A 115,343-nucleotide genomic window follows, 5' to 3' on the forward strand; every position below is an offset into this window, starting at 1 on the left:
AATCGCATTTTTTTCAATTGTTTCAATGGAAACGTAGTTTTGTGTAGATAACCATTCAAACAACCTATGATGTGATAATTCTTGTATGTATACTTTTCCCTCTTTTATGTAGCCTGGCATATTTTTAACCAAGTCCATTAGCTGTTGTGAAATCGTAGGAACAACTACTCCAACGCCAACCGCAGTTAATGTTATGATAAAAAGATATAACAGCAATATCGCTAAATTTCTAGGTACTTTTTTATTCTCCAAAAAGATTAATACAGGATTAAATATGAAGTATAAAAAAAGCGCGATTAAGATTGGGAAAAATAATGTTGATATGAAGATACCAATCGGTTGAAATAAAAATGATATTTTTGTGCAAATAAATATGATTCCTACAACCATTAGCACTTCTAATGTCCAAAAGTGCACTTTTGATTTCAAAAAAATGGCCTCCTTTAAACTAGCACTTCTCTTCATTGTACCAAAATAAGTATGAATTTCACATAATATTTTCCTTTACAATATTCCAAAATACCAATAAATACACTACAATGAGATTACATACAAATTTGCAGGTAAAGGTGATAAAAATGACACAATGCATCATTTGCAGAAAAGATACGAAAGAACTTAGTGAACAATATGTCATTCCAGAAATATTATGTGGATATTATTTCACAAACTCAATTTGTGATACTTGTCATGAACAAATGACAACAAATATTGATCGTCCTTTAATTAGGCATAAATTGAGTCAATTTAAGATTGAACAAATGAAAAGACAAATTGATTCCCCACTCTATACGAATGAGCACGGTGAAGAACTTGCGGCTGCTGAGACTGATGTTGTCGAAGTAAGCGACGAAATTCTTTATTCTAATGCATTAATTATGAAACTATGTAAAAAGCACGATATTTCCTTACATAATGAAATTTGGAAAGAGGAACGTGTAACGAAAGTAGCGAGTTCTATTCAACGTGAATTGCTATTGGATAACCGTAAATATAAAATGAGTATATTAAAAATGGCTTATACATTCGCTGTACAAACAGTTGATGGCTACTTTGAAAATCAAGATGCGATTGATATCTCTACCATTCTCTCAAATGCAGATTTCGTGGAACTAAAAGAAAAAAGCATTGTACGTGATTTAAGCAAAAGTTCTTTATGGAATACGCTAAATACAAGTAGTGAAAATCATTACTTTATTTTACTTAGCGATAAAGACGGTCTGTTTTGCTTCATTCGTTTGTTTGACATCTTTGATGTTGTCGTTCATTTATCAGAAAAAAGATTTGACCTTCCATCACCCATTGTCGGTGTAAATAATGTGAATACACAGAAATTTTATGTCCAAAGTTTAAAACAGTATATGGATGGTCTGTTTAAAGAAAAAGCACCTACTATATAATAGGAACCAGAACGTATGGTCTCCTTTCTTGATGAAAAGACACTGTGTTATAATGAGTATGAAAAGAACAATACAATCACATAAACCAATTATAAATTGTATATAAATAAAAAAGACTAGTGTGCGGCTACACACTAGTCCACGTAACTTAGCAGATTGGATTGTTCATTTATCCTATTTGTTTCTTACAAACAAAACAACCCACATTCTATAGGCATAGGTGGGTTGTTATTTTTTGAGCTTGTCTATTAAAACGACGACGAACGTTAACAATGCAACGAGAAACAGTCCACCCTGCAATAGCAACGCTATTTCACTCACGAATTATCACCCCCCTCCTACTTGGAGAAGTGATAATTGAACAACCAACCGCACCTTAAGTTACCCTTTAATTTTACCATATTTTCTAATAATTTACGATGAAAACCCGCAAGCGAATAACTTGCGGTTTTTTTATACCGTATTAACAGGCAGTAAACAAAATGAAGCAATAAATAGGTGAAACTTTATTTCTCACTATTTTTTTAATGCATATGCATCAGCAATCATTTCACCAACAATTTTATTTTCTTCTTTCTTCTCGTCTTTCAATAATGGGAATAACAATTCTGCCACTTCATACGCTTCTTCTAAATGCGGATATCCTGATAAAACAAACGTATCAATTCCTAACAATTCATATTCTTTTATCCTTTCTGCTACTGTATGCGGATCGCCTACAAGTGCAGTACCTGCCCCACCTCTTACAAGTCCGATTCCAGCCCATAAATTAGGGCTTATCTCTAACGACTCTCTCGTACCTTTATTTAAATGGGTCATCCGTTTTTGACCAACCGAATCATATCTTGCAAATGTCTTTTGAGCAAGCCCAATTGTTTCATTATCCACATATTGAATTAAACGTTCTGCCTCTTCCCATGCTTCTTCTTCTGTTTCTCTTACAATTACGTGTAATCTAATGCCAAATCGCACTGTACGCCCCTTCTCTTCTGCAAGTTTTCTTACTTCTTCTATTTTCTCTTTCACTTGCTCTGGCGGCTCTCCCCACGTTAAATATACATCACTATGTTCAGCTGCTACTTCTTTTCCAGCAGCTGACGATCCTCCAAAATATATAGGAGGATATGGTGTTTGAACTGGTGGGAAGACAACTTTACTATCTGTAACTTTAATATGTTTTCCTTCTAAAGAGATCGTTTCACCTTGCAATGTCGATTTCCAAACTTTTAAAAATTCATCCGCTGCTTCATATCTTTCATCATGATCAAGATATAATCCATCTCCTTGTAGTTCAACTGGATCTCCTCCAGCTACTACATTAATAAGCAGCCTCCCATGTGAAATTCTATCAAATGTAGATGCCATCCTCGCTGCAACTGTAGGGGACATTAGTCCTGGTCTCACTGCTACTAAAAATTTTAGTTTTTCTGTTTCAGCAGCAAGAGCTGAAGCTAACACCCAAGGGTCTTCACATCCTTGACCAGTTGGAAGTAAAACACCCGTATATCCTAAATAATCAGCTGCCGCAGCAACTTGCTTATAATAACCATATTCAGCTGCTCTTCCTCGTTTTGTCGTTCCTAAATATCGACCATCTCCATAAGCCGGAATAAACCATAATAATTCCATACCTTTACACACCCCTTATTTATTTTGAATCGTATACTAACACATTCTATATAAATTACCCCTAATAATTTATATGTTAATTCCCTGTCTCACCTTTAAAGTTATCTCGCCATCTTAAAAACTTCACTTCTAGTAAACGTACTAGAGAGTCAGAAAACTTCCCAACAAATGCAAATATAATTATGCCGACAAATACAATATCTGTATTTGAAAATTGCCTTGCATCCATAATCATATAGCCAATACCTTCTGTAGACCCCATAAGTTCTGCTACTACTAAACTCACCCATGCAACACCTAACGATAACCTTGCTCCTAGTAAAAGGTTAGGCAATGCAGCTGGTAAAATTAGTTTCGTGATTAATTTTCTTTTACTAAACTCTAACACTCTCGCAACATCAAATAACTTTGAATCCACACCTCTAATACCTAAAAATGCGTTTACGTATAAAGGAAAAAATGCACCATCTGCAATTAATAACACTTTCGATGTTTCACCAAAACCGAACCATAATACGAAAAGCGGTGCAACAGCTAAATGAGGTACAGTTCTTAACATTTGCACAGATGGATCTAAATATTGCTCACTTCTCGTTGAAAATCCAACAATCGTTCCTAAAATGATTCCTAAGCCCCCACCAATAAAGAAACCAGCCGCAGCCCTAAATACACTAATACTTAAATGGCCGAATAACTCTCCTGTTTTAATAAGCTCTTGGAAAGCTAGAAAAATATCTAATGGTGTTGGTAAAACTGTTTTAGAAACAAGACCGAATACACCAGCTAACTGCCAAATTATTAATATAATAACCGGTATAGTAATCGCCCTTACTAAAACTTTTACATTTAACTTTCGCATCTTCTTGACGTTGTTTTTCTCAATCGTTATACTCGCTGGTTTAATAACAGCTTTCGTATTTCCCACTTTACAAAACCTCTTTTCACTTCGCTTTCAATGCTTTTTCTACGAAAGAATTATCTACAACTTTTTCCGTCTTAATTTCTTTCTTTATAGAACCGAGCTTATATTGAAAATCCGCTGTCTTTTGTTGTTCTGCTATTATTTCCTTCGTTACTGGAACTAAAATTGGTTTGTCGTGATTAAACACTTCTTTTACGATCTTCGCATCTATCTTTTTTACAGAAGTATATACTTTTATTGCTTCATCTAAGTTAGCATCTTGCCATACACGTGCTTTCTCATAAACTTTGAGGAATTTCTCAACTAATTCTGGATGTTCTTTCGCAAATTTTGTTCTCGTAATTAAAAATTCTGGTGAAGAGACATTTAATGTTTCACCGTCTGCAATCACCTTCGCACCTTTATTTAACGTATGTAATGATATGAAAGGGTCCCAAATCGCCCATGCATCTACTGATCCTGATTCGAATGCAGGCTGCGCTTCATCTGGTTGTAATTGAATGACATTTACATCTTTTGAATCAATCCCTTCTTTATCAAGTGCTCGATACAATAAATTAAAAGCACTACTTCCTTTTGCTACTGCAATTTTTTTACCTTTTAACTCTTTTACACTCGCAATTTTGCTATCTTTTTGAACGAGAATTCCAGTTCCTTTTCTCGCATAACTTGTATTGGCGATTTCGGTAAATCCAATACCTGCTGCTTGCGCTGAAATGACTGGAGAATTCCCTACTTCACCAAAGTCTAATCGGTTTGATGCGATTGCTTCAAAATAAGGAGGTCCACTTTGGAACTCTGTCCATTTCACTTTAACTCCTTCTTTTTTAAACTCCTCTTCAAACCACCCCTTTTTCTTTGCTAGTAATAGCGGGCTTAATCCTTGCTGTATACCAATTTGTATTGTTACATCTTCTTTCTTACTACTTGCTGTACTTTTTTCACATCCTAATAAACATACTGATATAGCTAAAACAAAAGAAAGAATTTTTAATTTTTTATACATATAAAATCCCCCTTTTCCTATATACTTGTTTGAATCAACCCTCCATATTCAAACTGCTGTAATACTTTCGTTCGAAGTTGTTGGAACGATTGAGAAGTTTTATTCCGCGGATAAGGCAAATTATTTTCAATCACTTTATGTATTTTCCCTGGTTTTGCACTCATAATGATGATTCGGTTTGAAAGATATATCGCTTCGTCTATATCATGTGTAACGAATATCATTGTTGTTTTCTTATGCTCCCAAATATTTAGCAATACTTCTTGTAAATGACTTCGAGTAAAAGCATCCAGCGCTCCAAAAGGTTCATCAAGTAATAATACATTTGGATCTCTTAATAACGCTCTCGCTATCGCAACACGTTGTGACATCCCGCCTGAAATTTCTTTCGGATACGATTTTTCAAAACCATCTAACCGAACGATTTCAACCCATTCTCTTACCTTATCTTTCACATACTTATCTTTTAACGATAAATCTGCCGCTATATTTTCTTCAACTGTTAACCATGGAAAAAGCCTATGTTCTTGAAAAATAAAACCTTGTTTCTTGCTCGTTTTTAGGATAGGCTCCCCGTCAATAACAACTTCACCTTCAAAATCATTATCTAGACCTGCAACAATTTTTAGTAATGTACTTTTTCCGCACCCACTCGAACCAATTACTGTAACAAAATCCCCTTTCTCTAATTGAAAATTAATATTCTCTAGCACTTGAACCGTACCAGTTTGTTTCAAAAAATATTTTGATACCCCATCAATTGAAACAGTCATTTCTTCCCCTCCTTAAAATGATTCATATAAATGAACAGATTCAGTATTTGTGCAATAAAAAACCAAAGGCATTTTATCTGTTGATAAAATGCCTTTGGTTTCTCCAATCAGCAATACGTTATGGAATTAAGTACATATTATACAAATATTTCCGATAAGTCAACTAGGTTTTATTAAAACATACATATGATTTGTTTGAACATTTTACTTTTATTTATTTAAACGATATCGTTTACTTACTATTTTTTCTGATCTTTAATCCACTGTAACCAATAAGAAAACTCACACGCTAAATGCATTTGATGGGATTTAATATCTAAGCGACGAAATTTCTACAAAAAAAGAGTAATTTCAAGAAATATGCTACTAACCTTAGATTTATTAAAAAAGTTAGATCATATAACTTGAGACTACTCATTCCCATTCAAAATATTTATGTAATTAAATTTTATTTCCTCTGCACCCTGGCTGTCTCCAAAACTATTGGTGGCAGCTCTTTTTGAATGATTTCTTTTAATCCATAAAGAGCTTTCCTTACATAACCACCTTCGAAATTCCCTAATGGTTCTGGTAATTCATCTTCATCCAATATGAAGTATTCTCCATTTGGAAGTACCATAATATCGATGATTAAATCTTCAAAGGAAACCACTTCATCTTTTATTTGTGTGTTTTTTACGATATTAAAATAGGAACCTAAATACTTTCCTTTTATATCTCTCCATACGTATAAATTGTACGGACGATCTTTCCAGTAATATGCGATTGTATAACTTCCTTTTGGGATTGTTAACTTAGTATCATTTGCAGTCATTGTAAATGAATACTGCACCTCGTGAAATAAAACGATACTTTGTGATTGCTTTTCAAGTAATAAGCAATTGTGATCTACTATTGTTGAGTTATACTGGATTTTTCTTTCTATAATTTCAATTTTCGATGTAAGTAACTTATTCATTATTTTGTTTCCCCTTATGCTAGTTCTATCCTCAATTATATCCATTTATATAGCGATAAAGAAGTGTATAGTTTTTTATATAATGATTTATACAAGTACATAATAAAAACTCCTTCTTATTTAGAAAGAGTTTTTATTATGTAACTAACAGCACTATTACTCATGTTTTAACTTTTCCTTAACCGCATCATAAAATTTTCGTTCTTCATCAACATTCAAGTAAACACGACTTACTGTTTTAGAAAAGCCGTATAACAACTGCGCTTTCACTGGCTCTTTTAATGTTATTTCAAAAGTAGCAGGTTCTTTTATGAACTCCATAACAGTTGCATCCAATACCTGTTTCCCTTCTTTTGCCGTTAGCAATTCCCCCTTGTAGAACGCAATACTATCAATTTGTGTAAATGGCATAACAATTTTCTTTCCTAATCCGATTTGAATGATTACTTGTTCTTCTGTTACGACAAGGGGATTTTTGCGCATCGCTTGTATTTCAGCTATAAAATAAATCATCGCGTATACATTTAAAATAAGTAAAATCCATGCTATTACTGGATTCCACTGATGTAGTAAATAATGAAAACCAATGCTTTCAATTATTGTTGCATGAATAATCATGATATACACACCTATAGCACCAGTCTTTTTATGATATGAGTATACAGATTTACCTGTTGGTACTTTTTCACGCCACGATAAAAACGCATAATAGATTAACTTACACTCTGTTAGAATGACATCTACTAACTTACTTCTTTTCATAGTAGCGTCAAACGCTGCATCAATTGCATAAGAAAAGGAATAATTTTCTCTTCTATATTCTTTATATTTTTTTATTATTTTAGGAAGCACTCTAACAATTTTATAGAGAAGGAATAATTCTAGACCTACAAATGCAATTTCAGCCGCAACAATAATATAAGAGATGAATGAAAAAGCTTGTAAATAGTCACTTGGAATAATAAATCTTGCAAAAATATAACCAGCTATTACAACAGGAACTATATACGTTAACGAGTATCTTTTTCGAATAATGAAGAAATACGTGATGATTGGAATGACAAACATGCAATCTAATAATGACCCAAGCACAACTTCTTTCGGCGCAACTGGTACAATTGGAAGGGCATACAATAAATAGTTTGATAGCATAATTAAAGAGACGAGTCCAATCCAAATACCTTTTCGCCTTCGTGATAGTGTAGCCTTCATACGTTCACTCCTTTATTTAAAAACCTCATTTAAATGGTCTTTATAAAATGAAATGGCACGTTCAAATTCTTTTACTTCCTCTACTTTCACGACAGTTTCAAGTAATAATTTCATCGCTGATTCGTGATCGTTTACGTTATATTTTGCTAATGATAAAAATACTTTCATCGGAGCGTTCTCTGGGAATTTTTTCACCCCAGCTTCTAATACTGTAATTGCCTTTTCATATTCACCTATACAACGATATGTACTTCCTAAACCAATATAAGCACCGCAAAGCGATTCGCCATCAAGTCCATTTGCGATTGCCTGCTCATAATACGGAACTGCTTCTGTTTCTAGCCCCATTACATCATGTATCCACGCACACTGATACAGTACTTCTGCATCCTTTGTAAAGTTTGTTAATCCTATAAGCATCTCTTTAGACTGCGCATATTTCTTTTCGTTTCTAAGTTTAATAGCTTGCTTTAATAAATGTTCCATAGAATCCACTCCTCACCAATTATTCTGTGTATAGCTCTTGATTGGTATACGCTTCACATTCGTGTAAAAGTAAAATTCCCACCAATTAAAGTTTCGCTTACTTATTACTATGCGGATTCATTCTCATCTAAAAACTTAATTTTAAAAAGCAGTGACACGATTACATAATAACTCTAAGCTTTTGACAATTTCTTTCGCTGTTTCATCTTTCCCATTACACAACTTCCCTTTACCATCCTGTCCAATTACATAATGTACAGCTCCGCGCGAATATAAAGAATGTGGTGAATTCGCAATCATTACATTCGCCCTTGCTTCTTTCATTCTATTTTTTGCTCTTTCAAACAGTTCTTCTTCATTTAAATCACTTTCAAGTTTAAAACCAACAAGTACTGTTTCTGGGTCCCATTCTTTTATTTGTTTTAATACTTTTGGAGCCTTTTGAAAGTGAATAATCGGTGCTATATCACTTGAAATTTTTCCGTTCATATTAAGAACATTACCATCTTGATCACAAATTTTCTCCACAATCCAATCTGATCCAGCCGCTGCCATAATGACTGCATCAATCTTTTCATGTGATATGATACTTTTCATTTTATCTTGTAAATCAACGATTCCTTCAAATGGATGTAATTCTAACCCTCTATGTACATCACTTGGTTTCTCCGCAAAATAACCGTGTAAATATATAACATGTGCCCCTTTAGCTAGAAGTTCTTCTGCGATTATCCTTCCGATTGTACCTTTGGCCATATTCGTATGCCCGCGTACTTGATCCCATTTTTCTAGACAACCACCGCTCGTAATTAATACCTTTTTCCCCTTCATTGTAACCATCCCTTACTAATTTTTCTTACGAAACCATTCTGTTCCAAAGTCAACTATATCACGCTGTTTCATTAGACGACACGTTGCATTCCCTATCTTCCCATTTTTTACAGTTCCTTTTCGCTCAAACTCCACACCAATTTCTACAAACTTCTCAGATTCGTAATCCATTTCAAAAAACTCTTTCCACACTCTTTCACCGTTTTCTATAATAGGTGCTCCTACTTGTATTAACTCACATGCACCAGAACGCACCTCGGATAAATGAACAGATGTATTAGAATCATATCCAACACCAATTAATAATACGTACCCGTCTAAATCATATATTTTTCTTAATGGAGATTCTTCTCCAAAGCTCATTGATAACGAATGGTTCATTGTTATTTCTACTGCATGTTTTCCCCATGCAGCAAAACTTCCTAACGGATGATTACTACGTACTACATTCGGATATGTACGAAAACATTCAACTATTTCACCCATTCCCCTTGTTGGGGTTATACGTGAATCAAATGCTGGGACGTTATCTCGGATAATTTGCCACCAGTCTTCCGGTACAGGTGGTCTTGACCAATGTTTCGGATCGGACAAATCCGAAGATTGCGTTGGCATTATTATCGTTCCTTCTTCCGTAACAACTTTCATTAATGCTTCTACTACAGCAACCGCACCACCAGATATCCATCCGATAGAACTTAGTGATGAATGAACGATAATTGTCATTCCTTTTTCGACTCCTAATGCTTTTAAATCTTTTGTTATTGTTTCGATTGTATTTGGAAATTGTGTACTTGCTACTATTTCATTCATTTTCATATTGGTTCCCCCACTAGCTACGTAAATTTAAACTTTTATATAAATATATTATCATATTTTTCTTAATTTTTAACTTAATCATTTTTCACATCTATAAAAAATAGTAATATTATTACACAAAAAAATATTCAAATTCTAATATTAAGATTTAAAAAACAAAAAGAAAGTGAAGATTTTACATCCCCATCATAAAAAGCTGTTTTATACATAGACGAAAGAGCTCATCACAAATGATGAGCTCTTTGTTTATTTTATCCTTCAATTGTAACCCCAGTAAACATTGATAAGTTTCCCGTTATTTTCTCACCTACACGTAAAAATAAGCCTGCTGCTCTTCCACTTATACAGTGAGAGCCAATTAATAGTTTACCAGTATATGGACCATCCCATGTATCAATGGTATAGTCAGGCATTTCTATGTATTGCTGGTATATCTTCCTTTGTTCAAAGTAATACTCTGTTTTATCTTCAGCTAATAATTCATCATTTTCGTATATAGATACTCCGCCACCTTCACGACCGAATACAGGTTTTGAAACGTATGATTCATGTCTTTCTAGAAATCGCTTATTTGAAAAATATGTTGGTAGAAAGTATTTATAAATAATGTCTTGCTCTTCTTCTGTAAAGAAAACACTTTCTTCATAAAGCTTCCAAATTAGTGCGAGTACACTTTTGTTTTGCATAACAAACGCGGCTGGCGGATTAATAATTTTCACTCTTTCTTGCGCAATATGATCTAAAAATTGTAAACCAATCCTTTTTCCATTCTTATCAACGTCCGTTACTAAATACTCTATTGGATACAGTCTATATAAATATTTTATTTTTTCTCCACTTGGCGTATATATACCATCTTCCGCAACGACAATGTCTTGTATTCCTACATAGTCCGTTGACTGATTTAAGCAATACGTTCTTAAAAACTGAACCGTTTGACTATCTTCATCGTGCCAATCATAACTAGTAAAATATATCGTCTCTTCAGGGCCTATATGATAGTCATGTTTAATTTGTTCCCATGCCTGCACAATATGCTCTTCTATATGGTTTGGGTGATTTACATCATGATAACGGCATAACACTTCATTTGCGACAGACGGTTCTAAATAGCCTGTTGGCGTATCACAATTTACTTCTATTAATTTTATATCGTCACCATTTACGATAAAATCAAACCTTGTAAAATATGAAAATAAACCATTATGTTTCATTCTCGCCATTTCCCACGCTTCAGCTGGGAATCCAAGTTTTTGAAAATCTTTTGTCGTATTTACAATATATTGATACGTTCTATATAACACATACATGATTTCTTCTGTCGCTTTTGAGATAGCAGTATAAGTTTTTGCTGGCATGCGATACATCCCTGTTGCCATATATTGATTCCATTCTTCATTCTCTAACAGACTAGGCCAAGTGAAACCATTCCTACTAGCCTCTTCTGCAAGTGAAAACCATACTTTCATATACTCTTCTTGCTCTCGTTCTGTATACATTACTCCATTACCCTTTCGTTTTAGGATCCTACTGGCGCTTTTGCGTTTCCAATTCCACTTGAACCAGAGTTTACTTTCGGTGTTTGCGTAGTAGATGATTTTGGCGTATTTGTATCTGGTGTTACTTTATTGGATGGATTTGGCTGCTGTTTATTTAAATCTACTTTATTGGAAATATTATTATTACCGTTAGAACCACCAGAATAACCACCGCTACTACCGCCACCTGTTCTACGCTCATCTTTTTCACGATATGGAATAACATTATTTGCATACGGTTTCTTCATTAAATTTGGTTTTGCTGTATAATTCATATTTGAAGTTCTACTCGCTAATAAATATCCTGCTACAAATGGAAGTATCGGTAAATGAGAGTTTTCATGATAAGATGAAAATGACGGATTATTTTCCTTGCATAACGCATCTATCTCTACATTTTCATTGGTTGGGGCTTTATCATCACAATTTAATGTTTCTTGTTCATTTCTTTGTTTTGCACCATCTGTTTTAACAGCTGTACTTTCTTGCTGAGCAGTTTCTTCTTCATAATCACCACAACCTGTTAATAAAAAAGATGACACCCCTATTGAAGTAGCTATTTTTATAAACTTACTTTTCTCCATTCTCACGTGTTATACACCTATCTTCTTTTATCTATATTTTTCCAGATACCTATATTATATAATGAAATTATTATTTTTTTCAAACTATATTCAATATGTACAATTATATATTTTCATGCTATTTTTCCATGTAACAATGAAATCTTTCTATCCCTGGATATTTTTCTCCTAAACTTTTAACTTGAAAACCAATTCTTTTATAAAATTCTACCGCCCCATCGTCTGTCTCCGCTTCTATATAAGTCAATTGGTATACTCTTACAATCTCTTTAATCATTTGTAGTGCAATTCCTTTTTGACGATAATCTGGAGCCACTGCTATATGACATATTCGTGCTTTAGTTTCTCCGATTATTTCAATACCTAGACAAGCTTTTTCTTCATATTTGTACAAAGTCCCTTTATTACTTTGATAAAATATTACTGCCTTCTTTAAGCTTATATCATTTGGACCGACGGCATATTGTAGCACATTTAATATTGAATCTTTTTCAATTTGTTCAACGCGATGTATATTCATACTTTCATCCCTTTCTATGAAAAAAACTAGCTCTTAATAAAAAGAGCTAATCTCATTACGCCGTTATTTTTTCTTCTTTTTTTACAACGACAGCCACATAACTATGAAGTATCATTCCAATAATAACGAGACTCATACCAATCCAAGATAATGATGACGGAATTGGTGCAGATAACCAGATCAGCTCTCCTACTAGCGCAAATAAAACTTCACCAGACTGCGTCGCTTCCACTGTTGCTAATTTTTGCAGATCATCTTTCACAAGATCTGTTGCAAAGAAAAATAATACTGTCGCGATTAACCCAGAGCTAACTGCTACAATAAAACATTGAAGAACTTGGCTACTTGACGGTAATCCGCCAGTTGATACTTGGTAACCAGATAATAAAAACCAAAATGGTAAGCTTGATAAAGTCATACCGAGTACTCGCTGAAATACATCTAATTCCCCTTTACAAACTTGCATCATTTTTCTATTTCCAAGAGGATACGCAAATGCTGCAATAAGTACAGGAACTACACATAAAACGGTTTCACGAATACCTAATGAAGAAGCATGTTCTACTTGCATAAGAACAACACCGAATAAAATAATGCCCGACATAACTAATTCCTTCATCGGAAGTTTTTTATGTAGTGGATCCACCGCAAAAAATGGTGTTAACAAAATCCCTGCAACGATTGTAATTTGCCATGTTGATGCAACAAGCCAACCTGGTCCGAACGCTCCAGCAAAACTAAGTGGTGCATAAAAGAGACCAAATCCAACGATACTCCACACTAACCATTCTTTCGGATTGTTTTTCATATATTGAAAGAGTTGCTTTAAGTTCCCTCTATACATAACAATAAGTAATAGCATTGGAACCATAAAATAATACCGTAATGATGCACTCCAAATCCAGCTTCCACCTTCTAAGTCCATTGCCCTGTTTAAAACAAAAGTAAAGGCAAAGAAAAAGGATGCCAATATCCCTATAACAATTGCTTTCATTGTAAAACCCCTTGTATTTAATTTTTAATCTCTATGACATATATTTTAGTATACGCGATGAAAAATCTACATACAAACTTACATTTCACTTTGGGATGATGAAGGAATTGTAGTAGATTTACATGGGAATAAAGTGCATTGGTATGAAATCGAGGCCATTACATATCAAAATTTTCAAGGGTCAAAATCTACTTTAATCTCGACCCGCTATAAAAGATGGCTACCAACTATTGCACATTCAATTTACTGGTTTTCTATTGAGAAACCAAAAGATTATCATAAAAATTTAATGATAGCTTGGGAAGAAAAGCGAACGAATAAAAACAAACGCCTCCTTTAATTATTATTTAGGGGCGTTCGTTCATTCAAAAATTAAAGAATATGTAGTTTATATTCTCTGTATAATTTCCTCAAACGACTGATATGAGCTTGATGATACCGATTATGATCTGCTATATGCCATATTCCCCATCTTATTGTCGCAGTTTCGTCTTTTTCATACAAAACTTCCCGCATTAAATCAGTTTCTGTTAGTGTCATACATTCTTCATAAAACAATTTTTGCACTGCTTCATAATCTTGCATTAACTCTTGCAATGTGTTTTTTCTTAAACTTGGTAATTCTCCTACTTCATTTAACATAGGACCATATTTATTTTCAAATGCTGGCGGAACATCTTCTCCCTTGAAACGATACACCCAATGTAAATCAACAACTGCTAAATGCTGAAGTAACTGCCCAATACTATTTTCATTATTTTCAGACCCTTTATAGGATAGTTCGTTCTCTTCAGTACCTTCGACTAACCTTTGCAATCTATTAAACGTATCAGCAACCGTCGCATACAAAATCGCTACTTGAGGGTCCATATTTCTTTCTAAATAGAGATCTTTCATACAAAACTTCCTCTCTTAAAAGAACAACACCATATGTTCATCATCACTATACACACCATTCATTTTTATAGCCCTTTTTTCAATTCCGTATGTTTTAAATCCCATTGATTCATATAATCGTTTGGCTGGTTCGTTCGTTGACACAACCCCTAAATTCAATTGCTCTAGCTTCATCTCTTTTGCGCTTTCAATTGCTTTACGTATTAAATCACGTGCAAGACCACTTCTTCGATTTTCAGTATCTACATACATTGCAACGATATGTCCTTTATGCTTATATGCGTCTTTTTCTTCTGTTAATAAAGTAACAACCCCAACTAAACGATTTTCATTATTAAAAGCACCAAATGTAAAACTACTATTGGATGAAAGATTACTAGCAACTCGTTCAAGAGGATTTTCTTGACGTACTGCTTCTTCATAAGTCGTTATAAATGCTTCTGGATTTACTTGTAATGCTTGTAAACGTAACTCCCAATATTGTTTTGCATCCGCTTTTGTAAGTAATCGAATCATTTTATCTTCCCCTTTTTAATTTACATAATATTTTTATAGGCTACTTTTTTTGATTCATACTCTTCTTTTAATATACTGTAACGATTGCGATGAATGAACTTCCCCTGTCTTAATCGATCATTTCTCATTAACCCTTCGCATACAAATCCGGCACTTTCATAACTCTTTTTAGCTTTTGTATTATCTTCATCTACACGTAACCAAATTTTCTCCAATTCAAACTGAGAAAAACCTATTTGTAACATGCTGTTTAGAGCTGCCATTCCAAATCCTTTACCCCAATAGTCTTTATTTCCAATCGCAATTCCTAGTTCAGCATTTTTATTTGTTTTATCAAAATTTTTAAGGTCTACCCATCCAATATGTATACCTGCCTCAGTAACGATTGCCCTTTGTTCATAACCATTTTTTCGGCTTATACAAGCTTCAATCCAGTTTCTCGTATCTCCACGAGTGAACGGAGGATATTGATCTGGTACAACTAAATGGTTTGTTACATCTCTATCTAATGACCATTGATAGCGATCTTCTACATCATCTAGTGTCAATTCTCTTAATTGAACATATGGTACATTCATTTTTCTCGCCCCTTTTTATTTACCAATAGAAAATCCTTCGAACACTCTTCCACCATACTGTTCTAACGTCTTTTCTATAAAATGAATTAATTCATTTTTCTCTCCCGTTTTATAAAAATGATCAAAAGCGGCTACAAATTTGTTTGCATATTGCTCATCATATCTTCTTAGCACTCTAATAAACCATTTTGAACTCCCAAGCCACTTACCATTTACTCTTAATACATATTCATGTACTAAATCCGCTAATAAATTAGCGATAAACAATTCTTCTTCTCTTTTTGTTGCACCAATAAAGTCATCTAAAGTATCCGTAATAAAATATCGCTTCTGCTTAATCGTTTCTTCGGTCCATTTAGCTGGTCCTTTATGTAGTAAATCATTCGCTTCTTTTTTTAATTTCTCAACAATTTCCTTTTCCCCTTTTAATGCAATCCCTTCCGAAACTAATTGTGGTAACGACGGTCTCCCTCGATCACAATCCATTTTGAAAAAGGTTTTATATGTTCCAAAATTATGAACAAACACCTCAACAGGCCATCCATTACTATAGAAAGATTCCCTATAGCAAGAAGTTAAACTTTGGTCAACTATTACAATATCAAGGTCAGATGTTTTTGTCGCTTCTCCCCGTGCAACGCTTCCGCCGAGTAAAGCTACATCACAATTCGGAAATTGTGATGTAATTATGTTTTGTGCTGCGTCAATTGCTTTCATAACCGATCCTCTTTTCTTATTTCACTTTCTTTTTTTCAGCTCTTTCTCTCGCTTTTTTTATATAGCTTTCTGCATCTGGTGTTTTACATGATGTTGCACCGTGATCAACCTCTACTTTTCCAATTTCACGTGCAATTTCAATCGCTTGTCGCTCTAAGTCTTCATTACGAATTCCTATTGCGATTAAAGCACTATTCATCGCTTCTTTTTTTCTATTTTTTTCATTATGTATATTTTCTTTAATCTCTTCTAAGTACGGAGAGAAGAAATCATCATGTAACGTTTTATTTTTAATCGCTATATTTGCTAATAAAGACCAGCCAGCTCTTCCAATCCATTCATCATTAGACTTTGTCCACTCTTCCATTCTTTCTATTGCAATTGGCGAAGTACATATAGATTTCATAAGAACATCCATTAAACAGTAATAATCAACATTCTGAATCCAACTATTAAGCTGTTCTGTCGCTATTTTTTTCGGATCTAAAATATAAGTTGCTAATGTCATTGCGTCCATATTGTTCGTTTCCCACAATCCAACTGCTAAATCGTGATCTTTTTTTATCTTCTTTTTTAACAATTTTAAATTCGCAAAACTAACTCCAAATAACGGCTCTTTCGCTCCGTGGTTTTTATACGTTTTTCGATTTTGTTCTGTTCCATATTCCTCTAGTTGCCGCATTACTTCCTCAAGTAACATATACCCACCTCTTTATCTTTTATGTTGACTGTATATATGTATGTACGATATATTCTACATTACTTTTTGGTTTTCCTATATTTATTTTGAAAGTACGGTATGTGAAATTTCTAAACATCGCACAGCTACACCATCAAAAAACTGTATGTTTAACATGTACAGTTTTTTGATGGTAACAATTTTCCGTAGAATAAAATATTTTGTTTTTCGTCCGCTTCTTGTAAATATTTATTAATCATTCCAAGTGCTGCCCTATCCTTAATTGATCCTGTAGGGTTATGCCATTCACATTTAGCATAGATAGAAAGGTTCTTCGTTTCTTCGCATTCTAATTTAATGAGAGGTGTATTCCCGACATTTTTAGAAAACTCATACAAATGTTTTAATGTCATACTTCTATACCTCCTGCATAAATGATATTGATTACATTTATTCTTAACCAAAATACTTTCTACAATTTAATAACTCTCTTAACTAAATCTTCTTATATAAAAATCCCTACAAAAGCTGTAGGGATTTATGTCTAAATCATTTTGTTACACTCTATTTCATATGAAAATAGTTTCCTTATTCAGATGCATTCATAAGCACAATTCTCCAACCATCTGGATCCTCTATTGTGGTTCCTTTCTCTATCCAATACGGGTTTTCTGGTTCCACCTCATGATAGCCCATATTACTTAATCGATTCACTATCTTTTCAATTTCATCTTTATTAGGCATATAAAAAACTAGTAAATTATCTTTTGTCGGTGCCGGACATGGACTTCCATTAACATGTGTAGTAAACTCCAAATGATACTCTTCATCTGGTAATCCAAACATAACCCCGTCATATCCTTCGTGATTTTGAAATTCCCCTATACGTTTTAGTCCTAATCCTGTTTCATAAAAACTGATCACTTCTTCAAATTTATCTGTTGGTCTTGCAATTCTAAATCGAACCCAATTCTTCATGCAAATCTCCTCCTTTTCATTTTTCAAAGCTTTATAGTAATTAGTATAAGTTACATATATTCCCTTTAACATCCCTCATTAGTGTGAGCTTCCTAAGTTGAAAGACCTATTAGTTAATAAACAATAGGACTTTAGTATAATTTGCTATTTTGCATTGTTTCTAATGTTATCCATGACTGCCCAATTTGATTAACATATGGCCTTTCCTCATTACAAATTTTACAGCGAGAAGGTGCTTATTCATTTTCGGGATACTGTACTCCACATGTAGTGCAAATATAATTATTCATATTCCCGCTCCTTTTTTCATGTAATTGTTTCTTTATCAATATTTTAATAAAAATCAAAAATATTCGAATCAATAATTGGAACGAAAACGAAGTGATACGAAAGTATGATTTGGTGATTGAAAGTTTAAATAATAAAGTTTAAATTCATTCTATTTTTCAAAACTGCAATTGATATAAAATCTTGCATACTTTTGAGTAAACTTTTTTACACTTGTAAAAAAGTTTTTTTGCATTTCCCTACCTATAATTGCTAATATAGTAGAGTAGAACTTTTATAGAGAGAAGGAAAATTATGCACAATGGAATTCGAATGACAACTTTAGTAAAAAGGGCTATGTTAGTTTGTGCGGGGGTATTATTCACATACGAAGTGGCTTTTGGATCAGTACATACTGCTCTAGCTAGTACAGAGGATGAAGCAAAATCTGTTCAACTTGTAAGTGAGATTCAAACATCTCTTGCTCCGAAAGAAGCTCCAAAACATTATAACGGGCAAGTTAGAAAAGTCGCTTATTTAACATTTGATGACGGTCCTGGAAAATACACAGCTGAGCTTTTAGATATGTTAAAGAAAGAAAATGCAAAAGCAACATTCTTCCTAATTGGTTCAAACGTAAAAGCTTTCCCTGATCTTGTAAAACGCGAAGATGCTGAAGGCCACTACGTTGGGATGCACAGTATGACTCATAACTACAAGAAACTTTACACTGAAGGTCATTACGTAGATGAAATGAAGGAAGACCAAGGCTTAATCGCTGGTGTTTTAGGTAAATCACCAGTATTAACTCGTCCATCTTACGGCTCTATGCCAGGATTAAACGAAGCTCTTCGCAACAAAGTTGTAGAAAATGGCTTAAAAGTTTGGGATTGGACAATTGATTCTTTAGACTGGAAATATAACAAAATGCAAGTTGATGCTGCATCTGCTAAAATTGTAGAAAACGTTCTAGCTCATTCTACAAATCCAACAGAAGTTATCCTTATGCATGATATTCATCCACAATCAGTAAAAGCAGTACCTGGAATTATTAAAGGACTGAAAGAAAAAGGATATGAATTAGAAGCGTATAATGAGAACGAACACTTCCCATTAAACTTCTGGCATGATAATCGTATGTAATGAAAAGACTTGATTCCCTCTAGTAGGTTATCAAGTCTTTTTTATCGTTTTTAGAATTTCCTTATAGAGAAAACCTATACACGCTTGCACCATATCAATAGTATACGTCCCTTTCCTTTTATCAAATAAATTTAACTTTGAAATATCACATGCTATCTTTAACCTAGTTTAAATAAGTAGATGTTATATAATCGTATTTATAGTGCAAACTGAAGAAGCTTGGAATCAATTTAAGAAAGAAACGCGATAAGTAAAAAACTACAAAAGCGACTTATTCAAAATAAAAACATATATATCAGAATACAGTCAAAAAAGGATTGAATATACAATTTCAATCCTTTTTTTATATTATCAACACTTTAGCACATATTACTCTTAAGGAGTGATATGTATATGGATTTTCTTTCATCTGAATATTTGTCTGCCTTGCTTGCCATTATTGTAATCGATTTAGTGTTAGCCGGAGATAACGCCATTGTAATTGGATTAGCAGCAAGAAGATTACCGAAAGACCAACAAAAGAAAGTTATCATTTGGGGAACCATTGGAGCAATCGCTATTAGGGCCCTCGCTACCTTAGTTGTCGTTTGGTTATTAAAAATACCTGGATTACTCCTAATTGGTGGTGTACTTCTTATTTGGATCGCTTACAAGCTGATCGCTGAGGGCAAAAATCATGATATTAAAGCCGAAGAAGGATTTTGGTCTGCTATTAAAACCATTATTATTGCTGATGCGTTAATGGGCATTGATAATGTACTCGCTGTTGCAGGAGCTGCCCATGGTAACTTTTCTTTAGTAATCATCGGACTATTAGTGTCTATTCCAGTAGTCGTATGGGGCAGTACATTAATTTTAAAATGGGTGGATCGTTTTCCTGTCATCATTACGATCGGAGCAGCCGTTTTAGCTTATACTGCCGCGAAAATGATTGTAGATGAGAAGTGGTTCGCTGGATTTTTCGAAAGTAACCCTTTCGTTAAATGGGCATTTATCATTATTATCATCGTCGGTGTAGTTTTCTTCGGAAAGGCAAAACAAAAAGCAACAGCTGGTTCTGTCTCATAATGATGGTATATTTACAAATAAAAGGCGCTATTCATATGAATAGCGCCTTTTATTATTTAGCTTCCCCTTCCGGAGTCGTTTTTACCTTTGTTTTGTTTTTATCACGGTTGTTATAGTTATACTTCGAACGATCTACTGGAGTGAATCCTTCCGGTGTGTAGAATCGTAATAAGTCACCATTTACGACTTGGTCAGAGTATTTTAGTGAGTTTTGAACCATTTGTTCATTTTTCTTTATTTCATCTGTAAATTCTACAGGTTTTCCAGTAGTTGTATCATAGTATTTGCCGTTTAGTGCAGTAACTGTTGGGCTTACGTAGTTACCGTTACGGAACGCAACGACTTGTTTATGATCTGGTGATAATAAATCAGAACCGAATTGAACATAATTCTTTGTATCTGTACCTAGTAAGTGTAATAGCGTTGGAAGAACGTCAATTTCACCACCATATTGATGTTGTACGCCACCTTTCACTCCTGGTACACGAACGATTAATGGTACACGTTGTAACTGTGCATTTTCAAATGAGTTCATTTCTTTACCCATTACTTTTGACATTGCTGCGTTATGATTATCTGAAATGCCGTAATGGTCTCCGTACATAACAATAATTGAGTTATCATATAAACCAGATTGTTTCAAGTAATCGATGAAGCCTTTTACAGATTCGTCTAAATAGCGTGCTGTTTGGAAGTACGTATCTACTGATGAATCACCTGTTGTTGCTGGTTCAATCGTTGCTTCTGCCTTATCGATTGGATAAGGGAAATGGTTTGATAACGTAATAAACTTCGTATAGAACGGTTGTTTCAATGTTTGTAATAATGGAATAGATTCATTAAAGAACGGTTTATCTTTTAATCCGTAGTTTACTACGTCTTTTTCATTCATATCGTAGTATGACGCATCAAAGAATTTATTAAAACCAAATGATTTATAAATATCATCACGGTTCCAGAATGTTTTGTAGTTACCGTGGAATACTGCTGATGTGTATCCTTGTTGTCCTAAAATAGCTGGTGCTGATTGATACGTATTATGAGATTTCGTTGTAAAGACAGAACCTTGCGGTAAACCAAACATTGAATTCTCTAACATAAACTCCGCATCAGATGTTTTCCCTTGTCCTGTTTGATGGAAGAAGTTATCAAAATAAAGTGTATTCGCATCTTTTGTAAATGAGTTTAAGAACGGTGTAACTTCTTGACCATTTAATTTGTAATCAATTAAGAAGTTTTGGAATGACTCTAAATGAATGTAAATTACGTTCATTCCCTTTCCTTTACCGAAATACTCAGGATTTGGACTTGCATAAGTTGATGTTAAATAATTTCGTACTTCTGTCATATTATCACCATCAGCTAATGCTCGTTCTGTCGATGCTTTCGCACTTTGAATTCCATCATAAATTGTGTAGTTGTATGCACCTAAATATTTCACAATATAATTACGGTCAAACGTTCTTGTTAATAATTCAGGACGGTCAGACTCTGCAAGACCTAAGTTAACACTGAATAATAAAATACCTGCTACAAATACTAGAGATAATTTATGCTTCGCAACACGAATTGGTTTTGGATTTGCAAATTTTGTTGCGACTAACACAATTAATATAATCGTGTCTAAGAAGTATAATGGATCATAAAGATGTAGCAATGCAAGAATACTACCACCTAAATCTCCAAAGTTATTCGTTTGTGTTAATGTCGGGAACGTAATAAAGTCACTGAAAAAGCGATAGTATACTACGTTTGCGTATAAAAGAATCGACAATAACAAATTAATGATAATTAACCAAATATAAGATCGTTTCCCTTTTGCAAATAATGCTAGTCCTAAAAATAGAACTGCTGAACTAAGCGGGTTAAAAAACAGCAAGAATTTTTGGATTGTGTTTGAAATTCCTAAATTGAATTCTGTTACATAAGCTGCATATGTTTTGAGCCACAATAAAATAACGGCAAACAGAAAGAATCCAAAATGATTGCTTAACACACTTTTGCTCTTTAATAAGAACTGTTTCATTTCTCCACCTCTTTTGATCATCCAAGGCTTATTTTTTTATAAGTCTGTCTCTCTATTCAAATTTTCTTCTTCAAATAGATTATCTTTATTTAACTATATGAAGAATATTAGTAATTATAATTTGAAGCTAGTATTTATTCAACTATTTCTTTCTAGACATTTTGACCTTGGTTTCTATTTAACAAAATAAATTTGTAACATTTCCTGTTTTCTCCCAAGATTCATCCACTAATTATGACACCCCATACTATATACCTTTATAAACTCATTCGCAAACTATTCTATCTCCAAATTTGGTACATATTTCACATGACAAAATAATACGATTTGATTATATTACTCCACTTACATTTCCCTTCTTCAACTAACTCTTTAAATCTTAAAGTCATTACATCCCTTCCATACATGAAAGAATTCTCCTGTTCATTAATATTATATTTGAATAATTATTCATTTGACCGACCAGCGATGTTACATTTTCTCGACAAAAAAACTCGCTCTAAAAAGAGCGAGTTTTTTCATTATATATTATTGACCTTTGTACATTGCATCTACTTGTTTTTGAAGTTCCTCATTTTCTAAGAACTCATCATAAGTAGCCTCTTTATCGATTACACCGTTTGGTGTTACTTCGATAATGCGGTTTGCAATTGTTTGCACGAACTGATGGTCATGAGATGTGAATAAGATTGTACCTTTGAATGCAATTAAACCGTTGTTTAATGCTGTAATTGACTCAAGGTCTAAGTGGTTCGTTGGATCGTCAAGTGTGATTACGTTCGCACCACTTAACATCATTTTAGATAACATACAACGAACTTTTTCGCCTCCAGATAATACAGAAACGTTCTTCTTAACTTCTTCACCTGAGAATAACATACGGCCTAAGAAACCACGTAAGAAGCTTTCAGACTCATCTTGTGGAGAGAATTGACGTAACCATTCAACTAAGTTGTAATCACTGTTCTCAAAGTACTTAGAGTTATCTCTTGGGAAGTAAGATTGAGAGGTTGTAACACCCCATTTGAATGAACCGCTATCCGGCTCCATTTCACCCATAAGAATTTTAAATAATGTTGTCATCGCAATATCGTTACGGCCGATAAATGCAACTTTATCACCTTTATTTAAAGTGAAGTACACATTATCTAACACTTTTTCACCATCAATTGTTTTAGAAAGACCTTCAACAGTTAATAAGTCATTTCCTACTTCACGCTCAGGTGTGAAGCCAACGAATGGGTAACGACGTGATGACGGTCTAATATCATCTAATGTAATTTTGTCTAATAATTTTTTACGAGAAGTTGCTTGTTTCGCTTTAGAAGCATTTGAACTAAAGCGTGCAATGAAGTTTTGTAACTCTTTTACTTTCTCTTCTTTTTTCTTATTAGCATCTTGTGTTAATTTTAAAGCTAATTGGCTTGACTCATACCAGAAGTCATAGTTACCAACATAAAGTTGAATTTTACCGAAATCAAGGTCAGCCATGTGCGTACATACTTTATTTAAGAAGTGACGGTCATGGGATACTACGATAACTGTGTTTTCAAAGTTCATTAAGAAGTTTTCTAACCATTGAATCGCTTTTAAGTCCAAGTGGTTGGTAGGCTCATCTAATAATAGAATGTCAGGTTGACCGAATAAAGCTTGAGCAAGTAATACTTTTACTTTCTCTGCCCCAGTTAATTCTGACAATTTCTTATCATGAAGGTCTTCACCAATACCTAAACCTTTAAGAAGAATTGCAGCTTCTGACTCAGCTTCCCAACCGTTAAGCTCAGCGAACTCACCTTCAAGTTCAGCAGCGCGCATTCCATCTTCATCACTAAAGTCTTCTTTCATGTAAATAGCATTTTTCTCTTGCATTACTTTGTAAAGTTGCGTGTGACCCATAATTACTGTTTCTAATACTGGGAACTCTTCATATTCGAAGTGGTTCTGTTTTAATACTGCTAGACGCTCACCTGGCGTAATATGTATGTCACCTGTTGATGGTTCAATTTCTCCAGATAAAATCTTTAGGAATGTAGATTTACCAGCACCGTTTGCTCCGATTAAACCGTAGCAGTTACCTGGCGTGAATTTTATGTTAACATCTTCAAATAATTTGCGATCCGCGAAACGCAAACTAACGTTACTTACTGTAATCATTTGTGTCCTCCTACTAATACCGCTTATTTCAGCGTTTTCTCACCGATTGTCTTAAAAAATCGCATATTACGACTCAATTATTGTAGACTATAGCTATTATATAGTAGAAGCTGGATGAATAGCAACGGTTGATTACCTTTCTACAATGAAATCGGATAGTTTTTGTCCATTCCCCTAGCTATTGTATGTATATCATCGACCTCTTTCTCATATAACCTTTCACTGCTCATTCTGTAATATATCGGATTCATTTTCATCTGAAATATTATATACCGAAAAAACTGTAGAGAAATCATTCCCTACAGTCTCTTCTTATTTCGTATTTATTATTTTCTCTTTGTAACTCTTCATTTTACTCGTTAACCCTATTAACGCCGGTAATAATATCGGCATCACAATTAAAGCTAATAGAAGAAGTGCAACACCAACTACTGACGCAACTTGTATAAGTGTTAATACACCTGATGGAATTAATGCTGCAAATGTCCCGCCTAAAATTAGCGCAGCTGATAATACAACTCCTCCTATATGACGAGATGCAGTTACAATTTTCGTTACCGAATCCCCTTCTATCTCGTTATAGCGCATCATTACGAAAATACTATAATCCACTCCTAAAGCGACAATCATAATGAAGCTAAAGAATGGAACATTCCAGCTTAATGACTCTACATGTAATACATGTGCACTAATTTGTTCACTTATACCGAGTGATGCAAAGTACGCCAATAGTAATGAGCCAATAATAAATATTGTGTTTAGTAATGAGCGTGTAATTACGATTAATACAATCGCAATGCCAATCAACATAATCGTAGCTGTACGTAAGAAATCTTGCCCTGTTACTTCTTTTAAATCAACGTTTCTAGCTGTTGTTCCGCCAATTGCTGTTTTCGCATCATGTAATTCCGTTCCCTTTACAGTGCCATCGATTGTTTTATTGATTTCTTGAATAATTGGCATCGCTTCTTTTGAATACGGATTTACATCTAAAATGATAGTCATTTTAGCAATTTTTCTATCCTGTGACATGTACGTGTTCAATGCTTTTTGGAAATCTTCTCCCTCTAGCACTTCTTTTGGAATATAAAACTTCTCAGAGCTCTTCGATTCATTGAGCTCCTCTAAATATTTCTGTGCGTCATGCAGGCCATTACTTACTTTTCCAAGCCCTTCTGTACTTTTAGATAAACCAGATTGTAATTGCCCCATCTTTTCTTGCAGGTCTTTAAGGCCCGTTAAAAGTTGTCCTTGCCCATCGTTTATTTTCGTTAATCCAGATTGTAACTCAACTGATTTATTTGCAATTTGTTTTAAACCTGAAGAACCTTCATTTAATCCATTTTTAAGATCGGCTGCTCCCTTTTGTAACTTATTAACTCCATTGCTCATTTCTTTTAAGCCGTTATCCACTTTCAGTAACGATTGATTCGCTTCTTTAAATGAACTCATCGCCGTTTTGTGCTGCGTTGCTAATTGATTTAATTCATTTGAAAGTACGCTTAATTTCTTTTGAGCCTCTTTAGCAATTCCTATCGTTTGTTGTATGTTTGGATCATTCGCTAATTCCGGTTTCGTTTGAACGAAATTGGTCATTAACATTTCAATTTGTTCATATCCCTTTTTCGCACCATCAATCGCTTGAGAAATACTTCCGAAGTATTGATCGTAAGAGTTTAAACCTTTTTCTAACTGTGCATAACCAGCATGCAGCTGCGACGTTGCATTAGATAGAACATTTATATTTTCGTTTACTGAAGCTAAACCACTCTCAATTTGCTGTGCTCCTTGTACACCGTCGTTTATGCCATTTGATAATTGATGTAAAGCTGTTCCTAATGCTGATACCCCGTTTTTCGCCTCGTTCGTTCCATCAATTAATTTTTGAACATTCGCAAGACTATTTGAATCATTACTTCCCATTTTATTTTTCGCATCCGTTAATCCATCATTAATTTCCTTTATGCCACCATCGGCATCTCCTAATCCTGTATTCAATTCTCCCGCTTGCTTATTTAAATATAATTCTTTTATCTTCTCACCAGTTGGACGTGTTGGTGCATATACTTCTGACACACCTTTAACTTTCGAAATTTTATCAGTTAATTCATCTAAAATTTGTAGAGAAGTTCCTTCATCCAGCTTTTTATCAGATTGAATGACTAATGTACTCGGTGAAGAGAAACCAGGCGGAAAATGATCTTCTATTACGTTAATACCCATCTTTGATTCATACTTATTATCCACTTCAAATAAATCATTGTAATTAAGTGTATTAGAGTATTTTAATACGAAAGGAATCGATATTACGAATACGATGATTAAAGCGACAAATGGCCTTGCTACTGAGTTTTTCGCAAAGAATCCCCATAAGCGACTATCCTCATGACCTTTAAATGTTTTAACTGGATAAAACATTCCTTTTCCTAAAAGCACCATAAAAAATGGATTTAAAGTCGTTAATACGAGTAATAATACTAAAACACCAATTGCTACCGCTGAAGTAGATTGATATAATTTAAAACTTGCTAACGCAAGTGATGCAAAACCAATTAGCACCGCTATTCCGCTATATAATACAGTTTTACCTGCTGATTTGAATGTTTCTTTCGTAGCTAAAAATGCATTTTCTTGTTTACTTAATTCTTCTTTAAACCTCGTATATAATAAAATGTTATAATCTGTTCCTACCCCAAACAGGACGACGACTACGAACACTTGTGTAAAGTTTGAGAATGGAAAATTAAATTGATCTACAAGCTGGGCAATAATCCCCATTGAAACTAAATACGATATACCAACTGTAAGAAGAGAAACAATTGGAACAACTGGTGAACGGAATACGAGGATTAATACTACAAGAATGAAAATGATTGAAATAACTTCTGTCTTTTTCACTCCCTCTTGAGAGGATTTAAGAAAATCACCCGCTATTAAGTCACTTCCTGTTAAATACGTTTTTACCCCTTTCGTTTGCACTTTTTCATGAAGATTATTTGAAACTTTTGATATTTCACCATGTTTTTTATCTATCGATATTTGCGTTAAAATAGTCGTATTATCTTTAGAAACTAATTGTTTCTCCAAGTCTTTATTGTCTAAATGTGAAACAACTTCCTTAATTCCTAATTGCTCTTTTTCATTTTGCAGGGCGTTGATTGTTTTTGTTATTTCCTTTTTTTGTTCATCTGTTAAAGCTGCCTTATTGCCACTATTAAAAACGGCTATAATTTCATACTTTTCAACCCCTTCTTTATCCATCTCTTTCATCATCTTGTCAGCAATACTGCTTTGCTTTGTATTAGGGATTGTAATTTTCCCTTTTTCTTTCACTAATTGATCCATATTAGGCATCGTTACGACCATTGTAATAGTAATAACTATCCATAATAGAAAAGATAAACTTCTCCAACTTTTTAACTTGCTCATTTGAATCATCTCCCAATATGAAATTCACATGTGGAATGAATATTCATTTCTACTCTTTTGAAAACAATTTTCGGAATGAACGTTCATTCCTATCATTCTATTAAATTATTAATTAACTTTATTAAACTAGGTAAATCGGAATGAATATTCATTCCTTCGGTTATAAAGATTTATTATCTCCTGTTATTCTTTTTCATACCTTTTTTCGGAATGAATGTTCATTCCTGTCCTTATAACGCTATAGAATCAAATGATTCTAATAGCATTCCAACAACTTTCTTCCAATTCCTTTACCAATTCATCTGTATATTCTAACTGCCCTGTTTCCATTACTTTAATTAATTTTTCTATTGGTTGATATACAATAATAATTAAAGCAATTGGTGGTAATGGACGAAGCAAACCTTTTTCGATTCCATCTTCAATCAAGTTCATGAAGAAACCCATGAAGTCCTCGAATATTTCATTACTATGTTCATCTAGAAAATAACTATCACAGTGAGAATTTGTAAAAAGAAAAGCATCTGCATTTTGTCTCGCAAATTCAAATAAACGGTTGTATGTATGGCTAAACTGTTCACGAATATTTGCGTCGACCGGGAAATCATTTTTTATTAATTCCGATAGTTGTAAAACACTTTTCGTAAATAAAGAATTAACAAGCGCTTCTTTATTTTCAAAATAACGGTAAATTGTACCTGCACCTACTTTTGCTTTTTCAGCAATCATGGGAATTGTTGTACCATCATAACCTCGTTCTGCAAAAAGTTGTATTGCAGCATCAAAAATATCTTCTTGTTTGTTTTTAGCCATTTTTCCACCTCAATTTCCAGGAATGAAAATTCATTCCGTTTTTAATTATAAATTAGATGCGCTAAAAGTCAAGTGTGTGGCAAAGTATAGCTGTGATTTTTTATCCCCTATTTATGAATGAAATTATATGAGCGATTTTCTAGATATATTGGCGCAATTTAAAATTATATCAGCGATTTTCAGGATATATCAGCGAAACTCTAATTATATCAGCGATTCTCAGGATATATCAGCGAAACTCTAATTATATCAGCGATTCTCAGGATATATCGACTTACCGAAAGAAGTTCACAATATAAGAGGAGGCTATCCCAAAATTTCACTTGGGATAGCCCGCCTTCATACATGCAAATTAAAAGAAATCGTAAATAAACGGCTTACGCACTGGTACTAAATTCTCAAATGATCGTATTGCCTCGTCACTTCCACTAATGAATTCAAGTTCATTTAGTTCTAATGGCCGTTTATATCCAAGCATTATTGCCGATAACGCAGTTATATCCAGTTTAATTCCTTTTTCAGTTTTTTCTTCTACAATTGTTATTTCATGATTTGCAAGTCTCACTGTTATGTTATTCCACGGAGCAAATGCATCTGTAATGTTTAGGATCACTTCTTGCTGTACATTGTTCCAATTCAACTCATATTGTTTTAAAAACTGCTCCACATCTACAATTCTTCCCATAAAATATGGTTTTATTTCTGTCTTCACGCGTGGCTCTTGCAATGAATATAATAACGATTCGCTTTCACTTACTGTCATTTCAATTTCTTTAATCATAGAATCATGCTGACAAATAAAGTTCCACAGACCATTTCTTGCTTCATTATGCAGTGGTACAAATTCTTCTACTGTCATTTTATAGTTTTCTATTTTGTATAACATGTAACCTGCTGCCTTTTTATTTTCATCATAGTAAATCGCTAATGTTAAATCATCATAAACCGCTTGTAACCACCAGTTCTTCTCTCGAACTAACATACATGAAAAACGTTCTGCAAATGCTTCATAGAGCTTCTCGACTTCTTCTGGATGATTTTCTTTATTAAAACGTTTCACAGTACCATTTACTTGTTTTTTCATCACTAAATCGCTCTTACTCATATGACATTTGAGTAGATTCGCACAAAGTTCCCAGCCGTATTTACGGTAAAATGAAACAGCAAATGGATGTAACATAGAGACTGTAAAGCCATCTTTTTTCATTGTTTGAAGTGAATGTTGAAGTAGCTCTTTTACATACCCACTTCTTCTGTACTCTGGATACGTCGCTACTCCTGCAACGCCACCCATTTTAAATTTTTCTTTACCTATGTAAATATGAAACGGGATGAGGTGTAGTTTTGCAGCTAAGTCTTCCCCTTCCATAATGCCGTATATTTCATGACTTTCCTTCATTTTTGTAAGTTGCTGCTGTAATCGTTCCTCATCTACTGTATATTGAAAAGCGTATTCTGATAAACGTAATGCTTCTCTGAACTTATCTTCTTTTAATTGTATGACATTCATATAATTCTCCTCCATTCCCTGTTTGAATTATATCATAATTCTCACTATTATAATTCGGTAAGTGAAACTACAAGGACGTTTCAACAAAAAAAGCAGATACATCACGTATCTGCTTTCCATCCTTTTTATTTAGCTAATTTTTGAAGTTCGTCAAAGAATGTAGGATATGATACACCTACTGCTTCTGCATCTTCAATAATTGTTTTTCCTTCTGCCAGGCAACCAGCAATTGCAAGCATCATTCCGATACGGTGATCACCATAACTATTTACTGTATTGCCTTTTAGAGCTGATTTTCCGTAAATGATCATACCGTCATCAGTTGCTTCTATGCGAGCTCCTAGTTTCGTTAACTCAGCAACGACTGTATCAATACGGTTTGTTTCTTTTACTTTCAATTCATGTGCATCTTTAATTACTGTAATTCCTTCTGCTTGCGTTGCCGCTAATGCGATTACAGGAATCTCATCGATTAATCTAGGGATAATATCTCCGCCAATTTCAATTCCTTTTAATGAAGATGTTTCGATTGTAATATTTGCAGCTGGTTCTGATGCCCCTTCGTTAATTAGATCTACAGTGAACGTAGCACCCATTTTTTCTAAAACATCAATAATACCTGTACGGGTTGGATTCATCCCTACATTTTGTAATACTAGTTTACTATTTGGGATGATTGCACCTGCTACTAAGAAAAATGCTGCTGATGATACGTCACCTGGCACTTGAATGTCTGTTGCTGTTAATTTTTGTCCACCTGACAACTTCACTGTTTTCCCTTCGCGAGTTACTTTAACACCAAATGCTTCGAGCATTCTTTCCGTATGGTCGCGTGAAATATGTGGTTCTGTAACAGCTGTTACACCTTCTGCACGAAGACCTGCAAGTAAAATAGCCGACTTTACTTGTGCACTTGCAACAGGAGAAATATATTCAATTGCTTTTAAATCTCCGCCACGTATTGTTAACGGTGTAAATGTTCCTTCTTCTCGGCCGTCTATGTTTGCGCCCATTTGTTTTAATGGGTTTGTTACACGCTTCATCGGTCTTTTTGCGATAGATTCATCACCTTGTACGCAAGAGAAAAATGGTGTGTTAGCTAATATACCTGACATTAATCGGATTGTTGTACCAGAATTACCAACATCTAATACAGCTTTCGGTTCTTGTAAACCTTCTAATCCTTTACCAACTACAGTAACCTCATCACCGTTTTGCGTAATTTCTACTCCCATTTCTTTAAAACATGAAATCGTACTTAAACAGTCTGCACCGGGCAAGAAACCTTTAATTGTTGTTTTCCCTTCTGCAATAGAACCGAACATAACAGCACGGTGTGAAATGGATTTATCACCTGGGATTGTAATATTGCCATTCAATCCGTTATTAACAGGTTGTATTGTTCTTTCTTTCACGTTTTTCACCTTCTCATTTAAATTGTTTCATAAGTTTGGTATTCTTCTTCTCCAAGCGCTAGCTTTGCTTTCATACGATCTTCTTCCCTTTGGAAGCTAATACGTAATACCCCAAGCAGTCCTTCACGCGCTTCTAATATTTGCAAGTTCGTAATACTAATTTCCTCGCGCGCTAAAATACTCGTAATATGAGCCAATGCCCCCACCTTATCTAATACATCGACGTATAAGTCGTGATAGGCAGGAATTGCCCCTCTCTTTCTTACTGGTAAAGAATCACGGTATTCTTTCGCATCTGCAAAATAGTTTTGAATCTCGCCTGCATCTCCGGTAGAAACTGTTTTATATAAATCTTCCATTTCAGAGATCCACTCTTTTAATAATACCATTAAATGCTCTCGATTTTGCTTTACAATATCACTCCACATTTTTGGACTACTAGATGCGATACGTGTAATGTCTTTGAAACCTCCAGCAGCTAGTTGATGAATGAGCGGATTATCTCCTGCATGTTTCTCAACTTGCTTTACTAAACCTGCTGCGATAAGATGCGGAAAATGACTAACGATCCCTGTTACATAATCATGTTCTTCCGTATTTAAAACAAGAAAATGTGACCCTGTTCCTTTTAACCATACTTTAAGGTCTTCCACTTGTTTATTTGGCACGTGATTCATCGGTGTTAAAATGTAAAATGCATTTTCAAATAAATGTGCCTTTGCACTTTCAACTCCCGTTTTATGAGAACCCGCCATCGGATGTCCACCAATGAAAGAAACATCCTTTGAAAATAAAACTTCCGCTTCGTTCATAATAGACCCTTTTGTACTACCAACATCAGTCACTATAACATCTTCTCGTAAACGGAATGACGCAAGTTTGTGTAATAGCTTCTTCGTTTCTTCAACTGGAGAAGCAAAAACAATTAAATGTGCCTCTTCACATGCACGCTGTAAATCACCTGCTATTTCATCTACTACGTGTAATTCTTTTGCACGCTCTACTTGCTCTTTAAATATATCGTACCCTGTTATTGTTACATCGTGCTCTTTCTTAATTGCTAATGCGAGAGAGCCTCCTATTAAACCTGTTCCAATTAATACTACCTTTTTACGCATTGGCCTCATCTCGAGACTTATTTTTTTTATTTTCAAAGTGTTGTTTTAACACTGAAATCACTCCTTCATTTTGCTCCCTTGTTCCAACTGTAATACGGACACCATTTGGGAATGGACGAATAATAAATCCTGCATGTGCACAAGCTTCATAAATCTCTCCAGCATTATCTACCGGTAAAAAGATGAAATTAGTTTGTGACGAATAAAATGGTATTTCGTTTTCCTTACAGAAACTCTCGTATTGCTGTAATCCTTCTGTATTCACGTGAACTATTTCTTTAATAAACTCGTCATCACCAAAAGCAATCGTAGCTGCTTTTTGCGCTAATGAAGATACGTTAAATGGTAAACGTACGACATTTAATTTCTCAATTAGCTCTTCCTGTCCAATCGCATATCCAACGCGGAAAGAAGCTAATCCGTACGCTTTAGAAAACGTTCTAAGTACAAGAATGTTTTTATGTTTTTCTAAAAGCGATAATGTCTCAGGGAAATCTTTTGCTGTTACGTATTCATAGTACGCTTCATCAATGACAATTAACGTATTCTCACTAATACCTTCAATAAATTGATTCAATTTTCGATCATTCACATATGTGCCTGTCGGATTGTTCGGATTACAAATCCATACGATTTTCGTATTATTATTTACTGCTAATGAAATTTCGTCTAAATCGTATACACCGTTATTTAAAGGAATTTCTTTCACTTCACAACCTTCAATAATTGCATGATGACGGTACTGCGGGAATGTCGCACCAGCTGTCACGATGTTATCTCCTGCCTTGAGTACTGCACGACTTATGATTTGAATGACTTCATCTAAACCACTACCACAAAGTACTTGTTCCATTTGCACATGCAACTTATCTGCGATTGTTTGACGGAGCGTTGTAGCACCTCCGTCAGGATATAAAGCATGTTCCAACCAAGAATTTTGCAACTCTTCTAAAACTCTCGGTGAACAACCGAATGGATTTTCATTCGATGCTAATTTCACAAACGAATGATCTCCGTACACTTCTTTCATTTGTTCTGGTGATTTACCTGGTTTATATGGTTGTAATGATGATAGTTGATCTTTTACTTGCACGTTAAACCCACCTTTTTATTAAAATTCTTTTGCGTAGTTATTGTGTTGCATAATGTTTTGTTTTAATAATTCCATACGATCTTTTCCGAATTGTTCGACTAGTGCATCTGCAAGTTCCCATGCCACAACAGATTCAGCTACTACACCCGCTGCTGGTACTGCGCAACTATCAGATCTTTCAATACTCGCTTGGAATGCTTCTTTCGTATCAATATCAACGCTTGCTAACGGTTTGTATAAAGTAGGAATTGGCTTCATCACGCCTCTTACGATAATTGGCATACCTGTTGTCATACCGCCTTCTAAACCGCCGGCATTATTCGTTTTTCTCGTGTATCCTTTTTCTTCATCCCACAGAATTTCATCATGCACTTTGCTTCCCGGTTGTCGTGCGGCTTCAAAACCTACGCCGATTTCAGCACCTTTAAATGCATTTATACTCATAATTGCACCAGCAAGTTTTGCATCTAATTTACGATCGTAATGAACGTAACTACCAACTCCAATTGGCATACCTTCTGCAATGACTTCCACAATACCACCGATTGAATCTCCACTACTTTTTGCGTTGTCAATCGCATTCATCATTTCTTGCTCTACTTCTTTATCTAAACATCGAACTGGTGAGTTTTCAGTAATTGTTTGAATTTCTTCAATCGATAAGTTTGAAATATGTTTTGCTTTTACTCCACCAATTTCAAGAACATGTCCTGCAATTTCCACGCCTAATTCGCTTAAAATTTGTTTTGCAACTGCACCAGCAGCTACACGAACTGTCGTTTCTCTTGCAGATGACCGCTCTAATACGTTTCTTATATCACGATGACCATATTTAATTGCTCCATTTAAATCTGCATGTCCGGGACGTGGTTTTGTAATTGTACGTTTCATGTCTTTACTTTCTTTTTCCGAAATTGGCTCTGCACCCATTACTTTCGTCCAATGTTTGAAATCATCATTTTTTACAATTAACGTAATCGGTGATCCAAGTGTCATCCCGTGACGAACACCACTTACAATTTCAACTGTATCTGTTTCAATTTGCATACGTCTTCCGCGTCCATGACCTTTTTGTCTTCTTAATAATTCTTTATTAATATGTTCCGCCGTAAGTGTCAAACCTGCTGGTACACCTTCTAAAATAACTGTTAACTGCGGTCCATGTGATTCTCCAGCTGTAATGTATCTCATTTCTCTTGCCCCTTTACTATTTTTTTGTACAAAAAAGTCCCTACTGAGCGCTCAGTAGGGACGATATTTATCGCGGTACCACCCTAGTTGTAGACTTCTTTCGTCTACCTCTCTTCTTCTTTAACGATCGTTCGACCGTCTTACCCTCCAAAAGTTGTCAGGAAAGATGCTCCAAGGCTGTAATTCATGCTTACCTTTGTACTGATTCACACCGACCATCAGCTCTCTTTAACAGTGAGATAAGCACTACTGTTTCCTCTTCAACGCATATTATGATATGGAATTAAGATAATTTATTTTTGAAACCTTTTAACTCATCCATGAATCTATGGAATTCTGGAATGTCCATTTGTTGTGCAGAATCTGATAATGCAACTGCTGGATCTGGATGAACTTCAGCCATTACTGCATCTGCACCAATTGCAAGTGCCGCTTTCGCTGTTGGTAATAATAAATCTCTGCGTCCAGTTGAATGTGTTACATCAACGATAACTGGTAAATGTGTTTCTTTCTTTAAAATTGGTACTGCAGAAATGTCTAATGTGTTACGTGTTGCTCTTTCGTATGTGCGGATACCGCGCTCACAAAGAATAATTTGATCGTTACCTTGCGCAATGATGTATTCCGCTGCGTTAATGAACTCATCAATTGTTGCTGCTAATCCACGTTTTAATAATACTGGTTTGTTAACTTTACCTACAGCTCGTAATAAATCGAAGTTTTGCATGTTACGTGCGCCAACTTGAATTACATCAACGTAGTCTAATGCCATTTCAACATCGTTCGGATTTAAAATTTCACTAATAATTGCTAAGTCAAACTCGTCTGCTACTTGACGTAAAATTTGAAGTCCTTCTACTCCTAAACCTTGGAAATCATATGGAGAAGTTCTCGGTTTGAATGCACCACCGCGCATTAATTTTAAGCCTTGGTCTTTCATCGCTTGCCCTACTTGACGAACTTGTTCTAAACTTTCTACTGCACAAGGTCCCATGATGAACGTTTGTGTTCCGTTTCCAATCAATTCACCTTTTACATCAACGATTGTATTTTCTTGTTTCTTTTTACGTGATACTAGTAACGCTTTACGGTTATCATCTTCTTGTAACTCTAAGCTTGCTTTGAAAATCGTTTTGAAAATATGTTGAACTGTTGATGTTTCGAATGGTCCTTCGTTATGCTCTGCAATCATATCAAGTACTTCACGCTCACGTACTGGATCAAAGCGTTTCGTGCCTTGTACTTGCTTTTGCTCTCCAATTTTTTGAACAATTTCACCACGTTTGTTTAAAAGGTGTAATAGTTGTAAGTTAATTTCATCTACCTGTTTACGTAATTGATCTAATTCATGATTTGCCATTTGGAAATCCTCCTCTAATGTTTTAAAAGTATAGTAAGAGAATAAAAGATTCTCTATTTTCTGAACTGACTAATTATACAAATTTATAGTGGAATCGATACCTCTTCTTATTTTAAACTAATAATTCGTACAAAGACATGAACTACTAGTTAAAAACCCACTTTTTTGTACAAAAAAGCCCTACTGATCCAATCAGTAGGGACGATATTTATCGCGGTACCACCCTAGTTGTAGACTTCTTTCGTCTACCTCTCTTCATTGTTAACGATCATCTGACCGTCTTTCCCTTCATAAAGACAATACTATCTTTACTACGAAAAAGATGCTCCAGGACTGTAATTCGCTCTTGTTTATGTACTGGTTTGCACCAACCACCAGCTCTCTGTTACAGGGAAACAACAACTACTGCTTTTCCTTTCAATGCATGACTATTTAATTTTCAAGTTGAACCACTAAAATACAAAAAGTCCCTACTGAATAAATCAGTAGGGACGATATTTATCGCGGTACCACCCTAGTTGTAGACTAACTTTCCGTCTACCTCTCTTCACTGTTAACGATCAATTGACCGCTTTTTCCTCATAAAGACAAACTATCTTTATTACGAAAAAGATGCTCCAAGACTGTAATTCATGATTATCCCTGTACTGGTTCACACCAACCACCAGCTCTCTGTTACAGTAAGACTAACCACTACTGTGATCTCTTCATTGCACTTTGTTTATTCAAATGTTTTTGAAATTGAATAAGTATGATTCGTATTATAGAACGCTTTTCAAAACACTGTCAACAACTTTTTATATATTTTTTTAAATTCCACTTTCGTCCTATAATTCTTTTTGTAAATCACCCATTACAATTCCTATGCGAATTATTTCATTTTCTAGTAAATGTAAAACATATTCCTCTACTTCATACTGAACTAATAATTCTTTTATTTGTATGATTTCTTTTTCAAATAAAACGGCTTCGTGACATGTTTGTAGTAAAATAAAAAACACATTTGCAAACATTTCTTTATGCGCTTTCATACTTTCTTTTTTATGAAGCATTTCAATCAATAACTGCTTCATTTCCTCACCTGTACATTTACCATGTACACTTGAAAATGCACGAGACATAATACATAATCCTTTTTCTAATATTTCATCCATGTATAAAATAATACGTAAAAGCACCACATATTCTCTTGCAGTTATCTCACCCATTTTTGGTCGTTCTCGCAAAAATACACTGAGCCAAGCTGTCCAAAATTTTTGTTGTTCTTTTACACTTAATGTTTTGACGTAATAGCATAAAAACTGCATAAACTTAATTTTATTTTCTTCATTTTCTATTATGAGTAACGGGTATAACCAATCTGTTTTTTGCTCCCAATATAGTACACATTTAATAAATACAAAGCTAAGCCACTTCAAGAAAGCTTCTCTCGTATGCGGATGTAATACTTCCAAATGTTCTATCGCATACTTAATAAATCGCTTCATTTCTGTAAATAAAGGTAAATTTATTTGCGTGTAACATAAGCCGGCCCATGCATATTCCGTAATCTCATTTTGTTTTTTTAAATCTAAGTATGGTAACAAATATTTTCGGCACCATTGTTTTTCAATATGATATAGAAATGTAATATCTGCTATTAAACGAGCAAACATAAAGTTTGTTCGTTCCGAATTAACTCTTACTTGTTCTTCAAATAAAAATAAATATTCATATACATTACGATCGTATAAATGATCATATGATAACAACTTTAATAATACAGCCGTCATTTTTCCAACTGGATGCTGAATTGATTCATTATAAAAATCTTGTTTCCCAAGCTTAAAGTCTGTATCACTCTTCATAACTTGAGGAAACACTGAAAAAGCAAATCGTTTTACAACACGTATACTATTCTCTTCTAACTCTTCTAGTCGATTACTAATTTCATATAGAAAACTACTAATTAACCAATGAAAAGCAGTATTTCTAACAAATTTCTGCAATAGCGGAATAATTTTTTGGATTTGCTCATTTGTCATTCCTCGATTATTTCGCCATTCTCTAATACAAACAAACCATACTTCATTACTTATTTCTTGCACTCCTACTAATTGGTATGCAAATGAAATACTCCACTCTGTGTTTAATTTACACGCTTTTGATAACATCTCTAAAAAATGGCGTTGTTCAAAAACACCATCTTGCGAAAATTGCTGAACTTGCTTCATAATTTCAACATCTTTCAGCTGCAATAATCCGTCAGCAGTTACATTACAAGTAATGCTTTCTGCTGTATCTTCTTTCTTTTGTACACTGTATCGTTCAGAATGAAAATGAGGATGCTTTTGCTTCATTAACTCATACCCATTTGCCGTAGATGGGCTATTCGAATCACACTTGAATAATAAGTCTAATACGAGACATGCATCAAATACCCTCTCTTCTGTAAGATGCTTTATTACAGTTCGAGTGACTTCTTCTTTTGTTTTTTCTAAACAATGTGCATAATGCCTTTTTAAAAGTTGAAAAACTTCGTGTTTATAAGTGAAATCTAAAAGAAGTCCTTCATGTAACAACCATTTCATTTTGTCATCTACACGAACAAAAATATTTTTATTCATCGCATCAATTGCAATTCGCTTTTGAAGTACACTATTTGCTTCTATCATTTCTGTAATATAATAATCCGCTTTTTTCTCATTGTTTTCGCATAAATAAGTTAGACACTCTTTTACAATTCGTATTAAAAATGCAAGATCATTTTGATGAAACTCTTTCTCTACATTTTCCTTATTTCTTTTTTTCAGTGCCGTTTGTCTTAACGACAACATTCTCAATTTTTCTAATCCAATCATCATAATTGGAACAGCATAATAAGCGATATATGGCCTCATCTTTTCGTTCCAAATTTGCTCCACATGAGAAAATGTAGATACTGGTAAGCGACTCGATTCCTCGAGTTCTATTGATTCTTGCGTATCATTTCCCCATTTTCTTACACGTTTCAACTTCAGTTTTCCGTCTAAAATAAAAGTTAGTAACAATAAGGCAATTTCTTTATGCTCAGGAAAAGAACATTTTTGCAGTAACTTAGAAATCTTTTCTATAGAGCTACTATCTTTTTCAGCTGTTTCTAATAAAAGGAGTGTCCACCTTGCAAACAACAGCGGGTCCATCTTACTCTTCGTTTCGTTTAAGTAGTTACAAATTGTTCTCCATAATAACGGTGATATTTTAGAATAGTTTTTATAAATTAATTGAAATAATTCTTTCTGATGACTAAAAAGAAATTGTTCCACTAACCATTCTGCAAGTAATTCATCTACTTCATTATAGTTTGGCGTAAGCATAAACAAATTTTTTAATTTACCTTCTGCTTCTAACCATTCGACCCATTCATAATCATGAGCAAATTCCACAAAGTAACGTACTGTTTCAATTTTTTTAATCGATTGCTTTATGTATGATAATTGTTCCTGTTCTACTGACGGGGGAACCGTTACAATATCCCGAATACGCATTCTTTTCGTAATATAATTATCACCCATTAATTCAGCCCAGCGTTTTACCGCTTTTACGAGGGATTGATGATTATTCACCTTATTCGGATACACAATTGGTCTTATCCCTAAATGTTCCCAATGGTACGTATTTTCTCCTTGTGCGACAAAAGCAAATCGTCTTGTACTTGGTGGTAAACCAGTTGCTAAATATTTCATTACTGGGTCATTATGACTATATCCAACGAATAAAACGGTGTAATTTGAGAATAGATCAACTAAAAATCTTCTCGCCCACCCTTCTGTTAAGTAAGCCCTTCCAAAATCACCATCTGTTAAAATTAAAGCCTCTTTCTCCTGTTCTACATTACCATGTATGTAAGCAAGACCTTTAAAAGCTCTCCCAGTCGGTAAAGCTGGAGCGTAATAAACATTGATATCTCTATTTATTTCTTTAATTGCTGTTGTAAAATGTTGATCAAAATTTGTTGTTACAATGCGGATATCTGTATCTAAAGGAAATAGCCTTGGAATTGCATAATGCAATGGATTCGGTTTTGATTTCTCTATATGAACAAGATCTCTTGCGACTTGATGTACATCTTTTGTTTTCGCAATTTTACCAAGATAATAATCATGTGGTTCTGTTATTTCACGTTTTTCGACATATAACGTTTTTGCAATTTCATCAACTAAATCATCAAAATTCGGTAAGTTTGATTTCCCTTTCATAGAAACTCCCGCTCCAACAAATAACACTAACTTTCCTTGCTCAAGGTGATCAATTAACTCATCTGGAATTTCTACTTCTGAAGTAATCCACATCCTGGATTCCCCCTTACCTAAAAATGTCATACACTCTCATTTTACTATAACATTTTTTCATTGTTTTTATAATATTTAGACTAAATTCCGAACATGAAAAAGTTTTATGTAAATAAATCCGTTACAATGTATGAACTCCAGAATTTATTGAAAAACTATGTATAAATCGGAGGTGTAAATTTTGAATGATTTCACAGTAGTGCTTATCAAGTTTATATCGTGCATTATCGCATTTAGCATTGGGCTTGCTTTATTTTTCCCTGCAACGTTTGTTCAAATTATTTCATTCAGTCTCTTTGTTACAATCGTATCCTACATGTTCGTTGATAAAATCATTTTAAATCGAATTGGCAATACTGGTGCCATTATGTCGGATTTCTTATTAACATATTTAAGCGTATGGATTTTCGGTAATATTTTATTAGACAACTATATGCAAATTGCATGGGGCAGTATCCTTTCTGCCATCGTCTTCACTTTATCTGAAGTAATCGTTCATCGCTTCTCTAACTCTCATACAAGGCACAACAATGATAACATTCGTATTAATCGTCGCTTTGCATATGGTACAGAGTTTGCTGAAGAACAAAATATATTGGATAAAGATAAAAAAAAGTAACGTTTTAATACAGGAGCGCCCTTTTTAATTATGTGGTGCTCCTTTTTTGTATTTTTTCATTATGGTACGTGAAATTATATAAGTGATTATTTCAAAATACCGACTTACTAACAATATTTGACGCTATTTTTTCTAATAAAAAACTGCCTCTTATTTAGAGGCAGCCACTTTTAAGTCTTTTACTTCAACAACATCCGCAAACGCTCCCAATACTGCGTTATGATGTTTCACAATATCTTCAGCACGTAACACTTCTGTATTAAATGTACTATGTGCATCACTCACTAACGTTACTTTATATCCTTCACTACATGCTCTGCGCGTTGTCGTATCTACACAATACTCTGTTTGCATTCCCGAAAGAATAACGTGTTCAATTCCTTTCTCTTGTAACACTTCGCTTAAGTTTGTATTATGGAATGAATCTGGAGTCGTCTTTTCAACTATATTATCTCCTTCTTGCGGAGCGATGGCCGCATGGATTCGCCATCCATCCGTACCTTTTTCTAACGGGTGATCTTTAGGACCGTTATGTTGGATATAAATAACTGGAATACCATTTGAACGACATTCCTTAATAAGCTCTTGCAATGTTTGTAAAAACTTTCCCCCATTATGTACTGGCATTCCAGCTGTATACATACCCCCTTGCACATCAATTACGATTAATGCTTTTTTCATTTCACACATCCCCTTTGTTTGTATAAGCCATTATTATTGTTTATATTCCATCATCCAACAATCTTCTAATTTCCCCTCATGCAACTCATGTTCCTTTAAAATCTTTACTTTTTTAAATCCACTTTTTTCATAACACTTTATTGCTCGTTCATTATTTACTTTCGGATCCATTGCAATTGCTTCTGCTCCCATTTCACTCATAATATATGTAATTGCTACCTGAACGAGTTTTGTTCCAATTCCCTTTCCCCAATAGGCTGGTTCACCGATAAATTGGTCCATACCCCATACATTTTGTGATTCTTTATAGCCATATAACGCTTTCCACTCTGAATCCACTGGGTACATTTGTATGTAACCAATCGGAATGTTATCAAATTCTATTAAACATCTTTTTTCATTACTGTTTGGACTATGTATAAAATGATTAAGCACCTTTTCTACAGATTGCGGATTATCTCGTCCTTCGTAATAACGCAGGACTGCTGGGTCCGTTAACCATTTAGAAATGATAGATGCATCATCTTCCATTACGTATCTAATCAATAAACCTTCTTTTTGAAAAAGCATATTATACCTCTATTATTCCTTTATATTTTTTCTTGCTGTTACATCTTTCATTGCACCTACTAATGCATATGGTAGTAATGTAATCGCAAAAAATGCTGTAAATACGTTAAATTGCGGGATTGTATAGAGTGTGAACCATTCAGTGAAAAATTGAGAATTTAATATTCTATTAAAAAACTCTCCGCCTGGCCTAAAGTTTGGTGCCCACCCAGTGATTTCACACAAAATAAACAGTAACTGAACAATAAAAAATGCCCCTAGATAACGAAACCATGTCCGTTTCCATATAGGTTGTGCATTTTTTAATATATCCCCCATCTTACCCCCTCCTTAAATATCCATCATATTGATTATACACTTTCCTCACTTCATTTGTTAAAATTTTCTATATAATTAATACTGTTGGGGGGAATACATTATGTCTAATCCTATATTTACATCCACTTTAATCATTCTTAGAGGAAACTCCGCAAGTGGTAAAACAACGATTGCAAAACAACTACAAGAACATTTCGGACAAGGGACACTTTTAGTATCACAGGATGTTGTACGTAGAGATATGCTTAGAGTACACGACACAATGGGTAATTTATCACATGATTTACTATTTGAAATTACGAAGTACGGAAAAGGAAAATGTGAATTTGTTATTTTAGAAGGTATATTGAACAGTCATAGGTATAGTGAGATGTTAAAAGAATTAATTCGTTATTTTGATGAAAATGCATTTACATATTACTTTGATTTATCATTAGAGGAAACTATTAGACGACATAACACAAGGGACAAACGACACGAATTTGGTGAAGATTCCCTACAAAAATGGTATAATCCGCACGATACTATTAAGGTTGCCAGAGAAACTATTTTTACAGATAACTTTACGCAAAAAGATATATTTGATGCAATTCTTAATGATGTTGCGATTAAAAAACAAGCCTAACATAATATGTTAGGCTTGTTATATATTTTGTATTTCAGTTTTTATAATTAAACAATCTATACATAAATAATAGTATATATTCATTTCCCCAAACTGGAAATCAACTACTGAAATAAGTCCACGTTCCTCAATATCTTGAGTAATTGTAGCAACATATTTCATCTCTTTCGCACAAGTTGGACACGCCAAATCCTTTGGAAGATTATCATATAACGGTACCCCTAATAATCTACATACATATTCAGAACCGAACAAGTCAAAAGCTTCCCAGTAACTATCTTCATCTGTAGGTATATCTTCATTTTTCATATTTATAAGCTTTACCGTTGTTTTTGGTAATGAAGCTGGTAACTTAATTACAGATTTAGTAATAAGCCATTTAAAAATCCTATTATCCTTCTACTAAAAAAATAAAAGCCAGCCTCAATAAAGAGAACTGACTTCTATTTGGATAATTATTGTTATTATAAAATTTTCACTTTAACAGTTTGTCTTCCCCAATTCATAGCTTTACTTTTTGAACCCATTAAAACATCAATACGATTACCTTTAATTGCACTTCCAGTATCACCAGCGATAGCTTCTCCATAACCTTCTACCCATACTTTAGATCCTAATGGGATTACTTTCGGATCAACTGCGATAATTCTCATATTCGGATTTGCCGTTAAATCATGACCCATCGCAGTTAAAACGCGTCCACCATATGTACCATTTTCACTTGGATCAGCAGTATACGCTGTCGCTACTACCGTTAATTCACGTTTAGCAGACTGTATGTTGTTTTTAGATACTTCTTTCGCTCTCTCTTCTTCTTTAGCCTTTGCTATTTCTCTTGCTTTTTCTTCTTCTTTAGCCTTTGCTATTTCTCTTACTCTCTCTTCTTCTTTAGCCTTTGCTATTTCTCTTGCTTTCTCTTCTTCTTTAGCTTTTGCTATTTCTCTTGCTTTCTCTTCTTCTTTAGCTTTTGCTATTTCTCTTGCTTTCTCTTCTTCTTTAGCTTTTGCTATTTCTCTTGCTTTCTCTTCTTCTTTAGCTTTTGCTATTTCTTGTACTTTTTCTTCTTCTTTAGCTTTTACTATTTCTTGCACTTTCGCTTCTTCTTTGACTTTTGCCTCTTCTTTGACTTTTGCTTCTTCTTTAGGCTTTACTATTTCTTGCACTTTCGCTTCTTCTTTGACTTTTGCTTCTTCTTTAGGCTTTACTATTTCTTGCACTTTCGCTTCTTCTTTGACTTTTGCTTCTTCTTTAGGCTTTACTATTTCTTGCACTTTCGCTTCTTCTTTAGGCTTTACTATTTCTTGCGCTTTTACTTCTTCTTTGACTTTTGCTTCTTCTTTAGGCTTTACTATTTCTTGCACTTTCGCTTCTTCTTTAACTTTTACTTCTTCTTTGACTTTTACCTCTTCTTTAGGCTTTACTATTTCTTGTGCTTTCGTTGTTTCTTTCGCTTTTGCTACTTTCTGCGTCTTTACTTCTTTCTTTTCTTTAACTGATTTGTGTACTTTCGCTACTTGCTTCGTTTTCTCTTCAGTTTTCTTTTCAGTTGGTGCTGTACTTGATAGGAAAGAAACGTTTGCATAAGCAGTTTTTCCTTTATACTCAAATTGCAGCCATCCGTCTTTTACTTGATGCGTTGATTCAATTACATCATCTTTTTTTAGTCTGCCAAGAATTTCTGAATCCGTGTTTGCTTCAGTACGTACATTTAACAAATTCGCCGTTACATGATACACATCTTTTGTAAACTCCGAACTTACAAACACTTCTTTACCGTTCAATTCAATTTTTGACCAGCCATCTTCGGTATTTATGACTTTTAACTCTTGCCCATTCTTTACTTTTTCGACCACTTTTGATTCTGTAGTCGGTTTTTCACGTACGTTAAGTACATCTGCTGTTACGATTGTTTCTGCGGTAGCAGTTGAGGTAAACGCCCCCAATCCAAAAATAGTTGCTGTTGCTGCGCCAATTACTTTTTTCATATTAGCCTCCATTATATTTTTTCGAATTTTATCAAATGTCTCCGTAAAATTGTATAATTTTACATAATATCAAAACATTTGCAACAGTATATTAATATTGTTTAATATACCGTTATTAAAACTCCTTACTCCAATACTATCAAATTCTCATTTCTAATTCTATATATTATAAATCTCCTTATCTTTTATAAAAGCTCCATGCTCTTCTTCACACTAAATAGTTGTAGCAATTCCCGCCAAAAATAAACTTACGATTGCTAAAATTTGAGTAGCGACAATAGCCCCTCTTAAATGAAACTTATAATCTTTATATCCTTTCATACCTTCCGTACTAGGAATCACAACAAACCTTGGAGTAATCCAGCAAAAAATTAGCCAATCAATTATAAGTAAATCTACTAAATTGAAAATCATTAAAATACCAAAATTGTGTAAATAGGCATCCATATACATTAACTTTTCATGCTTATGTAGTATATATGTAGAAACGAAAGGACTACCGAAAAGAATAGTATTATATACAATATTAAAATAAATGCTTTGCTTTTTTTCATGAATCGATTTTGGAAAAACTACTTTTTGAATATCTTTCGGATAATCAGTTAACGAAAGTCGAGGATTATAATATAAGGACCCTAAAATCATTACAGATAGTACAATAGACATGATGACACCAACGTACATCATTTGTTCAAATTGATTCATATACTGTATTCACCCTTTTCTGTAATTACTATGATGGTCATTCACTTAATTACATATTGTATGTACGTACACAATCAAAAATTAACAACTAGCTTTAATAGCAAAGCAAAATTGTTGCAATGCAAATGCAAATTTAATACAGTGGAAGCCTAATTGATACAGATAGGATTGGTGAAACCTATGAAAATTGAACATATTGCAATTTGGGTAAATGACTTAAAATGTATGCGTGATTTTTATATAAAATACTTTAATGGTAAAGCAAACTCGTTATACCATAATGAAATGAAACAATTTGAATCTTATTTTATTACGTTCGAATCTGGAGCAAGGCTTGAACTTATGCGTAAAAAAGGGATTGAAAATAAGCCTAATTTAAACATAACCGGCTATGCTCATATGGCTTTTTCTGTCGGTAGTGAAGAACGTGTGAATGAACTAACAAAGGTGATAAAAGATGCTGGTTATCCTTTATTAAATGGACCACGTTTTACTGGAGATGGCTATTATGAAAGTGTAATAGGCGATCCAGAAGGCAATCAAATAGAAATTACGATTTAACTTACCCTTTTCCACCACCTCCGTATTTTTCCACGGATTAGGCGGTGCTGTTGCTGAGGTGCCAAATGAGCAACTGCTTACTTTTACCGAAAAGCACTATCAAACATATCAATATTCGCTACTTGGGAGCAACCAGAAGGTGCTGGTGGAAGTATTCGATGGGTGAAGACTTCCGTTTGGCAATGCTCCCCTTTACAAAAGGTGTCTATGTTAATACTCCTGACCTATCCATTAAAAATTGGACAGATGCATACTTCAGTTGCAACTTTGACCGATTAATGGAAGTAAAAGCGGAATACTTTGCGAAAAATGTCTTTAACTTTCCGCAAAGTATTCCGCTTTTTTAAACTATATATTCCACCTAATATATCAAAATATAAAACATCCATTTTTTATGGGTGTTTTACAAAAAGAATTTACATAATATAATTATTAGTTGCTTTTTTTACTAAATATCTATTCAGCAATCGAAAGTAACACTTTCTCAAGGTCTTTTTTAGATAACATACTTTCGTTTATATAGCCATTCTTTTAATTGTACTTCATCCAAAGCTCCGTTCCCCTCTCATAATCCTTCACACTATATTCGCTCGTTTTTCACAAAAGGTTCATTTTACATGAAAATTTATTTATTACAATAAAAATATAAGGTATATTTTTATGAAAAGGAGGAATTCAATAATGAATACAGAGGATAAAATTCACGCTGAAAAAGTGTTAAAAAATCTATTCATCGGATCACAAGTTGATGGATTACAATTTGGTATTTCTCCAGACGCTATAAAGATTCATTTCACAAACTTTCACGACTCAGTTGATTATGACGGACAATTATATATCAATATCGAATCCAAATGGTGTTTATTTAATAAACCTCAAAAAAGCTACCCATTAAATGAAGATGAATTTGAAGTTTATTCTGAGAAAGAAGAATATGAAAGAATATGTAAGATAAGAAGACAAAAAGTTACCGATATACAACTTGGCTTAGAAAGCCCTCATTTAATTATTACATTAGAGAGTGGACAAATTATTTTTTTAAATGGTTTTCATGATTATTATGAATGTTGGCAAGCTGGTGTCCTATGTGAGCAATGGCTTGTAGTCGCTGCACCTGGGAATGAAATCGCCACTTGGGCTCCCGATGAGTTTACCGATAAGTAAACTGTCTTCACGAAGAAGAAACGAAGATATTTTATGAAGTACTATACTAATGAACTACATAATCATTTCTATTACACGTAAACAAAATGACGATTTTACTTTAATAGAACTCACTTTATTAAAGTTGAAAGGATGATAATGATGGCATGTGTCCATGATTTTGGAATAATTGACGATTTTACTTCTCAAAAAAATTACGAAGATTATACACCAGAGAAATATCATTGTATATCTGTTGATGATGATATTATCAGTAGTTTAAATCAAAATTTATCAATTATGAAAACCTACTTCCATACAGTCAAAAATCAGAAATACGGTTTAGCTTATTGTGGTATTACAATTATCCCGCCTGAATCATTAGCAATTTTCTATGAAACAGTTACATCCTCAAAGTTCTTCAGAAAATCTGATGAGCTGAATGAGTTAGCTTCAAAAATTGTACAAGCTGCAGCAGAACAGAAGTACATGATCCATTATGGGGTTTAAATGTAATTCAAAAAATGCTTAGGATTTCTCCGAAGCATTTTTTGTATGTTACTAATACATTTATTCCTTAACCATTTAGTCAATGCTTGAGCCTATGGTCCCTTCTTTTACAAGTGAGGGCGCCCCTATTAATCTAAATAAGCGTCTCGTTTCCAATCTTCCAGCTAAACCATCTCCCGTGTCCTTCTGTTTCTCCAACCGTTTCACGATATTCGTTTCCGTTAATATAATAATCAATATGAAGGTCACGATCCCACATATTGTTATACAGGTGGAATACATCACGTTTTGCGCCGATTTCTTGTATTTGTTTTTCTAATTTATGTTTAACTTGTTCTGGTATTTGATTTGCGACGTGTGTATGGAAAATACAAATAACAGCTTCTTCACTTATTTGTTCAATAATAGATGATAATAGCTCTACACCGTCTTCTTCTATTAATTGGACAGATTCATTTTTCACTAAAGATGCAGCTTGATCAAACATCTCAAGCCTTTCTTTATGTTCTGGCCAAATTAAAGCACGTAACCATAAATAATCTTCCTCATTATGTAAATCATTCACATGTAAGTCCAGTCCGATTCTTTCTACGACAGATGGGCTTTCTTTTAGAAAATGCGGTACATTCTCCCCTCTTATTTCAGAAGTTACATGCACATTTGAATTTATATTTCCGTACATTTCATCCGTCCCGTACGAATAACGATATTGGTCCCAGAACAGTTGCAACCCAGAACTTGTCCCAATTTCAATTAACGCTAACGGCTTCTTCACTTTGTTAAATATGTAGCAGAAACTTGGGTATAAGTATGCGCACCGTCTTACTTCATTTGTTTGAACGAGTTTCGTTTGTAACAAAGTAATGATTTCTTCTCGGTACTCTTTACAGAAATCTTTAAAATGATTAAAAGCTTTATCTAAATTTGTATCAGCATTTTCAACTAAACTACTATAATACGTTTTTAAATGATGTTCTTTCCCTGCTAGCAATAAATAATGTACTGCACCCAATAGTAAGTTTGGGACTGGTTGACCTACCTGAGCATAGGACGATAGTGTAAGTACTTCCTCATCTTCAGCAATTTTCATTGATAAATATTCATATAAATCACTTGACCCTTTACATTCCTTTATTGAAAAGTTTCGAAATAAGTTTGAAATTTGTTCTTTTGTACACATTAGAGTCCCTCCTTTTTATTTTTCAGAATAATCTTACCATTACAGAAAGAATACTCCCATAAAAAGGTACTCGATTTAGTCACTTAAGGATACGTAAGCTTTTTCGAGATAATTTCAAACTGTAATTTTTTTCTATTTACCACCTTAAAAGAGCTTGTTAAATAAGATTTTTAGCGAATAAAACGTTAAATAGTTTAAAATTATCAGATAACACTAGATATTTTAGTCTATTAATTATTATAATAGAGTATGAGATGGTTATATAATTGAGACAAAAAAGGTATACACCTAGGTGGGGCCTAGGCGGTGTTTCTCTTTTACGGCTTAGACATAGAAAACACCTACACTTTTTTGCCAATATAGGGGATGGAGAGATTATCATGAGCAACATGCAGCAAAAAACAGACGTTATCTTAATTGGTGCAGGAATTATGAGTGCAACGTTAGGCTCATTACTAAAAGAATTAGCACCAGAATGGGAAATTAAAGTTTTTGAAAAACTCGCAAGTGCCGGGGAAGAAAGCTCTAACGAATGGAATAATGCAGGTACAGGGCATTCTGCGCTATGCGAACTGAACTATACTTCCGAAAAAGCTGACGGATCTATAGATATTAGTAAAGCTGTAAAAGTGAATGAGCAATTCCAGCTTTCAAGACAATTTTGGGCATATCTTGTAAAGAGCAAATTAATTCGTAATCCACAAGATTTTATTATGCCACTACCTCATATGAGTTTAGTACAAGGGGAAAAAAATGTTGAGTTTCTAAAAAACCGTTTTGAAGCGCTTTCAAAAAATCCACTGTTTCAAGGAATGGAATTTTCTGATGCTCCTGAAACATTAAAAAAATGGCTTCCACTCATTATGGAAGGTCGCACATCTAATGAACCGATGGCGGCAACGAAGATTGACTCTGGAACAGATGTTAACTTCGGTGCATTAACACGTATGTTGTTTGATTACTTAAAAACAAAAAATGTCGAGCTAAACTACAAGCATAGTGTCGAAAATATTAAGCGCACGAAAAATGGTTTGTGGGAAGTAAAAGTACACGATATGAATAGTGGTAAAATTGAGCATCATACTGCTAAATTCGTCTTTATTGGCGGCGGTGGCGGTAGCCTACCTCTACTTCAAAAGACTGGTATCCCTGAATCAAAGCATATCGGTGGCTTCCCAGTAAGTGGACTATTTATGGTATGTAAAAACCAAAAAGTTGTAGAGCAGCATCATGCGAAAGTGTACGGTAAAGCTAAAGTTGGCGCTCCGCCAATGTCTGTACCTCATCTAGATACGAGATATATAGACAATAAAAAAGCTTTACTGTTTGGACCATTTGCAGGCTTCTCACCTAAATTCTTAAAAACTGGCTCAAATCTTGACTTAATCGGTTCTGTAAAACCGAATAACGTCTTAACGATGTTAGCCGCTGGTGTAAAAGAAATGGGACTTACAAAATACTTAATTCAGCAAGTTATGTTATCACATGAAAAACGTATGGAAGAATTACGCGAATTCATTCCGAACGCGAAAAGTGAAGATTGGGATATTGTAGTTGCTGGACAACGTGTACAAGTAATTAAAGATACTGATGCTGGCGGTAAAGGAACACTTCAATTTGGTACAGAAGTAGTAAGTGCAGCTGACGGCTCAATCGCCGCATTACTAGGCGCATCACCAGGTGCTTCTACTGCTGTTCACGTCATGCTTGAAGTATTAGAAAAATGTTTCCCAAGCCGCATGGTAGAATGGGAAGAAAAAATAAAAGAAATGATTCCTTCATATGGCATTTCACTAACTGAAAATCCAAGATTGTTCCAAGATCTTCACACTTCTACTGGTCGTACGCTTGGATTAAACGAAAAAGAAACTGTTCATAATTAATGCAGAAATAAAAAAACGTCCGATATATTCGGACGTTTTTTTGTCTACTAAAAATTATACTTATCAATATTATCTTTCGTAAATACAACTCGTTCTGGTAATACGATAATTCCGTTCCCTTCTGCCTCATAATCATATCCTTGAATGGAGTTTGGCTCTACTTTCACTTTTCCAATTCCTTTTACTTCGAAGCTATCCCCTACTTTTAACTTCTTCCCTTTTACAACAATTTCATTTGCTACATACGTTGCGAGAGCACCTTGTTGTTTTACATCCCATAAACCAAATTGTTGTACTGTTCCTCGTTTTACATAATCACGCATAACGTTCGGTGTAGAAAATCCAGTTACCACTACTTTTTTATCCATTTTTAAGTTTTCAGCTGCCTGCGCCATTGCTGGGAGTGCTGTTGCATCTGGACAAATAACTGCGTTAATATCTGGATACGTTTTTAATATGTTCTCCCCTACGGATAAAGATTTTTGTGCATTATTTTCACCGTACTGCGTCGTTACAATTTCCCAGTTCGGATATTTCTTTTTAATAATTTCTTTCGCTTTCGTTACCCATTGGTTTTGATCCGTTACTGTCGGGCTAGAATAAAAGAACGCTACTTTTCCTTTATCTCCAATTTGCTTAGAAGTCATTTCTATTAATAAGTTAGCAAGTTGGTCTGGTGTTCCTTGGCTTATATAAAAAGAACGATCTTTCGGATTCACATCAGAATCCCATGTTAAGACGGTCATTCCTTTTTTCTTAGCACGTTGTAGTGATTGCGATAAACCATCAACTGATGTAGAGGAAACCATAAGTGCATCATAGTTTTGGTTAATAAAATTATTTATATACTTTACTTGCCCTGATACACTCGCTTCAGACGGCCCATCATATTTCACTTGTACGCCTAGCTTCTCTCCCATCTCCTTTGCTCCTTCACCTCCCGATGTGAAGAAACCAACTCCTGTTAATTTCGGAATAAATGCAAATTTCACATCATCAGCCTTTTTCTTATCTGCCGTTTGGCTAGAACACGCAATTAAACCGATTAAACAAATACATACAATCAATACAATCCCTAGTTTTCTCTTCATGACATTTCCCCCTTATGCAAACTCTGTCTTTTCCCCGCTAAAAATTGATGTAATTTGAAATGTCTCATAATAACTGAAAGAATAAGGATAATACCTATTACTACATTGGATTGTTCATTTGTTAAACCCGTCATTTGCAAGCCATACTGCATGAGCCCAATGAAAATACTCGCCAGTACAGTACCGAAAATACTTCCTTTTCCACCTGTAATAAGTGTCCCGCCTAATACAACTGCTGTAATGATTGGTAATATTGTTTCGCTTCCTATATCAGCACGTGCAGAACCGAAATATGCAGTTAAGAAAGCTCCTCCTAATCCACCTCCTAACCCAGAAAGTATGTAAGCAATGATTACTACTTTCTTCGTCTTAATCCCAGTGTATTTTGCTGCATTTTCATTCGCGCCTGTTAATTTTACGTGGCGCCCATATATCGTTCGGTGAAACAAAATCGTGCATACAATTGTTAATAAAATAAGTAGCCATAATAAATTGGGTATTCCTATAAAACTACCATTTGCTAGTTGTACATAAGTATCAGGTAAACCGCTTATCCCTTCATATCCAGAAGCACCTGCCCCTCCTGAAATGACGAGTGCAATTCCTCCGTATAAAAACATCGTTCCGAGTGTAACGACTAGTGGTTCTACATCTGTCAATTTTATAATAAGCCCATTTAAAGCTCCTGCTAAGCAACTGACTATAAGTGCCATTATTACTGCTAGTAAAATATGAATTCCATTCATCCAAAACACACCAATTAAAATCGAGGTTAGCCCCATAATTGATCCTACAGATACGTCAATTCCTCCTGTTACAATAACGAAAGTCATTGGAATTGCCGCGATTGCTATGAATAGAAAATCATTTGTACTAAAAAGGAGATTACTAATATTTAAGAAATTGCTGTTTATAAAACTAAAGAGAATGAATTCTATAAGAAGTACTATGATTAACACACCTTCCCATCTGTAAAAATACTTCATAGATTCATTCTCCTTTCTGCTTTCCACTTCTTCATGACGCTATCTAATATGATAATAAGTAATAGTAAAAAACCTGAAATAGCATTATTCCAAAATGCTGGTATTTTTAAAAAGACGAGTGAGCTACTTATTGTTTCTAAAAATAACCCTCCTAATGCAGCTCCAAATAAAGATCCTGTTCCTCCTTTTAAATGAATTCCTCCTAGTACAGCGGCTGCGATTACTTGTAATTCTAATCCTGTACCTGTTTGATTTGGAACGAACCCGATATTCATAACAAATATGCAACCAGCGAGCGCAGCGCTTATGCCTGAAATCATAAACGCATATATCTTCACTTTATTAACAGGTATACCAATAAGCCTCGCGCCATCTTCATTATCACCTACCGCATAAAAGTATCTTCCCAATGGCACTTTTCTTAAAAAGAAGTATAGTAGTAGTAAAATAATAAGAACGAACCATACAGTTATAGGTAAACCAAGAATGATGATAGATGACAGCTGCTTAAAATCGTTTGGAATATCTTCAATCCACTTCCCGCCTGTGAAAATTAACATTGCACCTCTAACAATTCCTAACATGCCTAATGTCATAATAATGGCTGGTACCCGAAACTTCGCAACTCCAATACCATTTACGAAACCGATAATGGCCCCAAGTATAATAGCTACAAATATCGACAAGAATGCACTATACCCATTCGTTAACATCATTCCGCAAACTGCTGCACTTAATCCCATGCTTGAACCGACTGATACATCTATATTTTTCGTAAATAAGACGAACGATTGACCGATTGCTAGCACGACTAAAATAACGCTTGATTTCATCAGTAAAGATAACGAGGTAAATTGAATAAAACTAGGGTTTATCATCCCTACAATAGCTATATAAATTAGTAGTAACAGTATGATAGACGTTTCGTGCATTTTATACATACGTTTCATTCCGTTACACCTCCGTATGCAAGGCGTGTAACTTCATTCACACTCAGTTGTTCTTTTTCCATATGAGAAACAAATCGCCCATTTCTCATTACATATACACGGTTTACTAATTGGATAATTTCTTCAACATCTGAAGAGATTAATAAAATTGCGAGTCCTTCCCTTTTCATTTTTTTTATCGTCTCATACACTTCAAGCCTTGCTTTCGCATCAATTCCGCGAGTCGGCTCATCAAGAATAATAATTTTCGGATTACATGCAAGATACTTCGCAAGCACGACCTTCTGCTGATTACCTCCTGATAAAGATGCCAATTCTTTATTCATATTCTGTACAACAATTCGGAACTGTTCTATAAACGAATTAACTAAAGCGCTTTCTTTTTCTTGATTTATAAAAAAGCGATTATTTTGATATAAACTTGCTGCTGCAATATTTTCTTTAACAGAAGCAATTGAGAAAATTCCATTCCTCGCCCTATCCTCTGGCACATAAACTAGGCCTTCGTCTAGCCTTTTATGCAAAGAACACGTATCAATTGATTTTCCACCCAATAAGATAGACCCTGATTTTATAGTTTTCAATCCAAATATCGCTTCTGCTAATTCCGTTCTGCCAGATCCTATAATGCCAGCAACACCTACAACCTCACCCTCATGTACAGTGAATGATATATTTTCGAATGCGTGACCATTTATATCAACCACTTCTAATATTTTTTTCGTCTTTGCTGTCTCTTGAACTACTTCTATTTTCTCTTTCTGTTTATATCCTTTTGGCAATAGTCCCTCCATCAGCATGTCATATGTATAGTCACATACATCACCTTGGCTTACAACCATTCCATCACGTAGTATTGCTACTTTGTTGGCAATTTCAAAGATTTCTGGAAAACGATGCGTAATATAAATCATCCCAATTCCTTTTTCTTGTAAACTTTTCATCAACACAAAAAGACTCTTAATTTCGTGTGTTGTTAATGTCGATGTTGGCTCATCTAGAATAAGAATCTCAGCTTCTCTTATTAATCCTCTAACGATTTCTACTAACTGTTGTTGCGCAATCGATAATGTTCCTCCTAGTTTATTAAGGTCAATATCCCATCCTAAGCTGCTAATCAATTGCTGAATCTGTACTTTTAGTTTCTTTTTCTTTTCTTTTAACCCGATACATATATTTTCTTCAATAGTCATATGCGGAAAAATGAGTGGTTCTTGCGGTATTAAATAAATACCTTTTCGGTGTGCTTCTGATGGATTTGAAAACTGTTGCTTCATTCCTTTTACATACATCTCTCCATCATCATACGAATATAACCCCGTTAATATTTTCATTAATGTCGATTTCCCGGCGCCATTTCCACCAACTAAAGCGTATATATCACCATGCTCTACTTGTAAGTTCACTTCCTTTAGCACAAGTTGATTCGAAAACGCCTTACTCATTTTCTTCACTTGTAATAAGGGCACATTCTCCACATGATGTCACCTGCCTTTACCCAGAACATTTTTTGAGAAAATGATTATTTGTTCTACTTGTTTTGTAGCATTGTATATTCCTTTTTTTATATCTAGAACACTTTTTTCTACGTACTATTAATCGTTCCAACTGGAATAAACAAAATATATGGTACATATGTTTAAGCTGTGGTCAATTGTTGAAAGGGATGAAGAGTATGACTCAGCTGAACTTTGAAGAAAATTTATTAACTAAAGTAGCTTGGTACTATTATAAAGACCAATTAACACAACAGGAGATCGCGTCACTTCTTCATATTTCAAGAAATAAAGTCGTCCGGTTATTAGATAAAGCGCGCAGTGAAGGTATCGTTACATTTCACGTAAAAGGAACCGGTTTGCATTGCTTGAGCATTGAACGTGACTTAATGAAAAAGTTCCACTTAAAAGATGCTTTCATTATCCCTACTCCAATAAACAATTATGCTACTTCTCTCGGAAAAGCCGCTGCACAATATTTAGAGACTCATCTCCAACAAGGTGATTTACTCGGCATCGGCTGGGGTGAAACGATAAGTAAAATGCTAGAAAACATTCATTTTGAAAGTTCTATCAACCTTTCAATCGTAACGCTAACAGGCGGGGTAAATCACTATCTCCCGAGAAAACAAAACTATTTACACTACATGCAAGGCGAACTTCACATTATCCCTACGCCGTTTCTAGCGTCTACAACCGAAATGGCACAAAGTATTCTATCAGAACCGAGTGTAAAAGATATGCTTCAAGTCGCTTCACTTGCTCATACGGCTGTTGTCGGTATTGGGGGATTATCTCAAGACGCTACGATTGTAAAAGAAGAAAAATTAACACTACGTGAGATGACATATATTCGTAGTCAAAACGGTGCTGGCGATATTTTAGGACAGTTTTATAATACAAATGGCGATTTATTAGAGCTCTCGCATCACAATCGTCTAATTGGCACGCCCCTCTCTATTTTGCGCAATATGAATCATGTCGTCGGTGTTGCTGGAGGTACTGAAAAGATAGATGCAATTTATGGTGCCTTAAAAGGAAAGTTTATTCATTCATTAATTACCGATGAGGAAACTGCCCTCTCCTTATTACGAAAGGATGGTGATTGTTAATGTCCCATTTATTAGCTTTCGATGCTGGTACAGGGAGCATTCGAGCAGTTCTTTTTGATTTACATGGTAATCAAATTGCAGTAAGTCAAAAAGAATGGATTCACAAATCTGACCCTCGTTATCCAGGCTCTATGAACTTTGATGTAATAGAAAATTGGAAGCTAGTACAAGAATGCACGAAAGAGGTTCTTCAAAAAAGCAATACCCCTGCCTCTTCTATTCTTGCTATTAGCGCTACAAGTATGCGAGAAGGTTTTGTTTTATATGATAAACATGGGCAAGAAATATGGGCATGTGCAAATGTTGATGGCCGTGCATCCGCTGAAGTTAGTGAGCTAAAAGAAATCCGCTCACATCTTGAAAAAGATTTATACAGAAAATCTGGGCAAACTTTTTCATTGGGTGCTTTACCACGTCTACTTTGGATTAAAAAACATGAACCAGACGTCTATAGCAATATTCACTCCTTTACGATGTTAAATGATTGGATTTTGTATAAATTAAGCGGCGTACTGCAAATCGACCCTTCCAACGGTTGTACGTCCGGAATCTTTGATTTACAAAATAGGAATTGGGATAACGATGTCGCTAAAGAGTGTGGTATAAATTTGCCATTTTCACCAAAAGTAAATGAAGCTGGCACTGTGATTGGTAATGTTTCAAAAGAGTGTGCAACACTAACTGGTTTACTTGAAGGGATTCCTGTCGTCGCTGGCGGCGGTGATGCTCAAATGGCAGCACTCGGGACTGGAGTCGTAAACCCAAATCAAACTTTAATATGCGGCGGCAGCTTTTGGCAACAAGAAGTGAATGTTACTGAGCCAATAACAGATCCACATGCTGCAATTCGAGTAAATTGTCACGTCGTTCCGAACCTATGGCAATATGAAACAATCGCCTTTTTCCCAGGTCTCGTTATGCGCTGGTTTCGAGACGCTTTTTGCCAAGAAGAAAAGAAACTTGCTGACAAACTCGGTGTAGATGCTTATGAATTATTAGAAGAACAAGCGAAAGACGTACCTGTCGGTTCATATGGTATTATCCCTACTTTTTCAAACGTTATGAACTACATTTCTTGGCGTCATGCCGCACCTTCTTTTTTAAATTTAAGTTTAGACGCTGACAAATGCGGAAAAAAAGAACTGTTTCGTGCTATTGAAGAAAATGCTGCCTTCGTTACACTTGGTAACTTAAAATTAATAGAAAATCTCACAGGAACATTCCCTTCTGAAGTCATTTTTGCTGGCGGTGCTGCTAAAGGAAAACTATGGCCACAAATTCTAGCGGACGTCCTTGGTATTCCTGTAAAAGTACCCGTTGTGAAAGAAGCAGCTTCTTTAGGAACTGCGATTGCTGCTGGAGTTGGCGCTGGAATATATACATCTCTGGAAGAGACTGCCGAACAATTTGTACAGTGGGAAAATACATTTGAACCAATCACTGAAAATCACGAGCTATACAAGGAATTCTATGAAACATGGAAAACCGTGTATAGCAGTCAACTCGTATTAGCTGATAAAGGACTTACAACACATATGTGGATTGCGCCTGGTGCACTGTAACACATTTACATAAAGGAGTGAACTGTATGTTAAAAGCGAATGAAAATGATTTCTCCTATCGCTTCGGTGATAACGGGCCGAAATATTTAATACAAGGCCCGAATATTGATCTTGGTCTTGTTGTCATTCAGCCTGGGCAAGAGTTTCAAAATCATTACCATACAACGTGTGAAGAAGTTTTTTATGCGTTAGAAGGTGAAATAGACTTCTATGTAAATAACGAAAGAGTTCCGATTAAACAAGGTGATGTCCTGCAAGTTCGCCCTCATGAATCTCACTATCTGATTAACCATTCTGACAAACCTTTTAAAGCAGTTTTTATTAAGTCACCACATTTACCAAATAAAGATACAGTACAAATGGAAAATCCAACATTAACGAAGGAGTGATTTGGAATGACTTGGGGATTTAAAAATCGATTAAATACAATTTTACCTAATGGCAGAGCGGTAATGTTAGCGATAGATCACGGCTACTTTTTAGGGCCAATTCACGGGCTTGAACAGCCACTTGAAACTGTTAAAAACTTACTTCCTTACACGGATTCTCTCTTTTTAACGCGTGGTGTACTTAGCTCCTGTATTCCTGAAAACTGCAGCACACCGATGGTTATGCGTGTATCTGGCGGCGCTACTGTCGTCGGTAAAGATTTAGCAAATGAAACAATTGTTACACCTGTGAAAGAAGCAGTAAAACAAAACGCAATTGGCGTCGGCGTTTCTGTTTTCATTGGATCAGACTATGAAACACAAACTGTTACAAATCTCGCAAATGTAGTTTCTGAAGCTCATGATTACGGCCTGCCAGTACTCGGCATTACCGCAGTCGCAAAAGAATTACAAAAACGTGAAGCTCGCTTTCTAGCACTTGCTTCCCGCGTATGTGTTGAAATGGGTGCTGATATTATTAAAACGTATTACTGCGAAGGATTCGAAAAAATAACGAGCACATGCCCTGCCCCAGTAGTCATCGCGGGCGGCCCCAAACTAGATTCAATTGAAGACGCATTAAACATTACGTACAATGCGTTGCAAGAAGGCGCAATTGGAGTAGACATGGGCCGAAACATATGGCAATCCGAGCACCCAGCTGCGATGATCCAAGCAATACATGGCATTGTAAAAAATGGATTGAATGTGAAAGAGGCACTTGAACTTTATGATGATGTGAAGAATTAATGTGAAAAGACAGACTATTTATTAGTCTGTCTTTTTTACTTTACAGTGAAACTTTCATAATCCTTCTTCTAATATGATACATACTTAAATTCTATACACCTTCAAATGATTACTCTTGATGATTACTATTAAGCTTTGAAACGTTGATAAGCCGATTTCGATGATTTCACATAATAAACCGCATGATCCACATTAATAATATGAGCTGGTTTTGATTTACCACGTCCCGCTCTATGTCCAGCTAAGTGTTCTTCACTTGTTTCCCAGTTTTTCCATGCTTCTTCCGATTCCCAGCGAATCATTACGACAACTTCTTCGTCACCGCGTCTTACTTTTTTAACGAGAACACTTAAATCGATGAAGCCTTCAAATTTTTCAATTATGCCTTCTCCAGTAAAACGTTCTACAACTATATTTGATGTACCTTCTTTTACTGTAAATGTTTTCGTTTCGATAAACATATATCCCACTCCCTCTTCGTAATACGAATACTAGTATTCTTCTATTATAATTGATTATGATAATTATTTTCAATTGTAAAGTTTTAATTTTTTGAATTATGCTGATTTCTTTTCTATCGCCTCATCTAAAAATTTGAAATATGGAAGTAACATCCCTATTAAAGAGGTGACACATATAATTGCACCGATAATTAAATATAGCACTCTTACTCCCCACATTTCACTCAATATTCCCCCTACTAACACACCTAACGGCATAGCGGATCGTATGAAAAATAAACGCACTGAAAATACTTGTCCTATCATATTATTCGTCACGGTTTGTTGGCATATTGTTGTGTTATGAACATTGAAAAATGCAATACAAATCCCTGCTATTACTTCAATTATTATTGCAATGATAATACTATGATTGAACCCTAATGAAATGTATGTGAGCCCCCCTATAAACAATCCTCCAAGCATAAGTATACGCCGGCTTTTATATGTTACTTTTCCGACTACTACTGATCCAATTACGTAGCCAAGTGGAAAACCTGCCATAAAATAGCCGTACTCTGCATATCCCGCTAACAGCTCGTCTTTTATATAAGGAAGATTTGTGACCATCGTTACCCCTACTCCAAACTGCACGAAAGTAAGAAATATACCGAGCCAAACGATGATTGGTTTTGTAAAAAAATATGTAAAACCTTGAAGAAATTGTTCTAGCCACGTTTTTCGTATATCTGTTGTAGTTCTCTTTTCTTTTATATAAAGTAAGAAAGCACCACTAACAAATAGACAAATACATACGAAAGATAATGTAAGTTCTGTTCCAATGAAATGAATTACTACTCCACCTAATACTGGCGCAAGAAACATCATGAGACGAGTCATTCCATCAATATACGCATTTGCGTCTTGAAGTTGTCCTTGACTTACAATGCTCGGTGTAATTGCCTGACTCGCAGGTGTATAAAGAGGTGTAATAAGTCCCACTACAATTTGAACAACATAAATGTGCCAACCTTCTATACTACCTGTAACTAGCATCACCAAAGGTAATAAGAATACGGACGCCCGTATCCATTGTGAAAAAATCATAATCCACTTCCGGCTCCATTTATCAATAAATGGGCCACTTATTAATTGCAGTATGAGTGATGGGATGAAATATAATAGCCACATACTACTTAAAGCCATTTCCGATCCTGTTAACTCATATACTAGAATTGAATTACATAACGTTCCGAAAGCCCCTCCTAATTCTGAGATTGCACTACCAATCCACATGAAAAAGAAAGAACGATTTTTCAATATATTTTTCAATTTCACACACCAACTTTTCTTTTATATTCCTCCCTTTATGTACATTCCCGTTGTTAATTATCTATTCAAAAACATATCTAATTCTTTCGCTAAAGACTGTACTGCTTTCTTTCTTAATACATATTTTCCGTCATGTATATCAACTAACTTCGCTGCACGTAACAATTTCAAATGATGGTGTACAGTCGATTTACCAAGCTGTAATCTTTCCGTTATTTCCTGTAATGTACGTTCTTTTTCAAACAACATTTTTACAATTCGCAATCTCGCTTCATCTCCAAGAGCCTTATGTTTTTGAACTAAAAAATAATTCGGTTCATACGGATCTTCAGGATGAATACTTTCATTCGCAACTGGATAATGAAATACTTTTGTATCATCAATATCCGCTTCAATATTCCACGGTCTGTACGTCATTTGCGGGATAAGAAGCACGTGATGAACACTTGGTTCTGGCATATAGTTAATGCCACCAGTAGCCCACTCAACAAACTCTTCTGGTTTCATCTTTTTATTCATTTCATTTTTTGCTTCATAATCTCGTTTTAATATAGAAAGTATTTGTTCTTCCTCTCTTTTAATAACACTCTCATACCAACCTGTCATAACAGCGATTAAATGCGATTTCAGCACTTGTACATCTACATTACATATAAAGCTAATATAAGTAGAAAAAAACTGATGATTATCTGTTAGTTCCTTTAGTTCGTGTATTGCACATACAACTCCCGTTGCAGCTAAACGTCTTTTCTCTTCATACTTCTTTCCTAAAAACGGTAAACATATAAATTTCAAATCTTCTTCTGAAAGTGAATCAATTTTAAACTTAAACTGCGATAAATCTTGAAAATCCTCTTCATACAATAACTGGAGTAATGCTTTCCACGTATTATGTTCTTCTACAAACTGTAAGTGTTCTCTCATTTCTTCTGTTAATGCTTCCTTAATTTCTTCCCATTCACTTTGAGTCTTTTCAAGTGTATCAATTAACCTTTTATGAGTAATCGCAGCAATGCCAAGTGCACATTCGAAAAGTATCGAATATTTCACCTGAACGTTGTATGTTTCCCTTTTTCTGCTCGTTATGTGATAGACCTCCATTTTTATCCCCTCCTTGTTTGCTATATAACACATTCTATTTTTATCGAATTTTACCTTCTATATTTTTAGAACCGTTTTGCAATTTTAAAAAAACTTTGATCAATGAGCAAACAGAAAAAGGTTCATACTCTTTTCATTCTGACTCAATGAAAGCCTTGATTATTAAATATCATATTAAAAATGAGATTTTTTAATGGCTCAATTATACGTTGTATTTCACTCTCTTGTTCAACTATAGAGAAGGTTTATTGAAGAGAAAAGCGAATTGATTTTATTAAGAAAAATGAACAGGAGGCTATAAGAATGGGAAGAAAAGAAATGTTGCAAAATGGAGTCCAACAAGTTTTTTACGAGGAAGAATGGTACCCACCGATATCTGAAGCGTTAAAAAATCTTACTGCTGAACAAGCATGTTGGAAACCAGAAGGTGCTGCCAGTAATACGATTTGGGAAAATGTGAACCATTTATTAATTTTTAAAGAGCGCTTACTTTCCCGCTTACATGAAGATAATACATTTGTTGCTCCACAAAATAATGATGAAACCTTTATCCAAGGTGAGCCTAATGATGATAACGCTTGGCAACAAACAGTAAAGCGAACACTTCAAGTACATGATGCCTTACAATCTTCATTAACCGCCCTTCAAGAAGCAGAACTAGATCAACTAAGTCCTTCTCTACCAGTTTGGCAACAATATATGAATATCCTTTTGCATGATGCTTATCATACAGGACAAATTATACAGCTTCGGAAACTTCAAGGTTCATGGCCAACTCACCGTTCTTATTTATAAAGTGAAACTTTAATCAGCTCTTACCAATCGGGATTTTGCGGGCAGCCCACTCCCACCTAACTTCTTTGCTTTCCCTGAATTTTGAGGTAAAAGTCTTACTGCCCGTTAATCCGAGATAAACGATGTTTAAAATCGCATACGTTTAATATCCAACAAAGCAATTGAAAATAGCTACTTGTTTTGTAATTACTGCGATTGCTCAAAATAAAGCAAATTAAAATACGTGAATCCCAAACATCATTTACCCTCTTCATAACTTCTGATCATAATCCAAATTTGGAAGAATAGAGGCTTTTTTATATACAAATAATAAGCCTCAAGGAGTTGTTGACATGTATTTCATATTGAATATGTTAGGGATTTTCGTTGTCATATTAATCGTTTTCTTATGTTCGCCTAATAAAAAACATATAAAATGGAGACCAATTGTAATTCTCATCCTATTGGAGCTTTTTATTACATGGTTTATGTTAGGCACAAAGCTCGGCAGTATTATCATTAATAAAATTGCGTCATTTTTCAGTTGGCTACTAGCATGTGCGAATGAAGGTATTCGATTTGCATTTCCTTCAGCTATGGAAAGTCAGCACATTGATTTCTTCTTTAGTGCGTTACTTCCTATCATTTTTGTTATTACTTTTTTCGATATTCTATCTTATTTCGGAATCTTAACTTGGATTATTGATAAAGTAGGTGCAGTTATTTCAAAGATTTCTCGTTTACCAAAGTTAGAAAGTTTCTTTTCGATTCAAATGATGTTTTTAGGAAACACCGAAGCACTTGCGGTTGTTCGTGATCAATTATCTGTGTTAAAAGAAAATCGATTATTAACTTTTGGAATTATGAGTATGAGTAGCGTTAGCGGATCCATTCTTGGCGCTTATTTATCAATGGTGCCAGCAACATATATTTTCAGCGCCATTCCATTAAATTGTATTAACGCATTAATTTTAGCCAATGTATTAAATCCTGTGGAAGTTTCGAAAGAAGAAGACGTTGTTTACACACCTTCAAAACATGAAAAAAAGGATTTCTTTTCTACTATTTCAAACAGTATGTTAGTTGGGATGAATATGGTTATCGTTATTTTAGCTATGGTAATTGGTTATGTAGCTTTAACAGCATGTTTAAATGGGATTTTAGGATTTTTTGTAACGGGGTTAACAATTCAAAAAATCTTCTCCATTATCTTTAGTCCTTTTGCATTTTTACTCGGTTTATCAGGCAGTGATGCTATGTATGTAGCTGAATTAATGGGGATCAAAATAACGACGAATGAATTTGTTGCAATGATGGATTTAAAATCAAACTTAAAGTCGTTACAACCGCATACGGTTGCGGTTGCAACGACATTTCTAGCTTCTTTTGCTAACTTTAGTACAGTAGGTATGATTTACGGAACTTACAATTCATTATTTGGCGGAGAAAAATCATCAGTCATCGGTAAAAATGTTTGGAAGCTTCTTGTTAGCGGGATGGCTGTTTCTTTATTAAGTGCTATGCTCGTTGGGCTATTTGTATGGTAAATAATTTTTATAATAAAAGACACCCAAGCCAATTGAGTGTCTTTTATTATTATTTTCGAATTTGCCCATTTCCACGAATCACATATTTTGTAGAAGTTAATGCTGGAAGCCCCATTGGTCCTCTTACGTGTAACTTTTGTGTACTGATACCAATTTCCGCTCCGAATCCAAATTCGGATCCATCTGTAAAACGAGTCGATGCATTATGATAAAGTGCCGCGGCATCTACAGAAGTAAAAAACTTGCTGACGTTTTCCTCGTTTTCAGTAATAATTGCTTCAGAATGCATAGATCCATACGTATTTATATGATGAATCGCTTCTTCAACAGTGGAAACCACTTTCACTGCTAGTGTGAGAGATAAAAACTCAGTTTCCCAGTCTTCTTCTGTCGCAAGTAAGATAGAAGGATCAATCTCCACTGCTTTATTATCACCACGTAGCTCCACTCCTCTTTCCTTCAAGGAAGAAAACAACTCGCTACCATATTGCTCTGCCCACTTCTCATGAAGTACAATCGTTTCAATTGCATTACATACAGATGGACGCTGCGTTTTTGCGTTTATAATAATATCAAATGCCATTTGTTTATCCGCTGTTTCATCAATGAAAATATGACAATTCCCCGCACCTGTTTCAAGTACTGGAACAGACGCTTCCCTCACAACAGTATCGATTAATTGTTTGCCACCTCTTGGAATAAGAACGTCTAGATAATCATTCATTGTAAACAACTGCTTCGCGCTATCTCGCGTTGTATCTTCTATAAGCTGTACACTTTCTTGAGGTAAGCTTGTTTGTTTGAGCGCTCTGTGAATAACGGCAACGATGGCTTTATTAGAATGAATAGCAGAAGAACTACCACGTAATATGACTGCGTTTCCTGTCTTCAAACAAATTGTAGCAGCATCCACTGTTACATTCGGTCTTGCCTCGTAAATCATCCCAACAACACCAAGTGGTACGCGCATTTCCTGAATAGATAGTCCATTTGGCCTTTCCCATGCACTTACACATTCTCCTACAGGATCACGTAATTTAATTAGCTGCTTAATCCCTTCTGTCATATCAACAATACGCTGTTCATTCAGCATAAGGCGATCAAGGAGTGAATGAGAAAATCCTTTCTCCTTACCTTCTTCAATATCCCGTTTGTTTTCTTCTAAAATATAAGCTGTTTCTACTATCAGCTGATTAGCAATTGCAGCAAGTGCTTCATTTTTTTGATCTGTAGTTTTAAGCACAAGTTCTCTAGCAACCTCTTTTGCTTTTATCCCCTTTGCCAACACTTCATTCATTTTTATTTCCTCCTTTTTAAAGTGAAACCCAATGATCCCTATGGATGACTTCATAACTATGTCTCTCGCCTCTTACTTGAATATGTTGGCTTTGCATACCTTTTACATCTCTTAGTTCCTCTGCACTATATGTGCATTGTCCTTTTCCTATTACGCGCCCTTGTTGCGTTACAACCTCTACAACTTCACCCACTTGGAAAAATCCTGATACATTCGTAACACCAGCTGGAAGTAAACTCTTCCCATGCTGAATGATGGCAGTAGCTGCCCCAGCATCTACTTCGATTTGTCCGCTAACAAGCGAATGCAAGGCAATCCATTGCTTGTTCATCTTCATTTCTTTTTGAGGAGCATTACCAACATACGTTCCATCACCCTTACCCTTCAAAACATCTACAAACTTTTCCTGTCCACGTCCTGTTCCGATAAATACACTCACACCAAGAGAGAGTGCTGTCTTTGCAGCATCGATTTTTGATTTCATACCGCCAGTCCCAAGTTTTGAGCCAGCATCTCCTGCAAGAGAAGAAATTTCTTCCGTAACTTCAGGAAGAAAATAATATTTTTTTGCATCCGCATTTTTCTGAGGATTTTTGTCATATAACCCGTTCACATCCGTAAAGATCATAAGCATATCCGCCGAAACAAGCCCGCTTACTAAAGCTGACAGCATATCATTATCACCGAACGTTAGCTCCTCTAAAGAGATGGAATCATTCTCATTAATAATTGGAAGAGCGGCACGGTTTAATAATTCTCCTAACGTAGCGTAAGCATTACTATATTGTTCTTTTCTAGAAAAATCACTTCTCGTCAGCAAAAGTTGCGCAGTAACGATGCCATATTTACGGAATTCCTCCGTGTACGCCTGCATTAACAAACTTTGTCCGACAGCTGCTGCAGCCTGTTTCCCTTTAATCGTTACAGGTCTGCTAGGATATCCTAGCGCTGAAAAACCTGCAGCGACGGCTCCAGATGTAATTAACACAACCTCGTGCCCATCTTCTTTCAACCGAGCCAATGCGGCAACGTGATCTGAAAGCTGTTCTGTAGAGATGCCTCCGTGACTATCTGCCAAGGAACTACTCCCAATCTTTACAACAACTCGTTGTTTTTTCACTTTTTTATCCCCCAAGTCTAAAATCAAAGTTTTTTATAAATTACACTTCATTCACTTTGTAACTATATCTATTCTCATCAATGCTGCACTGAAGTATTTAAGAGCAAAATAAAAATGACCGCCTCGCCCTTAATAAAATAAAAAGGACGAAACGGTCATTGTTCCGCGGTACCACCTTAATTGATATACATAGATATCCACTTGGTGCCTATAACGCAGGCGAACGCCTAAACTTTCATTTAAGACTCAGGGATAGGTTCGATATATTCTATACGAGGAATCTTTCAGCCGGTGAATTCCACTCTCTTTCGCAAGAAGACATATGTACTAATTCCCTTCAACGATTTTCAATCTAATTTTTTTATATTATGCGATATAGTTCGATTCGGTGTCAAGAGGTATTTTTAAAAATAAATAGAGCCACAAGTTATTTGTATGAAATTATTGCCCTACTGAATGAAAATACAAAATGATATAAGTTTAACTCATATTCATAAACATAAAACCTTACATTATAGTGTATATATTTACATAATGTCGAATATAATTAATTTTTATCTTTTAGTGTTGCAAAAAGGAATATATTCTCTTAGAATGTTTCTTTATATTGCACAGGGATGTTATTCTTATTCTAAGAAAATAATATCAAACCGATATAATTGATTATAAAAGGAGCAAGATTGAGTTATTATGGATAAACAAATTGGATTCATCGGTTGCGGAAATATGGGAATGGCTATGATTGGCGGAATGATAAACAAAAATATAGTGTCTTCAAATCAAATTATTTGTTCAGATTTAAACACTGCTAATTTAAAAAATGCTAGTGAAAAATATGGGCTAACTACAACTACCGACAACAATAAAGTAGCTAAAAATGCTGATATTTTAATTTTATCAATCAAACCAGACCTATACGCATCAATAATTAATGAAATAAAAGAAGTAATCAAAAACGATGCTATCATCGTTACGATCGCTGCTGGGAAAAGTATTGAAAGTACTGAAAATGCATTTAATAAAAAAGTAAAGGTTGTAAGAGTAATGCCTAATACTCCTGCTCTTGTTGGAGAAGGAATGTCTGCATTATGCCCTAATGAAATGGTGACAGAAAAAGATTTAGAAGATGTACTAAACATTTTCAATAGTTTTGGTCAAACAGAGATCGTAAGTGAAAAATTAATGGATGTTGTAACATCTGTAAGTGGTTCTTCACCAGCTTATGTATATATGATTATAGAAGCGATGGCAGATGCTGCTGTACTAGATGGTATGCCAAGAAATCAAGCATATAAATTCGCTGCTCAAGCTGTGTTAGGCTCTGCAAAAATGGTACTAGAAACAGGAATACATCCAGGTGAATTGAAAGATATGGTTTGTTCTCCTGGCGGAACGACAATAGAAGCTGTTGCAACATTAGAGGAAAAAGGATTACGAACAGCGATTATTTCAGCTATGCAGCGTTGTACGCAAAAGTCTGTTGAACTATCTGGTCAAACTAAAAAATAAAACTATAAAAGAGATTACGTTAGCTATGAATTCACATAATTTTAATTAAAAATTCACTACATGATAAACGGCCAAACTCATATAAAATTGAGCTTGGCCGTTCCACTTTTTAATTATATTAAAATAATTTCATTCGAATTTTCTTTAAAGGTTCTGTTTTATCCCTTACCTATTCCCTACTATGATTGTGTAATTTTATTAGAAACTAATAATTTTTCAATGCATTTCGGTAACATATCTAATAGTGTTTCAAATGCGTAGTTTACATCTAGACGTTCTGTCCATTGATGTGCATCTTTTCCTACCGGCCCCATATTTAATACTGGAACATCGAACTCTTCTAATTCCTGAAGCGGAATTGAATAACCTTTATCCCATAATGGCATATTGTCTACAAGCGAACTCATTGAATCTAGTGGATACTGCAAGCCTACATAGCTTAAATCTGAAATCCCCCCAAAATAATTTTGGTTTTCAAATGTAATCTTATGATTGTAGTGTGCATACTTTTCCATTTCTACAACTACCTCTTTTATTAAAGGATTGTTGCGTGAACTCACAGCTGGATAGTACGGCGGAGCGAAGAAAAGTACAATCATCGGTGCCTTTTCTTTACATAAAATCGCTAATTTATCTACTAAATCAATCGTTACCGCACGATCATCTTTATCTTCTCTATTTTTTATAATATTAGATTGAATATGATTTATTTTTTCTTGTCCATGTTGCTCAATTGCATATGTGATAAGCTCTTCATACGTTAATACATTTACTTTGAGATTAGGTGGTATAAATGGATTATATTTAGAAAAACGATATGCATGTTTTTCATACGACTCTTCTATTTTCTCTGCTAATTTCGTTACTTTTTGACGTAACAATGAAACTACATCTATCATTGATTTTTCTAATAAAAACAAATTAAATAATGTAACTGCACGATGCGGAATTTGTACAGAATAATCCTCCTTTAAGTCCCTTTGAAGTAAGTTAGTTGGCGGAGGACTCGCTTCCCCTTCTACAATATCACAAAGGTCTGTGTTTAACTCTAATTCTGCTGTTATTAATGAAGCCATATAACTCCCATTTAAGCCTGCAAAAGGTTCACCTACATGTGTCTCTTTTCCATAGCAAAGAAAACCAGGTAACACTTTACCAATAGAGCCAGTGTAAATATACTTATTTTGGTCACCAGGATGTCTTGAAAACATAGGCTCTGAGTTTAAGACCGTTTTATAATCTAAGTTATGCTCTCTAGCTAAATCTAACAGTCTCGGAACAGCGGCCCTCATCCCTACAGAATTCACTTCTTCATCTGGTACAGCCAATAAAAGAACATTCCCATCGAATCTTCCTTCACATGCTTGTTCAATCATTGCCATTTGTAATGCTAGACCGCATTTCATATCCATTGTTCCTCTACCAAACAGCCATTCCCCATGTTCTATATCTTCACGCACATGGTCTGGAAGTTCATCTTTATGAGAATAAAACATAGATGTTAACTTTTTAGGATTAAATGCATCTTCTTTCCACACTCCGTAATCTTGTACATCTACAACATCAAAGTGACTTACTAGAATTACAGTATTTTTTGTACTATCTTTTTTCTTTACTAGTGCTGTAACAAAATATCGTCCGTCCCCTGTCGGATTTTTTTGTAAATGATGCGGGTTTTCTTTGAAATACTGTAATTCAGATAATTGTTCCACAACAAAGCCTGGCAATATTACTTCAGCTTCTGAACCGGTAATACTAGGAATTTCAACAAGACTGCTTAATAATTGAATCAATTGTTCTTTTGATTGCCACTTTGACATATAAATCCCCCTATTTTTCCGCATTATGAAAACGAATTCCAGTATATGAATAAAAAATGACGACAGCTATCAAAATTATAGTTCTGATGTACTGCCGATTTTTATTGATATTTCATGAGCTGCTTGTTTTACCTTGCTAATAAGAAAAGATAGTCGATCATCATTAATACGATGACTAATTAACCCAACACTTAATGCTCCTACTACTTTATGATTAAATCCGATAATAGGTGCAGCTACTGAAGCTGTCCCTTCTGTTTTTTCACCATAACTGACAGCATATCCTTCATTTTTTATTTGCTTTATTTGATTAAGAAGAATTTGCTTTTGTTCTGGTAATGAAGAAAGTAAATGTTCTACAATATGTTCCATTTCATTCGTTTTCATATTGGCAAGCATCGTTTTATTTGCGGCACCAATTGAAAGTGGAATTTGTTCCCCTAGATTATCGATAACTCGAATTTTTAAAGGACTATCAATTCTTTCAATGATAATAGAATGTGTTCCGTTTGGAATATTTAAATAGACACTTTCTTCGACTTCAAAGGCCAACCGCTTCATCACTTCTCTTGCAACTGATCTGTAGTCTACCTTCTCCAATTGACGTAACCCTATTTCCATCCACATTGGTCCAATTTTGTACTGTTTTGTCTCTGGTATTTGTGTAACTAACCCATGCTCCATTAGAGAGTTAAGTAATCTATGTACTGTACTAACTGGGAGATGTGTTCCATCTGCTATATCAGAAATAGCCCAATACTCTTTTTCATTTGTAGAATTCAATAATTTAATAATACTTATCGCTCGATCAATGGACTGTACCATAACTCGCCTCAACTTTACTCGTAGTATGTTAGTACGTTTAATTAACTATCAATTTAGCAAACATTCGAAATGAAATCAATCTATTTATTCAATTTTCTAACAATAAAAATATATCACTAACAACGAATTGAAAACGCAAACAAAAAAATATTGACTTTTCTTTTTAATTATCTGAAAATTATAACAAGATTTCACATCACGGAATACATTCCATAATACGGAAAAACATCAAACTTTATTCTATCAACTACGAAAGTGAGGAAAACAATGGCGCAAGTAAACAATACAAACAATGAATTAAAACGTACGATGAAAAGTAGACACTTATTCATGATTGCACTCGGTGGTGTGATTGGAACGGGGTTATTTAACGGATCTGGCTTTATAATAAGTCAAGCTGGACCTGGTGGATCCGTACTTGCCTTTATGGCCGGTGGATTATTAATGTATTTCGTTATGCTATGTCTTGGTGAACTCGCTGTAGCCATGCCTGTTTCGGGTTCTTTCCAGGAATATGCCACTAAATTCATCAATCCTGCAACTGGCTTTACAATCGGATGGTTGTATTGGTTAAGCTGGGCGAATACGACCGGTCTTGAATTTACAACTGCCGGTATTACAATGCAGCGCTGGTTTCCTGATATTCCTGTTTGGGTTTGGTGTTTAATATTTGGCGTTACAATCTTTACTATTAACGCATTATCTGCTCGTAGTTATGCAGAAACAGAATTTTGGTTTTCAAGTATAAAAGTATCTGCCATTATAGCTTTTATAATTCTTGGTGGCGCCGCTATGTTCGGCTTTATTGATTTAAAAGGCGACGAACCAGCTCCACTCCTTTCAAATTTCGTAAATCATGGTGGTTTATTTCCGAATGGACTTGCAGCTATTCTATTAACAATGGTTACAGTCAATTATTCCTTCCAAGGTACAGAGCTTGTCGGAATCGCAGCAGGTGAAAGTGAAGATCCAGCAAAAACTTTACCTCGTTCTATTAGAAATATTATATGGCGCACAATGTTTTTCTTCGTCTTAGCAATCTTTGTTCTTGTTGCTTTAATTCCTTGGGAAGAAGCAGGACTCACAAAGAGCCCATTCGTTGCTGTTTTTGATAATATCGGTATTCCATATGCAGCTGATATTATGAACTTTGTTATTCTTACTGCTGTTCTTTCTGTTGCAAACTCAGGACTATACGCTGCTACTCGAATGCTTTGGTCTTTATCAAAAAACGAAATGGCTCCAGCATTTTTAAAGAAATTATCATCACGTGGGATTCCTCTCAACGCTTTAATCATGACAATAGCTATTTCTGCTTTTTCTCTTTTAACAAGCGTCGTAGCTGCTGAAACGGTTTACTTATGGTTAATTTCCATTTCTGGAGTCATAACAATCATTGTTTGGATGTCAATTTGTGTTTCTCAATTCTTTTTCCGCAAACACTATTTAGCTGAAGGTGGAAAATTAGAAGACTTGAAGTTCAGAACTCCACTCTATCCCCTTGTACCAATTCTTGGTTTTGGATTGTATGGCATTATATTAGTAAGTCTTATCTTTATCCCAGATCAAAGACTAGGCATTTATTGTACTGTACCATTTATCATCTTTTGCTATACCTACTATCACTTTAAAGTTAAGAAAAGAATTGCAACTAACACTCAAAGTGAAACTAAAATTAGCGAAACTTCGTAATATTGCACGATACAAAAAAGACAACACGTGGCGTTTCACTTCATGTGTGGTCTTTTTTTCATTATTTAAATATGAGTTCACCTGAATTTAATGGATTTTTCTCTTCTCCTACAAAAGTAGTAAAAATTTCATTTGAACTTGCTACCTCAGTTGGATTTATCGTATTTCAATTTCGATATAATAATAAATAGGTATATCAGATATAGCTGTACATTATTAGAATTACATTCATTACTCAACTGGTAGTTACCAAGAAAGAAAGGAATGATCATAATGATACAGAACATATACGAGACTCATTTACATGTAAGAAATTTAGAAAAAGCGATAAATTTCTATCAAAACAAGCTAGGATTAACGTTAGCAAGAAAACTCTCCAAAAGAAGAGTGGCTTTCTTTTGGGTCGGAGAAAATAAAAAACAAATGCTTGGACTATGGGAAGTAAATAATATCGAAGACTTTGAGCTGAAACATTTTGCTTTTGGTGTAAATTTAGAGTTTTTAATGACTTCTAAAGCGTGGTTAGAGGAGCGTGGAATAGAAGTGATAGGAAGTCAAGGAAAAGGAAATCAAGAGCCAATTGTCCAAAGGTGGATGCCCGCTGCAAGTGTATACTTTCTAGATTGTGATAGAAATAAATTAGAATTCATTTCTATGTTACATGACAATCCAGATGAATTAGAATATGCATCCTATTTAAGTGTATGGAATGCGGAACACCAAGAAAAATGAATGAAATTTCCGTTCAAGTCTTTTCTAATTTTTTAGATATACTGTTGTACGATCCCCCTTTTGCTATTAATTTTCGTCGGATTTATGAACAGTTATCGTAATAGAAAATTCATGATAACTCCACTTGTTAACATAATGCATTTATTGTCATCTTGCATTTGTACTTACGTACGAGCAATTCCTAATCTGCTTCAATTATAATTTGAATCATTTAATTTTTCTTCTTATCTGGCATCTACTTTTGAAACAAAAACTCCCCTTAAATCGAAAATGATTAAGGGGAATTTTATATACGATGCAATTATAGTTCAGATTTCACCCGAACAGAAACATTATTTTTAATTATATTTTTGACATCTTTAAAGCTAACAAAATTGTTACTTTTCTCATCCCAAAGACGGAAACGGAGTGAACGCAAGCTTGTAGCAAGCGTAATCGTTGGTACATTTTTTAAAGGAAGGGTATTGTTGTGTGCCTCTTCTAGTTTATAGTTAGGTACTCTTGGACTTAAATGGTGAACATGATGAAATCCAATATTACCCGTTAGAAATTGCAAAATTTTTGGAAGTTTATAAAAAGAACTTCCCTCCACTGCCGCTTTCACATATTCCCACTCTTTATCTTCTTCAAAATAAGAATCCTCGAATGTGTGCTGTACGTAAAACAGCCAAATCCCTATTGAACCTGCTATTAAAAATATAGAACCATGTACTAAAAGAAACGATTGCCATCCAATTGCCCAGCAAAGCATCCCTATAATAGCAACGATTAAAATATTCGTTAAATAAGTGTTCATACGTTCTTTTTTTCTAGCACCTTTTCGGTTAAATCTATTTTTAAGCAAGAAAACATAAATCGGGCCTAACCCAAACATAACGAATGGATTGCGATATAAACGATATGCTAAACGGAGTCTAAATGGTGCTGCTACATATTCATCTACTGTAAGCGTCCAAATATCCCCTGTACCCCTCTTATCCAAATTACCACTCGTAGCGTGGTGAATAGAATGCTCATGCCCCCACTGATCAAATGGGAATAATGTTAAAACACCCATACACGTTCCAACTATTCTATTTGCACGTCGACTTTTAAAGAATGAATAATGGGTACAATCATGAAAAATAATGAAAATCCTTGTCATAAATCCAGCGGCTAACAGTGCTGGAACTAATGTTAACCAATAAGAAACTGACAAACTTTTATAAGCAAGGTACCATAAAATAATAAATGGCACGATTGTGTTAATCAGTTGCCAAACACTTTTTTTAATCGTTGATTTTTCAAAAGGAGCAACTTGTTTTTTTAAATTTTTAGTATTTTCTAAGGTCATTGTTCTAATTCCTTTCCTTTTTGTTGCTAATTCATATTATAGCACACTATTAGTATCAGGTGTTAAAAGTAGCTATAATAAATATTTTATACTATGAAAATCTCTTTTTTCTTACTCATTACTTACAAATTTCTTACGTCCAAAATAGCTTCTATAATTGGACAGACGGAACATTTTATGTATCAAAGAAACTTCGTATTTTTCCAATAAGTACATAAAAAACAGCGAGTTTTTTCACAAGAAGAAAAAAGCTGCAATCAGTCAGTTTCACCGACTTATCGCAGCTTCTCTTCTTTTTACCTTATTTTATCGATGAAGCCAAACTGCACCTGCAGACTTGTCTTCAGCTTGGCCTACCACTTCAAACTTCAGTCCTAGCTTCGGTAACTTACGTCCTGCATCAGGAATAACGCTGTTGATGTATTGCTTAGAATCATCAAATTTTGCCACTCCTGGTAATCCTTTATAATCGAAGATACCGCGTGTTGGTGAATTTACTTTCCATGCTGGCGTTTGATCAAATGAGAATGCCGCATCGGCAATTTGATAACGTGTACTGCTCTTCACAGTAGGTTGTCCGTTTAATGTCCCTACAATTGCCTCTGGATGAGAATCTACTACTCCTAAGAACCCTTCACCTGGATGAACGCCTACCCAGTTATCTGTAAAGCTTTGATCCGCATACCATACAACCATTCCTGTATTAAACACTGGGCCACGTGCATGTTGTAACGCAGTGTCAGACCCAGCGTAATTTCTCCACTCTACATAGTAATTATGTTTTTTCTGTTCAAATCCATTAGACACAGTAAAGCCTTTTAGCGTCATTGCTGGCTGACCTTCTGCATCATCAGAGAAAACAACTTTTCCATCTACAGTTAAGGCTGCATTATCTAACGCAAATCCTTTATAAGCTACTGCAATATCTGTTAAGTACTCAAATTGCAGTTTTACTTTTTTTCCTTTGAATTGGCTTAAATCGTATGATTTATCAACCCACTTACCATCAGTTGTATCCGCGCCGCCTTTTATATCTTTTTCGCCCATTCTATCAATGCGTGTCTTCGTTCCATCTTCTGCAATCGCATATACGTCAAGGAAATCATACTTCGCTTCAAGTTCGTAAAATGCCTTATAATCGAACTTAGCATCCTTTGCATTTGTTAAGTCAAATACTGGTGTCTCAAGTGTTGTATGAATGTCATTTCCTTTTGTACTGTAATAGAACTTCTTACCAAACGCTGATTCGATATTTTTTATATCTTTGTCCGGCAAGTTAACACGAACAATTCCAGGTCGTTTAGATTTTGTAGTACTTTGATCTACATATGTTGCAACACCGATTCCTTTGCTAAGTTTGTCATAATCTACTTCAAGAATATTCGCCCAGTTCCCCTTCATATTCTTTTGGAAAAACTCTTTATTTTGTGGCGAGAAACTCGTTGGCTCTGTTCCTGCAATTTTTCCAGCCCAGCTACCACCACTCATAATAGACCATGACTCAACAGGTTCACCTTGTCCTGAGTACTTTGTATCATATTCATCTGGTAAGCCTAAATCATGGCCATACTCATGTGCAAACACACCAACTGCTCCGTCTTCAGGCTCGATTGTATAATCATATGCAGCCATCTTTCCGCCCCAGTTCGAAACAGAAGATTTCGTGCCATCAATTGCATATGGTTTTGAACCTAGTTTTGAACGATGTGACCAAATCGCATCATCTTTCAATTTACCGCCGCCAGCTTCTTGACCAACGCCAGCATGTACAACCATTAAATGATCAATAATGCCATCTGGCTCATTTTTATTTCCATCACCATCTTGATCGTATTGATCAAATTGGTCATAGTCTGCTAAATTGATTCCTTTTGCTACCGCTGCTTTTAATGCTTCTTTCACAAAATCTTTTGGTCCTAAAGGCCCCTTGTTATCATGCCCAGTACCCGCATCAGCACCATAATCTGATGCTTTTCCTGGAACAGTAAGCCATTCTGTTACAGTCCCATCAACTGTATAGCTACCACCAGATTGTTCTTCATAATATTGCTTAAATGTGTTAATTTTCGATCCATCAAATAAAGTAAATGGTTCATCACCAAATAACATTTTTTGATAATGTTCACGATTAAAGTCCTTAGAATACATGTATCCTGGCTCTTGATCAATATTGTTATGCTTAAAATCGCTAAATTCTACAAGTAAAACAAGTACTTTATCTTTTCGAACAGCTCCATTGTATTCTTCTTGCTTCGCTGATGTAGTAGGTACTTTTCCATTTAATTTCCCAGGGTTCAATGCTGCACCTTGTCCAGCTACTGGGCCTACTTCAGGCTGCTGCGCCTGTTCATTTTCCCTCATTTTTGCATCTTTTACTTTTTTCATAAAGTCAGAGGCTTCTTGCGTAAGACTATCTCCTGTTAAGATTTCTTTCCCAGGGTTTTCCCCTTTCTTTTTCTCAACATATTTTTCGACAGCCTTTGAAGTCTCAGCTTGTGATGCAGATTGATCAATTACCCCTCGTTGTTTTAGCGCTTCAGCCAAACGCTCCTCCGGTATTAAGTGCTCATCTATTGGTAGAGATGATGTTGGTGTCTCAGCATACGCTGCGTGACCTCCAAAAGCAAACGTACTACTTAGTACTGCTGCTGTTGTTAATACCGCTAATGGTTTTAATTTCTTTTTCTTTTTCAATGTATTTCCTCCCCAGTGTCTGCAAATTATCGTTTTTTGCCGATAACAACATAATATTCGTTATAATACGAATATTCAATCTTTTTCAACAAATAAAATGTTGAGAAATATTTTTTTATGCAGGGTGAAATACATAAGATATAAAAACAAACAGACTCTCCTATAAATAACAGTGAACTTTTATATGTTCTTAGTTACAATCAAAATCCAGTAAATCTGGGATTCATACTTTTTTAATAAAAATAAGAATTAAATATTTTCTATACTATTTAATCTATGGATTACCATATTACTCACTATTCTCATTATTACAAGCTAATAGTGGTTCGTACATCATTATAGCGTGATTCTCTGTTACATATTGATCTTCTATTAACTGTTTCTGTTGATTATATACTTTACGTTGAATCACATTATGTCGTATATAACCGCCCCAGTATGCCGGTTGAATTGAGTGTTCTTTCTCATACACTTCATATTGATAAAGTTGCGGATAGACTGTTCTCCATTCACCAACTAAATGTTCATCTGTCATATAAAGGTGAAGTTGATACGGTTGGTCCGTTTCATTTTTAATTTGTAAATCCAAATAGTTATAGGAACAAGTCGCCCCACTCCCAAACGGTTGAGTTCGCCTAGAGTCAGGAAAGACATCAAAGCTATGACGATATCGTTCTGTTACTGTCAGTGGTGTATGTAAAGTCATCCAATATATTAAATTCGAAAGCTGACAAAGACCTCCTCCAATACCTGTTTGAAAAGATCCGTAATGTAATACCATACCTTCTACATACCCTTTTTTCCTCGTTGGCTTACCTATTAAACGCCAGTAAGAAAATGTTTCTCCCGGTCTAATGACGATACCATTTAGTTTTTTAACAGCAATTTTCAAATTAACAACCTTATTCTGTTGATACCACATATCTACATCTTTGAGCTTACGAAGTAATATCGTTCGGTGCTGAATTGCTGTACAAGGTAGCTTTTCTTGTTGGAACCTTTTTGCATATGTTTTTCCATCTGCCAACCACTGAATGTACCTCTTTGTAGAGTAATACCACTTCCCTAGCATAATGCGATACTTAGACCGCTGTTTAGGACGTAAGTGCACTATATTCATTTTATTCCCTCTCTCTTTCTTCAAGTAAATTCTAATATATTTCTAATCCAATAAACTACAGTTTTCTTAGCTGCATAATAATTTCCGCAAAAAAATAATAAATTTACTCTAGTGGAGATTTTATTTTGATGATTGCTTTATAATTATATAAAACTGAGCTTCAATACAATAAATTGAAATAAACATATTATAAATATAACGGATAACCTTAAATAAAAAATAATGAACATTAAAGAAATTCTAAAGTATTAATATATTTTTCGTAAATATTAATTGATAACACATTAGACTTTACTATATGTATAACTTCTTATTCTACAAAATGAAATTTTTTAATGTAAGAAAAAATATAATTTCCCTTTAACATTTATACAAGTCTCATATGGAAAACTTTACAAAACAATTCGAACACTTACATTTAGAATAAACACAAAAAATTGCCACCAGTTAGCTTAACTGGTTGGCAATTTTTTAACGAGAATGCTTTACAAATAGTTGAATTGCTTCTTCTGGTACATAGCACTTTCCATTACTCTCTACAATAATACTTCTTAATTCATACCCTTTACCATTGATACGAATTATATTTTTGTTACCAAATAATTGTGCTTCTACTTTATTATGTTTTACTACGAGTAACGGGTTTGCTCCTTCGATTTTGTCGGCTGTTACAGTTGCACCGATTTTCTTAAAGGCTTGTTCACTCTCTAAAAATATTTTATTCGTTACTTCTTCTAAGTTAAAGCCCATCGCTTTCGCCATCGTCTTCGCAATGTCTGTATTTTGGATTAAGCCTTCTGGTTTTTGAGGTCCATAAGAATGTAAGAATACATCCTCACCTGTATGTCCTCCTGTCGTAAAGCCGATATTTGCACGATTAGCCAACAATGTAGTAAGAATTCGTCCTACATCCATTTTCTTTTTTGCCACTTTTAATTTTTCTTTTTCATCATGAGTTAGATTATCCAAACCGTATAGTTTAGCTACATCTTCTACATTTGATAAATCAGATTTCAGTTTATTTATAGTTCCTTCAAGTGTCATTTTCGCCTTTTTCAATGGATCAATGTATGCAGAAACCGGTGTAGTATTGTATCCTTTTGTCGTATTCCTATTCCCTATAGAGATGCCGCTGTTACCATGATCAGTTAAAGCGATGAGCATCGTATCCCCATCTTTCTTCGCAAATTGTAACGCCTTTGCTACCGCTTCATCAAATGCCAATACATCACTAATCATCCCAATTGGATCATTAGCATGAGCTGCCCAATCAGGCTTACTACCTTCTACGAATAAAAAGAAGCCATCTTTATCTTTTGATAATGTTTGAATTGCTTTTTCTGTCATTTGAGAAAGTGTTGGTTGTTCTGGATTTGTTGCTATACGATCCATATCAAACGCAAGAGCATGATGTGAGAAAGAGCCCCAAATTTTATTAGATTTGGAGTTCAATAACGCATCTTTCGTTTCAACGAAATCGTATCCTTTGTCTTGAATCACCTTTACTAAATTTTCACCATCTTTTCGGATTCCATTACTTTTCATAGGTAACAGCGCCGCTTTTCCCCCGCCTAATACGACATCTATATTTTGATATACTTGCTGCTTCGCAATTACGTCAAAATGTTTGCGATTGACATGGTGAGCGGAGAATCCGGCCGGAGTAGCATGCTGAATTTCAGATGTAGCAACAATGCCAGTTGCACGACCAGTACATTTTGCGCCTTCTAATACGTTTGCGACCGGCCGTAACTTTTCTTCTTCTTTTATTGGCTGTAAGCTAGGCGAACTTACAATAGAAGGTAATACACCTACATATCCTGAATTCGATTTATTTCCAGTTGCTAAAGCTGTTGCTGCTGGCGCTGAGTCTGTAATAGCTGATTCCGCCGAAAACGTACGAACACCTCCTGTTACAATTTGATCTAACGTAAGCGGTGCCCCTTTATACCAGCGAGCCAATGTTGTCGCCGTTGAACTCGTTCCGTCCATAACCATCATAATTATATTTTTAGGCTGGTGTTCTACTTTTTTCACCTTAGCTTTGGCCGCATGATAATTCATCATACTTTCCATACTTAATACGCTTACTATTATAGCTCCCACCAATAGTAACTTTTTCATCTTCACACCATAATTCAACATGATTGTTCCTCCATAAACTTTGCATTCATTTCAATACACCTTATTTCCTTTTCCATACCAAAACCTACATATGTTTTATTAGTTCCCAATTCTCATAAAGCTAACAATAGTTACTTTCTCTTTCTTTAATTAAATATCGATATGTATCATTTATCTTATAAAAAAGATTTAACATCCTTTTCATTAATTACTTGTTTAACAATAAATCCTCGATTAAAAGGAATAAAGATTTATTGTTAAACAATAAATTTCATGTTAAATTAATAAGATATTAAATAAATGAGGTGCTTTTTATGAAACAAGGATCCACACTCTTTTTAAAGACCGTTGTAATTCTGATCGGAATCCCCGTTCTTGCTATGTGCATTTTTTTAGTCCCTAAAATAGGAAATTTTGCCGCAGAATTATATCCAGATATTGCATATATTAAATATCTTGTATTTATCAATTTATACGCAACAGCAATACCTTATTACTTCGCACTGTACCAAACATTTAAGCTTTTAAACTATATTGATAAAAATAACGCATTCTCAGAGCTATCTGTTCAAGCTTTAAAAAATATTAAGTACAGCGCATTGGCAATTAGTGTATTATATGTATTAGGTATGCCACTTTTCTATCTCGTGGCAGAGAGAGATGACGCCCCTGGCATTATTATTATCGGAATGATTATGATTTTTGCTTCAATGGTAATCGCGGTCTTTGCTGCCGTTCTCCAAAGACTATTAAAAGATGCTATAGATATAAAATCAGAAAATGATTTAACGGTCTGAGGTGAATAATATGGCAATTATTATTAATATTGATGTAATGTTAGCAAAAAGAAAAATGAGTGTCACAGAACTTTCGGAGAAGGTTGGAATTACAATGGCTAACCTTTCTATCTTGAAAAATGGAAAAGCAAAAGCAGTCCGTTTTTCAACTTTAGAAGCAATATGTAAAGCATTAGAATGCCAACCGGGTGATATTTTAGAATATCAACCTGAAGATACCGAGTAAAAAGAGTCCTTCATATGAGTAATGGGTTCAGTGTAGGAAGAGAAAAATGCTAATAGCCATTAGAAATAACAAAATAAAACGCTCAGAAGATATTCTGAGCGTTTTTATTTCCTTCTTCAACTAAAGCACCAGTTAGTGTAAAAAGCTATTTCACCATTTGCATGGCTAACTTATCTTTTAACATTGACCTATATGAGTCAATTTCATATTTTGTATTATTGATTTTTTCTTTTTTCATTTTTAACATATCGAATATTTCTAATTCTAAATTCCTTCTAGCTTCAAGAACTTTTATCGCTCCTTCTACACCTGAATGGTTATGTTCTTTCCCATAGCCTTGGTTAGTGTAATAGTCAATAATTCCTGTGGACCATTCTGGAGTTCTTTCTTTTAACGCCTTCCTAAATGAAAATTCAAGATTATCTTGTTCTACATACAATAACATTGGATTTAAATTCTCTATGATTTTTGCAACTTTCATTACATAATTTATTATTTTTTCTTTTTGTTCACCATATTTAATCATCCCAATAGTTAATGGATTTTGTATGAAACAACATTCAAAGATATAAACCTTATTGTCTTCTAGAGCAATTTCAGCAAAGTCATTCCATTTGTCAACAATTAATTCAACATTTTTATCAAATGGTAATTCATATATATCATTTTTTAAAATAACGTTAAATAATTCGTCCGAAAACTGGTCACCAAACTCATTTTTTATCTTTCTGTATGGTAATAAATAATTGCTTCCTTTTTTTAGCACTTTCTTAAGGAGCACTTCTTTAAAACCTCCACTGTTAGATAATAATCTATCGAACTCAAATTTATTAAAACAAGATACACCATCATAGTCGGCTGGGTGGTTCAAATTTCCCTCTAAAAATAGTTCAACTTCAATTTTATTTTGGATTAGAATTTCATTTATTAGCTTTGCAGTGGTTGATTTTCCAAATCCAGGTAACCCTTCTACTATTATTAGTTTTGTATTCATAGTTATAAACCCCTATCTTCAAAGTATTTAACTAAGATTAAAAAAATCACTTACTCCACTGCAATCACCCCTTCAAAATATGATATTTACCATTTCCTTTGAAAAAACCTTCTTAAAGTAACCTGACTGTTAGTTTAAGAACATTTTTTCATAATCTCTACAACTATTTTAACATAAATTTTCCATTTATCTTTTTATTTAGAACACTATTTAACTATATAAAAGTGCTTAAACACTATAATAACAATAAAAAAAGGGTGCTAAATCATATGTGATTTACATCCCTAATTTGTGTGTTATTTTATATTTTCTCTCCCGTAACTGAACCCGATATCATACGAGAAGGACTCTTTTTATTACACATTACGGCGCAAAACTAATTTGACCAGTAAACAATAGGATAATTGCTATGATCCAAAATATAAAAAATGATGAGGACAGTATTAATGAAAGAATAGCAATTCCCTTCTTCTCTGTTCTTTTCGTCATTGTGATTATTGAAAGCATGATACCTACACCTGTCAGGGCAATTGTAATATAATCTCCAACTATATTACCTGCATTGGCTATCCTTGTTGGCGTTATAAAAACGAATAGAAAACACAAAATGCCGATGAGTAAAGATACATAACTTATTATACTATACTTCTTTTTAGGAACTATTTCAGTTTTCATACTAACCCCACCCCTTCTATATAGCTATGAGTTCATATTAACATGAATAACCATAATTTGGTTAAAACAAACTGGCCACTTCCTTATTAAAGATGGACGATTATCCTTTAACCTCTAGTAATTATTATATACAGAAAATAAAGTGAAACTTTAATCAGTGGAGGTTTTGTTCACCCTCCACTGATTATTAGTTGAAGCAATCAGGCTGCCCGTTATTGCGGAATAAAATGAAAGAGTTCTAAAAAATAAAGACTGTACCTTTAAAATGAAAGATTCAGTCTTTATTAATAACTTTTTTTATAAAGAAAACTCTCTATCACTCACTATCTTAAAAAACTCCGAGTAATGTGATAAAGAATAATCCGCTACATCACAATCACCTTGAAACATACATGTTGAAATACCTAATTCTTTTGCAGGTAATAAATCTAATTCTCTATCTCCAATAGCTAAATCAATATTATGTTTTTTATGTAAATGATTATAAGCTAAAGAGTTGGGCTTTCGGGGAAAGCCATCGTCAATTGTAACCATATCTACAAAGTATTTTTCCCAGTCGTAATATTTTAAAATGTTCATAACCCCTGCCCTATGTTTATGGGTCATAATCACATTTTTATCTGCAAATTTCAAAACCTCTTCGACACCTGCAAAAGGTTTCATATCTTTTGGCGTGAATTTCTCCTTCAAAACTTTAATTTTTTCTTCCTGCTCGCATGAAATATTATAATACTGAATTGCATGAGAGTATTATATTTTTAAGTTTTTGTATATTTCTTGTTTTTCTACTGAGTCACCTAATATTTCAGAAAGCATCATTGTATATGCAGGATACGTATCAAATAACGTCCCATCAAAATCCCATAAAATATTCATTCTATTCACCTTCTATTTTCAAATCATTCAATGACTAAATCCGCCCTATCCCTCGGCAATTCCGTTTCTAAGTAATAATCCTCTGCTTTCCAATACCTATTTTCAAATTTTGAAAGGTTTTTCTGTGTCTCCTCACTCTCACGTAGAAACCTTGTCTCTCTTGGACAGTCCAAATAGACCATATAATGAAAGAAATCTCTCCATTCTTTTCGCTGCAGAAAAACTCCTTCAATAACAATTACCCCTACAATAGGAATCTGTACTTTTTCCATTTCACATATATCTGTTTCTTCATGAAAGAAAGGTAATTTCAATTTTGTTTCATGTTGTAGCTTTTGAAAAAATTTCTGCCTTAGCCATTCAATGTCCCATTGTAAATAATAATACTCGTACCATTCTTCATATCCAGTATGATATCGTTTATTACGCTCCACTATGTGATCATCAATATGGAAAATATGAAACGGAATGCCTTCTTGTTTCATATTTTCTTTTAAATTGGTTACGAATGTTGTTTTTCCAGATCGGCTTAAACCATCTATACCTAAAATGAATCTATTTTCCCTATGCTTCTTCATAATCGTTATAAGTTCGTTTGTGCTCATTACTTCTTCCACTCTTCTTTTAATAAAGAATATAAAATAGTATCATGAGCAACTCCATTTTGAATCATATGTTTTCGAAGTAATCCTTCTTCTTGAAATCCTGCTTTTATTAACAATTTTTGAGAAGATTTATTTTCTACATATACAACCGCTGCGATTCTTATTAGTTGCAGCATTTCAAATCCGTAAGCTAAAATCGCTTGTAATGCTTCCGATGCATATCCTTGTCCCCAATATGTATCATCTAATTCATAACCAATTTCAGCTCGTTTATGATTATTATTAATTAAATGAAATCCGCACGTTCCGATTAATTGGCCCGTCCCTTTTTTCTCGATTCCCCAGCGAAATACACTGCCCTCTTCATAACGATTTTTAAACGTTTGAATCGTTGTTTTCGCTTGCTCAATATTTTCAAAAGAATCCATTCCGAAATAACGTATAACTGATTCTTTCGAAAAATATTGGAACATCGTTTCTGCATCTAATAGTGTAAGTTCTCTTAATCGTAAACGTTCTGTTTCTAGTTTCGGAAATCCCATCTCTCTTTCTCCCTCTATTCTAATGAACTGCAAATTTCAATATAATTTCCATCTGGATCAGCAATGTAGGCAATTGTTTGCCCCCACGGTTTTACAATTGGTTCAACTAAAACCTTAATACCTTGTCCTCTAAATTGCTCAATCGTTTCTAATACATTCTCAACAACGAATCCTAATTCGAAATGAGAAGACTGTAATTTACCTTCTGTAAGCGGTAGTCCTGTTAATTCTTTCACATCTTGCCGCGTATTCATCGCTAAAATGGTAGTTCCAGTATTAAATTCAATATATGTACCGTGCTCTGCTTTTATAGGTAACTGTAAAATATCTTTATAGAATTTTAAACATTCCTCAAACTTTTCTACATATAAAATGATGTACTTCATTTTCAAATCCATTTTACATCCCCCTTTGTATCTATCCCTAAAATTTCGACAAAAGTCTCACAAAAACCTTGTTCCTTGTAGTAATGAGCAAAAAAAATGAGGCCGATTTCTCGGCCCCCCAGCTTATTGGCATAAAACAGGAGATTTGGTTTGGACATAACCAGTTCGTACTTTTATTATATTTTATTTTTTCTGAATTTTAAATACATTAAACACCTATTTATATTGAGAAAGTTTTTTGCTTGCATAAAATTAAAGATTTTAAGAAATGATACAAATGGAGGTGTATACATATGGAACCAATGCTATGTCCAAGCTGTAAAACGAATCGTACTCGCTTTAATATTCTTGAGCAACAAGTAAAACCAGTCAAAATAAATCCACAAACTGGTCAAGTAGAAGAAGAATACACAAATGAAACGATGAATGCTTTTCATATGGCCTATCAAGGACCTACATACCGTGTCCAATGTGCTGTATGCGGACTTGTTGAAAACCCTGAACAATTTATTAAACCTGCGCAAAATCAGTCTTTCTAATAAAAACATGATTATCCCTTGTAGAAATAGATTTTTCTATAAGGGATTTTTTCGTTTAATACGGTAAAAAAACGTATTTCTTCCTTATTATATATTAAACTTCGCACTCTTTTGTTAATATTCAAAAAAGGACAATACATCAAGTAATATTAATATTTAGGATTTCGGATCATTTTAACTAGTGGTTTATTATTAAGAATCATTTCTTATTCATTTATGATTTTTATTTGGTTATAAGATTTTAATACTTAACTAGTAGTTCTACACCTTAATTGCATAGTTTTTATTATGTAAAAAAGAGTGAGCAAATTAAGTTTATATAGAAACAAAAGAAGTTGATCCCGGTTTTCCCTCTCATCAACTTCTTTTAAACTCCACTCTTTATTATAATATTTCACTTTTTAATTTTTTGATTTTCCAAGAGAGTCTTATAAAAAAGTACATCCACATACAACCTGAAAGACCTGTCGTAACTTTCGCCCACATTGGCAATCTTGATTCCATCGGGCTTAAAAATAGGTTATACATTGATGGTAATATACTTGCTGATATAATAACAAGGAATAGCAATAATTCATTTAGTTTTTGTATCCTCGTCTCTTTTTCTGAGTAAATATCAGGCAATTCATTAACCTCTTCTACCTCTTTACAAAAATAATTCCATCTTGTGAAACTTGTTACGCGTTTCCAACCTGACATTTCGTATATTTCGAAATACTCTTGTTGTTGTTCTTTCGAATCTCTATAAACCAATCTAAAATCAGCTTTGTATATTACATCTTTTGGCTCAGTTTTCTGAAACGTATACATTAAATTATATTTTTGTAATGCCCAACCTTGCTGATGCATCTTTCGTAAAAAAGCTTCTTCTTTTTCTAAATTCCATGCCGTAAAAAATTTAAATACCCTTTTTGTCTCCATCTTCCATTCACTCCCCTAATATACTATTTCCATTCCTTACAGATCTCTGCAATCTGTTATATTCTAGCTCTAACACTTCTCTCCCAAACGCCGTTAACTCATAGCACTTCTTTCTATCTGTAGAGGCAACTTCAACAATTAATTTTTCTTTAAGTAATTTCGTCGTATTCCCGTATAAAGTACCAGGACCGAGCTTTACTTCCCCATTTGTCATCTCTTCTACCATTTGCATAATTCCATATCCGTGCATTGGTTTCACTAGTGATAACAATATGTAATATGTCGCCTCAGTTAACGGAATATATTTTTGCGCCTTCCCATTCATTATAACTACCTCCGATACATCGCCTTATGATATATCGATATACGATACATCGTATATCGATATTGTATAATCATATTCCAAAATATGCAAGAGTAATTTAATAATTAAATATCCATTTCTTTGAATTAAAAAACCATACAAATTTTCTGAATAATTTGTTAAAATATAGAAATATTAGCTCTTTTATAATGAAAGGAATGGTACATATGATAAATAAATTGAAAGAAAACATCGGATCTGTGTTTGTTGGGAAAGAAAATGTTATTGATCTACTGCTCGTTTCACTTCTTGCTGATGGACATGCACTACTCGAAGACGTGCCTGGTACTGGGAAAACGTTACTGGCGAAAACCATTTCCAAAAGTATTGGTGGTAGTTTTTCTCGCGTTCAATTCACCCCCGATGTACTTCCAAGTGATATAACAGGTATTGAATACTTCAACCCAAAAACAAGCGAATTCGAATTAAGAATTGGACCAGTTATGACAAACATTTTGCTGGCAGATGAAATTAACCGTGCAATGCCGAGAACGCAGTCGAGTTTGTTAGAAGCGATGGAAGAACGACAAGTGACGCTCGAAAAACAATCTACGCCTCTGCCGAAACCGTTCTTTGTTATTGCGACGCAAAACCCAATTGAATCACAAGGGACTTTCCCTCTTCCAGATGCACAGCTTGATCGCTTTTTAATGACGATTTCAATCGGTTATCCTACTCCTGAAGATGAGCTACAAATGATGCGACGTTTTCGGAACGATTTACCATTAGAAAGTGTCACATCTGTCATCTCATTAGAAGATATTTTAGAATCTCAAAAACGAGTAAAAGAAATATTTGTTTCGGAACCGTTAGAACATTACATTATTAAACTTGCTCATGCTACAAGAAATCATGATTATATCGCTAACGGTGTAAGCCCACGTGCCACATTAGCTTTAGTACGTGCTGTTCAAGCTTTAGCCTTTTTACATGGGAGAGAATATTGCACACCAGAAGATATACAATTGTTAGTTCCTTCTGTTTGGAATCACCGTATCGTCTTATCAATGGAAGGTGCCCTGCGTACGACAAAAAATGATATTATGAAAAGTATTTTAAAAGAAGTTGACGTACCTGTGGAGATTGAGCAAGCATGAATGGACAGCGTGTTGTAACTGTGCCTTTATTTTTTCAACTCCATATTATTCAACTAACCGTTCCAATCGCGTTACTTTTCACATTCTTTTTCCCGCAACGAATGCTTATGTTTCTCTTTTTCTTCTATTATATATTTGCGATTTTTATTTATAAATATGTCGCTTTCATAGAGAAGAAGTTTCAAATCATAAATGAGAAACAAACTACACGGCTTTTTCCTGAGGAATCTGGACAGTTTTTTATTCATTTAAAAAATGGAGCCAGCATACCGCTCGTTAATGGTGTTTGTTACTTTCATTTAAATTCGTCCCTTATACCGCATAAAGAGCAAGGCATTGAACAAATATCAAAAACATTATTCTCTTTCCCATTTTCACAACCTGCACATTCGGCACAAAAATGGGGTTTAACATTAACCGCAACGAAGCGTGGTGTGTTTCAAATTGAACAGTTTGAATGTGTATTAAAAGATCCATTTCATCTATTAACTGTACATTTACCTGTTTTTGATAAATTAAGGACTGAAATTATTGTGTATCCTTCTCCTAAAGAAGTAGCAGGTTTGCAAGAACTTCAGCAACTTTTGAATGGATTTTATCGAACGAATTTTTCTTTTTACAATGATGAAACATCTATTATCGGTGTAAAGCGATATGAGCGTGAGTCTTTCCGCTCTATTCATTGGAAGGCATCTGCTAAAATGCAACAATTACAAGCGAAGCAATATGAACCTGTAAAAAATTATAGTTGGACGATTTGTCTTTCTTTAGCTGCCGATCGTGGATTTGGTTGGAAAGATAATGTAGAAGAACTTATTTCATATGCAACATACATTTTCCAGTACACAACGAAGCACCACATTCCGTTTGAATTGTTTATTAGTGTATTAGCAGAAGGCGGTGCATTACATGTACCGTTAAATGAAGGACAAACACAATATGCAAAAGCTTTAGAAGAATTAGCCCGTATTTCAGATGATAGTACGTTACTTCCGAAACAAGGATTCCTTCATTATGTAAAGAGAAAGAGAGAACGATCGTCTACAATGATATACATTGGTTTACAAAGAAATGAACTCCCTCTTCTCTCGCAGCCAACGTTTCTCATTACTAGTGAAGGGATGGTGGAACCAGTTGAAAACTTGGCTATATCACATTCATGATTTCATTCTGCTCCTCCTGCTTTCATTATTAACAGAAAGAGATGAACTAATTAGTATTGCAATATTTTTAACAACAGGCTATATTGGAGTATTTCTTATTCATAAATTTATGCAGAAAAAAACAACAGGATTTGTAATACTTTTAGTTCTTCAAATCGTTCTTTTCTCTTTATTTTTACCTTTTTCTCTTTTTGGCACAATCATATTACCACTATTTTTCTTTATCGTACATGTGGTCGGACCTGGATATCCAGTTCAAAAATCTTTAGGTGGTATTGTATGGTTTGTCGTTTCAGCTATATTTTATGCACCCTTTCCACCGTTGTGGAAACTATTAATGTTAGCCTTGCATCTTATGATTACATTTTGGTTAACCGGGGCAAATCGCAAACAACAACTATTACGTTTTGCTTCTATCATTACGATTGGCTTAATGAGTATATTAATTGTTCAAATATTTCCTTTCATTCGACTTATTTTTGGTTTTATAACGGAAGTAGTCGCATTAGGCGTCGGCTATGCTTTAATGCCATTAATTAAAGCAGCGGAATTAAAAGATACTGAAGATGTTTGGGCAAATAAAGGACATCTCTTAAAACCAAAAATTGAAGACGGAAAAAAAATTCCTGATTTTGATCCAATACTCATAAATAGCGCTACAATAATAGTCTGTACAGCTATCGCTATTTACGTCGTTTGGAAAATAGTAAAAAAACGAAAACATTTAAGTTTACCAAATATGCCCGCCTTCGAATCTACTATCATTACTGATAAAGAAGGAATGAGCCAAAATCCTTTTAAACGAAATAAACCGCCACATAACGAAATTCGGAAGGAAATTTTCAAGCTAGAGAGTAAGTTAACCCCTCCTTTAAATAGAAAACGGGGAGAAACTGTTGAGACTTGGCTAGAAAGAATAAACGATGAAGAAGATGTAAATATTCAAAGTGATATTATTATAGATGCTTATAATACTGTGCGTTATTCAAATGGTGCAAACACTGTACTTCTACATGAATTTAAGGAAGAGATTCATAAGCTTTATGCATATCAAAAAAGTTTGAAGAAACGAAAGAAATAACGTAATAAAAAGACTCCTATTTTTTCATAGGAGTCTTTTTATACTTCTACGTTGCTTTTTAAATGGAAGCATTCTTCCCTGCTTCAATTTCTAATGACTCTTCATGCCACCAAAGTGTTTCTTCAGGGTCTTCTTTAGCGATTAGGTGTGCTTCTTTTTTCGTTTCTACTGTAGGATATGAACCTTTTAGCGCACGCCCTGAAGTCGTAACGAATAGTACACTAAATACAACTAATCCAATAATACTTACACCTGCTAAATAAAATGCCGGTGCGAGCGGGTTACCAGTTGCATGAACTAAGTATGAACATACGAGCGGTGTTGTTCCACCGAATATCGATACAGAAATATTAAATGAGATCGAAAGTGCTCGATAACGTACATCAGTGAAAAAGAGTGATGGTAATAATGAAGGTAATGTTCCTTCATATACACTTAAGAAGAAACCTAATACGAAAATACCTGCAAATATAGCTGCAATATGTCCGTTACCTATTAGTAAAAATGCTGGAATTGCAAATACAGTTAAACCAAGTAAACCAATTTGCACAACGCGTTTATTACCAATTTTATCACTTAATTTACCGAAATATAGTGCTAGTGGAATCATAAGTGCCATCGTAATAGAAATAATTAATAAGCCTGTTGTTTCTTCGACTTTAAGTACTTGAGTTAGATAAGAAGGAATATACGAAAGAATCATATAATTTGTAATATTAAAGAAGGCGACAATTACTGTGCTTAATAAGAAGTCTTTTTTGTGATATTTAATAATATCCATAAATGAAAATTGTTCATTGTCTTCAGATTCCTCTTGTGCTTTTTCCATCTCTTCAAAGATTGGAGATTCATCTAGATGACGGCGTAAGTATAAACCGACCAAACCAATTGGTGCAGCTATTAAGAACGGAATACGCCATCCCCAGCTGAGCATTTGCTCATCTGTTAACAATAACGTCAAAATGGTAACAATTACCGATGCAGCAATGTAACCTGAGAGTGTTCCAATTTCAAGACCACTACCGAGTATACCACGCTTTTTATCTGGAGAAGATTCTGCGATATAAACCATTGCTCCTGAATATTCGCCGCCTGTAGAGAAGCCTTGAATCATTCGGGCAACTAAAAGTAGTATTGGTGCCCATACACCAATTTGTTCATAGGTTGGTAGTAATGCGATGAATAATGTAGAAAGTGCCATTAAAATAATAGTAGTACTTAACACGATTTTTCGGCCGTACTTATCTCCTATTCTACCAAAGAATACACCTCCGATTGGTCGAACGAGAAAGGCTGCTGCAAATGTACCGAATGTAAGTACAAGTTGCAATCCACTATTATCAACACCTGAGAAGAATAATTGACTTAAAATTACCGCTAAATACGCGTATAATCCGAAGTCAAACCACTCCATTGCGTTCCCTATACCAGTAGCAATTACTGCTTTCCTGGCTTGTTTAGGATTGACAATATTAACGTCTTGAGGTTCAAAATTTAAATCATTATTTTGTTGCATATAATAAAACAGCTCCTTTTTTAATTTAACTTCTTTAAGCACACCTTCTCTTATTGAATAAAATTAATTCGAAGCACTTAAGGGAAATCAACGTCTCCTTGTCTGTTATTATTATTTCACATAATTAATTATTTGTCCAATTAAATGCTCTTTTTGTATAAATTTACACCCTATTTAACTTTTTATAAAATGAAGTTTAGGCTATATAATATATACCTTTACACTACAAATGAAACTTTCATTTATTTATATTTATAACGTTTCTATAATTGCTTCCTCTAACTTAGAAATCAGTAACTTTTACTTAAGATTTGCATATATTTAAAAAGTGAACTCATTAACTCGAATTCTGTTTTATTACATTTAACTATAATATTATTATAGTTTTAAAGGAGGCTCTTTTATGTTGGAAATAATACTTTTACTTGCTACTGTTTCTTTTCTCTTTATTATTTCTGGATTTTTCATTACCTTAAAACAATATAAAGAAATTAAAAATATAAAGACTATATTAACTACAAAAAAAGAAAATGAGAAAACTTCATCTGAGAACTCCGTCCCGTTGCAATTAGACCTTAGTGTTCTCAATAATTTGCTCGCTTCTGGAATAAATAAAAACTCTAATTCAAGTAATGAAAATTGTGAGTCTGATAAAAACAAATGATTGTTATGCTTATAACAAAAGGAAAATATATCTCCTATTTTATCTAATCTTATTAACAACTACCTCTGATTAAAAAGGAGACTGCTTATGTGTAAACATTCAATTTCTATTATTATCCCTATACAACATAAAATAAAAAATTTAACTGGAATTTTGAAAGCATGTGAACAACTACAGCCTTTAGAAATTATCCTTACTATTAACGGATATACCCAGGATTCAATTGGGAGTGCAGATTCCTACAATTGTGAAATTATTACACTAGAAGAACCGATAGAATCTCCTAATCTTTATGTAATTGGTGCAAAAAAAGCAAAGGGGCAGTATCTCTTATTTTTAGATGAAAATTACATGGTTCCCCCCTCCTTACTTATACAATTTCTTCAACCATTACTAAATGGATGTGCTGACGTCGTATTAAATAATTTAGATGATTTTTTTTATCAAAAACAACAGCCCAATTTAGCAATGATTTGGCAGCAAGTTACAAATCATTTTTTTTATCGCCCAGATTTAAATATTAACTCCTTATTATTTCCTCCCTATGCAATGACAAAAGAAGTACTTGAGGTAATTAATCCAGATAATTTATCAAATCCCATATTGGCACAAATGAAAATTATTGAACATAAATTTCGGATTTGCGATCAATTAAACATTCCTATCCCTCAAGTTCTCCCTTTTCCTTCAACTCAACTCATTCATTATCATCTTGAAGCCATTGCAAATTGGATAAGTAAAATGCAAGATCCAAGAGGAAACTATACCGATAATAATCGAAAGCGGGATATTATTTTAGGGCTTCAAAACGGAGAACAAAAATCCATTCCAAAAATAATTACAGGTAAAGAGTTTTATTCAAATACTTATGGAGATCAACAATTATCAGTTATCATCCCTGTTCAAAATGAAGAAAAAATGATAGAATCTGTCATTTTTGAGGTACAAAAATTAAAACCTTTTGAAATTATTATTATTGTTAATGGATCAACAGATAAAACAGAGGAATTGGCGAAGGGTTGCGGTGCAACAGTTATAAGCTACGAAGAAGCACTTGGAAATGATACAGGACGTGCTGTTGGTGCCTTTTTTGCAAAAGGTGAAATACTATTATTTATAGATGGAGATTTCTTAATTTCTAGTCATGATTTATTACCATTTGTACAATCTATTCAAAACGGCACAGACTTAGCTTTAAATAAACTAGAGCACTACTATATGTATCGTCTACCGTATTCTATCGTCACCGCATGTAAATATGCTGTTAATTTAGCATGTAATCGAAAAGATTTAGGTATGGGATCCACAACTGCTGTCCCTCATGCTTTTAGTCGAAAATGCATTGATACAATTGGGTTTGATTCACTTCTTTCTCCAACCTTAAGTCAAGTGAAAACAATTTTAGCAGGGTTTCATGTGCAAAATGTCCATTCTGTCGACGTCGATAAGCTGAATCGTGTTCGACCTGAAAAACACTTCTCACAGGAAGGTTGCCTTTCATTAGCAACGCAACAAATCATTGGTGATCATATAGAAGCAATTTCTTACCTCATCGAACAAAAAAAGAAACACTGAATGCTTTTAATTGTATATTCTTACCACCAAATAATATATGAATTTATTTTAAATATATAGCAAAATAAAAAAGATGGTTGTAACCATCTTTTTTATTTTTACATTAGATCAAAAGAGAAGTAGCAGGCAGGCTTTTCATTTCTGTATCTTTCTTAAGAAGTTTGAAAATAGAGGCTTGTTAATGAAGAGTCAACACTTAAATCATCTTTTAGTGCAATTGAGAAACATGCAACTAATGGTAAAGTAATAACAATTGATCCACTAGGACTAATTACAATAGTAGGACTTGTCCCACATGTGCCTCCACAATCGACTACTGCATCAATTCCACTACCAGGGGTAATTGTAATTTTAAGACACACATCTAAACAAACATTATTCGTAGTACATGCCATAACTCTCCCTCCTTTCTTTTAACAATATATGCAGTTAATCAAATTCGGACACGACTCTCTTACTAAGTCTTGTAAATTAGATGCTATTTTACTATTCGTTTTATAGGCAATTAACGTTTGATTAAACTATCTAAATTAACTAAGAAACTCAAATCATCTTTCACTGCAATAGAAATACATGCGATAAATGGTATTACATTAAAATTAGACAAACTTTCATCATTGCACCTTACGAATATTTCTGCGCCACCATTTGGATTGACTTTAGTTTCTAAAGAAATATTAAAACAACTTTTATTGATGCAAGACAAAATATTCCCTTCTTTCTTATATCTAATATCGATTTATCCAAAAATAAAAATACAACTTTATTTACCCTTTACCTTCCATACTTAAAATAAAAAAGATAAAAGCTTCTTCATATATATAAAGAAGCCTTTACCTTTTAGTTACTTGTTCATTTACTATCAGTCAGTGAAACATGCTCTTCACTTGTACCTGAGCTAAAAATAATAAAAATTTTTGATTTTAGTTTCATTGCAATACTAAATATCGTCAAGTTGCATAAATGAAATGTTTAAGTTACTCATTCAATAGACAAATTTACCTTTTAAAATAAATCTTTAAAATCCTTATTCTTCAATAAATATGAAAGTCCTTCTAAATGATCCCCAGTAATTCTCAATACAGCTGGTGGATGTCCTATCGTCGCAAAATGCTCTTGTGGCCGAATACGATTTGGTTTCATTACATCTACAAAATGGACACATCCGACTTTATACCCTTCTAATATTGCCTTTACTTGTGCAACACACGCTGTGTGAAGAGTGTCCCAGCCAATTCCCTCTAAACATTTTCTACTAATAGCATGGGGAACAGCAATTGTAGATCCTACCCCTAAATCTTTACGGTTACAAGCAATATTCAAAATATATTTATATAAACTTACAATATATAGAGGAAATCTAAGATTTAAATTTAAATCATTTAAAACCATATCAACACCATCCGCAACAGCTTGCGTTAACGGATGAAGATCTTTTGCTGGAATAGCAAAATCAGCATCAATAAAGAGAAGTATATCCCCTGTGGCTTCTTGTGCACCAATTGCCCGTCCTACATCATGCCCTAATCTTTCTTCATAAACAATTACTGTTGCCCCTGATTGCTTAGCGATTACTTCTGTCTGATCTGTTGACCCATTAATGACAACAATTATTTCTTTCGGTTCAATTTTTCTTGCCTCAAGAATAACTTCTTTAATCGTTGATTCTTCATTTTGTGCTGGTATAATAATTGATAACTGTTTTCCATTATAAATTGATGAATTCATTCCCCATCCTTTATGGAAACGTGAATAATTCTTTTGTTTTTTTAACTGCTCTATAATTTCTCTTTTTCTTCCTCCATCTGTATAGTTACCTCTATCATCTTTTCGTTGTAACCAACTCTCCAAAGCTTTTATATTTTCTTTAATCTCATATACTTCTAATTTAGTTAATTCACTTTTATAGAAAGAGGTTTTGTTTGCGGGCATATTATTCAAGGAGGTGTTAGTGATGGCTGACGAGGATTGTAGTCGCCACCCTTTCTCAATAAGAGTTACTTGGGACAGAATAGGGTTCTGCAAGATATCATATCCAATGTCTTCAATTGCTTTTTTAGTAATAGCATATGGCATAGATAACATCGAATCATATTTTAAATCCATACGCCCCAATACATCGTTTACTATTTTTCTATACACCATAGCAATACTTGGCCATTCTACTCTCATCTTTTCAAAACATACGGAGTCTATGTTATTTAAGATTACATCCTGTTCCTTTTTCAGTATCGGTTCTATAAATCGCTCTAATTCTACCGAAAAAATAACATCTTCCCCATCTAAAAATAAGACTACATCACCATTGGCGATTTTTGCCCCATGAACTGGTGCTTTCCGTTTACTTTTCTCCTCAATCACAACAACGTTACTTTCAACAAATGTTGGTATAGATTGTATCGCACTCATTCTATCATCAGCTACAATAATAATTTCTATCGGTTTTATATGCTGCACTTTATTTAAAATTTGATTCAATTTTGATTTTTCTTCTCCTAAAACTATAACGACTGATAGGTCCACTTCTTTTTGTTCTTCTTTTACAGTCTGATTAGGTTTTACTTTTTTTATATATTCAATTGTTTCACTCTTCCCTACAGCTGCATGCCCTGCTTTTTTATCAAAATATAAGTCAATTATAATTTGATTTACTTCCGTGTCTTTATCAAGTTGCTCTAATTCGGAAATAAATGGTAGCAAATGATTTTGCACATCAAATTCACACGCGAAATTTTGCAAAAAATAAATATTCGGTACATATTTAATGTGATTAAAAAATTTCACAACATTAATTCTTTCGCCAAATTTCTCCTCAACTTCTTCTCTTGATAAATTTGGATAAGACAAATCGAAAACTAGATTTATTGGTACAGGTATCCATTTTAATAAATTTGTTTGAGGATTATTAATTAAAGCTGTGGAGCCCTTAACGAATCCAGCTAAAATTAAAGACATAAATCCTCCCCCGGAACTGCCATAAAACAACACATTTTTCGAATCAACTTTTAACTTTGCAAATACTATTTCTAAAATATTTGCTATATCTTGTAAATAAAATCTATTTAACTCTCCCTGTCCCCAGCCTAAAGATAATTTTCCAAGATATAACGTAGGGTCATTATAATATATAACAGTATCTTCAAATTCATCCATCCAAGAATGTCGATGAAAAATAGGTGGACCAATTGGCTGTTCTTGAAACCCACCTGCTCCGGATCCAAAAACAATAGTGTTAGAAGTATCGGGCTTAATACGAATTAAAAATTCATACGTTACTTTATCCCAATCAACCTTGAGTATAAATGGTTCTGTAATTTGAAAATCCATTTGCCATAATTGTTCATATGAAATGTTAATTTTTTTGTACTGGTCTAACAGTTTAATCACCCTTTCCATCTATTTCAAGATGTTCTATTAAGTAAGAGAGAGCTTCAACGTGATCACCAATTATTCTTAATACTGCCGGAGGATGTCCATTGTAACTTACATTCTCCATTAAACGAATTCTATTCGGTTTTACAACATCAACGTAATGTACACATTCTACTCTATACCCTTGTAATATAGCTTTTACTTGTGCAAGACTAGGGCATAGTAAGCTTTCCCAGCCTATTGCATCTAAACATGATCTACTCATAGCATGTGGAATTGCTACTAATGAGCCATTGCTTAATTCTGGACGATTATATGCTAAATTAAGCATATATTTTACGACGTCTACAACATAAAACGGAGGATGTAACATCGGATTCAAATCATTTAATGCTATGTCTACACCAGCTGAAACTGCTTTTGTAAAATGATGCAAATTACTTCCTGAAACACTAAAATCACCATCAATAAATAAAAGAATATCTCCTGTAGCTTCAAGCGCTCCAATAGCACGTCCAACATTATGACCAAGTCGTTCGTTATATTCAATAATAGTAACACCAAGTCTTTTAGCAATATTAGCCGTTTGATCTGTCGAACCATTTACAACGACAATTATTTCTAGTGGTTCTATTTTTCTCGCCTCAAGTATTACTTGTTCTATAGTCTCTTCTTCATTTTGTACTGGTATAATGACAGAAAGTTGTTTCCCGTTATAAATTGAAGAATGCATTCCCCAGCCTCGATGATACGAAGGATACTGCTTGCTTTCACCTAATCTTTGAATAATATCTCTTCTTTTTCCTGCATCAGTAAATCCTACTCTTCTTCCCTTTTTCTCTATCCATTTGGATATACCAATTAAATATTTTTCCACTTTCTCTTTTTCATTTTCTAATAATTCTTTTTTAAATAAATACCCTTCTTCTTCTAACATTTCATCTTTAGATAACGTTCTTATTGCATATTGATTGTTAATCCGCCAGCCTTGATTCACTATGTTCATATGAGCTAGAACGATATCTTTTATATAATCAAAGCCGATATTTACCACTACTTCTTTCGTAAGTGCATATGGTAATGAAAGTATTGAATTGCTTTTTAAATCTGGTCGACTTAAAATTTCATTTAACATTTTTCTCCAAACAATATCCATATTCGGACATTTACCAACTTCTATAAATTTATCTATTCTGTTTAATACTACATCCGCCTGATTTGTAACAACTGGCTCAATAAAATTCTTCATTTCAGTTGAAGATAATAAAAAATTACTATCTACAAATAACAATACATCTCCTTTTGCTGCCTTTACAGAAGCTTCATACCCATCATAATACGTACTATATTTATCCATCAAAACAATATGGCATTTATGTTTCTTTGCTATTTCATACAAATTACTTCTATCGTTAGGAACGAAAATTATAATTTCAAGAGGATTTAGCTTCCATATAGATTGAATTGACTCTTCTAACATTTGCTCTCTTTCACTGTACAAAATAATAACCGTTAACGATTTCATTACACGCCCCCTTTACACATTATGTGACATAAAATATTAAGTATTACCATTTCCTATGAATTTGCTACTTTATTAACATATTCAAAAGTGAATTATACTGTGTAAAAACAACCGTCTATTTTTAAAAATATAAGTTCTGCACTTACCTCCTTTCTCTTATCATTGTTTGTTACAACTCTCACCATAAAAAACAAAAAAAGTCCTAATTTCTTTAGGACTTTTTTAAATAAATTTATCAATATTATTAATTTTATATACTACCTTTTTCCATGTTATACCGCGATCTTTTGTAGTAAATATTTCTTTTTTATTACACGCCCAACCTTTACGCCGATTAAAAAAATGCAAACAAAATACATTTTTTAATAATGGATTGCTTGATACTTTAATCCATTTTGCTCCTTTTTTTATTATTTGATACACACTCCCATTTTCACTATTTATAACCCAGCCATAATAGGAACTAAAAAACGAAACAGCCACTTTACTAGTATTTATTGTTTTATTTGAAATATGCCACGAATTCCCCTTATCAAATGAGTAATTCATTAAAAATACATCATCATTCATTTTAGTTGGTATTACTAATAAGTTATTTTTATAGATTGCTTTATAAGCCATAGCAGTCCCATTATTAATTCCTTCAAGACTTGGAATATCTTTTATAGGATGCCAACTTTCCCCACCATTTATTGTTTTAAATACCGTTGATGTTTCATAATGTTTTTGTAGTGAAATAAACCCAATTAGATCGTTTATAAATGTTATCCCTGAAATACTATCACTAATACTTATATTTTTTATTACTTTCCAAACTTTCCCTTTCGTTTTCAAATAGTATAAATTATGTTCAAATTTATTTGATGCAAGCTTTCTAGATAATACAATCCATATACTATCCATATTCGTAGCATGCAATTGTACTTGAACATCAGTCGATTTCTCCCAATCTTCTTCAACCGGTAAAATAAACTCACTCCACCTTTCTCCTCTATTAACTGTATAAAATATAGCTGGCAATAAATCGTCATTCTTTTTTGTTAAACCATATGCCCAAGAGCTTCGAGCGTTTATTGGATACCCAAATAATACAATTGAATTAAGAGGATTGACAACATCCCATTCTACTCCTCCGTTTCGAGTATATAAGATAGCCTGCTTTTTATTTGTATATTGAATACTAGCCCAACCATATTTATCCGTTCTCATTTGTAAAGAAGTAAATTGAATATCATTATTTTCCAATATATCACCTCATTCTTATTATTTATATATTCGTATGCTATTATTTTCAAAACGTTCTATCATTAGTTATTTAAACCACCCGCTTTATCTACTATCTTTATACTTTCCCTTTTCTTCACCACTCAAATATAACGAAATTCCTTCTATTTTTCCGTTATCATATACAAACGACTGTATTTTACAAAATTCAACTATAAAAAATGCACTCCAATTGTAAACTATCCCCAACAATTAGAGTGCACTTTATATAAAATATAGCTTTTAATTTTTAAGCACTTACTACAGTAGCAACCTTATCCATACAAGTAATAAATTGAGTAATAAATGTATCAATTTCTTCTTTTGTAATTATATATGGAGGAAGTAAACGGATGATATTCCCTTGTGTTACGTCAACTAATATCCCTTTCTCCATTAGCTCTACCTGTAATTTTTTCACATTTTCATTTGTATCATTTAAACTAATTCCAAACATCATACCAGCATGACGTACTTCCTGAATATAATAAGAATTTTCTTTCTGAATTTCTTGTAATTTATCATTTAAATATAGTGACGTTTCATACGCTTCGTGCATTAAACCATCTTCAATCAATGTGTTTAATACCGTTAACCCTAAAGCCGTTCCCATTGATGAATGAGCAAATGTTGTTCCATGATCTCCAGGTGCAAATACATCACATAGCTTTTCACCTACAATAATTCCTCCTAGCGGTATCCCGCCTCCTGCTCCTTTACCAATTTGAATAATGTCCGGTGTGATATTAAAATTTTGATACGCAAACAGTTTCCCGGTTCTCCCCATACCACTTTGAATTTCATCAACGATAAGTAGTAGATTGTATTTCTCACATAAGTTTTGAACGCCATGTAAATATTCACGCGATAAAGGATAAATCCCCCCGCTTCCTAAAACCGGCTCTAGCATAATCGCAATTGGATTTTCATGAATAATTGTTTCTTCTAATTGCTCTATATTTTCGCGCTCTACTTCATATACAGGAATCGATGTTTTAGGGAAATTTTGATATACACTTTCTTGTCTCGTAAAATGAAGTGCCCCTAACGTACGCCCATGGAAACTATTCTTCAGCACTACAATTCCTTCACGTTCTTCATTCGTATTAGCTCTATATTTATCAATTAATTTCAAAGTTGTTTCTGTCGCTTCCGTACCAGAGTTTGTAAAAAAGACCTTTCCGTTTTTTAATGAGCAATCCACTAATTTCTTTGCATACTCAATCGCAACTGGGTTTAAAAAATGAAACGGCAGATGCAACGATTTTGTAACTTGCTCCATTGTCGTTTGTACAATTTTAGGATGATTGTATCCTAATACATTTACTCCTACGCCAGAAAATAAATCTAAATACTCTTTACCATCTACATCATATAGTTTACATCCTTCTCCTCTTTCCATTGCAACCTCTGTACGACAATATGTAGACATCATATATTCTTTATCTAATTGAAACCAATCCGACATGTTAAATTCCTCCTATTTATTTTCCCTGTTTATTTCTGTTCATTCTCTATAAACTCATGTATAAATTCATTTTTTAGATTAAAATTTTAATAGTAATTTTCTTCACGATATTCATTTTTCCATAATTTCTTCTATTTCAACAGGTCCACTACATACACGTTTTTTTCATCTAGCGGTCTGTTACTACTTTGCATATCATACATAATCAAGATTATAAAATCATATTTAGTAACAATAGACGAAATAAATTTGGAGGCTATATCGATGAATGAAAACTATGATAAACAGGGGCAATCTTTACTAGGGAATCACTTTAATGAAAAAGGCGAACGTAATGAACAAGCTACCCTTCACTCTCAAACAGTTGGTTCACGTGGACCCGTACTAGAGCAAGATAGTGTACTACATGAGTCATTACAACAATTTATTCATGAAAAAATTTTAGAAAGACCTGTTCATGTAAAAGGATTTGGTGCGTTCGGTTATTTTCAAACGATATATTCGATGTCTGAACATACTAAATTAAGTTTTTTACAAAATTCTAATGAGAAAGTTCCTGTTATGGTGCGATTTTCGTTAGCTGTTAGTACGAAAGGAACACCGGATACTGCTAGAAATGTACGCGGTTTTTCTACAAAATTTTATACAAAAGAAGGCATTTTTGACCTTTTATGTAATCACATTCCTGTTTTTTCTGTCCGTGATCCGATGCGTTTCCCTGAAACGATTCAAGCATTATTGCCTTCACCTAAAAATAACTTAATAGACCCTAATAGATTTTGGAATTTTGTCGCTAAAGCACCTGAATCTATTCATTTTGTTGTCCGTTTATACTCTAATAATGGTACGGCCAAAAGTCTTCGCCACATTCCAGGGCATAGTGTTAATACATATGTATGGAGAAATGCGGAAGGTAATCGAAAGTATGTAAAGTATCATTGGTACCCGTTTGAAGGTGTACAGTACATTACTAGTAAAGAAGCAATTAAACTAGCTGCCGAAAATCCTGATTATAGCGGGAAAGATTTATATGATGCTATTGAAAATGGTAAACCAGTGGAGTATGGTTTATACGTCCAGCTCATGGATCCGAAAGATGAAGCGCACCTTTCTTATGATCCTTTAGATGACACAAAAGTATGGGATGAACAGACGTATCCTCTCATACCAGTCGGGAAAATGGTATTAAATAAAAATCCTGAAAATTTTATGGAACAAGTAGAAAAAGTCGCATTCTCTCCTTCTAATTTACTGGATGGTGCAGAACTATCAGATGATAAAATGCTGCAAGGGCGCGCTAACATTTACAGTGATTCACAAAGAAGAAGAATTGGTCCAGAATTTCGCAAATTAACGATTAACCAGCAGCAAGATTGGACACCTGCTAATCAAATTACAACCGGTGAAGGAAGGTACGTTGAAGGTAAACTTGAAAGAGCTTCTATAACGAAACAGGATGACTTTACACAAGCTGGTGAATTTTATACGAAGTTACAGCCAATAGAAAAAGAACATCTCGCTGAAAACTTAGCTAGTGATTTGAAAGTTATATCCGATGATATTAGGGAGATCGTTTTGGGGTATTTCAATCAAGTATCAACTGATTTGAAAACAAGCATTGAGACAAAAATGAAAGAGCATTAAGAAGATTAAAACATGCTTTACGAATGAGAATTCAGATCTATATTAATTATTTTCTTATCAAAATCCAATGAGGTTATTTAAATTAAAAATATAAAGCCAACATATCCCTGTTCTATAATTAGAACAGGGATATGTTGAATTAGTTTAATGTTTAACATTAAATACTTTATTTCGCTAAAAAATGTAATAAGTAGCCTTTCAAAACAAACTATAGTAAACTATTTTACTTGTACCGTATAATTCCCTGTTCCACCACCATACTTATATACACTTAAGTAATATTTCCCTGGCTTTGCATTATAATTTCCAAGCAATTTGTTTCCATCACGTTTTGTTGCATAAGCTACATAATTATTTAAATCTGATTCAGAATATAATACCCAGTTCAATCCAAGATTTTGTTCGTTCGTAACAGAAATTTGTAAATCTTTTTGATCCTTTACATCAATAACAAATTTATCCCCCTGATCTTGATCGCTCAAGGTTCCTCTTAACAAAATATTCAAAGATAGTGGGTTTGCTGTTTCAAATGAATTATTTGGTTCTTTTTCTACAGCCGTACCTTCTTCCGTATTCACTCCGCTAAACACAACATCATATTCAAATTGCCCAGCATTATTTACACGGTAATTTACAAAATAAGCAGTCAATGTTTTATATCCAGTCCACTCTTTTCCTGAAAGACGTTTCAACATATCATTCGTTGCTTCATTCATCACTTTCCAGTCCTCAACTTCTCCTTTAGCCGCACTTCCTGTATATGTCCCCTGTAGTGTAAATGTATTAAAGAATTGTGATTTATTCTTTGTTACTTTCACATCTTTTAATTTCGCTTCATTCGTAATATCTGAAGTAACGTCCGAAAGCGATTTTGGATCATGCTGAGTTAAATACTCATCTGATACTTGTGGAATTGTATACTTATCACGATTATCAATAAGCATTTGCATATAAGATTGATATTCTTCATTTAACTTATTATCTTTGCTTAATGTAGCACGGTATTCATCGTAACTTGAAACATCATTTGCGCGAATTAAATCATGTACTTTATCGAACATTTCTGGGCGCTTATTATACATATATGATTGCAGTGCAAACGAATAATTATAAAAATCCCACGTTCCATATTTCGCATTTAATGTTTGTGATGCTGTATAACGTTTTGCAGGATCATTAGATAACCCACCAATTATACTTTTTCGTGGTACTACACTATCTAATCGCGTTGCACCTGCAAAGAACTCTGCATTCCCTTCTTCAAACCATGTTAAACGTTCATTTTGATACATTTCCCCTTGGCCCCATAATCCCTGAACTTCGTACCTTCCCTGTAAGTAGTGCGTAAATTCATGGCGGAACAATTCTTCCAGACTATAAATACTTTGCTCTGGTGTACGTTCATATGTAAAGAAAGTCCCTGTCCCTTCAATATAAATCCCACCATTATTCGTTTCATATCCGTACAGTTGACGATTAAATTGATACTCATCTGGGCTATTATAAATAACCATCGTTAACACATCATCAGCATGTCCACTTTCAAGTGGTTTATCGCTACCAACTGTACGATAAAATTGAGAACGCACCTCTTTTGCCGCCCAGTATAGACGTTTAATTTTCTCTTCGCTAACTTTATCCCCAGCTTTAAAGACAATTGCACCATCATCAAACGTATACGTTTTCGGTAAATATTTCTTTTTACCCTCTTCTCGAATTTGATCTAAATTTACAGTTTTTCCACTCGCATCTATTCCTCCATAATTTGTAGTAATTTGTTCTGCCGCAACAAAGTATTGCTCTCCTAAATATGGATAAATTCGCATTGCATCTGTAACAACTTGTTGTCCTTTTGTGGGCGTGCTATGAAGCTTGCCCAATCGGCCAGCATAGTAAATTCCATTATTAATTAACCATCCGTTTTTATTTGTTACTGTACCAAGTAGTGCAAAACGATTTATTTCATTAATAAAGTTATCAATATTTCGAAACCACATCGTATCTTTTGGCTCTTTTCCAGTCGTGTACATATCCGTCTGAATATCAAAGTCAATTCCCTTCATCAACTCATATATAGCGTCTCCTTTTGTTCGGTCTTCAATGAAAGTTGCAAGATTATCGTTATATTGTTTAAAAATTTCACCTGCATATAAAACCGTTTCAACATCTGCTGATGCATTTCCAATTAATTTTCCATATGATGCAATTACTTTATTTTGTTCTGATGTACCAAGTTTGAAATTTGGATTTTTTGCAATTGTTTTTAAAGCTGGTAAACATTTATCATGGTAGCTACGCTCATTTAGTTTGCTTAATTCATCATGGTAAAAACCTAAATAAAACGCTGCACGTAGAGCTTCTACTAATGTTTCAATCCCTTTTGAATCATCTTGCGTATAAGCTTGTCCTTGTTCTGCTAGTTTATTAATAATCGCTTGCATTCGGCTATCATCTTGATAGAATTTAAGACTATCACTATTAAACTGAAATAATTCCGGAATTTGATACCATTTAATTGTCACAAGAAGATCAGTTAATTGTTTATTATTTAATTGATTTAACTCAGCCATCGAATACTTTTTTTCTTCAGCTAACGGCTTAATATTATCGGTTGGTGCTAGTGGACGCTGCGATAAATCCGCTAATTTTAACCGTTTTGTAAAAGATTCATTTTCTTGTACTTTTGAAGGGTGCGCCAATTCATTAACAGATTTCTGTATTCCTACCGGCTCCATTTGTAATACGTTCTTCACATTTTTCTCTTTTGTCTCTGCTTGAATTTGCAAACCATTACATGTTATTGTCACTAGTCCAACACCAAGAATCCACTTAGAAATTTTCGAATATTTAACCATACCATTGCCCCCTAATAATTTAAATGAAAATTCAGAATTTTAAAATCAAAAAAACCACTTATTTGTATGTATTTACAGTTCCGCTATAAATACAACTATGATTAATAATGCAATAGTAGCTTGTTTTATACTATTACGAGTACAGATTCCTTACATACAATCTCCCTTCCTTACATGTAATACAAGCAAAAACCGTGCCAATCATATTTCTTATGAATAGCCAACATTCTTTTATAAATACTGTAGAATAAAATATACATAGGTGTTTCGGCAATGTATAAATCATTTGACACAAAATCTAATGTTTATGAAGAACAAATTCATTGAATGTTATAAGTTCATTAGCCAGTGAAAAATTTCCAACTAACAATATCCCCAATTTTTAAATCTCTCAAAAAAAGGTAAACAAACATATTCCATAAAGCTAATATGTTCGTTTACCTTTTTCTATTTCAAATCAACAGCAAAATATCGTTGAATAAAAACAGCATGAATAAGTATTTTGTTATTCATTTCTCTTTTTCATATAATCTTTTTCACATTGCAACGGCTTAAATTTCACTTTTTTCCCTTTCTTCTTTTTCGTTTTTATAACGAGCCATTCCCCTTTTTCAACGTCTAGTTTTAGGCGTTTCATTACATTGATATTATCTTTTTCTTTATAAAGTAAAAATGCTTCTTGCGCCCTCACAAATAGGCTGGGCTGTTCGCTAAATCCACCACTATCATAAATTTTAGTTAGCGAAGTATAATAAGAATCATTTTCCTTTCCACCATACATCAAATGAGCAGCCTCCAGATCTCTTTTACTTACTTCCCAAAAACTATGTTCATCAATATTTAAATTAAATGTGGATTTAATGTCCTGTATTATATTCTTCACATACTTTTCATCTCTAACTTTTCTTTCTTCGAGACAATCCGAAGATAACTCTGGTGCATCTGATTGGGAATGTGCAACGTGTTGTATCGATACACACAGAATAAATACGCTTAAAATGTAAAATATTTTTTTCATATTTACATATCACCTCAAATGATTTAGATACTATATCATTTGAGGCTTACAATATTCTTATGCTAATAATAAGAAAGATCCTATAAAATAAAATTTTTATAGGATCTTTCCTTTTAATATTGCTTTATCAAATTCACGGGCGGGGCAACTACCTTACTACTTTTCACTTCATATAATCCTATAGGTGTTACTCGTATGAAAGGCAAGTGCGTCGCAGAAAAGAATAAAATTGTAAATGCTGGATCATCATACGCGTAGCCACGCTCTTGTAGTAATTTCACCATCTGTTTCTCTTCCTGTATTAATTCTCTCATTTTTAAATTAGACATAATCCCGAGCAATGGTAATGCTATTTCGTGTAACACTTCATTGTTTTCTACTATGACCATTCCACCACCGAGCTCTTTTACTCTACGAAAAGCTGTAAGCATATCTTCTTTTCTTTTTCCGATAAGAATGATGTCACCTGTACCAGAATAAGAGCTAGCAAGCCCACCTAGTTCTTTTGCAAAACCTTTGACAGCTATATTCACTTGCCAACTGCCATCACGAGCAATCATCATAAGGAAACATTCATCATGATCTGTGGACAATTCATCACAGTCTATATTGATTTCACTAGTGTATGGTTTTGTAATAACGTTATTTAATAAGTGTATCCCCGTTTTATTAGAGAAAATCATATCCTCTTTTTCTATTGACCAATCTAATGATAATGGAGTTACTTTATGTTTACTCCAGTCTATATGTAATGCCTCATGTGTATTTACACCGTCACGCTTCACCCATTTCCCCTTTGCAAGGACACTAATTGGTACTGGGTTTTCTTTACTTTCTAAAATATTGATATTAGCAATTCTACCTGTCGCAATCGAACCATGTACATGTTCCATATTATAATAGCGAGCAATATTATAACTTGCCATATCGTATGCATCTATTATTGGCACTCCTTGTTTTATCGCGGTAGAAATCATAACGTTTGTCATTCCATTCTCATAAAACGAAGGATGTGAGCCGTCTGTTGTAAAAAAGAATCTATCAAACTGCTTTACGCCTAGTTCCAACAATTCTTTCAGTAAAACTTCTAAATCTGGGCGGATTGAAGAATTTCTTAGGGAAACAGTGTAACCTTGCATAAGACGAGTGAAAGCTTCCTGCCCTGTCATCGCTTCATGATCACAATCTGTACCTAACAGTTTTAACTTCGCTAAAGTCGTTTCAGATGCACCCGGAAAATGTCCTTCTACTTTCTTCTGCAATCGCTTCGTTTCCTGCATCCAAGTTAACATTTCATCATCGCCATGTAATAGTTTTGGCCACGCTGTTAGTTCGCCGCCTTGAAGAACTACTTTATGCTTAAGCCATTCTATTATTTCTTCACGATTAAATAAAGTTTCCCCGTTTTGCAATTCAGTTTGTCCATCAAAACGACACCACCAATACATACTTGCTGGAATCTTTTCAAATTCATCTAATAAACGAAATGCTTCTTCACGCTTTAATGTGAAAAATAAAGTTAAATTATCATTAATAAAAGTTGTTGTCCCAAACTGCATCGCATGATTCGCTAAAGTTTCAGGATTATATAATTGATATGGATGTGCATGAGGTTCTATGTAACTTGGAACTACATACTTTCCATCACAATCAATGACTTCACATTCATGCAGTTGCACTGGCAGCTTTTCCCCTACATAAACAATCCGGTCATCATAGATCCAAATATTTGCTTGCATCCACTCGCGCATATAGGAATTTAAATAAGTTGCGTTCTTACATAAAATGTGCGGACTTCTTTTACCATCTATTATTTCAACATGTTCTCGTAATTGTTTATTACTCCATTTATAATGATTTTCTCCCATTGTATTCAACTCCAAATCAACTCATAATTATTTTGATTAAAACGAGAAATAATTAACTAACTAAAGTATTTCCCATTCATAACTCCCCTATTGGCGCCCCTATATCCTTCATTATATTTAATAATTTTAAAAATAACAATTTTCAGAACCACATACCTTTTTTATCCAAAATAAAAAGAATGTCATGTAACTGACATCCTTTTTATTTTTATCGTAAGCATTAAGATTGATTTTCACTTTGAAATACAATTGATGCCATATCATAAATGCAACTACTGTCCATAGTTGCGAACTTAAAAAAGCACCTCTTTTAAATATAACTATAACAAAATTCCATTCACTTTCTTTTCATCTATTTATTAAATTCAATTTGCATCATTTTATTAAACTGCGGAACAATATCGCCCCCACCTATAGAGTTGAGACTGATAGCCAATGTATGTTTGCCTCCAATTACTCCCCCAGCAAAAGTTGTAAATCCAGGAATTCCTCCTCCATGCCCCCAAACTGAAACACCGTTTGGAAGTTTAGTCTCATAGATTCCAAGACCGTATGCGTCACCAACCCCTTTTCCTTCTATAGGAACTGTAGTAAGCATTTCTTTTAGCTCGCGTTCCTTCAGTAACTTACCACCGAGTAAAGATGAAAAGAACTTATTTAAATCATCCGCATTAGAAATCATATCTCCAGCTGCATTAGCTAAACTCGGATTATAATAAGTAATATCTTTCAACTCGCCTGTTCCTTCCATTTTTACATATCCACGAGCATGATTCTTTCCTGGGATGACGGGTGAATTTCCTGGTAAAAACGTATTTGATAGGTCCAAAGGTTCAATAATTCGCTTTTCGATTTCTTCCGCATAACTATTTCCAGTTATTTTTTCAATAAGCATTCCTAGTATTACGTATCCTGTGTTTGAATACAACCAGTCTTTACCCGGCGAGAAATCTGGAGGCAGCGAAAGGCCTATTTTCACTATTTCTTCTGCTGTATACGTTTTTTTCGAATTCATTATGTCCGCGTCTTTTGACTTTAAGTATTCAGCGATACCACTCGTATGATTCAAAAGTTGTCGTATCGTAATTTGATTACCATCATACCCATTTCCTTGCACGAGACCCGGTAGCCACTTTTCAATTGGATCGTCAAGTTGTAAGCGCTTTTCTCCTACTAATTGAAGAATAGTCGTGGCAGTAAACGACTTCGTCACACTACCAATCCGAAAGCGATAATCCGAATTCACCGGTTTCTTTGTACTTAAGTCCGCCACGCCAGCAGTAAAACTACTAGTTTTTCCGTTATTAGACGCCTTAGCTAATATTCCTACAGCACCAAGCTGTACTGTTTCCTGCATTACTTGTTTCCAGCCATTACGATTCTTTTGATCATGTACTTGTGACGAACTAGAAATATTTTGAGTTGACTCTGCAGTCACAGTAAAACCAGGTGTGAATAGAGCAGTACCCGCTAATAAAACTGCAAAACTTGCTAACTTAATTGAATTACATTTTTTCATAAGGCTTTCTCTCCTCCATTAATATCGGATTGATTCAAGCTATACTTTCATCCTATATGATAAATCTCTCTTTTTTCTTATCCATTCCTTACGAAATACTTACGTTTAAATTTAAATACGGTAAACTGAGGAAGAGTTATGCATGCAAATAAAAAGAGAACATGTTTTCATTTTTTATGTAAACATGTTCTCTTAAACATTTAAAATTCTATATCAACTTTTCATCCTATTCTTTACACAACTAATTTATATTCCTTTTTACCAGCCCGCACTAGCATTCATACCATTTCCAATAATAGAAAGTAATAGCGGCCATAATACTGGTCCTAGTGTAAGAAATACATTTAGAAGTATGAGCATTCTATATCCAACGGTGAAATTGTGATTTTTACGATTAACAAATACTAAACTGATTAATGATATTATAGTTGTTAAAAATAATACTAACATTAGCAACCAATACCACACCATTAAACTAAGACTCCATGGTGTTAATAGCTCATGTATGATACAAAATGAGATTCCTAATACAGAAAAACTAAAACTAGTCACCGCTGTTTTTATAAGCCATTTATTTATTTTTTTATCGTATGTATTTTTACAATATAAATCTATTAAAGTATATAAAGATAAATATGCCATTAATACACCTATCCAAGACAATAACCAGTCTCCGTCCCCTTTGAATAATACGTACAGTAACCAACACATACCTACTGCTGAAAAAACAAAGGAAATAAGTATGCTTTTTAATACCGATTTCATTACATTTTCACACCCTTAAAAAATTAAAAATTAATTATAATTTATAAAAATTAAGTATAGGTTAACATGTAATGAAGTATAAGTAAATAAAGTTAATTTTGTTTACCTATTCGAATACGGTTTCATATAAGAAAATAATTCATGTTAATCAAATTTCCATATAAAAAAGAAAAGGTGAATATTTATGTATCCACCTTCCCATCTCCCTCTACCCACTTCATTATTTCTCCCACATCTAAATCCGTATACGTCTTTTCACCATAACGAACAGACTCATATAACGAGATAATATCCCTTGTTCTACAAATTCTTTTTAACCATTGTTGCATCGTTTCATAGGACCTTCTCTGTTCATGAAATGGTAATGTTCTTTCCCATTCAACTAACGTTTTTCTTATCTTATCTGTCGGTAACGGCTGTTCTAACTGATGAATGACTTTTTCATTCTTTATGCTTCTTACCGCAGTGTGCTTTGTAATCAATTCTTTCTCCTGTACTATTTCTGTTTTCGTCAATTTTTTCCTAATATACTTGTAGATGGCATATATAATTGATATTGCAATTATCACATAAAAAGCTATAGTAATCCATATATTTGAAAGAACAGAAAGCACGTCACTCCATAGACTTTCTCTTTCGAAAGGTTGAAATTTTTTACCCGTTTTCGTTCTTATACCTGTATCTTCTACTTCTTCATATTCATCTTCATCTATTTTGGAATCATCGAAATTTTCACCTATACTAGTAAAATCATAATTTCTTTCCGATATTGTCTTAGTCTTACTGAAAAAACGCTCTTTTACTATGTCTTGTACATACACAACACCTTGTGATAACGTTATCGCACTAATCGCAAAGAAAAGTATGATTAAAGTTCTTACACTCCATAACTTCACTTTCATATGCCGCTTCTTATTCACCATGACATAAGCCCCTTCTTATTCTTTCATTACAATCCATTTATTCGTTCTACTGTATTTCTTTGGTGAAGTACCAATAATTAAAGGAACCGCATCCAGTTCCTTTCGACGAAAGCCTGCTGTGTAAAAGTAAGAAGAAGATATAGGCGTATCTTGGTCTGATATCGAGGCAAGTACCTTTAATACATTTTGCAAATGTTTCCGATTATCCCCATTTTTTATATGTAGCAAACCGTTATCTTTTACACTATTGATCCATACTTCAAACGAACAGTTTTGCATAAGAAGTTGTTTGCATATACCTGCTGTTAATTCAATTAGTTCCTCTATATCATTTCGCAAAGAAACACCACTTTTATTTTGCAAGTTGAGATAAATCGCGTATTTATCACATTGTGTTCGCTCATACTTTTTCGCAGTTATCGTCCCTGTTTTCGCTGTTGCACTCCAGTGGATGGAACGAAAATCTTCATTTTCATAAGACTTTACTCCCATTACTTTCGTTTCATCATATAAGGGTGAAGACATCGCTTTTCGAAATCCTCGTGACCATTCTTGTAATTCAGGAACTTGTATTTTCGGAACAGCTGGTAAGACTAAATAAGAGGGCGTATCAACTTGTTTATATGTTATATGGTTCGTTATAAATCCAAAGAGATCAGTAATAACAATTTCAACTTCTTCCCATTTCGCGATGCCTCTTTTTAACGCTACAGCTTGCAAATCAAATGAAACTGACTCCCTTCCTTTTAAATTAAAATTCATATAATAATTTGAACCTGTACTATGATTTTTGTTTATTTCATCATGATTCCAAGTTAGCTTATTTTCACATTTAAATCGAAATACGATATTAAGAATAGGAAATATCGACTTGTTTGAAATTTTCATTTTGCACATATTCGTTTCACCTATAAAAACGTTCGAATTCCCTTGAATGTATTCCCATTCAACACGAGATACTTTACGTATATATACATGCATAGCACCTATTAAAATTACATATAAAAATACGAGAGATAAAAACAGTAGATTACTTGAAAATACACTTAAAATAACGGCTACAACTGACATAACCCCCATTACGAAAGGCTCCGCTAAAGGTGTATACGCAAGCTGTTGATTCATCGTACATTCTCCACTGGCACACTAATCGTATGAAGAATTTCTTTCATAATTTGTTCTTTCGTCGTTTTCATCTCTCCCTCAATCGTTAACGTTAAACGATGAGCACAAACTGATGCAGCGAGCGTCTTAATATCATCTGGCGTACAGTAATCTCTTTCATTTAATATTGCCCGTGCTTGAATTGCTCTCATAAATGCCAACGTTCCCCGAGGGCTTACACCAATTTCAATTAACTCATGGTTACGAGTTGCTTCAATAATTTCAAGGAGATAATCTTGCACATCATTCCCTACTAACACTTCTCTTGCACGCTTTTGCATCGTAATAATTTCTTCACTTGAAATAATAGAATGTAACGTTTCTAATGGATCATTCATTTGAAACCGATTCATCATTTCCTTTTCAGCTTCTCTCGTAGGATAACCTTG

The 115,343-nt window shown here is 34.2% G+C and carries 102 protein-coding genes, 4 pseudogenes and 4 other annotated features (2 of these 110 only partly in view); of the genes and pseudogenes, 28 read left to right on the forward strand and 78 right to left on the reverse strand.

Annotation, left to right across the window (positions count from 1 at the left end):
* On the reverse strand, window positions 1-429 hold the 5' portion of the coding sequence (locus EBQ15_RS07160; protein WP_000837891.1) for an AI-2E family transporter. 657 nt of this gene lie to the left of the window's left edge; 429 of the gene's 1,086 nt are visible here — the first part of the coding sequence; it begins with the start codon at window positions 427-429; its stop codon lies off the left edge, out of view.
* Between the two features lie 149 nt (window positions 430-578).
* On the opposite strand from EBQ15_RS07160, the gene EBQ15_RS07165 reads away from it, so the two are divergent.
* The gene (locus EBQ15_RS07165; protein WP_000189713.1) at window positions 579-1,400 is read left to right on the forward strand and encodes an HNH endonuclease; all 822 of its coding nucleotides are present in this window, start codon (window positions 579-581) and stop codon (window positions 1,398-1,400) included.
* Between the two features lie 228 nt (window positions 1,401-1,628).
* Here the strand turns inward: EBQ15_RS07165 and EBQ15_RS31530 are convergent, their stop codons facing one another.
* The 21 genes and pseudogenes from EBQ15_RS31530 to EBQ15_RS07270 form a co-directional block, all read right to left on the reverse strand.
* A complete protein-coding gene (locus tag EBQ15_RS31530) occupies window positions 1,629-1,721 on the reverse strand; it encodes a putative holin-like toxin (RefSeq protein ID WP_001289320.1) in 93 nt (30 codons plus the stop codon).
* Between the two features lie 195 nt (window positions 1,722-1,916).
* A complete protein-coding gene (gene ssuD, locus EBQ15_RS07170; RefSeq protein ID WP_000422261.1) occupies window positions 1,917-3,029 on the reverse strand; it encodes an FMNH2-dependent alkanesulfonate monooxygenase in 1,113 nt (370 codons plus the stop codon).
* Between the two features lie 76 nt (window positions 3,030-3,105).
* Window positions 3,106-3,954, reverse strand: a complete 849-nt coding sequence (locus tag EBQ15_RS07175; protein WP_000528518.1) for an ABC transporter permease — start codon at window positions 3,952-3,954, stop codon at window positions 3,106-3,108.
* A gap of 16 nt (window positions 3,955-3,970) precedes the next feature.
* Entirely contained in the window at window positions 3,971-4,957 is a 987-nt protein-coding gene (locus EBQ15_RS07180) for an aliphatic sulfonate ABC transporter substrate-binding protein (RefSeq protein WP_000277092.1), read from the reverse strand.
* Window positions 4,958-4,974: 17 nt separating this feature from the next.
* Complete coding sequence (locus EBQ15_RS07185; protein ID WP_002000015.1) at window positions 4,975-5,730, reverse strand: ABC transporter ATP-binding protein; 756 nt, start codon at window positions 5,728-5,730, stop codon at window positions 4,975-4,977.
* 448 nt (window positions 5,731-6,178) lie between these two features.
* Complete coding sequence (locus tag EBQ15_RS07190) at window positions 6,179-6,688, reverse strand: ribonuclease FAU-1 family protein (RefSeq protein ID WP_001037870.1); 510 nt, start codon at window positions 6,686-6,688, stop codon at window positions 6,179-6,181.
* A gap of 156 nt (window positions 6,689-6,844) precedes the next feature.
* Window positions 6,845-7,900 (reverse strand): hypothetical protein, encoded by a 1,056-nt coding sequence (locus EBQ15_RS07195; RefSeq protein WP_000648430.1) that lies wholly within the window; start codon window positions 7,898-7,900, stop codon window positions 6,845-6,847.
* 12 nt (window positions 7,901-7,912) lie between these two features.
* Complete coding sequence (locus EBQ15_RS07200; RefSeq protein WP_000400636.1) at window positions 7,913-8,386, reverse strand: tetratricopeptide repeat protein; 474 nt, start codon at window positions 8,384-8,386, stop codon at window positions 7,913-7,915.
* Between the two features lie 141 nt (window positions 8,387-8,527).
* A complete protein-coding gene (locus tag EBQ15_RS07205) occupies window positions 8,528-9,217 on the reverse strand; it encodes a phosphopantothenoylcysteine decarboxylase domain-containing protein (RefSeq protein ID WP_000676724.1) in 690 nt (229 codons plus the stop codon).
* 15 nt (window positions 9,218-9,232) lie between these two features.
* Window positions 9,233-10,036 carry an AAC(3) family N-acetyltransferase gene (locus EBQ15_RS07210; protein ID WP_000783344.1) on the reverse strand — a complete coding sequence of 268 codons (804 nt, stop codon included), beginning with the start codon at window positions 10,034-10,036 and terminating at the stop codon, window positions 9,233-9,235.
* A gap of 251 nt (window positions 10,037-10,287) precedes the next feature.
* The gene (locus tag EBQ15_RS07215; protein WP_000287885.1) at window positions 10,288-11,535 is read right to left on the reverse strand and encodes a glutathionylspermidine synthase family protein; all 1,248 of its coding nucleotides are present in this window, start codon (window positions 11,533-11,535) and stop codon (window positions 10,288-10,290) included.
* Window positions 11,536-11,555: 20 nt separating this feature from the next.
* Entirely contained in the window at window positions 11,556-12,164 is a 609-nt protein-coding gene (locus tag EBQ15_RS07220) for a hypothetical protein (RefSeq protein WP_001242221.1), read from the reverse strand.
* Between the two features lie 112 nt (window positions 12,165-12,276).
* Entirely contained in the window at window positions 12,277-12,678 is a 402-nt protein-coding gene (locus EBQ15_RS07225; protein ID WP_001020844.1) for a GNAT family N-acetyltransferase, read from the reverse strand.
* A gap of 55 nt (window positions 12,679-12,733) precedes the next feature.
* Window positions 12,734-13,672 carry a DMT family transporter gene (locus EBQ15_RS07230; protein ID WP_000644597.1) on the reverse strand — a complete coding sequence of 313 codons (939 nt, stop codon included), beginning with the start codon at window positions 13,670-13,672 and terminating at the stop codon, window positions 12,734-12,736.
* A 372-nt stretch (window positions 13,673-14,044) separates the two neighbouring features.
* Window positions 14,045-14,569, reverse strand: a complete 525-nt coding sequence (locus EBQ15_RS07240) for a DinB family protein (RefSeq protein WP_000654219.1) — start codon at window positions 14,567-14,569, stop codon at window positions 14,045-14,047.
* 15 nt (window positions 14,570-14,584) lie between these two features.
* Window positions 14,585-15,085 carry a GNAT family N-acetyltransferase gene (locus EBQ15_RS07245; protein WP_000620318.1) on the reverse strand — a complete coding sequence of 167 codons (501 nt, stop codon included), beginning with the start codon at window positions 15,083-15,085 and terminating at the stop codon, window positions 14,585-14,587.
* A 20-nt stretch (window positions 15,086-15,105) separates the two neighbouring features.
* Complete coding sequence (locus EBQ15_RS07250) at window positions 15,106-15,663, reverse strand: GNAT family N-acetyltransferase (protein WP_001102503.1); 558 nt, start codon at window positions 15,661-15,663, stop codon at window positions 15,106-15,108.
* Window positions 15,664-15,678: 15 nt separating this feature from the next.
* Window positions 15,679-16,380 (reverse strand): nucleotidyltransferase domain-containing protein, encoded by a 702-nt coding sequence (locus EBQ15_RS07255; RefSeq protein WP_000643685.1) that lies wholly within the window; start codon window positions 16,378-16,380, stop codon window positions 15,679-15,681.
* 16 nt (window positions 16,381-16,396) lie between these two features.
* Entirely contained in the window at window positions 16,397-17,080 is a 684-nt protein-coding gene (locus EBQ15_RS07260; protein ID WP_000923473.1) for a DNA alkylation repair protein, read from the reverse strand.
* Window positions 17,081-17,232: 152 nt separating this feature from the next.
* Window positions 17,233-17,472 (reverse strand): annotated as a pseudogene (locus tag EBQ15_RS07265) (pyridoxal-phosphate dependent enzyme); the annotation flags it as partial.
* Window positions 17,473-17,647: 175 nt separating this feature from the next.
* Window positions 17,648-18,037 carry a VOC family protein gene (locus EBQ15_RS07270; RefSeq protein ID WP_000800682.1) on the reverse strand — a complete coding sequence of 130 codons (390 nt, stop codon included), beginning with the start codon at window positions 18,035-18,037 and terminating at the stop codon, window positions 17,648-17,650.
* Window positions 18,038-18,619: 582 nt separating this feature from the next.
* Between EBQ15_RS07270 and EBQ15_RS07280 the strand changes: the two genes are divergently transcribed.
* Window positions 18,620-19,447, forward strand: a complete 828-nt coding sequence (locus EBQ15_RS07280; protein WP_000551451.1) for a peptidoglycan-N-acetylglucosamine deacetylase — start codon at window positions 18,620-18,622, stop codon at window positions 19,445-19,447.
* Between the two features lie 393 nt (window positions 19,448-19,840).
* Window positions 19,841-20,515 (forward strand): TerC family protein, encoded by a 675-nt coding sequence (locus EBQ15_RS07285; protein WP_000346955.1) that lies wholly within the window; start codon window positions 19,841-19,843, stop codon window positions 20,513-20,515.
* 52 nt (window positions 20,516-20,567) lie between these two features.
* On the opposite strand, the gene ltaS is transcribed toward EBQ15_RS07285, so the two are convergent.
* The 11 genes from ltaS to EBQ15_RS07340 form a co-directional block, all read right to left on the reverse strand.
* A complete protein-coding gene (gene ltaS / locus EBQ15_RS07290; RefSeq protein ID WP_000808770.1) occupies window positions 20,568-22,541 on the reverse strand; it encodes a lipoteichoic acid synthase in 1,974 nt (657 codons plus the stop codon).
* 528 nt (window positions 22,542-23,069) lie between these two features.
* Entirely contained in the window at window positions 23,070-24,695 is a 1,626-nt protein-coding gene (locus EBQ15_RS07295) for an ABC-F family ATP-binding cassette domain-containing protein (protein ID WP_000633864.1), read from the reverse strand.
* A 312-nt stretch (window positions 24,696-25,007) separates the two neighbouring features.
* Complete coding sequence (locus EBQ15_RS07300; protein WP_000040301.1) at window positions 25,008-28,124, reverse strand: MMPL family transporter; 3,117 nt, start codon at window positions 28,122-28,124, stop codon at window positions 25,008-25,010.
* Window positions 28,125-28,370: 246 nt separating this feature from the next.
* The gene (locus EBQ15_RS07305; protein WP_001107290.1) at window positions 28,371-28,937 is read right to left on the reverse strand and encodes a TetR/AcrR family transcriptional regulator; all 567 of its coding nucleotides are present in this window, start codon (window positions 28,935-28,937) and stop codon (window positions 28,371-28,373) included.
* Window positions 28,938-29,289: 352 nt separating this feature from the next.
* Window positions 29,290-30,447 (reverse strand): GNAT family N-acetyltransferase, encoded by a 1,158-nt coding sequence (locus EBQ15_RS07310; protein WP_001100933.1) that lies wholly within the window; start codon window positions 30,445-30,447, stop codon window positions 29,290-29,292.
* 125 nt (window positions 30,448-30,572) lie between these two features.
* On the reverse strand, window positions 30,573-31,862 hold the full coding sequence (gene aroA / locus EBQ15_RS07315) for a 3-phosphoshikimate 1-carboxyvinyltransferase (RefSeq protein WP_000664630.1): 1,290 nt from the start codon (window positions 31,860-31,862) through the stop codon (window positions 30,573-30,575).
* A gap of 17 nt (window positions 31,863-31,879) precedes the next feature.
* Entirely contained in the window at window positions 31,880-32,980 is a 1,101-nt protein-coding gene (tyrA, locus tag EBQ15_RS07320) for a prephenate dehydrogenase (protein WP_001228128.1), read from the reverse strand.
* On the reverse strand, window positions 32,973-34,073 hold the full coding sequence (hisC, locus tag EBQ15_RS07325) for a histidinol-phosphate transaminase (protein ID WP_001197277.1): 1,101 nt from the start codon (window positions 34,071-34,073) through the stop codon (window positions 32,973-32,975). Before hisC ends, tyrA begins: the two co-directional genes overlap by 8 nt.
* Before the next feature lie 18 nt (window positions 34,074-34,091).
* A complete protein-coding gene (aroC, locus tag EBQ15_RS07330; protein WP_001269424.1) occupies window positions 34,092-35,264 on the reverse strand; it encodes a chorismate synthase in 1,173 nt (390 codons plus the stop codon).
* 53 nt (window positions 35,265-35,317) lie between these two features.
* Window positions 35,318-35,537 (reverse strand) — a binding site (T-box leader).
* Between the two features lie 10 nt (window positions 35,538-35,547).
* Window positions 35,548-36,624 (reverse strand): bifunctional 3-deoxy-7-phosphoheptulonate synthase/chorismate mutase, encoded by a 1,077-nt coding sequence (locus EBQ15_RS07335; RefSeq protein ID WP_001273575.1) that lies wholly within the window; start codon window positions 36,622-36,624, stop codon window positions 35,548-35,550.
* Between the two features lie 194 nt (window positions 36,625-36,818).
* Window positions 36,819-37,054 (reverse strand) — a binding site (T-box leader).
* Between the two features lie 54 nt (window positions 37,055-37,108).
* Window positions 37,109-37,344: a binding site (T-box leader), on the reverse strand.
* A gap of 107 nt (window positions 37,345-37,451) precedes the next feature.
* A complete protein-coding gene (locus EBQ15_RS07340; protein WP_000265209.1) occupies window positions 37,452-40,934 on the reverse strand; it encodes a DUF4020 domain-containing protein in 3,483 nt (1,160 codons plus the stop codon).
* 181 nt (window positions 40,935-41,115) lie between these two features.
* Between EBQ15_RS07340 and EBQ15_RS07345 the strand changes: the two genes are divergently transcribed.
* On the forward strand, window positions 41,116-41,553 hold the full coding sequence (locus tag EBQ15_RS07345; RefSeq protein ID WP_000997702.1) for a YndM family protein: 438 nt from the start codon (window positions 41,116-41,118) through the stop codon (window positions 41,551-41,553).
* A 150-nt stretch (window positions 41,554-41,703) separates the two neighbouring features.
* On the opposite strand, the gene EBQ15_RS07355 is transcribed toward EBQ15_RS07345, so the two are convergent.
* From EBQ15_RS07355 to EBQ15_RS07365, 3 genes are read right to left on the reverse strand one after another with little or no spacing between them, the layout of a single operon-like run.
* Window positions 41,704-42,234 carry a cysteine hydrolase family protein gene (locus tag EBQ15_RS07355; protein ID WP_000709544.1) on the reverse strand — a complete coding sequence of 177 codons (531 nt, stop codon included), beginning with the start codon at window positions 42,232-42,234 and terminating at the stop codon, window positions 41,704-41,706.
* A 33-nt stretch (window positions 42,235-42,267) separates the two neighbouring features.
* On the reverse strand, window positions 42,268-42,804 hold the full coding sequence (locus tag EBQ15_RS07360; protein ID WP_000898775.1) for a GNAT family N-acetyltransferase: 537 nt from the start codon (window positions 42,802-42,804) through the stop codon (window positions 42,268-42,270).
* A gap of 12 nt (window positions 42,805-42,816) precedes the next feature.
* Window positions 42,817-43,122, reverse strand: coding sequence for a YfzA family protein (locus tag EBQ15_RS07365; protein WP_000502341.1), 306 nt, complete (start codon window positions 43,120-43,122; stop codon window positions 42,817-42,819).
* Between the two features lie 100 nt (window positions 43,123-43,222).
* Between EBQ15_RS07365 and EBQ15_RS07370 the strand changes: the two genes are divergently transcribed.
* Entirely contained in the window at window positions 43,223-43,747 is a 525-nt protein-coding gene (locus EBQ15_RS07370) for a kinase (RefSeq protein ID WP_000070083.1), read from the forward strand.
* An 18-nt stretch (window positions 43,748-43,765) separates the two neighbouring features.
* On the opposite strand, the pseudogene EBQ15_RS07375 reads toward EBQ15_RS07370, so the two are convergent.
* The 3 genes and pseudogenes from EBQ15_RS07375 to EBQ15_RS07385 form a co-directional block, all read right to left on the reverse strand.
* A pseudogene (locus EBQ15_RS07375) lies at window positions 43,766-44,104 on the reverse strand (hypothetical protein); the annotation flags it as partial.
* A 107-nt stretch (window positions 44,105-44,211) separates the two neighbouring features.
* Entirely contained in the window at window positions 44,212-45,732 is a 1,521-nt protein-coding gene (gene entB, locus EBQ15_RS31795; RefSeq protein ID WP_000755642.1) for a cell wall-binding protein EntB, read from the reverse strand.
* Window positions 45,733-45,945: 213 nt separating this feature from the next.
* A complete protein-coding gene (locus tag EBQ15_RS07385; RefSeq protein WP_001071231.1) occupies window positions 45,946-46,437 on the reverse strand; it encodes a hypothetical protein in 492 nt (163 codons plus the stop codon).
* A gap of 180 nt (window positions 46,438-46,617) precedes the next feature.
* Between EBQ15_RS07385 and EBQ15_RS07390 the strand changes: the two genes are divergently transcribed.
* The 4 genes and pseudogenes from EBQ15_RS07390 to EBQ15_RS07405 all read left to right on the forward strand — a co-directional run bounded on the left by EBQ15_RS07390 (window position 46,618) and on the right by EBQ15_RS07405 (window position 48,651).
* The gene (locus EBQ15_RS07390) at window positions 46,618-46,998 is read left to right on the forward strand and encodes a VOC family protein (protein WP_000687546.1); all 381 of its coding nucleotides are present in this window, start codon (window positions 46,618-46,620) and stop codon (window positions 46,996-46,998) included.
* A 4-nt stretch (window positions 46,999-47,002) separates the two neighbouring features.
* Window positions 47,003-47,345 (forward strand): annotated as a pseudogene (locus EBQ15_RS07395) (BBE domain-containing protein); the annotation flags it as partial.
* Window positions 47,346-47,679: 334 nt separating this feature from the next.
* Window positions 47,680-48,162 carry a hypothetical protein gene (locus tag EBQ15_RS07400; protein ID WP_001090910.1) on the forward strand — a complete coding sequence of 161 codons (483 nt, stop codon included), beginning with the start codon at window positions 47,680-47,682 and terminating at the stop codon, window positions 48,160-48,162.
* 138 nt (window positions 48,163-48,300) lie between these two features.
* The gene (locus EBQ15_RS07405) at window positions 48,301-48,651 is read left to right on the forward strand and encodes a hypothetical protein (protein WP_001999997.1); all 351 of its coding nucleotides are present in this window, start codon (window positions 48,301-48,303) and stop codon (window positions 48,649-48,651) included.
* Between the two features lie 133 nt (window positions 48,652-48,784).
* Here EBQ15_RS07405 and EBQ15_RS07410 read toward each other — a convergent pair whose 3' ends face one another.
* On the reverse strand, window positions 48,785-49,831 hold the full coding sequence (locus tag EBQ15_RS07410) for a DUF2332 domain-containing protein (protein WP_000337439.1): 1,047 nt from the start codon (window positions 49,829-49,831) through the stop codon (window positions 48,785-48,787).
* 380 nt (window positions 49,832-50,211) lie between these two features.
* On the opposite strand from EBQ15_RS07410, the gene EBQ15_RS07415 reads away from it, so the two are divergent.
* Window positions 50,212-51,714, forward strand: a complete 1,503-nt coding sequence (locus tag EBQ15_RS07415) for a malate:quinone oxidoreductase (RefSeq protein WP_000069138.1) — start codon at window positions 50,212-50,214, stop codon at window positions 51,712-51,714.
* 47 nt (window positions 51,715-51,761) lie between these two features.
* Here EBQ15_RS07415 and lsrB read toward each other — a convergent pair whose 3' ends face one another.
* The 4 genes from lsrB to EBQ15_RS07435 are packed head-to-tail and all read right to left on the reverse strand — an operon-like array spanning window position 51,762 to window position 56,219.
* The gene (gene lsrB, locus EBQ15_RS07420; RefSeq protein WP_000823656.1) at window positions 51,762-52,805 is read right to left on the reverse strand and encodes an autoinducer 2 ABC transporter substrate-binding protein LsrB; all 1,044 of its coding nucleotides are present in this window, start codon (window positions 52,803-52,805) and stop codon (window positions 51,762-51,764) included.
* Window positions 52,802-53,791 carry an ABC transporter permease gene (locus EBQ15_RS07425; protein WP_000873532.1) on the reverse strand — a complete coding sequence of 330 codons (990 nt, stop codon included), beginning with the start codon at window positions 53,789-53,791 and terminating at the stop codon, window positions 52,802-52,804. The genes lsrB and EBQ15_RS07425 overlap by 4 nt, the downstream gene beginning before the upstream one ends.
* The gene (locus EBQ15_RS07430; RefSeq protein ID WP_000827673.1) at window positions 53,788-54,741 is read right to left on the reverse strand and encodes an ABC transporter permease subunit; all 954 of its coding nucleotides are present in this window, start codon (window positions 54,739-54,741) and stop codon (window positions 53,788-53,790) included. The genes EBQ15_RS07425 and EBQ15_RS07430 overlap by 4 nt, the downstream gene beginning before the upstream one ends.
* Window positions 54,738-56,219 (reverse strand): sugar ABC transporter ATP-binding protein, encoded by a 1,482-nt coding sequence (locus EBQ15_RS07435; RefSeq protein WP_000432623.1) that lies wholly within the window; start codon window positions 56,217-56,219, stop codon window positions 54,738-54,740. Before EBQ15_RS07435 ends, EBQ15_RS07430 begins: the two co-directional genes overlap by 4 nt.
* Before the next feature lie 197 nt (window positions 56,220-56,416).
* On the opposite strand from EBQ15_RS07435, the gene EBQ15_RS07440 reads away from it, so the two are divergent.
* Genes EBQ15_RS07440 through lsrF form a run of 4 tightly spaced genes read left to right on the forward strand, consistent with a single transcriptional unit; the run spans window position 56,417 to window position 60,089 of the window.
* Window positions 56,417-57,349: a sugar-binding transcriptional regulator gene (locus tag EBQ15_RS07440; protein ID WP_000192702.1), complete on the forward strand. Its 933-nt coding sequence runs from the start codon at window positions 56,417-56,419 to the stop codon at window positions 57,347-57,349.
* Entirely contained in the window at window positions 57,349-58,911 is a 1,563-nt protein-coding gene (lsrK, locus tag EBQ15_RS07445; RefSeq protein WP_000018818.1) for an autoinducer-2 kinase, read from the forward strand. Before EBQ15_RS07440 ends, lsrK begins: the two co-directional genes overlap by 1 nt.
* 26 nt (window positions 58,912-58,937) lie before the next feature.
* Window positions 58,938-59,300 carry a cupin domain-containing protein gene (locus tag EBQ15_RS07450; protein ID WP_000909984.1) on the forward strand — a complete coding sequence of 121 codons (363 nt, stop codon included), beginning with the start codon at window positions 58,938-58,940 and terminating at the stop codon, window positions 59,298-59,300.
* A 6-nt stretch (window positions 59,301-59,306) separates the two neighbouring features.
* Window positions 59,307-60,089 (forward strand): 3-hydroxy-5-phosphonooxypentane-2,4-dione thiolase, encoded by a 783-nt coding sequence (lsrF, locus tag EBQ15_RS07455; protein WP_000219793.1) that lies wholly within the window; start codon window positions 59,307-59,309, stop codon window positions 60,087-60,089.
* 128 nt (window positions 60,090-60,217) lie between these two features.
* On the opposite strand, the gene hmoA is transcribed toward lsrF, so the two are convergent.
* The 3 genes from hmoA to EBQ15_RS07470 form a co-directional block, all read right to left on the reverse strand.
* The gene (hmoA, locus tag EBQ15_RS07460) at window positions 60,218-60,550 is read right to left on the reverse strand and encodes a heme-degrading monooxygenase HmoA (RefSeq protein WP_000469502.1); all 333 of its coding nucleotides are present in this window, start codon (window positions 60,548-60,550) and stop codon (window positions 60,218-60,220) included.
* Between the two features lie 96 nt (window positions 60,551-60,646).
* Window positions 60,647-61,867: an MFS transporter gene (locus EBQ15_RS07465; RefSeq protein ID WP_000769174.1), complete on the reverse strand. Its 1,221-nt coding sequence runs from the start codon at window positions 61,865-61,867 to the stop codon at window positions 60,647-60,649.
* Between the two features lie 51 nt (window positions 61,868-61,918).
* Window positions 61,919-62,962, reverse strand: a complete 1,044-nt coding sequence (locus EBQ15_RS07470) for an ArsR/SmtB family transcription factor (protein ID WP_000454577.1) — start codon at window positions 62,960-62,962, stop codon at window positions 61,919-61,921.
* Between the two features lie 303 nt (window positions 62,963-63,265).
* Between EBQ15_RS07470 and EBQ15_RS07475 the strand changes: the two genes are divergently transcribed.
* Both EBQ15_RS07475 and EBQ15_RS07480 read left to right on the forward strand, forming a co-directional pair.
* The gene (locus tag EBQ15_RS07475; protein ID WP_000532722.1) at window positions 63,266-63,757 is read left to right on the forward strand and encodes a DinB family protein; all 492 of its coding nucleotides are present in this window, start codon (window positions 63,266-63,268) and stop codon (window positions 63,755-63,757) included.
* 332 nt (window positions 63,758-64,089) lie between these two features.
* On the forward strand, window positions 64,090-65,283 hold the full coding sequence (locus EBQ15_RS07480; RefSeq protein ID WP_000273603.1) for a NupC/NupG family nucleoside CNT transporter: 1,194 nt from the start codon (window positions 64,090-64,092) through the stop codon (window positions 65,281-65,283).
* 49 nt (window positions 65,284-65,332) lie between these two features.
* On the opposite strand, the gene EBQ15_RS07485 is transcribed toward EBQ15_RS07480, so the two are convergent.
* Window positions 65,333-66,580, reverse strand: a complete 1,248-nt coding sequence (locus tag EBQ15_RS07485) for a glutamate-5-semialdehyde dehydrogenase (protein ID WP_001006622.1) — start codon at window positions 66,578-66,580, stop codon at window positions 65,333-65,335.
* A 16-nt stretch (window positions 66,581-66,596) separates the two neighbouring features.
* Window positions 66,597-67,700, reverse strand: coding sequence for a glutamate 5-kinase (proB, locus tag EBQ15_RS07490; protein WP_000744800.1), 1,104 nt, complete (start codon window positions 67,698-67,700; stop codon window positions 66,597-66,599).
* A gap of 139 nt (window positions 67,701-67,839) precedes the next feature.
* Window positions 67,840-68,050: a binding site (T-box leader), on the reverse strand.
* 340 nt (window positions 68,051-68,390) lie between these two features.
* Here proB and proC point away from each other — a divergent pair.
* Window positions 68,391-69,209, forward strand: coding sequence for a pyrroline-5-carboxylate reductase (proC, locus tag EBQ15_RS07495; protein WP_000360727.1), 819 nt, complete (start codon window positions 68,391-68,393; stop codon window positions 69,207-69,209).
* A 179-nt stretch (window positions 69,210-69,388) separates the two neighbouring features.
* On the opposite strand, the gene EBQ15_RS07500 is transcribed toward proC, so the two are convergent.
* Together EBQ15_RS07500 and EBQ15_RS07505 are read right to left on the reverse strand one after the other, a co-directional pair.
* A complete protein-coding gene (locus EBQ15_RS07500) occupies window positions 69,389-71,053 on the reverse strand; it encodes a M20/M25/M40 family metallo-hydrolase (protein WP_115735429.1) in 1,665 nt (554 codons plus the stop codon).
* Window positions 71,054-71,104: 51 nt separating this feature from the next.
* On the reverse strand, window positions 71,105-71,854 hold the full coding sequence (locus tag EBQ15_RS07505; RefSeq protein WP_000250746.1) for an IclR family transcriptional regulator: 750 nt from the start codon (window positions 71,852-71,854) through the stop codon (window positions 71,105-71,107).
* A gap of 267 nt (window positions 71,855-72,121) precedes the next feature.
* On the opposite strand from EBQ15_RS07505, the gene EBQ15_RS07515 reads away from it, so the two are divergent.
* A complete protein-coding gene (locus tag EBQ15_RS07515) occupies window positions 72,122-73,546 on the forward strand; it encodes an amino acid permease (protein ID WP_000079968.1) in 1,425 nt (474 codons plus the stop codon).
* A gap of 273 nt (window positions 73,547-73,819) precedes the next feature.
* Window positions 73,820-74,278 (forward strand): VOC family protein, encoded by a 459-nt coding sequence (locus EBQ15_RS07525; protein ID WP_000615638.1) that lies wholly within the window; start codon window positions 73,820-73,822, stop codon window positions 74,276-74,278.
* 301 nt (window positions 74,279-74,579) lie between these two features.
* Here the strand turns inward: EBQ15_RS07525 and desA are convergent, their stop codons facing one another.
* From desA to EBQ15_RS07545, 4 genes are all read right to left on the reverse strand, one after another.
* Window positions 74,580-75,611, reverse strand: a complete 1,032-nt coding sequence (desA, locus tag EBQ15_RS07530; protein WP_000171497.1) for a Delta(5) desaturase DesA — start codon at window positions 75,609-75,611, stop codon at window positions 74,580-74,582.
* A gap of 306 nt (window positions 75,612-75,917) precedes the next feature.
* Window positions 75,918-78,305, reverse strand: coding sequence for an immune inhibitor A domain-containing protein (locus tag EBQ15_RS07535; RefSeq protein ID WP_000727448.1), 2,388 nt, complete (start codon window positions 78,303-78,305; stop codon window positions 75,918-75,920).
* Window positions 78,306-78,594: 289 nt separating this feature from the next.
* Window positions 78,595-79,425, reverse strand: coding sequence for a VanW family protein (locus tag EBQ15_RS07540; protein WP_001028242.1), 831 nt, complete (start codon window positions 79,423-79,425; stop codon window positions 78,595-78,597).
* A gap of 471 nt (window positions 79,426-79,896) precedes the next feature.
* A complete protein-coding gene (locus tag EBQ15_RS07545; RefSeq protein WP_000935920.1) occupies window positions 79,897-81,570 on the reverse strand; it encodes an alkaline phosphatase in 1,674 nt (557 codons plus the stop codon).
* A 293-nt stretch (window positions 81,571-81,863) separates the two neighbouring features.
* On the opposite strand from EBQ15_RS07545, the gene EBQ15_RS07550 reads away from it, so the two are divergent.
* Both EBQ15_RS07550 and EBQ15_RS07555 read left to right on the forward strand, forming a co-directional pair.
* Window positions 81,864-82,346 (forward strand): DUF2975 domain-containing protein, encoded by a 483-nt coding sequence (locus EBQ15_RS07550; RefSeq protein ID WP_000809118.1) that lies wholly within the window; start codon window positions 81,864-81,866, stop codon window positions 82,344-82,346.
* Between the two features lie 10 nt (window positions 82,347-82,356).
* Window positions 82,357-82,572 carry a helix-turn-helix domain-containing protein gene (locus EBQ15_RS07555; RefSeq protein WP_000974619.1) on the forward strand — a complete coding sequence of 72 codons (216 nt, stop codon included), beginning with the start codon at window positions 82,357-82,359 and terminating at the stop codon, window positions 82,570-82,572.
* A gap of 145 nt (window positions 82,573-82,717) precedes the next feature.
* Here EBQ15_RS07555 and EBQ15_RS07560 read toward each other — a convergent pair whose 3' ends face one another.
* The 6 genes and pseudogenes from EBQ15_RS07560 to EBQ15_RS07585 form a co-directional block, all read right to left on the reverse strand.
* Window positions 82,718-83,566, reverse strand: coding sequence for a P-loop NTPase family protein (locus EBQ15_RS07560; RefSeq protein WP_001093183.1), 849 nt, complete (start codon window positions 83,564-83,566; stop codon window positions 82,718-82,720).
* A 363-nt stretch (window positions 83,567-83,929) separates the two neighbouring features.
* Window positions 83,930-84,241 (reverse strand): hypothetical protein, encoded by a 312-nt coding sequence (locus tag EBQ15_RS07565; RefSeq protein WP_000845560.1) that lies wholly within the window; start codon window positions 84,239-84,241, stop codon window positions 83,930-83,932.
* Between the two features lie 297 nt (window positions 84,242-84,538).
* A pseudogene (locus EBQ15_RS07570) lies at window positions 84,539-85,117 on the reverse strand (HAD-IA family hydrolase).
* Window positions 85,118-85,140: 23 nt separating this feature from the next.
* Window positions 85,141-85,722, reverse strand: coding sequence for a kinase (locus EBQ15_RS07575; RefSeq protein ID WP_000106120.1), 582 nt, complete (start codon window positions 85,720-85,722; stop codon window positions 85,141-85,143).
* Complete coding sequence (locus EBQ15_RS07580; protein ID WP_000506678.1) at window positions 85,722-86,264, reverse strand: GNAT family N-acetyltransferase; 543 nt, start codon at window positions 86,262-86,264, stop codon at window positions 85,722-85,724. Before EBQ15_RS07580 ends, EBQ15_RS07575 begins: the two co-directional genes overlap by 1 nt.
* A 14-nt stretch (window positions 86,265-86,278) precedes the next feature.
* On the reverse strand, window positions 86,279-86,662 hold the full coding sequence (locus tag EBQ15_RS07585) for a VOC family protein (protein WP_000364503.1): 384 nt from the start codon (window positions 86,660-86,662) through the stop codon (window positions 86,279-86,281).
* 281 nt (window positions 86,663-86,943) lie between these two features.
* Between EBQ15_RS07585 and EBQ15_RS07590 the strand changes: the two genes are divergently transcribed.
* A complete protein-coding gene (locus tag EBQ15_RS07590) occupies window positions 86,944-87,189 on the forward strand; it encodes a hypothetical protein (protein ID WP_000433602.1) in 246 nt (81 codons plus the stop codon).
* Window positions 87,190-87,573: 384 nt separating this feature from the next.
* Here the strand turns inward: EBQ15_RS07590 and EBQ15_RS07595 are convergent, their stop codons facing one another.
* Together EBQ15_RS07595 and EBQ15_RS07600 are read right to left on the reverse strand one after the other, a co-directional pair.
* Window positions 87,574-88,110: a DUF2812 domain-containing protein gene (locus tag EBQ15_RS07595; RefSeq protein WP_000448684.1), complete on the reverse strand. Its 537-nt coding sequence runs from the start codon at window positions 88,108-88,110 to the stop codon at window positions 87,574-87,576.
* Between the two features lie 7 nt (window positions 88,111-88,117).
* Window positions 88,118-88,435, reverse strand: a complete 318-nt coding sequence (locus tag EBQ15_RS07600; RefSeq protein ID WP_001013433.1) for a PadR family transcriptional regulator — start codon at window positions 88,433-88,435, stop codon at window positions 88,118-88,120.
* 206 nt (window positions 88,436-88,641) lie between these two features.
* Between EBQ15_RS07600 and EBQ15_RS07610 the strand changes: the two genes are divergently transcribed.
* The 3 genes from EBQ15_RS07610 to EBQ15_RS07620 are packed head-to-tail and all read left to right on the forward strand — an operon-like array spanning window position 88,642 to window position 91,815.
* Window positions 88,642-89,571: an AAA family ATPase gene (locus tag EBQ15_RS07610; RefSeq protein ID WP_000608776.1), complete on the forward strand. Its 930-nt coding sequence runs from the start codon at window positions 88,642-88,644 to the stop codon at window positions 89,569-89,571.
* Window positions 89,568-90,734, forward strand: coding sequence for a DUF58 domain-containing protein (locus EBQ15_RS07615; RefSeq protein WP_001014390.1), 1,167 nt, complete (start codon window positions 89,568-89,570; stop codon window positions 90,732-90,734). Before EBQ15_RS07610 ends, EBQ15_RS07615 begins: the two co-directional genes overlap by 4 nt.
* A complete protein-coding gene (locus EBQ15_RS07620; RefSeq protein WP_000860482.1) occupies window positions 90,706-91,815 on the forward strand; it encodes a DUF4018 domain-containing protein in 1,110 nt (369 codons plus the stop codon). Before EBQ15_RS07615 ends, EBQ15_RS07620 begins: the two co-directional genes overlap by 29 nt.
* A gap of 58 nt (window positions 91,816-91,873) precedes the next feature.
* On the opposite strand, the gene EBQ15_RS07625 is transcribed toward EBQ15_RS07620, so the two are convergent.
* Window positions 91,874-93,331 carry an MFS transporter gene (locus EBQ15_RS07625; RefSeq protein WP_001186925.1) on the reverse strand — a complete coding sequence of 486 codons (1,458 nt, stop codon included), beginning with the start codon at window positions 93,329-93,331 and terminating at the stop codon, window positions 91,874-91,876.
* A 403-nt stretch (window positions 93,332-93,734) separates the two neighbouring features.
* Between EBQ15_RS07625 and EBQ15_RS07630 the strand changes: the two genes are divergently transcribed.
* Both EBQ15_RS07630 and EBQ15_RS07635 read left to right on the forward strand, forming a co-directional pair.
* Window positions 93,735-93,995 (forward strand): hypothetical protein, encoded by a 261-nt coding sequence (locus tag EBQ15_RS07630; RefSeq protein ID WP_000889739.1) that lies wholly within the window; start codon window positions 93,735-93,737, stop codon window positions 93,993-93,995.
* 87 nt (window positions 93,996-94,082) lie between these two features.
* Window positions 94,083-95,570 carry a glycosyltransferase family 2 protein gene (locus tag EBQ15_RS07635; RefSeq protein WP_000335112.1) on the forward strand — a complete coding sequence of 496 codons (1,488 nt, stop codon included), beginning with the start codon at window positions 94,083-94,085 and terminating at the stop codon, window positions 95,568-95,570.
* A gap of 152 nt (window positions 95,571-95,722) precedes the next feature.
* Here the strand turns inward: EBQ15_RS07635 and EBQ15_RS07640 are convergent, their stop codons facing one another.
* From EBQ15_RS07640 to EBQ15_RS07665, 6 genes are all read right to left on the reverse strand, one after another.
* Window positions 95,723-95,965: a hypothetical protein gene (locus tag EBQ15_RS07640; protein WP_000752474.1), complete on the reverse strand. Its 243-nt coding sequence runs from the start codon at window positions 95,963-95,965 to the stop codon at window positions 95,723-95,725.
* Between the two features lie 110 nt (window positions 95,966-96,075).
* A complete protein-coding gene (locus EBQ15_RS31855; RefSeq protein ID WP_002098269.1) occupies window positions 96,076-96,276 on the reverse strand; it encodes a hypothetical protein in 201 nt (66 codons plus the stop codon).
* Between the two features lie 299 nt (window positions 96,277-96,575).
* Window positions 96,576-98,897, reverse strand: a complete 2,322-nt coding sequence (locus EBQ15_RS07650; RefSeq protein WP_001999975.1) for a bifunctional glycosyltransferase/dipeptidyl aminopeptidase/acylaminoacyl peptidase — start codon at window positions 98,895-98,897, stop codon at window positions 96,576-96,578.
* A 52-nt stretch (window positions 98,898-98,949) separates the two neighbouring features.
* A complete protein-coding gene (locus EBQ15_RS07655) occupies window positions 98,950-100,467 on the reverse strand; it encodes a glycosyltransferase family 2 protein (protein ID WP_000839317.1) in 1,518 nt (505 codons plus the stop codon).
* Window positions 100,468-100,689: 222 nt separating this feature from the next.
* Window positions 100,690-101,712 carry a hypothetical protein gene (locus tag EBQ15_RS07660; RefSeq protein ID WP_000429621.1) on the reverse strand — a complete coding sequence of 341 codons (1,023 nt, stop codon included), beginning with the start codon at window positions 101,710-101,712 and terminating at the stop codon, window positions 100,690-100,692.
* 268 nt (window positions 101,713-101,980) lie between these two features.
* On the reverse strand, window positions 101,981-103,198 hold the full coding sequence (locus EBQ15_RS07665) for an aspartate aminotransferase family protein (protein ID WP_001286470.1): 1,218 nt from the start codon (window positions 103,196-103,198) through the stop codon (window positions 101,981-101,983).
* Window positions 103,199-103,462: 264 nt separating this feature from the next.
* Between EBQ15_RS07665 and EBQ15_RS07670 the strand changes: the two genes are divergently transcribed.
* Window positions 103,463-104,842 carry a catalase gene (locus tag EBQ15_RS07670; protein ID WP_001005109.1) on the forward strand — a complete coding sequence of 460 codons (1,380 nt, stop codon included), beginning with the start codon at window positions 103,463-103,465 and terminating at the stop codon, window positions 104,840-104,842.
* Between the two features lie 218 nt (window positions 104,843-105,060).
* Here EBQ15_RS07670 and colA read toward each other — a convergent pair whose 3' ends face one another.
* From colA to EBQ15_RS07710, 8 genes are all read right to left on the reverse strand, one after another.
* Window positions 105,061-107,697: a collagenase ColA gene (gene colA, locus EBQ15_RS07675; protein WP_000241887.1), complete on the reverse strand. Its 2,637-nt coding sequence runs from the start codon at window positions 107,695-107,697 to the stop codon at window positions 105,061-105,063.
* Window positions 107,698-108,202: 505 nt separating this feature from the next.
* Complete coding sequence (locus EBQ15_RS07680; RefSeq protein ID WP_000719370.1) at window positions 108,203-108,715, reverse strand: hypothetical protein; 513 nt, start codon at window positions 108,713-108,715, stop codon at window positions 108,203-108,205.
* Window positions 108,716-108,828: 113 nt separating this feature from the next.
* On the reverse strand, window positions 108,829-110,583 hold the full coding sequence (locus tag EBQ15_RS07685) for an adenine deaminase C-terminal domain-containing protein (RefSeq protein ID WP_000504387.1): 1,755 nt from the start codon (window positions 110,581-110,583) through the stop codon (window positions 108,829-108,831).
* Window positions 110,584-110,935: 352 nt separating this feature from the next.
* Window positions 110,936-112,102, reverse strand: a complete 1,167-nt coding sequence (locus EBQ15_RS07690; protein ID WP_000710632.1) for a serine hydrolase domain-containing protein — start codon at window positions 112,100-112,102, stop codon at window positions 110,936-110,938.
* Between the two features lie 258 nt (window positions 112,103-112,360).
* The gene (locus EBQ15_RS07695) at window positions 112,361-112,867 is read right to left on the reverse strand and encodes a DUF3902 family protein (protein WP_000843833.1); all 507 of its coding nucleotides are present in this window, start codon (window positions 112,865-112,867) and stop codon (window positions 112,361-112,363) included.
* 182 nt (window positions 112,868-113,049) lie between these two features.
* Window positions 113,050-113,790, reverse strand: a complete 741-nt coding sequence (locus tag EBQ15_RS07700; protein ID WP_000247506.1) for a hypothetical protein — start codon at window positions 113,788-113,790, stop codon at window positions 113,050-113,052.
* A gap of 15 nt (window positions 113,791-113,805) precedes the next feature.
* On the reverse strand, window positions 113,806-114,915 hold the full coding sequence (locus EBQ15_RS07705; protein WP_001075774.1) for a DUF58 domain-containing protein: 1,110 nt from the start codon (window positions 114,913-114,915) through the stop codon (window positions 113,806-113,808).
* Window positions 114,912-115,343 carry the end of an AAA family ATPase gene (locus EBQ15_RS07710; protein ID WP_000105669.1) on the reverse strand. 501 nt of this gene lie beyond the right edge of the window, so only the last 432 of its 933 coding nucleotides appear in the window; the start codon falls outside the window, past its right edge; its stop codon occupies window positions 114,912-114,914. Before EBQ15_RS07710 ends, EBQ15_RS07705 begins: the two co-directional genes overlap by 4 nt.

The sequence above is a fragment of the Bacillus sp. 2D03 genome, from assembly GCF_003946765.1.
In the GTDB taxonomy this organism is placed as follows: Bacteria; Bacillota; Bacilli; order Bacillales; family Bacillaceae_G; genus Bacillus_A; species Bacillus_A cereus.

What these genes read in the sequence shown, in the direction of transcription:
- EBQ15_RS07550 (WP_000809118.1), top strand. Translation starts at nt 81,864, where the DNA reads ATGAAACAAGGATCCACACTCTTTTTAAAGACCGTTGTAATTCTGATC.
- EBQ15_RS07305 (WP_001107290.1), bottom strand. Translation starts at nt 28,937, where the DNA reads ATGGCTAAAAACAAACAAGAAGATATTTTTGATGCTGCAATACAACTT.
- EBQ15_RS07310 (WP_001100933.1), bottom strand. Translation starts at nt 30,447, where the DNA reads ATGAATGTCATACAATTAAAAGAAGATAAGTTCAGAGAAGCATTACGT.
- EBQ15_RS07295 (WP_000633864.1), bottom strand. Translation starts at nt 24,695, where the DNA reads ATGATTACAGTAAGTAACGTTAGTTTGCGTTTCGCGGATCGCAAATTA.
- EBQ15_RS07705 (WP_001075774.1), bottom strand. Translation starts at nt 114,915, where the DNA reads ATGAATCAACAGCTTGCGTATACACCTTTAGCGGAGCCTTTCGTAATG.
- EBQ15_RS07250 (WP_001102503.1), bottom strand. Translation starts at nt 15,663, where the DNA reads ATGAATGTACCATATGTTCAATTAAGAGAATTGACACTAGATGATGTA.
- EBQ15_RS07230 (WP_000644597.1), bottom strand. Translation starts at nt 13,672, where the DNA reads ATGAAAGCAATTGTTATAGGGATATTGGCATCCTTTTTCTTTGCCTTT.
- EBQ15_RS07680 (WP_000719370.1), bottom strand. Translation starts at nt 108,715, where the DNA reads ATGAAAAAAATATTTTACATTTTAAGCGTATTTATTCTGTGTGTATCG.
- EBQ15_RS07480 (WP_000273603.1), top strand. Translation starts at nt 64,090, where the DNA reads ATGTATTTCATATTGAATATGTTAGGGATTTTCGTTGTCATATTAATC.
- EBQ15_RS07195 (WP_000648430.1), bottom strand. Translation starts at nt 7,900, where the DNA reads ATGAAGGCTACACTATCACGAAGGCGAAAAGGTATTTGGATTGGACTC.
- EBQ15_RS07515 (WP_000079968.1), top strand. Translation starts at nt 72,122, where the DNA reads ATGGCGCAAGTAAACAATACAAACAATGAATTAAAACGTACGATGAAA.
- EBQ15_RS07575 (WP_000106120.1), bottom strand. Translation starts at nt 85,722, where the DNA reads ATGAGCACAAACGAACTTATAACGATTATGAAGAAGCATAGGGAAAAT.
- EBQ15_RS07665 (WP_001286470.1), bottom strand. Translation starts at nt 103,198, where the DNA reads ATGTCGGATTGGTTTCAATTAGATAAAGAATATATGATGTCTACATAT.
- EBQ15_RS07385 (WP_001071231.1), bottom strand. Translation starts at nt 46,437, where the DNA reads ATGAATCAATTTGAACAAATGATGTACGTTGGTGTCATCATGTCTATT.
- EBQ15_RS07285 (WP_000346955.1), top strand. Translation starts at nt 19,841, where the DNA reads ATGGATTTTCTTTCATCTGAATATTTGTCTGCCTTGCTTGCCATTATT.
- aroC (WP_001269424.1), bottom strand. Translation starts at nt 35,264, where the DNA reads ATGAGATACATTACAGCTGGAGAATCACATGGACCGCAGTTAACAGTT.
- lsrB (WP_000823656.1), bottom strand. Translation starts at nt 52,805, where the DNA reads ATGAAGAGAAAACTAGGGATTGTATTGATTGTATGTATTTGTTTAATC.
- EBQ15_RS07355 (WP_000709544.1), bottom strand. Translation starts at nt 42,234, where the DNA reads ATGAAAAAAGCATTAATCGTAATTGATGTGCAAGGGGGTATGTATACA.
- EBQ15_RS07405 (WP_001999997.1), top strand. Translation starts at nt 48,301, where the DNA reads ATGATGGCATGTGTCCATGATTTTGGAATAATTGACGATTTTACTTCT.
- desA (WP_000171497.1), bottom strand. Translation starts at nt 75,611, where the DNA reads ATGACCTTAGAAAATACTAAAAATTTAAAAAAACAAGTTGCTCCTTTT.
- EBQ15_RS07525 (WP_000615638.1), top strand. Translation starts at nt 73,820, where the DNA reads ATGATACAGAACATATACGAGACTCATTTACATGTAAGAAATTTAGAA.
- EBQ15_RS07590 (WP_000433602.1), top strand. Translation starts at nt 86,944, where the DNA reads ATGGAACCAATGCTATGTCCAAGCTGTAAAACGAATCGTACTCGCTTT.
- EBQ15_RS07210 (WP_000783344.1), bottom strand. Translation starts at nt 10,036, where the DNA reads ATGAAAATGAATGAAATAGTAGCAAGTACACAATTTCCAAATACAATC.
- EBQ15_RS07615 (WP_001014390.1), top strand. Translation starts at nt 89,568, where the DNA reads ATGAATGGACAGCGTGTTGTAACTGTGCCTTTATTTTTTCAACTCCAT.
- EBQ15_RS07545 (WP_000935920.1), bottom strand. Translation starts at nt 81,570, where the DNA reads ATGTTGAATTATGGTGTGAAGATGAAAAAGTTACTATTGGTGGGAGCT.
- EBQ15_RS07245 (WP_000620318.1), bottom strand. Translation starts at nt 15,085, where the DNA reads ATGATTCGATTACTTACAAAAGCGGATGCAAAACAATATTGGGAGTTA.
- EBQ15_RS07340 (WP_000265209.1), bottom strand. Translation starts at nt 40,934, where the DNA reads ATGTGGATTACTTCAGAAGTAGAAATTCCAGATGAGTTAATTGATCAC.
- EBQ15_RS07430 (WP_000827673.1), bottom strand. Translation starts at nt 54,741, where the DNA reads ATGAAACGTATGTATAAAATGCACGAAACGTCTATCATACTGTTACTA.
- EBQ15_RS07635 (WP_000335112.1), top strand. Translation starts at nt 94,083, where the DNA reads ATGTGTAAACATTCAATTTCTATTATTATCCCTATACAACATAAAATA.
- EBQ15_RS07400 (WP_001090910.1), top strand. Translation starts at nt 47,680, where the DNA reads ATGAATACAGAGGATAAAATTCACGCTGAAAAAGTGTTAAAAAATCTA.
- EBQ15_RS07595 (WP_000448684.1), bottom strand. Translation starts at nt 88,110, where the DNA reads ATGGAGACAAAAAGGGTATTTAAATTTTTTACGGCATGGAATTTAGAA.
- EBQ15_RS07185 (WP_002000015.1), bottom strand. Translation starts at nt 5,730, where the DNA reads ATGACTGTTTCAATTGATGGGGTATCAAAATATTTTTTGAAACAAACT.
- EBQ15_RS07650 (WP_001999975.1), bottom strand. Translation starts at nt 98,897, where the DNA reads ATGGATTTTCAAATTACAGAACCATTTATACTCAAGGTTGATTGGGAT.
- EBQ15_RS07440 (WP_000192702.1), top strand. Translation starts at nt 56,417, where the DNA reads ATGACTCAGCTGAACTTTGAAGAAAATTTATTAACTAAAGTAGCTTGG.
- EBQ15_RS07470 (WP_000454577.1), bottom strand. Translation starts at nt 62,962, where the DNA reads ATGGAGGTCTATCACATAACGAGCAGAAAAAGGGAAACATACAACGTT.
- EBQ15_RS07300 (WP_000040301.1), bottom strand. Translation starts at nt 28,124, where the DNA reads ATGAGCAAGTTAAAAAGTTGGAGAAGTTTATCTTTTCTATTATGGATA.
- EBQ15_RS07425 (WP_000873532.1), bottom strand. Translation starts at nt 53,791, where the DNA reads ATGAAGTATTTTTACAGATGGGAAGGTGTGTTAATCATAGTACTTCTT.
- EBQ15_RS07485 (WP_001006622.1), bottom strand. Translation starts at nt 66,580, where the DNA reads ATGAATGAAGTGTTGGCAAAGGGGATAAAAGCAAAAGAGGTTGCTAGA.
- EBQ15_RS07410 (WP_000337439.1), bottom strand. Translation starts at nt 49,831, where the DNA reads ATGTGTACAAAAGAACAAATTTCAAACTTATTTCGAAACTTTTCAATA.
- EBQ15_RS07655 (WP_000839317.1), bottom strand. Translation starts at nt 100,467, where the DNA reads ATGAAATCGTTAACGGTTATTATTTTGTACAGTGAAAGAGAGCAAATG.
- EBQ15_RS07200 (WP_000400636.1), bottom strand. Translation starts at nt 8,386, where the DNA reads ATGGAACATTTATTAAAGCAAGCTATTAAACTTAGAAACGAAAAGAAA.
- EBQ15_RS07610 (WP_000608776.1), top strand. Translation starts at nt 88,642, where the DNA reads ATGATAAATAAATTGAAAGAAAACATCGGATCTGTGTTTGTTGGGAAA.
- EBQ15_RS07390 (WP_000687546.1), top strand. Translation starts at nt 46,618, where the DNA reads ATGAAAATTGAACATATTGCAATTTGGGTAAATGACTTAAAATGTATG.
- EBQ15_RS07255 (WP_000643685.1), bottom strand. Translation starts at nt 16,380, where the DNA reads ATGAAAGCAATTGACGCAGCACAAAACATAATTACATCACAATTTCCG.
- EBQ15_RS07500 (WP_115735429.1), bottom strand. Translation starts at nt 71,053, where the DNA reads ATGCGGAAAAATAGGGGGATTTATATGTCAAAGTGGCAATCAAAAGAA.
- hmoA (WP_000469502.1), bottom strand. Translation starts at nt 60,550, where the DNA reads ATGTTTATCGAAACGAAAACATTTACAGTAAAAGAAGGTACATCAAAT.
- lsrK (WP_000018818.1), top strand. Translation starts at nt 57,349, where the DNA reads ATGTCCCATTTATTAGCTTTCGATGCTGGTACAGGGAGCATTCGAGCA.
- EBQ15_RS07205 (WP_000676724.1), bottom strand. Translation starts at nt 9,217, where the DNA reads ATGAAGGGGAAAAAGGTATTAATTACGAGCGGTGGTTGTCTAGAAAAA.
- EBQ15_RS07540 (WP_001028242.1), bottom strand. Translation starts at nt 79,425, where the DNA reads ATGAATATAGTGCACTTACGTCCTAAACAGCGGTCTAAGTATCGCATT.
- ltaS (WP_000808770.1), bottom strand. Translation starts at nt 22,541, where the DNA reads ATGAAACAGTTCTTATTAAAGAGCAAAAGTGTGTTAAGCAATCATTTT.
- EBQ15_RS07335 (WP_001273575.1), bottom strand. Translation starts at nt 36,624, where the DNA reads ATGGCAAATCATGAATTAGATCAATTACGTAAACAGGTAGATGAAATT.
- proC (WP_000360727.1), top strand. Translation starts at nt 68,391, where the DNA reads ATGGATAAACAAATTGGATTCATCGGTTGCGGAAATATGGGAATGGCT.
- EBQ15_RS07280 (WP_000551451.1), top strand. Translation starts at nt 18,620, where the DNA reads ATGCACAATGGAATTCGAATGACAACTTTAGTAAAAAGGGCTATGTTA.
- EBQ15_RS07630 (WP_000889739.1), top strand. Translation starts at nt 93,735, where the DNA reads ATGTTGGAAATAATACTTTTACTTGCTACTGTTTCTTTTCTCTTTATT.
- EBQ15_RS07190 (WP_001037870.1), bottom strand. Translation starts at nt 6,688, where the DNA reads ATGAATAAGTTACTTACATCGAAAATTGAAATTATAGAAAGAAAAATC.
- EBQ15_RS07695 (WP_000843833.1), bottom strand. Translation starts at nt 112,867, where the DNA reads ATGAAATCGGTATTAAAAAGCATACTTATTTCCTTTGTTTTTTCAGCA.
- colA (WP_000241887.1), bottom strand. Translation starts at nt 107,697, where the DNA reads ATGGTTAAATATTCGAAAATTTCTAAGTGGATTCTTGGTGTTGGACTA.
- EBQ15_RS07450 (WP_000909984.1), top strand. Translation starts at nt 58,938, where the DNA reads ATGTTAAAAGCGAATGAAAATGATTTCTCCTATCGCTTCGGTGATAAC.
- EBQ15_RS07565 (WP_000845560.1), bottom strand. Translation starts at nt 84,241, where the DNA reads ATGAAAACTGAAATAGTTCCTAAAAAGAAGTATAGTATAATAAGTTAT.
- EBQ15_RS07180 (WP_000277092.1), bottom strand. Translation starts at nt 4,957, where the DNA reads ATGTATAAAAAATTAAAAATTCTTTCTTTTGTTTTAGCTATATCAGTA.
- EBQ15_RS07165 (WP_000189713.1), top strand. Translation starts at nt 579, where the DNA reads ATGACACAATGCATCATTTGCAGAAAAGATACGAAAGAACTTAGTGAA.
- EBQ15_RS07560 (WP_001093183.1), bottom strand. Translation starts at nt 83,566, where the DNA reads ATGAATACAAAACTAATAATAGTAGAAGGGTTACCTGGATTTGGAAAA.
- EBQ15_RS07475 (WP_000532722.1), top strand. Translation starts at nt 63,266, where the DNA reads ATGGGAAGAAAAGAAATGTTGCAAAATGGAGTCCAACAAGTTTTTTAC.
- tyrA (WP_001228128.1), bottom strand. Translation starts at nt 32,980, where the DNA reads ATGCGTAAAAAGGTAGTATTAATTGGAACAGGTTTAATAGGAGGCTCT.
- EBQ15_RS07415 (WP_000069138.1), top strand. Translation starts at nt 50,212, where the DNA reads ATGAGCAACATGCAGCAAAAAACAGACGTTATCTTAATTGGTGCAGGA.
- EBQ15_RS07240 (WP_000654219.1), bottom strand. Translation starts at nt 14,569, where the DNA reads ATGAAAGATCTCTATTTAGAAAGAAATATGGACCCTCAAGTAGCGATT.
- EBQ15_RS07555 (WP_000974619.1), top strand. Translation starts at nt 82,357, where the DNA reads ATGGCAATTATTATTAATATTGATGTAATGTTAGCAAAAAGAAAAATG.
- EBQ15_RS07600 (WP_001013433.1), bottom strand. Translation starts at nt 88,435, where the DNA reads ATGAATGGGAAGGCGCAAAAATATATTCCGTTAACTGAGGCGACATAT.
- entB (WP_000755642.1), bottom strand. Translation starts at nt 45,732, where the DNA reads ATGAAAAAAGTAATTGGCGCAGCAACAGCAACTATTTTTGGATTGGGG.
- lsrF (WP_000219793.1), top strand. Translation starts at nt 59,307, where the DNA reads ATGACTTGGGGATTTAAAAATCGATTAAATACAATTTTACCTAATGGC.
- EBQ15_RS07700 (WP_000247506.1), bottom strand. Translation starts at nt 113,790, where the DNA reads ATGGTGAATAAGAAGCGGCATATGAAAGTGAAGTTATGGAGTGTAAGA.
- EBQ15_RS07370 (WP_000070083.1), top strand. Translation starts at nt 43,223, where the DNA reads ATGTCTAATCCTATATTTACATCCACTTTAATCATTCTTAGAGGAAAC.
- EBQ15_RS07585 (WP_000364503.1), bottom strand. Translation starts at nt 86,662, where the DNA reads ATGGATTTGAAAATGAAGTACATCATTTTATATGTAGAAAAGTTTGAG.
- EBQ15_RS07215 (WP_000287885.1), bottom strand. Translation starts at nt 11,535, where the DNA reads ATGTATACAGAACGAGAGCAAGAAGAGTATATGAAAGTATGGTTTTCA.
- ssuD (WP_000422261.1), bottom strand. Translation starts at nt 3,029, where the DNA reads ATGGAATTATTATGGTTTATTCCGGCTTATGGAGATGGTCGATATTTA.
- EBQ15_RS07640 (WP_000752474.1), bottom strand. Translation starts at nt 95,965, where the DNA reads ATGGCATGTACTACGAATAATGTTTGTTTAGATGTGTGTCTTAAAATT.
- EBQ15_RS07225 (WP_001020844.1), bottom strand. Translation starts at nt 12,678, where the DNA reads ATGAATATACATCGCGTTGAACAAATTGAAAAAGATTCAATATTAAAT.
- EBQ15_RS07365 (WP_000502341.1), bottom strand. Translation starts at nt 43,122, where the DNA reads ATGGGGGATATATTAAAAAATGCACAACCTATATGGAAACGGACATGG.
- EBQ15_RS07580 (WP_000506678.1), bottom strand. Translation starts at nt 86,264, where the DNA reads ATGGGATTTCCGAAACTAGAAACAGAACGTTTACGATTAAGAGAACTT.
- EBQ15_RS07685 (WP_000504387.1), bottom strand. Translation starts at nt 110,583, where the DNA reads ATGGGAGAAAATCATTATAAATGGAGTAATAAACAATTACGAGAACAT.
- EBQ15_RS07625 (WP_001186925.1), bottom strand. Translation starts at nt 93,331, where the DNA reads ATGCAACAAAATAATGATTTAAATTTTGAACCTCAAGACGTTAATATT.
- EBQ15_RS07270 (WP_000800682.1), bottom strand. Translation starts at nt 18,037, where the DNA reads ATGAAGAATTGGGTTCGATTTAGAATTGCAAGACCAACAGATAAATTT.
- EBQ15_RS07670 (WP_001005109.1), top strand. Translation starts at nt 103,463, where the DNA reads ATGAATGAAAACTATGATAAACAGGGGCAATCTTTACTAGGGAATCAC.
- EBQ15_RS07260 (WP_000923473.1), bottom strand. Translation starts at nt 17,080, where the DNA reads ATGTTACTTGAGGAAGTAATGCGGCAACTAGAGGAATATGGAACAGAA.
- EBQ15_RS07360 (WP_000898775.1), bottom strand. Translation starts at nt 42,804, where the DNA reads ATGCTTTTTCAAAAAGAAGGTTTATTGATTAGATACGTAATGGAAGAT.
- EBQ15_RS07690 (WP_000710632.1), bottom strand. Translation starts at nt 112,102, where the DNA reads ATGAAAAAATGTAATTCAATTAAGTTAGCAAGTTTTGCAGTTTTATTA.
- EBQ15_RS07505 (WP_000250746.1), bottom strand. Translation starts at nt 71,854, where the DNA reads ATGGTACAGTCCATTGATCGAGCGATAAGTATTATTAAATTATTGAAT.